Genomic DNA, 97,068 nt, shown 5'->3' with positions numbered 1-97,068 from the left:
AGGGCATCGGGATGAGCCGCATGAAAACGCTGATCTCCGTTGAACTGCCTATGGCCTGGCCGGTGATCCTCACCGGGGTTCGCATCTCGGCGCAGATGGTGATGGGCGTGGCGGCAGTGGTGTCCTACGCGCTGGGCCCAGGACTCGGCGGCTACATCTTCTCCGGCCTTTCCCGTCTAGGTGGCGCAAACTCCCTTGAATCCGTCATCACCGGCGTGGTCGGGGTCGTCATTCTGGCGCTCATTCTTGATTTGATCTTGCTCGGCATTGGCCGACTGACTACCCCGCGAGGTATCCGTGTCTGAAAATAAAGTCGAAACCAGTAACGAAAATAGCGTCACCGGGGCATCGATCATGCTTCAGGAGGTCACCAAGACCTACCCGGGCCAGAAGAAATCTGCGGTCGGTGGGCTCACCCTTGAGATCCCCGCCGGTTCGATCGTGATGTTTGTCGGCCCTTCGGGCTGCGGCAAAACTACCACGCTGAAAATGATCAACCGGTTGATCGAACCGACCTCCGGCGAGATCGTGATCAACGGCGAAGACGTCACCGACATGGATGGCGACGAGCTGCGTCGCCGCATCGGGTATGTCATTCAGGCCGGAGGGCTGTTTCCGCATATGACCGTGGCGACAAATATCGCGATGGTGCCGAAGATGCTTGGTTGGTCCAAGGAGAAGATTGCCGCGCGCGTCGACGAGCTGCTGGAGTTGGTCTCACTGGACCCGGAGCTGTACCGCAACCGCTTCCCGAAGGAGCTCTCCGGGGGCCAGCAGCAACGCGTGGGCGTGGCCCGTGCACTGGCAGCAGACCCTCCGGTATTGCTGATGGACGAGCCCTTCGGTGCGGTCGACCCGATTACCCGTCAGCGTCTGCAAGATGAGCTGCTCAATATTCAGTCGGAAGTCCAGAAGACCATCGTTTGCGTGACCCACGACTTCGACGAAGCCGTGAAGCTGGGGGACTGGATCGCGATCTTCAATGAAGGCGCACAGCTGGAACAGTACGATTCCCCCGAGCGCATCCTGGCCAACCCCGCCAGCGAATTCGTGGAGAACTTCATTGGATCCGGTGCCGGCTTGAAGCAGTTGACGCTGACCCGCGTGCACGAGGTGGAACTGTCCGAAGCCATCACCACCACCGCCGGGAAGAACGCTTCCGAGGTGCTTTCGCAGCTGCAAGGCGCCGGACGGAAATATGCGGTGGTCCTGGATTCGCGCGGCCGCCCGTTGCGTCGGCTCACCCGGCGCCAACTCTCCCGTGCGGAGATTATCGATGGCACCTATGATCCGGATTTGCCGGTTGTCGGCGAGCAGGCGACCTTGAACGATGCGCTGGACACCATGCTGGTGGCAAGCACCGAATCTGCGTTGGTGACCGGGCGTCGCGATGTGCTTCGGGGCATCATCACGGTGCAGACGGTGATGGAAGCGATCTCTGCGAGCAACGCCAACCTGGACGATGACCACGATGCACCGGTAGGCCTGAACTCCGGCGCCATCAATGTGGCAGACATCCAGACGGACCGCGGTCAAACCGGCGGTGAATCTTCATGAATGCCGAAAAACGAGGGCTGATCTACCAGCTCCTTGGCATCGCCGCGGCCTTCGGCATCCTGGTGATCTGGTTGGTCACCGCGAACCTCACGGAAACCGAACGGCAGACGCTGGATCCGGCAACCATTTGGGGCTATACGCTGGATCACCTGAAAATCACGGTGATCTCAGCGGTGATCGTGCTGATCATTGCGATTCCGCTGGGCATCATCTTGACCCGTCCAGCGTTTCGCAAGGCGGCGCCCGGGGTGCGTGCCGTCGCGAACTTCGGCCAGGCGGCCCCGGCCATCGGCGTGGTCGTGCTGCTGGCCTTCTGGCTTGGATTCGGTCCGAATACGGCCATCGTGTCCTTGGTGATCTATGCGATCCTCCCGGTCCTTTCAAATACCATTGTGGGCTTGCAACAGGTCGATGAACGGCTGGTGGAAGCCGGGCGCGGCATTGGCATGAGCCAGATGGCGGTCTTGTTCAAGGTCGAGCTTCCCCTCGCGGTCCCGGTGATGCTCTCCGGCATCCGCACCGCCTTGGTGCTGCTGGTAGGAACCGCCACCTTGGCCACCTTCATTAACGGTGGCGGATTGGGAATTCTGATTACCACCGGGGTGAACCTGAATCTGAATGTGGTGCTGATTGCAGGTTCGCTGCTGGTGGCCTTGCTGGCATTGACCATCGACTGGCTTGGACGAGTCGTGGAACAGGTCGCCCGGCCGAAAGGACTCTCATGAATCGGAAATTGAAACTTGGAGCCCTATCCTTCGCGGCCCTTTTAGGCCTGACAGGCTGCGGGCTGAGCCCCTCCACCGGCACGGTGCCCGATGCCAGCCCGGGAATCATTGAAGAAATTCCAGATCTGGCCGATGACGCCAAGGTCACCGTCACCTCGAAGGCATTCACCGAGCAATTGATCTTGGGAAAAATCTCGGTGATTGCCTTGGATGTTGCCGGTTATGACGTCACGGATCTGACAAATGTGCCCGGATCCCAACCGGCACGCGAGCTGTTGCTCTCCGGGGACGCCAGCGCCTTGTGGGAATACACGGGTACCGCATGGCTGACCTATCTGGGCTATGAAGAACCGGTAGCCGGTGCCGAAGAGCAGTGGGAAGCGGTGCGCGAGGAAGATGTGGCCAACGGCATCGTCTGGGGAGAACCGGCGCCGCTGAACAACACCTACGCCATGGCCATGAACCGGAAGGTGGCTGATCGCTTGGGCATCACCAAGCTTTCGGAAATGTCCAAACTTGATTCGGAAGAGCTGACCTTCTGTGTCGACCCGGAGTTCAACTCGCGCCGTGATGGGTTGACCCCGATGCTCGAGCACTACGGGATCGACCGCGGCAGCCAAGTCAAGGAAGAGAACATCGGTTTGTACGACGTGGGCGCCATCTACCAGGCAACCGCCGAGGGCGCTTGCAACTTCGGTGAGGTGTTCACAACCGACGGTCGCATCAGGGCGCTGGATCTTACGGTGCTGGAAGACGACAAGCAGTACTTCCCGAGCTATAACGCGGCGCCAGCGTTCAACGCCGAATTCTTGCAGGAAAATCCCGGGGTCAAAGACGTGATGGCGCAGATTGCGCCAATGCTGACCGATGAGGTGCTGCTGGAACTGAACTACCAGGTGGATGTTGAGGGGCGCGAGCCCGCCGATGTCGCCTATGAATGGATGCTGAACGAAGGTCTTATTAGCGCACCTTAGTGAAGCAACCGGCGTGATGGCCGTTCCAAGGATAGGTTCCTTGGAACGGCCATTTGCGGTTAATGACCCAGGCAAAACTTGCGCAGTGTTCACCCGCAGTTGGTTCGCCCGGTGGCCTTGCGCCGAGATACTGGATTAGTTAGCGTCCGGGGGCGCAAGATAGTTGTGTCGGTCCGGATGGTTTCTAGGAACCGTCGCGGGTACCGAACTTGCCGTCGACTTCGTCGGCAGACTTGGTGGCTTCGGCGGTAGTGGGGGACTCTTCCTGCCAGATCTCTTCCAGATCCGCGGCTAGTTCGGCTTCCTGCGCTTTTTTATTAGGTGCGTTCGGATCACTGGTCATGCGCCCAGTCTAGCCAGAATTACTGGGATCGGAGAGGGCTGAGTAGAAAATTTTTGGAAATTAAATTACTAGTCAGAGCTGAAATGGCCCACCTTCTTTGAAATCGAGGAAAAGTTTGTTGCGCGACATGGTTGACGCTTCAACTTAAATAGTGCAATACTGGTACCAGCAAAACAAATTGAAACGTCAACTACAGTGTTGGCGATGACGACAAGGAACTGAAAATGACTGTATCTGCAACTTCACCACTGACCGTCGGCGCCTGGACCCTGGACGCTTCGCACTCGGAAATCGGATTCTCGGTTCGCCACGCAGGTGTTTCCAAAGTTCGCGGCAGCTTCCAGGATTTCGAGGCAACCTTGAACGTTGGCCAGAGCCTGGAAGAGTCCTCGATCGAAGCTACCGTTCAGATCGCTTCGGTCAACACCAAGGATGCAAACCGTGACGGTCACCTGACAAGCGCGGACTTCTTCAATGCCGAGGAATTCCCGGTTATGACCTTCAAGTCCACCGGCACCAAGGGCGACGCTGAAGACTTCGTTCTCGTTGGCGACCTGACCATCCGCGGCGTCACCAAGCAGGTTGAGTTCACAGCTGAGCTCGGCGGCCAGGTGGTAGACGCCTTCGGCGCAACCCGTGCAGGCTTCTTCGCCTCCACCACCATCTCCCGCAAGGAATTCGGTATTACCTGGAACGCGGCTCTCGAAGCAGGCGGCGTTTTGGTCAGCGACAAGGTCAAGATCGAAATCGACGCTTCTTTCGTCCTGCCAACCGCAGAATAAGCTCCCGAAGCCATCTATGGGGGATGGCAAAGGGCCGATACAGGCAGAGACCTGGCGATGCGCGAAAGCGCATCGCCAGGTCTCTGTCGTTAACCGTGCTACGCGGACGGTGCGCAGCGATTACGAGAATTCGGAGTACATGGCATCGGTTCCGGCAAAGGTGACCGCCATGACGATCATCAAAATTATGTAGAGCAACCCGATAATTCCGAATATGGTCCCGATCCAGCCGGTCACCTTGCCGACCGTGGCGTCGGTGTTGAATTCCCGTTCGGCCCTTTTGGCCTTCGAAATGGCGATTGGCCCCAAGATGATGCCTACGACGAATAGCGAAATGATACCCAAGATCATCGATGTCTGCGCCAACTGGGAACCTTGGACATGCTGCTGCGGATAAGCGTATCCGGGGTAGCCCGGTGCTGCACCAAATTGCTGGTTCTGGCCAGGGGTCTGGTACGGGTACTGCGGCTGCTGGCCGGGATTTCCTGAGGTGTAGGGATTATTCGGTTCGTTATTCGGGGTGCTCATGAGTGGTCCTTATTTATTTGAGAGAAAATGATTATCGTGTTTCTGCAGTCTTCACTGCTCTGGCATGCCTGAGCCGTAAATCGAGAACGGAAGTATGAAGAGGACCAGGAGGAAGTATCCTACGACCGCTAGCAGCTGCAGCGCTCCCAGGATCAAGCCGATCATCCCGGTGACTTTACCGACGGTAGCTTGAACCCCGTAGGCACGTTCGGCTTCGTTTCCTTTGATGATGGCGATCGGACCGAGGATCACGCCCACGACGAAAAGCGAGAGAATCCCGAGAATCATTGAAGTTTGCGACAAGGCAACGCCAGGATGCGGCGGCGGGTAGTGTCCGTTGAACTGGGTAGCAGGATCTTGGTAACTGGGCTGCGGCCCATACTGCGGCTGTGACATTTTGCCTCTGCCTCCTATGTAGTGCACTTCTAATGCTAAGCCCGCGTCATGCATTAACACACTCTGGTGGCGAATTTCTATACTTAGAGATCATGACTTGGGCTTCGTTCTTGGCATACCTCGGCGTATGCGTAATGGTCACTCTCTCACCAGGGCCAGATACCTTCTTGGTCCTTCGCTTTTCGCTGGTACGCCAGCTCCACGGTGTCGTCGCGGCTCTCGGCATGGTGACAGCCATTTTCGCCTGGGCCACGCTGGCCGGTGCAGGTGCCGCATCGTTGATGCAGCGCTACCCCGTCATCGAATCGATCATTGCAATGCTTGGCGGTCTGTACCTGATGTACTTGGGGCTATCCGGGTTCCTGAAATCTCGCGCCGTCGCCAAAGCCGATAGCGCCATTGCGCGCACCGAAACGCGAGCCGGCGCTCGGATGCGGGGTCAAACCTTGCGCCGATCTTTTGTTGCTGGTGTGCTTTCGGCAGCGCTGAATCCGAAATTAGGATTGTTGTTTCTGGCGATGATGCCAAGCTTTATCCCCAAGGAATCGAGTACCCTGCTGTGGGGAATGGGCTTGGGTGCAATCTTTGCGGCGGTTGGATTTCTATATCTATTGATATTGAGCGCAGTGGCATCCAAGGCCATGCAGTGGTTCAAGAAGCCAGAGATCACTCTTCGCTTGGAATGGACGGCCTGTGCAGCGCTTTTCCTTATGGGCATTGGAGTGCTGCTGAGCGCTTTCCTTTAGGCGAGCTGCCTTGCTAGCCAGCGGGCATGCAGCCAGGTCGCTGAGGCAACCAAGACGATACTGAGCCAAAAGCCGATACCGAATATGCGCGAGAAGTTTCCCTGCTCAGCAAGGTCGGCCGTGAGGTAGGTAGCCGCCGAGGCCCCGAAAAACAGCGAGAACACAAACAGCGAAACAGTTGTGGCCCGCGCTTGCGGTGCTACTTCGGTGGCCCAACCTTGCATGGACGAATGCATGACCGCGTTGGCTACCCCGAGCAGGAACGCGGTACAGGTGAAAGCCGCAGGCGACGGAGCAAAAGCCGAAGGCGCAAAGCTCGCCCAAAGGACTGCGCCACCGATGCCGATGAGCCACGTACGGGAAAACCGCGACACGAGCAAGCGCATGAGCCGCGCACCGAAAATCACTCCACCCGCGAATCCGCAACCAAGCAGGCCCGAGATCCAAATGCCGACGCCAGCATCTTGCAAGGCGGGAACTACATAGGCAAGCATCCCTATCAACAGCCCGCCTTCGAGGAATACCACCGCGTACAGGAGCACATTCTCTGCGCCGAAGGCCGCCTTGAAGTTCCGAGCGGTGGCTTCCCGAAGCGGTTCGGTCACCCGGCGTAGGGTTGCCAGCGCCGCTATCGCGCCTAGGGCGGGAAGAAGAAACACCAGGCGCCAATCCACGAACGTGGCAAGGGCCCCAGCCACAAGCGTGGCCAAGGTAGTTCCCAACGAAGAATAAATTTGCAGATCTGACAGACCACGGGCCTTAGCCAAGCCAACTCGAGTATCACCGAGCAGGGTCAGCAGGGTCGGATACAGCGCACCAAACATGAAACCCGTAAATGACCGGGCGATCAATAGGGGGAAGAACCCGGTGAATACGCTGCTCGCAATCGCGCCAAGCACCACTCCGAACAGCGCGCACCGCAACACGGTTAGTCGACCAAGCCTATCGCTGGCCAAGCCCCACAGCGGTTGTCCCAAGGCGTAAAGCAGGGAATACCCCGCCACGAGTTCGACGGCTTGAGACAGCGTAAGCGCAGTCGCCAAAGATAGTGCCAGAAACATTGGCGGGGTGGCATAACGATCGAAAAATGACAGGAACCCAACGAAGCGCAGGGCAGAGTCGGGCACCTGCTTGGCTGCTGCGGCCGGTGGTTTGCTCAAAGCTATTTCCTATCTTCAACCCAATACCTATAACCACCCTATGTAACCAGAGATGCGCCGTACTGTTCGCGGGTATGACCTAGTGCGGCCGGACAGCTAAGCGAAGTCCCGGAACTAGGCGTCGAGCAATTCTCTGCCCGATGCTGAGCCCGGGCAGAGATCCATGGAGCCGCACCGGTGAGTACTCGCCGGAGGTGGGGTGTCGAACTGAAATCGCGATCCGGTACCGCTGGCCGTCCGGAGTATCGCTGTCGCCGGAAGTAGCACTCGAACTATCTGTGAACTTTAGTGGTTATTAATGTTCTTTTGTGTATACACTAATTAGGAATCAACGTTCAGACGTAGAATCCGGCTCCGCTTCGTGTGGTCTTCACACGGCCGGGGGCGCCGAATTCAAGAATTCCGAAAGGTCACTACATATGACGACTCCAGTCCAGGGAAAATCCACCAACGCCGCAGATGTGATCGTCGTCGGTGGAGGCAATGCAGCCTTCACCGCCGCACACGCCGCGGTCACGCGCGGCCGCAAGGTCCTGCTGTTGGAAAAAGCTCCGAAGGATCAGTTCGGCGGAAACAGCTACTACACCGCCGGTGCCACCCGCATCGCGCACAACGGTCTGGAAGACCTGCAGGATTTCATCGAATTCGACGAGCGCCACCAGCTCTCCGAGGTGCCGCCCTACACCGCGGAAGACTACGCAGGGGACATGGCGAAGGTCACCGAGGGGCGCAACGACAAGGAATTGACCGAGGTTCTGGTCACCGAAGCGGCACCGGGCTTGCGTTGGCTGAAGTCCCTGGGGTTGAAGTACCGCCTCATGTACGAGCGCCAGGCTTACTCCCGCGAAGATGGCACCTTCCTCTTCTGGGGCGGGCTGCATGTCGGGAACGTGGACGGCGGAGAAGGCCTGATGAAGGACCACCTTGCGGTGGCCGAGAAGCTGGGCACCGAGGTCCGCTTCGAGCAGGATGTCTTCGCGCTGATCGTTGAAGACGGCACGGTCAAGGGTGTCAAGGTTCGCCAGAGCGACGGCAGCGTGCAGGAACTGCGCGCCGAGTCGGTCGTGCTGGGAGCCGGTGGCTTCGAAGCCAACCCTGAGCTGCGCAAGGAGCACTTGGGGGAGGGCTGGGAGAACGCCAAGGTCCGCGGCACCCCCTACAACTACGGTGCGATGATCCAGGCCGGACTGGAGATCGGCATTGCCAAGGGCGGAGACTGGAGCACCTGCCACTCGGTGCAGTGGGACGCATTCACCGCGCAGAACGAATCGAACCGTGAACTGACCAACCGCCTGACCCGCCAGTCCTACCCGTTGGGAATCATCGTCAACAACCGTGGCGAGCGCTTCCTCGACGAAGGGGCGGACTTCCGCAATCTGACCTACGCCAAGTACGGCCGCGAAATCTTGAAGCAGCCGGATTCGGTCGCCTACCAGATCTTCGACGCAAATTTGCGTCCGATGCTGCGCAGCGAAGAATACGAGATGCCAGGTATCTCCGAAGTCGTTGCCGATACCATCGAGGAGCTGGCCGCAAAGATCAATGTGGACCCCGCTTCGCTGACCAAGACCATCACCGAATTCAACGGCGCCATCGACACCAGCATCCCCTTCGACCCCAATGTGCTGGACGGCCGCGCCTCGAAGGTCAGCCCGGTCAAGAGCAACTGGGCCACCCCGTTGGCCACCGGCCCGTTCTACGCCTACCCGGTAACCTGCGGCATCACCTTCACCTTCGGCGGGCTGAAGGGGGACACCGAAGGCCGCGCGCTGAACGAGGAAGGCCAGCCGGTACCGGGCCTGTTCGTCTGCGGCGAGATGCTCGGTGGACTGTTCTCGGCCAACTACCCAGGTGGTTCGGGTCTTGCCGCCGGTGTCGTGTTTGGCCGCCGAGCCGGTAATCTGGCTTAAGGCATAGTGCAGTTCTCTCGCACGCGGCACCGCGTGCGAGAGAACTGCAGATTAATACTGTTGAACGCAGAATGGCGGGGCATGGCGAAGATCGATTCGGAAACGATTCACGCGCAGTTGAAGGAAGACCTGCTGCGCGGTGCCTTCGCGCCCGGAGATCCGTTGCGTGAGGTCGCGCTGGCCGAACGCTTCGGTGTCTCGCGCACCCCGGTGCGCGAAGCGCTCACCAGGTTGCTGCATGAGGGACTGCTCGAACGCCGCGCCCGCGGATTGTTCGTGCGCGAAATCGACCCGGAGCAGATCATGCAGGTTTACGACCTGCGCATCATGCTCGAAGGCCAAGCCGCTGCGGAGGCCGCGCGGAGTCGGACCGACCCGGACCTGGTCAGGCTCGAAGCGCTCGTTGAACGAGATCGGGCACTGGTCGATCCCGATGATTCAACGCGTTTGCTGACAAATATCGAGTTCCACCGCTCGCTTTGGCGTGCCGCGCACAATCCGGTGCTCGAAGACCTGTTGGAGCGCTTGGCAACGCATCAACTGCACGCCCCAACCTCGACGCTGTCGGTGGGATCCCGCTGGGCCGAATCCCTCGATGAGCACCAGCGCATCGTGGAGCTGATTAGTGAGCGCCGTGCCGACCAAGCGCAGGAGCAAGTCCGGACGCATATGTCGACGGCGAAGTCGATGCGCTTGAAAATGTTCTCCCACCTCTAAATCATTCACCCAAAATCTCGCCACTGGCGGGAGTCTTGGCGCTAATGCCCCGCCATGACAGCACTGGCGAGGAAACCGTTGACTCTCCCATGGCGCAAAGCGACCGTTCGAGCAGCAAGATGCTGCGCGTTCTGATAACGGCTGGTCGAGCAATAGCACCGACTTGCAGGAAGTGCATTCCGCGGACCTGGTTGCCGGGCAGGAGAATGCTTCGCTATCCCCTGCCGGGAAACCCAACGAAGCCGCCGCGACGGTACAAGCAGCCGGGGCCGATTAAGAGACTCGTGGCCGGATCCCCTTGGAATTTCAGGAACGGGATCCGGCCGCGATGGCTTTAATGAGTGTTTTTGCTACAGCCCGCGCACCAGCAGCACGTCCAGGGTGCGTGGTCCGTGCACGCCTTCCACCCGCTCCAGCTCGATATCGCTGGTAGCCGACGGGCCAGAGATCCAGGTCAACGGGCGGGTGATGGTCAGCCGGGGCATTGCTTCGGGAAGCAGCTGCACGATGCTGGACACCGGAACGATGCACAGGTGATGGTCCGGGACCAGTGAAATCGCGCGGCGCCCCTGGTTTGGTTCACCGTCGAGGATGATGGTTCCGGACTCGGCGATGGTGACTTGCGAGGAGGTCACCACGGCGCTGGTCTCATCCAGTTCGGCAACCGTAAGCCGTGTCCCTGGGGCATCGGCAATCTGGGCGACACCCTGCGGCAGGTCAGCCAGCCACCGCTGATCCAGCCCATGCGGGAAGACCACCGAATTAGCGTCCTTCAGTTTCGCGGCGACAAGCTCGGGAATCTGCGCGTTGTCGATGACCTCTACTCCCGCCTTGTAATCGACCAGCCGGTCCACCAGCATTTCGATGAGCTCTTCCTCGGACATCTGCGAGGAGGTGCGGTACTCGCGGGGAGTTTGCTCGGCCACCGGCGCATCTGACAGCGCCGAACGGATGCGGCCTAGGATTTCTTCTTTGGCGCTCACTTGGACTCCTTTTCGTCGCTCCACCAGTCGCGGAAGGACTTGTTTGGCGGGGCGGGGATATCGCGGCTCTGCGTCCAGCCGGCCGCGATGCCCGGAAGCTTTTTGATCTTCTTATCCTTGCCGGCCATCAGGCGGCCCAGCGGCAGAGCCTTTTCAAGCAGGCCCAGGTTCTTGCCCTTGCCCAGCGCCCAGGAACCGCCCTTCATCATCAGGTCCATTTGGGTTGGGATCTTATGCGTCTCGCGTTTGGCATCCACGTCTTCGCCGCGCAGGTGCACGAGGATCTCGGGGATATTGATCTTCACCGGGCACGCGTCGTAGCAGGCGCCGCACAGCGAGGAGGCATAGGGCAGCGAACCGTTGTCCTCTGCCTCGATGCCGGTCATCAGCGGGGACAGGATCGCGCCAATCGGGCCGGGGTAGGTCGAACCGTAGGCGTGGCCGCCCGTGCGCTCGTACACCGGGCACACATTCATGCAGGCCGAGCAGCGGATGCAGTTCAAGGCGGTGCGGCCAAAGCGGTCCGACAGGGCGCGGGTGCGACCGTTATCCAGCAGCACGATGTGCACATCTTGCGGTCCGTCGTCGGCGCTGGCACCTGTCCACAGCGAGGTGTACGGGTTCATGCGCTCGCCAGTGGAGGAGCGCGGAAGCAACTGCATGAAGACTTCGAGGTCCTCCCACTTTGGCAGGACCTTCTCGATGCCCATGACGGTAATCAGGGTTTCCGGAAGGGTCAGGCACATGCGGCCGTTGCCCTCGGATTCCACGACGCCCAGGGTGCCCGTATCTGCCAGGGCGAAGTTCGCACCGGAGATCGCGACCTTGGCGGCCAGGAACTTCTTGCGCAGATGCGAACGGGCTGCCTCGGCCAGCTTGGCCGGCTCATCGGTGAGCTCCGGGTCCACCGAAGGCATTTCCTTCAAGAAGATATCTCGCACCTCGGTGCGGTTCTTGTGGATTGCCGGAACCAGAATATGGCTTGGCTTGTCGTTGCCCAGCTGAACAATGAGTTCGGCGAGGTCGGTTTCGAAGGCCTCGATGCCTTGAGTTTCAAGGTACTCGTTCAAACCGATTTCCTGGGTGGCCATGGACTTGACCTTGACCACCTCGGTGGAGCCGGTCTCCTTGACCAGCTCGGTGACGATCTTATTGGCCTCGGTGGCATCCCGTGCCCAGTGCACGGTGCCACCACGGGCGGTGAAGTTCTTCTCGAACTGGAGCAGCAGCTCTTCGACATTTGCCATCGCGTTGTTCTTGATGGCCGAGCCGGCATCGCGCAGTTCTTCCCAGTCGGGAAGTTCACCGACAACCTTCACCCGCTTGTCGCGAATGGTGTGGGTGGCATGGCGCAGGTTCTTGCGCATCTGGGTGTTGCCCAGCTCGCGGTGCGCGGCCTGGGGGAATGGCTCCTCTTCGAAAAGGTTGCCATGTCCCGCGGCTGGCATGCCGAGGAATACCTGAGTCACAGTGTCACCGTCTCTTCCATGGTGCTGGCCAGAATATCGGCCAGGTGCAGGGTCTTTGGTTTAGCCCCGGTGCGTGAGAGGCCGCCTCCGATGTGCATCAGGCAGGAGGCATCGCCCCCGGCGCAGGCCGAAGCACCGGTGGAGCAGATGTTCTTCATCTTGTCTTCGAGCATGGCCGTGGAAACGTCGGCGTTCTTCAACGAGAAGGTGCCGCCGAATCCGCAGCACTGATCCGCCTCGGGAAGCTCCTCGACGGTAATGCCTCCCACGGTTTTCAGCAGGTCCAACTGGCGGTCGCCAAGCCCCAGCGAGCGCTTGCCGTGGCAAGAAGGGTGATAGGTGATGGTATCCGGGAAATAGCTGCCCAGCTGGTCGGCGGCATTGCTCACGCCGAGCACGTCAACCAGGAGCTGTGAAAGTTCGTAGGTGCGCTTGCCGACGGCAATCGCACGTTCCTTCAACTCGGGCTTGCCGAGCCGCTCTGCCAGGTACGGGTGCTGGTGCTTAACAGAGGCAACGCAGGAACCCGAGGGAGCTACCGCGACGTCGTAGTCGTCGGTGTCAAAGGCATTAATGTGGTTTTCGACCACGGGCAGGGCTTCAGGCATGTATCCGGAGTTGATGTGCATTTGCCCACAGCAGGCCTGGGCCTTGGGGAAAATGACTTCATGGCCCAAGCGTTCCAGGATTTTGACGGTCGACTTGGCGGTTTCGGGGTACATGGCATCCACGATGCATGTGGCAAAGAGAGCAATCCGCATAGTAAATAACTCTTTCAAAGTGTGGTCTGACCATACTATGCGTTCATCTTTGGATAAGTCAAGATTTGTTGTGATCGTACTCACCTTGTAATCTAGGTGGTCGGACCACGTATGGTCAGACCAACTTCGAGTAAGGACGCCCACACCGTGTTTACACCCTCCACAGATCCAGTTGCGGGAAGTGTAGCGATCTCTGCACTTGTTGCCTTGATCCCTCTTCTCACCTTCTTTGTTTTGCTGGCAGTAATCAAGACCAAAGCGCATATAGCCGGCCTTGGCTCGCTGGCAGTGGCCATCATCATCGCGATCTTCGGTTGGCATATGCCAGTTGGCATGGCATTGAACTCCGGGGTGATGGGCATGGTCTTCGGCGCCTTCCCGATCGTCTGGATCGTGGTGATGGCCATCTTCCTCTACCAGGTGACGGTGAAGTCCGGACGCTTCGAGGATCTGCGCCGCGTCTTTGACGTGATCGGTGGTGGCGACGTGCGTATCCAGGCCGTGCTGATCGCCTTCTGCTTCGGTGGCCTGCTCGAAGCGCTGGCAGGTTTCGGCGCACCGGTGGCAATTACCGCAACCATGCTGCTGGCTCTGGGTCTGGCTCCTTTGCGTGCGGCTTGCGCCGTCCTGATCGCCAACACCGCCCCGGTTGCCTTCGGCGCAGTGGCCATCCCGATCACCACCGCCGGTGCCCTGACCGGAATCCCGGCCACCGAGATCGGTGCGGTTGTGGGCCACCAGTCACCCCTGCTGGCGCTCTTTGTTCCGTCGATTCTGGTGCTGGTTATCGACGGCTGGCGCGGTATGCGCCAGACCCTTCCGGCGACCCTGATCATCGGCATTTCCTTCGGTGTGGCCCAGTGGCTCTGCTCGACCTACTTCTCCTACGAGCTGACCGATATCGTGGCCTCGCTCGTTGGCCTGGCCGCCGCAGTGATTCTGCTTCGCTTCTGGACTCCAAAGGGTGCCGACGAAGCGCGTGCGCGAGTGCTGACCGCGGAGGCTGCTGCCGAGCCGGTGGAGCACAACAAGAAGCTGCACGCCAACAACACCTGGATGGCCTTGTTCCCGTACCTGCTGGTGATCGTGATCTTCGGTATTGCCAAACTGTGGAAGCTGGGCGTTGACATTCCCGCGTGGCTGGCCAGCACCGATATCAAGTTCGGCTGGCCAGGACTGCATGGCAGCGTGGTCGATGCAGCGGGCGAGGCCGTATCCTCCACTATCTACAATTTCTCCTGGCTGTCCTCCCCGGGCACCCTGCTCTTGATCACCGGTGTGATCGTTGCGTTCGTCTACTCGCGCAACACCGGCAACGGCAAGTACGCCATGACCTTCGGCGAAGGCATGGCAGAAGTTGGCAAGACTATCTACAACATGCGTTATGCGGCGCTGACGATCCTCTCGGTGCTGGGCCTGGCCTATGTGATGAACCTGTCCGGTCAGACCATCACCGTGGGCACCTGGCTCGCCGGTGCCGGTGGCGCCTTCGCTTTCCTTTCCCCAATCCTGGGCTGGATCGGTACCGCCGTGACCGGTTCGGATACCTCCGCCAACGCACTGTTCGCCAAGCTGCAGCAGACCGCCGGCGTCAACGCTGGCATCGACCCAACCCTGCTGGTTGCGGCGAACACCTCCGGTGGCGTGGTCGGCAAGCTCATCTCTCCGCAGAACCTGGCAATTGCCGCCACCGCGGTGAAGATGGAAGGCCAGGAATCGGTGATTCTCAAGAAGGTTGCCGGCTGGTCCGTAGGCATGCTGCTGGTACTGTGTACCCTGGTTTACCTCCAGTCCACGCCGATTTTGTCGTGGATGCTTCCGTAATCTAGTTCAAGGCTAAAATGGTCTTCTGATGTCTATTACTCCAGCCCCGCGTGCGTATCAAGTCGTCCTTGAGTCAATCGAGGCAGACCTCCGTTCCGGAAAACTCGCCATTGGGGACCAGCTCCCCGGCGAGCGTGCGCTCGCGGAGCAGCATCAGATTTCCAGAGCATCGGTTCGCGATGCCATCCGCGTTCTGGATGTGCTGGGCTTGGTCAGAACCTCGACGGGTTCCGGCCCGAACTCTGGCGCGGTTATCATCTCGAACCCGTCCGCGGGTATTTCCCAAGCTCTGCGCATGCACTTGGCAGCGAAGGGCATCAACGTTCGCGAAATAGTTGAATCCCGAATCTTGATGGAAACCTGGGCTGCCCAGATGAATCCGCGAAATCAGGCGCATGCCCAACAGGTCATTGACCGCACCGCGGTGCTGATCATGCGCATGGATGACCCGCAGCTTTCCCGCGACGCGTTCCACCGGATCGATGCCGAATTCCACGTGTTGTTGGCCTCCATGGCGGGTAATTCGGTGGTGGAAACCATGATGGAATCCTTGCGAAACTCGATTAGCCAGTACGTCTCCGAATCAATTCCCGATGATGAGTCTTGGCAGCCGATCGTGCGGGTGCTCCGCCGACAGCACAAGGCCATTCACCACGCTTTCGCCACCAACCAGCGCGAACGTGCAGCGCAGCTGCTGGAAGAGCACATCACCTGGTTCTATTCGCAGACACGCTAAGGCACAAGGAATACCCCGGTAGCTATCCCGCAAGTGGGAAAGCTACCGGGGTATTCCTTGTCTCCAGCGCAGGCATGCACATTTTGATAAGTTCTCTGGCTTGTCGAGGCAAGAATGAATGGCACGACATAAAGCCCTGCGGAACTCGTCTATGCATCAGCTGGTCTGGGCACGAAGAATTTTGTCGGGCAAGCAAATAGACTTGAGGTACCGCTTCCCTCGGACCTGAGCCGCAACGAATGGTGGACATGGAATATACGCTGTCTTTTCCCGAGCTGAACCGTTACTTCGCTGCCCGAACGATGATGGAAGGCAGCCTCATCCATTCGTCGGGCGAGGTGAACCCGTACCGCTGGGTGCAGACCGGCGGGATGAGTCGTGTCCACGCCGACGTGGCCGACGCCGATGCGTTCATCCAGCTGGAACTGAATAATGGAAAAGTCCACTATGCTTTTAGCTGCTCGGCCAAAGAACCAGCGGGACCATGCAAGCACATCGCCGCGCTGGGTCTGTACCTAACGCGTAACCCGGATGAGGAACTGACGGTCAACGATGACTCCAGCCTCGACGCCCACGATGGGTCGAGTCCGCGGCCGATTCCGCACTGGCAGCGATCCTTGCAAGCACTCTTGCCCGTGGCGGAACCCGAGGCCGATATCGTCGAACTGGGCATGCTGGTCTCGGTGGTTCATGAACGATATCGGCATGCTGAGTCCTATGACATCAAAGTGCGTCCGGCCCAACCGGGAAGCCGCTCGCCCTGGGTGCAAAGCGGCGTCTCATGGTCGAATCTGCAAAATGACAAGCGTTTCGATGAGACGCAACGCAAGGCAATGATGGAGTTGCACGGGCTGACGCTGCGACAGGGCGAAGCCTACTATTACAATCATTGGGGCAACGATTGGGTAACCCTCAACGCTCTGCCCGGTGAAGAGCTGGCGCACTGCCTGAAGAACATCCGCGATTCGGGTGTCGCGATCGTGGCCGCAAAGACGAAGGAACCCATTAACTTCCCGCAAGCGCCTGCCACGGGTTTTGTTGATTTTACGGAAGGTCCCGCCGGGCTCACCCTGGATCCCAAGATTTCGGCTCCAGAGGGATTCCCGAAATCCATGATCGCGCTGGGCAGGCCACCGGCCGCGGCCGTGTTCTCTGATGGGGCACCGGATAAGGGCGGCTCCTTGCACCTTGCCTGCTTCGAACCGGCGATTACCAACGAGCTCATAGATCTTATCCGCAATGGTCCGTTGGAAATTCCGGCGGATCAGATAGCCGAATTCAACCAATCGTTCTTGTCCCGGGTGCGTCTCGTTGCGCCGCTGAGCAGTACCGATGGAAGCTTTGACGTACCGGAACCGGCGCGGCCAATGCTGCGGCTTGAACTGCGGCATTCGCGCAACGAATTGACCGGAGAGTTCTCCTGGCAGTATGCCGATGCGGGGGTGCGCCAGCGGAAGACCGAACGGCTGATCGCCCGCAGCATCCTCGACAAGGTCGGGTCCGCGCACCCCTTGGTGCAGATGAACACGGGAAGCTTCGCGCCACTGAGCCTGGACACTAGCGCGAGCATCGATTTTGTGCTTGATACCTTGCCATTGCTGCGTGAACACCCCGATGTGCACGTCGATGAGCAGACCGCAGTGCCTGACTATCGAGTCGCCGAGGGGCAAGCTGTGGTACGCATCGGGGCCGGCGAATCGAGCACTGATTGGTTCGACCTAGACGTCGATATCAAGCTCGCCGACCAGGACATTCCCTTTGTCGAGCTGTTCAGCGCGCTCAGCGCCGGGGATGACTACCTGGTGCTGGAAGACGCTAAGGTGGTTCCCATCGACGGCGAAGAGTTCCATATCTTGCGCCAGCTCATTGCGGAAGCCGGTGAACTGGCGCAAAGCACATCCTCGGGAGTGCGAATGCACCGGTTGAGCATTGACTGGTGGCAAGAGCTGGTAGCGCTGGGCATTATCGAAGCTCAGGAAAATGAGTGGCTCACCGCGATGGCGAAGCTGACCGGGATGGATGGTCCGGAACCGGTTCAGGTCACCGAAACCTTCACCGCCACCTTGCGCGACTATCAGCAGCAAGGGCTCAACTGGTTGGACTTTTTGCGCCGCCATCAGTTGGGTGGTGTGCTCGCGGACGATATGGGACTGGGCAAGACGGTTCAGTTGCTCGCCGCACTGGACAAAGCCCGTCACGAGGATCCGGACGCCAAATATCTGGTGGTCGCGCCTACCTCGGTGGTAGGCAACTGGGCGAGCGAGGCGGCTAAATTCACGCCGCAGCTTCGCACCACGGCGCTGGGCGAGACAAGCACCAAGCGCCGTTCGAGCGTGGCAGAGGCAATCGGCGATGCACAGCTGGTGATCACCAGCTACGCAATTTTCCGTCTGGATTTCGAGCACTTTGAAGCGATGGGCTTCTCGGTGTTGATTCTGGACGAAGCGCAAATGGTCAAGAACCACGCTTCCAAGGGATATAAGCAGGTTCGCCAGATTCAAGTGCCGTGCAAGTTCGTGGTCACCGGCACTCCGGTGGAAAACAACCTCTTGGAACTCTGGGCGCTGACTTCGCTAGCCGCCCCCGGCCTGCTCGGTGGGCTCAAGGCCTTCAAGGACAACTATTCCAAGCCCATCACTTCGGGGGATGGCTCGCGAATGCAACGGCTGAAGAGCAGGTTGCGTCCCTTTGTCCTGCGCAGGACCAAGGAGCAGGTGGCCAAGGACCTTCCGGCGAAGACCGAACAGGTCATTTACGTGGACCTGGAACCGGCGCACCGCAAAGCCTACGACCGGCGTTTCCAGCGTGTTCGCCAAGAGGTGCTGGGACTGGTGCAAGACGTGGATTCCAACCGGTTCAAGATATTGCAGTCGCTGACCTTGCTTCGCCAGCTTGCCTTGGATCCCTCGCTTGTCGATGAAGGGACCGGACCAAGCGCGAAACTTGAACTGCTGCATTCGCTGCTGGAAGATGCGGTGGCCGAAGGCCATAAGATCTTGGTTTTTAGCCAGTTCACCTCGTTCTTGTCCAAGGCGCGCGGTGTTGCCCTGCGCCTTGGCTTTGAAACCGGCTATCTGGACGGAAGCACCAGCGGGGCAAAGCGCCGAGAGCTAATCGATGATTTTGGGCTCGGCAAATTCCCGGTCTTCTTCATTTCGCTCAAGTCCGGAGGGTTCGGCATTAACCTCACCGCAGCGGACTACTGCATTTTGCTGGATCCGTGGTGGAATCCCGCGGCCGAAGCCCAGGCTATCGACAGGGCGCACCGCATCGGTCAGGATAAGCCGGTGTATGTGTACCGGTTGGTTGCGAAGGACACCATCGAAGACAAGGTCCTGGCTTTGCAGGCAAGGAAGACTCAGCTCTTCAACGATGTGCTGGGGGATTCGGATCAAATGGCGGCGGCTGCATCCCTGAATACCGAGGATTTCCTGGCGCTTCTCGAATAACCGGGATTATTGGGGATCTTCGATTTCCTCATTCATACGGTGCAGCAGGTCGGCGAAACGACGCACATCCGTCTCGTCCCATTCGGACAAGCGGCGGTGTAGCCGCTCGCGCAGGGTATTCCCGCTGACCTTCCAAGCCTCGCGCGCTTTTCCGGTGACCGAAACCAGCTGGGCTCGGCCATCGTTTGGATCCGAAGTACGCGTAATGAGCCCCATGGTCTCAAGCTGCTTGACCATCCGAGAAATGGTGGCCTTGTCCAGTTCGAGGTGTTCGGCGAGGACACCTTGCTGCTGTGCATCGTGGTGAATCAAGAAGGACAGAATCCGGTAGCCCGGTGCCTGCAGCTCCGGATGGATCGCTTTGGCGCGTTCGCGGATTGTTTGGCGGGCGCGAAGCAGAGTGGTGGTGAACTCTTTTTCCACCTCGGAAAGCAGCTTTTCATCGTGCATGGTTACCATTCTAGGTATCTCCGGCCCAGTCATCGACTTTTAGCTCGCAAATAAGACCATGGCGCGGTTGCATGCACCGGGCGCAGGATGCATTTAGCGGTGGGGTGGTGCCATGGATAACAACGTAAATTACTTGAAGCTTCAATAAACTTGAGTGTATCCTTGTCTCATGACGCAGCCAGCAGAACTCCCTCCAGTCCTCTTCCTTAGCCATGGTGCACCGCCATTGGCCGATGACGCCCGATGGACCAGTGAACTAGCTGACTGGTCAGGTGCCATCGATAAACCCAAGGACATTCTGATGATCTCCGCGCACTGGGAAAATGCGCCGGTGACGCTGAGTGCCACGCAGCAGAAAAACGAACTTGTCTATGACTTCTGGGGCTTTCCGCAGAAGTACTATGACGTACGCTATGACGTGCCTATGGCTCCAGAGCTAGCAGCTGAGGTTGAGCGGCTGACCGCAACGCATGGTCACCACGTGGAGCGCGATGAGACTCGCGGGCTCGATCATGGCGCCTATGTGCCGTTGAAGGAAATGTTTCCGGACGCCGACGTTCCGGTGGTGCAAATGTCGATGCCGACCCTGGATCCGGCTGGCCTGTTCGAACTCGGCAAATCGCTGGCCCCGTTGCGCGAACGCGGAACGCTGATCGTCGGGTCGGGTTTCACCACCCACAATCTGCGTTGGTTCAATCCTGCCGCGGGGGCCGATTCCGCTCCGCCGGCGGCTTCGAGCGAATTTGACCACTGGGCCGAAGAGGCGATGGCGCGCGGCGATGTGGACTCCATTCTTGATTTCATGCACAAGGCTCCGGCGGCCCGCGAGGCCCATCCGCGCTCCGAGCACTGGGCGCCACTGTACGTATCCCTTGGTGCCGCCTACGCCTCTGGCGGTATCGACGCGAAGACTGCCATCGAAGGCTTCTGGTACGGACTGTCCAAGCGCTCCTGGACTCTGACCTAAAGTTCCGCAAGATCCCAAGAAACACAATAACGATCTCGCGGCCCGCCTGGGGCCGCGAGATCGTTATTGGTTCCAGAGCAGAGCGGTGCCACCAGGGGATTGTGCGCCACTTTCGCGAGGGTAGGCCCATTCGGCTGGAAGCATCGAGGCCAATTGCCGTTGAACATTAAGGGGCGGAGCTCGGGGCCCGCAGATTATCTGCTGACGTCAGGACTCCATTAATCCTGCTTCGCGAAGTTCTCTCGGGAGCTATGGCAAGATCCATTGCGTGACTACCCTCACAATTTATGTGAGAATAGGTTATGCTCTTATGGTCAGACCATAGTGGTCTGACCATAAGGTGATTGGTTTCTCGCACAAAGTGAAGCTGCCTGGACGCAGATTGGAAGTCTGCGGAAGTATGGTCAGAGAGGATCAGAAATATGGACAACTTAGCTGTGCTCGCGTTGCTCGCGCTGGCGCCGATATTAGTGGTTGGAGTGTTGCTCGCAGGCTTCCGCTGGCCCGCGAAATTCGCGATGCCGGTCGGATATGTCGTTGCGGTGCTGGTGGCACTATTCGTCTGGAAAATGGACTTCAGCGGTGTGCTTGCAGCCTCGATTGAAGGGCTCATCGTCGCGGCAACCATGCTGTACATCGTGTTCGGCGCTTTGCTGTTGCTCGCGACGCTTACCGTTGGTGGCGCAATGTCCACCATCAGGGCCGGGTTCAACAACATTTCTCCCGACCGCCGCGTCCAAGCGGTGATCATCGGCTGGCTGTTTGGCAGCTTCATCGAAGGGGCCTCGGGCTTCGGTACTCCTGCCGCCGTTGTCGCGCCGTTGCTGCTGGCCTTGGGCTTCCCGGCTATGGCCGCGGTGATGGTGGGCTTGATCATCCAGAGCACGCCGGTGAGTTTCGGCGCGGTGGGCACCCCGATCCTGATTGGCGTCCAGCAGGGGCTCGGTGGCGATCCTGCAGTGGCAGAACGTATCAGCGTGCTGGGCGTGACCATGCCGGAATTCGTGGGTTCAATCGGACTGCAAGTCGCAATAATCCACGCCATCGTAGGCTTGCTCATTCCGTTAATTATGGTCTGCATGCTCACCGGATTCTTCGGTCCGGAGCGCCGCTTCCGTGATGGTCTGGCCGTATGGCCCTTCGCCATCTACGCATCCCTGGCCATGACGGTTCCTTCTGTACTTACCGCCCGCTTCCTCGGTCCTGAATTCCCCTCGCTATTCGGTGGGCTGATCGGCCTGGCACTGGTCATGTTTACCTCCAGCCGTGGATTCCTGATGCCCAAGGAAGTCTTCGACTTCGGGCCCAAAGAGACTTGGTCCGAGCGTTGGATGGGCTCCCTCGAATCGGCCAAGGCCGTTGACCTTACCGGGCGCATGGGTGTGCTCCGTGCCTGGGCGCCCTATATTCTGATGGGCACTCTTTTGGTCGCGACACGAGTGATCCCGGACCTTAAAGCATTCCTGACGGGACTGGCGATTCCAGTAGCGGACATTCTCGGCACCGGAATCAGCACCAGTATCCAACCGTTCTACCTTCCCGGCTTCGTGCTTATCCTCGCTTCCGTCTTTGCGTTCGTCTTGCATAAGATGAACGGCGCCCAAATTGCACGAGCTTTCAAGGTGTCGGCCGGTCAGCTCTTTGGCACCGCCGTTGCATTGCTCTTCGCCGTTCCGCTGGTGCGCATCCTGATCCAATCGGGACCGGAACTGAACAATTCGGGACTCTCCAGCATTCCGGTGACGTTGGCCGAGGGCGCCGCGGCGATTTCCGGGGGCTTCTGGCCGCTCATCGCGCCGTGGATCGGCGCGTTGGGAGCGTTCGTGGCAGGCTCCAATACGATTTCGAACCTGACCTTCTCGCAGTTCCAATTTTCCACCGGGGCGCAGATCGGCGTTCCTCCGGAATCCATTGTGGCGGCACAGGCCGTCGGTGGAGCTGGTGGAAATCCGATTTCCATCCATAACATCGTGGCCGCCTCGGCGACTGTTGGATTGCTAGGACGCGAAGGTGATTTGCTGCGCAAGACGATCCTCGTCACGATCTACTACTGCTTGGCCGGCGGCACACTTTCCTTCCTGTTCATTCACGGGCTGGGGCTGAATGCCGGCACAATCATGCTGGCGGTGCTGCTGATAGCCATCGCGCTGATCGTGCGGTGGATGCTCAAGCAAAGGCCATATGTCGCAGGCAAGCATTCCGGGATCCACTCCCCGAAGCTCTCGGACTAGAAAAAGAGGAGCCCAGGCAAGCCGGCATTCATGCGGGCTTGCCTGGGCTCGCTCGTGTGCTCTGGGTGTTGCGAATCGACCGCGTACGGCGAGGCAGGAGGCTGCTCGCAACGTCCCGGACTCCAAAACGATTCGCGCAAGGAAGATGCTTTTGAAATTACGTAGCGGCAGATTATAGATCTGAAAACCCCGCCTACGCCGCGAGCAGTCTCGGGTTCCAGCGGTGGTCGCCACTATTGGGGGATTAGCCTCAGCATTGGCCCGAAGAGCGACTGCCGCGACCTCATCAGGCACGCGAGCCAGGAATTAATTTAATTTGCGCAACGAGGAACGTAATGCCGCCTGAGCTGGGCGGTCCGCTGCGTGCCCGTAAGCAGCACAGAAACGGTCACCGGTGACGGAGTCCAAGCGAACCGTGGTTGCGGACGAACCGATGCCAACTGCATAGCAGGCGATCATCATCGGGTCGAGAACGACATAGCGTAGTCCTTTGAACGCGAGGGAGACATCGCGTGGGACGCCGTCTGCTTGCAGAGCGAACGCACCGGTCGGTTCAAGGGCAGCGGAATGCCAAAAGCCGTCGTTAGTTTTCCGGCCAGCGGCGAAGTGGCTCCGCGCTGGTCAGCAGGAAAGTGCTGGCTAGGGGTAAGGCGTTGAGCTTCGTAGCTTGGAGTGATGCTTTCGATGAAGATCGCTAAAAAGAAGTCGTCACCGGCCCTCCTGTCCGTTGCCTACGTCGGTTCGGCGGGATTTCGACTTTGTTGCTCAGCGGAAGCTCGCCGGCAAATGCGTTGATGTTGCTGGTGATTTCCCGAACGCGCTTTTCGAAGGTTTCCACAGCGTGCCCCGAGTAGTGCGGGGTAGCGATGACGTTCGGCAAGGCGGCGAACCTTCGAACCTCCGCGGGTGCTTGGGAACCATAGGGAGCACCCCACCACACGTCTAAGGCTGCGCCTCCGATTGTTCCGTCGGCCAGTGCCGCGTAGAGCGCCGAAGCATTAACGATCTCCCCGCGCGAAACGTTGACCAGCAAGGCATCATCACGCATGTGCGTTAGTTCTTTTTCGCCGATGAGGCCGCGGGTTTCATCGGTTAGCGGTAATCCGAGGACCACTACGTCGCTGTCACGTAGAAGCTCGGGCAAGGCGCCTAGACCTTTCACCCACCTCAGCTGTGGATTTGGATGCCTATCGCCAAGTGGTGTTCTTCGCACGGCTATCGCGCTGGCACCTAAGGCGGTGGTGAATTCCAAGGTTTGCTCACCGATGCCACCCAGTCCAATGAAACCGATGGTCAAATCCCTGAAAGTACGGTGCAGCGGAACAGCCTGAGCGGTGGAAACCGACCTCCAGCTTCCTTGACGCAGCTCTTCGGCCGCGGAGAAGAGCCGCCGCTGGTGGGCCAGAATCACCATCAATACGTGTTCGGCAATGGAACGCTCATGGTGCGCGGTGCGCGCAACCAGCGTTGAACTAGGCAAGCTGGCCAACGCGACTCGATCCGTGCCCGCACCGGTGACATGAACCAGCCGCGCCGGGCATTGCGCAGCGTCTTCCGAGTTCAACTTAGAGCAGACCAGCACATCGGACATGGAAACATGTTTGGATTGCTCGGCAGGGGACAGGTGGGCGACGAATTCCCAATCGTGCTCGGGGCCAAGCTCCTTGAACAAAGGTGCAAGGCGGGACACGATAGGATCTGTGACCACTACGCGCAGCGGCGTTACCAACGAGGGCTCTTAAGCTCGTACGTGGGATCGATGCCTTGCATGTACGAAGTATCATCGCGCTTGGTCATTCCGCAGTCCAGATACTGCTGATGCATGCGTTCTAGGGCTACCTCGTCCAGTTCTACGCCCAGACCTGGAGATGTCGGAACCTTGACTGCCCCGTCTGATATTTCCAATACGCCTGGAACTATCACGTCATCTTCAGTCCGTTTCCAAGGCCAATGAGTGTCGCAAGCATAGTCAATGTTTTTGGTAGCGGCGGCGAGCTGGATCATCGCCGCGAAGCTAATGCCCAAGTGGGAATTCGAGTGCATTGATAGGCGAAGATCAAAGGTTTCGGCAATCCCGGCCAGAAGCCGGGAACGGTTCAGCCCTCCCCAGAAATGATGGTCGGAAAGCACAACGTCAACCGCTCCGGCTTCGATAGCGGGAGGCAGGTCATTGAACGACACCACGCACATGTTCGTGGCGACGGGCAGATCGATGGCTGCCCGCACCTGTGCGTTATCGGCAATCGAGAGGCAAGGGTCCTCAAGGTATTCAAGAACGGGCGCTAACCGTTGTCCTATGCGAATTGCAGTTTCCACGGTCCACACGCCATTTGGATCGATGCGCAAGGCAATGTCCGGGAACCTTTGGCGTAGGGCAAGGATCGCCTCGGCTTCCTGATCGGGCGGGAACACCCCGCCCTTTAGCTTGAGTGCTTTGAATCCGCAATCGCGAACCATCCTGCGAGCCTGGGCGACTATTCCGGCAGGGTCGAGTGCTTCGCCCCACGAATCATCGTCCAATCCGGGGTGCGCCGCCCACTTGTAAAACAGGTATCCGCTGAACTCGACCTCATCCCGTACTGCACCACCGAGCAGGGTGCTGACCGGCACCCCGAGGATCTTGCCCTGAATATCCAGACAGGCAACGTCGAAAGCAGAGAGTACACGGTCATCGAGCGACGTGGTGGTGACCATGCCTCCGGTCCCATGACCACCAACGCCGTTATCGTCCAACAAGGATTGCGAGACCAAAGACGAAATTCTATTGGTATTAAAAGCGTCTGCGCCGATCAGGCTGGCTGCGGCTCGCCGCAGCCTGCTCACATGGACTGCATCCCCATACGTTTCGCCCAGACCATAATGCCCGCCTTCCGTACGAACCACCACGATGGCACGAAGGGCGAATGGTTCGTGGACTCCTACTGAATTCAAGAGCGGTGGGTCTGCGAATGCCACCGGGGTGACTTGAATGTCGGAAATGCGCACCGGCGGTCTTGAGGTGTGAGGGGTCAGCGATGCGAGGCTGCCGAGGGAAGGTATGTGCGACATATTGGTGCTCCGGTTTTCGTTGGCGTTTAGACTCACACTAAGAGCACGGATCGATACCTGTCCAAGCTAAATTATGCAATCAACGATTCAAGAGGTGCATTGATGTTCACGCTGATTCAGCTTGAGTCCTTTGTCGCTGTCGCCGAAGAACTTCACTTCGGCGCCGCAGCTGAACGTTTGAATATGACGCAACCGCCATTGAGCCGGCAGATCCAATTGCTTGAACGCGAGCTCCAGGCAAAACTATTCATTCGCAGCTCGCGCAACGTTGCGCTCACGGCCGCCGGTGAGGTGCTGTTGCCTAATGCGCGACGCCTTTTGGATATGAGCCGAAAGACCAGCCTCGAAGTGTCCCGTGTGTCCTCGGGGGAATCGGGGACGGTGGTTGTCGGGTATACCTCCGTGGCCGGGCAATCGGTGCTCCCAGAATTCCTGGCCAGAGCCGCCCAACAATTACCGGACGTGACCATGGTGCTGCGCGAGGCTGTCTCCGTCGACCAGCTTGACGCGTTGAGCAAGGGGACCATCGATATTGGGTTGCTGCGACCGGTAGTGAACCGTGCCGGAGTGGAAACTTGCCTGATCAAAAAGGACCGGCTGGTTGTCGCGCTTCCGGAAGGACACTATCTGGTCACCGGGAAGGGAGTGCTCATCAAGGAACTCGTGGGGCTGCCGCTGATGATGTATTCAACCAATGAGGCGCGCTACTTCTACGACTTGGTGCTCCGATTGTTTGACTCGGTCAATGCCAAGCCAAGGATTAGCCAGATCGCTAGCCAGATCCCAGCGCTAATGGCTCTTGTGGGAGTCGGATTGGGTGTGTCGCTCGTACCGGCAAGCGCCATGGACTTTGCACCGACCGGAGTGGTGTTTGAAGAACTGGTTGGCCCCGACGGATTGCAGGGGCTGAACCATTCGGACATTTTCTTGGCGTGGGAAGAATCGTCGGCCAACCCGGCAGCCAAACGGCTCAGGGAAGTATTTCTTGAATCTTTGGAAAGTGTTGAAGGTGCGGTCATCCCCTCCCATGGAGCCATCGCCAGGTAGCTGCGGCTGCGCAAACTAGCGGCGCTGGACCGCTGGAACGAGCAAGGCTTGGCCGCCGCTTCCATTCCCTGTTCAGTTCCTGCCTAACCCAACAAGAATGTTGCCAGCAGGACCACAGGGATGGTGAGCAAGGTACTGGTCAGCACCACTTCTCGCGGTACGGCAACGGGCAGCTTGAACTGCTGGGAGAATAGCAGGACGTTTTGCGCGGTGGGCAACGCCGCCATGATCACCACGCCGAGAAGCTCAATTCCTGCTAAGCCGAAGACGAATCGGGCCACGAGCCAGGCGAACACCGGCATGAAAAGCACCTTGAAGGCGGTCGCCAGATAGATTTCGCCTCGCAGGTCCCTATCGGACAGCGGGCGCTGGCCGTACAACGCCATGCCGAAGGCCATGAGCAAGAGGGGAATCGACGCATCGCCGAGCATTTGCACTGGAGCGTGAATGACTTCGGGCAGCCGCAAGCCAAAGAACGAGAAGACCGCGCCGAGCAAGGTTGCAATGGTGACCGGATTGGCGATGGACTTGAGGATCGTCTTCGCAAGCGGCATATTGCCTGTGTCCCCGCGCGGAGCGCGGGAGACCACCGCAAACATGCACAGGTAGACCGGTGCAATGATCAGCAGCTGCGCAATGAGCACCGAGACCACAGGGTTGGTGCTCCCCACCGCGTAGAGGGCCAGCGGCACCCCGATATTTCCGGCGTTGACGTAACTTGTGGACATGGCCGCGGCGGGCAGCCGCTGGGCCGGAGTCTTGAAAACCAGCTTCGCTACCAAGGCATACAGCGCCCCGGTTAACACGGCGGTGATCAATGCTATCGGGGTGAATACTCCGATAACCGCATGCAGGTCCGTGCTTGCCAGCAGGGTGAACATCAGCGCGGGGTTGGTGATGTAGAAGATGAGTGGGGTCAGCCCCTGAGCAATTGCCACCCGTTTTCGCGGCAATGCTATCGAGGTCAGCAGGCCAATGCCAATGAGTATCAGGACAACGGCAAATCCTTGCAAAACTCCTTGCATGTTGCCTTCCTCGCCCAAAAATTGGTGCTGCCAAGTCTGCGGTTATTCGCAGCTATGGACGGTGAGGATAACGCTGAAAGCTATCCTCACCGTCCACGGCGCATTATTCAGATTCTACTGCTGCCCGCTAGCGAACCAGACAAGGCCTCTTCGAATCGAAGGTCCAGTCGGGGATCAGATATTGCATGGTCACCGCATCGTCACGTGAACCCAGCCCCTGTTCGAGGTACAGCTCGTGAGCTTCCTGCACGCGGTCCATGTTGAGCGTGACGCCCAAACCGGAGCGCTGCGGAACCTTGATTTCCCCATCTCGAATCAGCAGCGGATCCTCGGTGAGTCCCTGGCCGTCCTGCCAAATCCAGTGCGTATCCAGGGCAGTGATCTCGCCCGGTGCGGCCGCACCTACCTGGGTGAACATGGCCAACGAGACATCGAAGTGGTTATTGGAATGCGACCCCCAAGTCAATCCGAATTCGTCGCAGAGCTGGGCAACACGCACCGAACCGGACATCGTCCAGAAATGCGGGTCGGCCAGCGGAATATCCACCGCGTTGGTGCGCACCGCGTGAGACATTTCCCGCCAGTCGGTCGCGATCATGTTCGTGGCGGTCTGCAGCCCGGTGGCCCGGCGGAACTCGCTCATCACCTCGCGGCCCGAGAAGCGTCCCTCCGGACCACAGGGATCCTCGGCGTAGGCCACCACCCCGGCCATGCGCTTGCCCAACCGGATCGCGTCCTCCAACAACCATCCGCCATTGGGATCAAGGGTGATTCGAGCCTCGGGGAAACGGTCCTTCAGTGCGATGACGGCGTCCACCTCGGCGTCGCCGTCCTGGACTCCGCCCTTCAGCTTGAAGTCCTTGAAGCCGTAGCGCTGCTGGGCCGCCTCGGCCAAGCGGACAATGCCTTCGGGAGTCATGGCCTCTTCGCGGCGCACGCGCGCCCAGTCATCCGCACCCTGCGATTCGCGCAGGTACGGAAGGTCGGTCCGATCCGGGTTGCCCACGTAGAACAGGTAGCCGAGCATTGGCACCGCGTCGCGCTGCTGCCCATCGCCGAGCAACTCGGCCACCGGCACGCCGAGGAACTGGCCATGGAGATCCAGCAAGGCGGATTCGATGGCTGTCACCGCGTGCACCGTGGTGCGGAGATCGAAGGTCTGCGTCCCGCGTCCGCCGGAATCCCGGTCCGCGAAGCGGGACGCGACCCGGCGCAGCAGCGTTCGGTATGTCGCGACGGGAGCGCCGGTGAGCAGCGTACCGGCCTCTTCGATGGTCGAACGGATCGCTTCGCCCCCGGGCACCTCACCCAGACCGGTGCGACCCTCGGAATCGGTGACGATGGCGATATTTCGGGTAAAGAAGGGGCCATGGGCACCGGAGAGATTCAACAGCATCGAATCGTGTCCGGCGACGGGAATGACCTGAATCGAGGCGATAGTTGGCTGGCTGCTCATCGACTACTCTCCGGTGGTGGTCAGTGCGCCATCAATGCGTCGGGTCAGATTCCAAGGGTTGTCCTTGGCGATCGGCCGTGGCAGCAGCGCGTTGGGGAAGTTCTGGTAGGCAACGGGGCGCAAGAAACGTTCGATAGCCAGCGTGCCTACCGAGGTGGTCTGCGGATCCGAGGTGGCCGGGAACGGTCCGCCGTGCACCATGGCGTGGCCCACCTCAACGCCCGTTGGCCAGCCGTTGACCAGGATACGGCCAACCTTGGTTTCCAAGGTCGGGAGTACCGCGGCAGCGGTTTCGTGGTCCGCATCGGTGAGCTGCAAGGTCGCGGTGAGCTGGCCTTCCAACTTTGACAGCGCGGTGACCAGTTCGGCAGCAGAATCGTAGCGAATCACTAGCGAAGCGGCACCAAAGATTTCATCCTGAAGCACCGGATTTTCCAGCAGCTGTTCTACCGAGGAGGAGAAGATGGCAGGTGCCGGTGCATTCTGACCGGCTCCTTCGGTACCGCGACCCAACAGCTCGACGCCCGGCTGGCCGCCTAAGGCCTCGACACCCTGCATCCAGGAGTTGTAGATTCCTTCGGTCAGCATTGTCTGCCCCGCGGTATTCGGAGCCTGGCCGCTGATGGCTTGCGCAAATGCGTCACCGCCAGTGCCGGTAGGCACGAAGACCAATCCCGGTGCGGTGCACAGCTGACCCGAGGAACCGGTGACAGAACCCAGGTAGGCATTTGCCTGCGCGGCTGGATCTTCGGACAGCGCACCGTCAAAGAAGATCACTGGGTTGATGGAGCTCATCTCGGCGTAGACCGGAATCGGCTCTGGACGTGCGGCCGCGGTAGCCATTAGTGCCGTGCCGCCCGAACGCGAACCGGTAAATCCAACTGCCTTGATCACTGGATCCGCTACGAGGGCCTGGCCGATGGTCGCGCCCGGACCATAAACCAGCGAGAAGACGCCCGGGTGCAGGCCAAAGTCCGCAACAGCTTTGCTGATTGCCTGACCGACAATCTCGCTGGTCCCCGGGTGGGCGTTGTGTGCCTTGAAAACAACCGGGCAACCAGCGGCCAGCGCCGATGCGGTGTCTCCGCCCGCGGTGGAGAATGCCAGCGGGAAGTTGGAGGCGCCGAAGACCGCAACCGGTCCTACAGCGATCTTGCGCTGGCGAATGTCAACGCGCGGGAGCGGGGCGCGTTCCGGAAGCGCCGGATCTACGCGGACCCCGTGTTGGTCGCCTTGGCGGACAACCTTTGCGAACAGCCGCAGCTGCCCGGTGGTGCGACCGCGCTCGCCGGTCAGGCGCGCCTCGGGAAGCCCGGTTTCCGCCATGGCCCGTGCTACCAGCTCGGCACCCACGGCTTCGATGTTCTCGGCGATCGCATCCAGGAAATCCGCGTGCTTCGCGGGTTCCAGTGATCGGAAGGTATCGAAAGCCTCGGCCGCCGCCGCGGTGGCGATCTTCAGCTGGTCCAGATCGATCAGCGAGTATGCCGGCTCCAGCGGTTCATTGGTGGCAGGGTTGTAGCCGTGTACTGCGCGGCCGTTTCCGGCGGTAGTTATACCCGCAAGGATTGATTGCCCGGTCAAGTTCTGAGTATTGATAGTCATTATTACTCCTGATTCGACGTATTTGTTTGCCGGTGATGAACGCGGCTTGGCTTAGTGGATGGCCCCGGCGGGCACAATGCCTGCCTGCTGGATCAGTGCGCTCAGATCCGCAAGGTCCTGCTCGGTCAGGTTCTGCAGCGGTGGGCGTACCGAACCCGAGTCGCGGCCGATGGCCTTCAACCCGCCCTTGACAATGGAGACACCGTAGCCCTTGACGCGGTCGCGGATATCCAGGTACGGCAATACGAATCGGTTGAGCTTTTCGTTGACTGCCACGCGATCCTGAGCGCGTACGTCCTTGTAGAAGTCCAGGGCGAATTCCGGGACGAAGTTGTACATGGCCGAGGAGTAGGTGCTCATGCCCAGCTGCAGCAGTGGCAGCGCAAAGGTCTCGGCAGTGGGCAGGCCGCCGAGGTAGAACAAGCGATCGCCGTTCTTGGCGTAGACCTTGGTCAGGTGCTCAATGTCGCCGTTGGCGTCCTTGAAGCCAATGAAGTTCTCGTGGTTTTCTGCCAGTCGAGCCACCGTGTCCGCCGAGTAGACGGCGTTGGCGCGATTGTACACGATCACGCCGGTCTTGGTTGCGGAGCAGATCGAGGAGACATGCTGGTACAGGCCTTCCTGGTCGCACTCGGTCAGGTATGGAGGCAGCAGCAGCAACCCCTCGGCGCCAGCGGCTTCGGCGTCCTGGGCGTTCTGGATGGCCTGCTTGGTGGAACCGCCGGCCGAAGCGAGCACCGGAACTCGTGAGCCGGCTTCTTCCACGGCCATGCGCACAACTCTTGCTGCTTCTTCTGAGGTCAGCGCAAAGCCTTCGCCGGTGCCGCCGGCTGCGAACAGGCCCGCGACGTCGAAGCTCGACTGCCAGTCCAGGTGGCGGCGGTAGGTTGCCTCGTCGATTTCGAGGTCAGCATCGAACGCGGTGACCGGGAAGGAGAGCAGCCCGTCTTTGAGCTTGTCGGCGAGTTCGGCGGGAGTGTACTGAGCCATGGGGATGGTCCTTTTCTTGATCCGTCGCAAGATGAATCGACGGAAGGTGGGTGGATTGAATCCGTTGTCCCCAGCGTATGGAGCTAGTGTGATGCCTGTCCAAGCCCATATTTATATTGTTTGATACCCTACGAGCATCATTAACCATGCAGCGAGCCGCGCACTATGTCCACCAGGCGTCCAAGAGCCGGATTGCGGGAGGTCTTGCTCCAGATGGCGTGCAATTGCACGGGATCGTCGGTGACGTCGCCAAGCCGCAGGTAGCTGACCCCGTGCACGCCCAGCAGCTTGGCGCTTTCCGGAACAATCGCGATACCGCGTCCGGCGGACACCAAGGCAACCATGGTGAGGATCTGGCTTACGGTATGGCGCACGTTCTTGTGCTCCACATCGAGCCGGCGGACCACCAAGTCGTAGAAGTAGCGCGCCTTGGTCGAAGAGTGCATGATCAGTGGTTCTTCGCGCAGATCATCAAAAACGAGTTCTCGCTGCAGCAGATCAAGACGGTGCCCAGTGGGCACCGCGGCAAAGAGCCCCTCGGAAAACAATAAGGTGGATTCGAAGAGCTTCGCGTCAAATGGCGGCCGGGCAAGTCCCAGATCCAAATCCCCGTCAAGCAGCGCGTCGACCTGCTCGCTGGTCACCATCTCCACGAGATCGAGATGGACCTCTGGCATTTGTTCGGTGATTTCGGCCAGCAGCGGACCCAAGAGGCTAAAGCCAGATGCTGCGGTGAACCCGATCCGCAGTTCACCGAGTTGGCCCGCTGCAATGCGCCGCGCGTTATCCGGGGCCCGTTCGGCGGCAACCACCAGCCGCCGGGCATCGGTGAGGAATGCGTGGCCGGCCGCGGTCAATGAAACGCGGCGGTTATCTCGTTCGAGCAGTTCAACCCCGACCGACCTTTCCAGCTTTTGAATTTGCCGGCTCAGCGGAGGTTGCGTCATATTCAGACGTTCGGCCGCCCGTCCGAAATGCAGCTCTTCTGCTACCGCAACGAAGCTGCGGGCCTGATCCAGAGTGAACACTTGATACCTTTCGGGAATCATTCCATGCATAGTTGACCTTGGACATGCATCATATCTATTTTCTAGGCTGTACCGGAGACCTGATTGGTGAGCTGCCTCACGAGGCCAGCATTAATCGGACTCATACACTCGAAACCATAGGAGATCTTCCCGTGAAAAATCGCATGACCCGACGCACCCTCCTCTCGCTTTCCGCCGCCGGCGCGGCCCTCGCGCTGACCGCCTGTGGCGGCAACGTCGGCGACAGCACGGCCTCCGGCGAATTCCCGAGCGGTCCGGTAACGCTCACGGTGGGCCAGGCTCCCGGCGGTTCCACCGACCTGATTTCCCGCGCTGCTGCGGAAGGCATGGCCGAATCCCTGGGCGTTTCCATGCCCGTGGTGAATAAGCCCGGTGCCAACGGCGCCTTGGCTACTCAGGAAGTAGCGGCCTTGGAAGCCGATGGCCAGAACCTGATCCTGCTCAACGCGTCGCTGATCACCATCACACCGTTGGCGGTTTCGGAAGAAGAAGCCGTCTCCCTCGACGACTTGGATGTGCTCATGGGTCTATCCCAAGACGACTACGTGATGGTCGCCAGCACCGACTCGGGTGTGAAGAGCCTAGAGGACATTAAGAACAGTGACGAGAAGCTTTCCTTCGGCACCACCGGTGTTGGCACCGGTTCGCAGCTGGCCCAGGCGCTGCTCTTGGCGCAGGCTGATATCGCGGGAACCACCGTTCCCTTCGACTCGGGTTCCCCGGCGTTGACCGCCGTTATGGGCAACCAGGTGCAGATCTCCACGATTCAGCTGGGCGAAGCCAAGCCGCAGATCGATGCGGGTACCGTGACCCCGATTGTGATCTTCTCCAAGGAACGCAATGAGTTCCTGCCGGATGTTCCGACCGCCATCGAATCAGGCTATGAAGTTCCCGTATCCCAGTACCGCGCCATCGCAGCGCCTAAGGGCCTGGACGACGAGGCCAAGGATACGCTCGTGGCCTCGATCAAGGACGCGGTGGGCACCGATAGCTACAAGAGCTTCAACGAGCAGAACATGCTCACCCCTCACGAGATTTCGGGCGAAGAGGTTGTCACCGAATGGAATGAACTGGCAGCCAAGTACAAGGACCTGACCGAAGAGCACGGCATCTCGCTGGCAGGTAAGTAACCAGTAGCTACTGGTCCCAACCCGAAAGTGAGTACCAAAGGATGAAAGTTATGGACGCGAAAAAGGCTGAAGAAGCTCGGCCTATTGAGCCGGCTGCCCCGCAGGCTCCGGCGGAGGGTGTCGAGCTTGACGATCTGACACCCGAAGAGCTGGCAGCCCAATGGGAAGCCGAAGCTCCGGAACCAGCTGGACCTATCGCAAACCTGGTTTCGTCCTTGGTGGTTCTCGCGCTGAGCATCGCCGGACTGGCGCTGTCCATCGGGTTGGGGCTGGGGACCCCGGCGGCGCCAGCGGCCGGCATGTGGCCATTTATCGTCACGCTGATTGCCGGTGTGATGGCAATTGCACAGATCATTGTCGGACGCTCCGGAGGCAAGGACGGCGAGAAATTCAGTGGCATGAGCTGGTATGCAGCCATTGGTTTCGGAACGCTGATCCTGATGGTGGTGCTGATGCCGCTGATTGGCTTTGAAGTTCCGGCACTGTTGTTGTGCTTCGTCTGGATGCGCTGGTTGGGTGGTGAACGCTGGAGGTCTGCCACGATCTACTCGATTTTGATTGTCGCCGCCTTCTACGCGATCTTCATCGCCGCCCTCGGCACCACCATTCCCCGACTGTTTTAAGTCGCAAGTAAAGGTATATGCGCATGGAATTCTTCGGACCGGTCATGGACGGCTTCACCGTCGTCTTGGACCCCACTAACCTTCTTTACTGCCTGCTCGGTGTCGTCGTCGGTATGCTCATCGGCGTGCTGCCGGGCCTCGGCCCCGCCGCGACGATCGCGATCCTGCTGCCGATGACCTACGGCGTCGAGCCGGTCACCGCGATCATTATGCTCGCAGGAATTTTCTACGGTGCCCAGTACGGTGGCACCATCACCTCGGTACTGCTTCGCCTGCCCGGTGAAGCAAGCAGCGTGGTCACCGTCTTTGACGGATATGTCATGGCCAAACAAGGCCGGGCTGGTACCGCCCTGGGTATCGCGGCCATCGGTTCCTTCTTTGGCGCCACGGTCTCCATTATCGGGCTGACCTTCCTGGCCCCTCTGGTTGCCAGTTTTGCGTTGGATTTCGGACCACCGGAATATACCGCGCTGGCAATGCTCGGCATCCTGCTGGTTGCCACCATCTCTGGTGGCACGAAAATCAAGGCGATCATCGCCGCCGCGGTTGGCCTGTTCCTGGCCACCGTTGGACGTGATGGATTCACCGGCGCCGAACGTTTCACGTTCGGAAACCTGTCGCTGGCAGACGGCATCGACTTCGTGCCCATCGCCATGGGACTCTTCGGCGTCGGTGAGATCCTCTACAACCTTGAAGAACGCCACCGCGCCGCCACGGCTCCGATGAAGGTCTCAAATGTCTGGCCCAAGGCCAAAGACATCAAAGAGGCTTCGGGAGCTATCGGCCGCGGTTCGGTGCTCGGATTCTTCCTGGGGATTCTGCCAGGTGGCGGCGCGACTATTTCTTCGCTTGCCTCGTACGCCATGGAAAAGAAAACCGCGAAGGACCCCTCACGATTTGGCAAGGGAGCCATCGAAGGCGTTGCCGGTCCAGAATCGGCAAATAACGCCGCGGCGACCAGTTCCTTCATACCTTTGCTCACCTTGGGCATCCCAGCCAACGCGACCATGGCGATTATTTTCGGTGCGCTATTGATCCAGGGCGTGACCCCCGGTCCGCAGCTGATTAGCAACGACCCAGAACTGTTCTGGGGCGTGGTGAATTCGATGTACATCGGCAATATCCTGCTGCTGATCATGTCCATTCCCCTGATCGGGGTGTTCGTCAGGATCCTGCGCATCCGTGCGGCGATCCTCGCTCCGATTACCGCATTGATCACCCTGCTGGGGGCCTACACGATCCGAAACTCGATGTTCGACGTGCTGCTGGTGGTGCTCTTTGGCGCGCTTGGCTACCTGATGAAGAAGTTCGGCTTTGAACCAGGCCCACTGGTATTGGCCTTCGTCCTGGGCAGCCTGCTGGAATCCAACCTGCGCCGCTCCCTGCTGGTGCTGGAAGGAGATCCCACGGGGTTCTTCACCCGTCCAATCTCTGCAACGCTGCTGGCTCTGTTCATCTTTGTTGCTGTATGGCCAATGATTAAGTCAGCTATCGATAGGCGCAAAAACGGCTCGCTAGCCGCCGCGGTCGCGAAGGAAAAGGAAAACGCATGAGTATCATCGTCGGATACGTTCCCAGCAATGTCGGAGAGGCCGCGGTAGCCGCGGCAATCAAAGAATCGAAGCTGCGCCAGGAGGAGCTGCTGATCGTCAATTCCTCACGTGATGGTTCTTTGGTTGACAAGAACACCGCATCGCCGGAAGATCTGGCCAGGGTCCTGGAATCCGCCGCACAGGCGGGAATCGAGGCTCGGGTGCTCGAATCGACCTACCGTGACGATCTCACCGAAGAGTTCCTGGGACTGGCGGACGAGCACCAGGTGTCACTGATCGTCATTGGGCTTCGCCAGCGTTCGCAGGTGGGGAAGTTCATCATGGGTTCCCAAGCGCAACGCATCTTGCTCCAGGCCCAACACCCGGTGCTTGCGGTGAAGGTGGAGCAAACGTAGCAAGCGCTTCTCAGTAGATAATTCAAGGCCGCAGCTATCCCGAAAATCCGGGATAGCTGCGGCTTTGATGCTGTGGCAGGCAGCGTCGAGGCTGCCCAGATGCCTGCTAGTTGCCCTCGGAAATTCCAGATTCAAGGTCCAGCCGATGCAACGAGTTCGCGAGGTGCATGCGCATGGCGGCGCTGGCGGACAACTGGTTTCCGGAGGCAATGGCCGCTCGGATTGCTTCGTGTTCCTCAGCGACGCGTTCCAGGCGCGGGGCAAGCTTGCCGTCGGGGATCGAGAAGCGCTGGCGTGGCATGGCGATCATTGCCGGACCGAAGAGCTCTACCGCTTGCACGAAGTATGGGTTCGCGCTGGCGCGAGCGACCGCCAGATGGAATTCGTAGTCACAGCTCATGGCCTGGGCGGCGTTGGGGCCGGCGGCGCGGAAAGCGGCCAGCGCCGAATCCATGTCCGTGAGATTCGCTGAGGCAGAGCGGCTTGCGGCATTTGCCGCCGCTTCGGATTCAAAGCCCATGCGGAACTCGATCAGCTGACGGCGTTCGGCCAGGGTACGCGGCACGCGTGCCTGGGCCGAGGCATCCTCTGCCGGGGGAGTCAGCGCGAAACTGCCTGCGCCACGGCGCGTATGCACCAGCCCCTCGGCTTGCAGCCGGGTGATGGCCTCGCGGACCACGGTGCGCGAGACGCCGTGGTCGGCAATCAGCGTATTCTCGCTGGGAAGCTTGTCGCCGGGGGCGATTGCCCCGGAGCTGATCCGCTCACGAAGGTGCTGGACCAGGGTGGTGGTCAGATTCGGTTTCATGCTCTCCATAGGTCAAGAATAAGCGCCGGGGCACCTCGATGAGATGTCCCGGCGCTTATTGCGGTTTCTTTAGGCCCGGCCGAATTCCACAGTTTCGGTGGTCCAGGCGCGTGCCTGGTCGCTGAAGCTGAATCCCAGACCCGGGCGGTTCGGCACGATCATGCGGCCGTCTTTGGTCTCGAGGCGTTCATTGAACAGCGGATCCAACCAGTCGAAATGCTCCACCCACGGTTCGCGTGGGTAGGCGGCTGCCAGATGCAGGTGGATTTCCATGGCGAAGTGCGGTGCCAGATCCAGTCCAGCCTGATCGGCTAGCGTCGCCAGACGCAGGAACTGGGTGATGCCGCCGACGCGTGGAGCGTCGGGCTGAATGATGTCGCACGCACGGGCGGAGATCAGGCGCTCGTGTTCGGCCACCGAGGCAAGCATCTCGCCGGTGGCGATGGGGGTATCCAGTGCGGCGGTCAGCGCCGCATGCCCCTCGGCGTCATAGGCGTCCAATGGCTCTTCGATCCACACCAGGTCGAATGCTTCGAGCTTGCGGCCCATGCGCAGGGCAGTGGCGCGGTCCCACTGCTGATTTGCATCCACCATCAGCGGGAAGTCCGCCCCGATGTGCTCACGCACGGCAGCGACGCGGCGCAGGTCTTCGGCGCTGTCGGGCAGCCCGACCTTGATCTTGATGCCGCCGATACCCTCGGCAATGGATTGAGTCGCACGGTCCTTGACCTCTTCGATGCTTGCGTTCAGGAATCCACCGGAGGTGTTGTAGGTGCGGACCGAATCGCGGTGCGCGCCTAGGAACTTGGCCAGCGGCAGCCCCGCGCGCTTGGACTTCAGGTCGTAGAGCGCGATGTCCAAGGCCGCCAGTGCCTGGGTGGCGACACCCGAACGACCCACCGAGGCGCCGGCCCACAGCAGCTTGGTGTAGAGCTTGGCGATGTCGTTGGGGTCCTCGCCGATCATGGTCTGTGCGACTTCCTTGGCGTGTGCGTACTGCGCGGGGCCGCCGGCTCGCTTGGAGTAGGAGAAGCCAAGGCCCTCGTGGCCCTGCTCGGTGGTGATTTCCGCGAAGAGGAAGACCACTTCGGTCATCGGCTTCTGGCGTCCGGTGAAGACCTTGGCATCCGAGATCGGTGTGGCCAGGGGAAGCCGTGCGGTAGAAAGCTTGACGTGGCGAATGGCATCTGGTGTGTAGCTCATGAGTTTTGAACTCCTATTGGGAAAGTGCCCTGCGCGGGCCCTGCATGTAACTTATATTATAAGTTAAGGAGTTGTGACACAAGTGGTTCTGCTGGGATTCTGCAACCAGATCTGCCGCGGTGCCGACCGCAATCACCAAGATTAAAGTGAAAGACCGCCCGGAGCATCCGAGCGGTCTTTCGTGGAGGGGAGGCTTGGTCTAGCCGATGGCTTCAGCGATCGGGGTGGACCCATCGTAGAAATTAACCGTTCGGCGAGTCGCCGCATCCTTGGCCAGCACGTGCGTGATGACCTCGGCGACGTTCTCTCTAGAGGTGTTGGATTTCCCATCCAGCACGGCGCGACCCTGGATCTTGCCTTCTGCGTCGGCCAGGACGATTTGCCCGGTGGACGAGTCGAGGGTCAAGGCGCCCGGTCCGAGGATCGTGTAGTCCAGATCGGTGCCGCGCAGATACTCATCTGCGTCGTGCTTGGCCTTAGCGTAGCCGAAGAACGAATCTTCCGGATCGAGGGTGTCCACGTCCACCGCAGCGCGTGAGTATGAAACCATCACAAAGCGCTTCACTCCAGCCTGCTGCGCTGCCTGCATGGTGCGCACGGCAGCCTGGTAGTCCACCGCAAGGGTGCGTTCGGGATTGCCGCCGCCGGCTCCGGCGGAGAAAACAACGGCCTTGGCGCCGGCAAACTGCCGAGCGAGGCTGTCCACGTCGGCCTGCTCGATGTCGAGCACGACCGGAGTCGCGCCAAGCGCGGTGATTTCTTCTGCATGGTCCGGATTGCGGATCACGGACTCGACTTCCAGTCCCTGACGTGCAAGTTTGGGCGCCGCGAGAAGGGCGATCTTCCCGTGTCCGCCAAGAATGACTACTCGATTTGTTTCGGCCATATTCTGCTCATTTCTCCTCGGTTGTCGTCTTAGGCACAACGCGAAGTCGTGCTGCGATATTCCAGCCTCAGCAGTTTGAGTCTTCCACTCTTCTCACGCGGTGCCGCCGGAGCGCTGGAAAGCAGGCCGCGTCAGGAGATTGGGGTGACGAGCGAACCGTCTGCCAGATAGGAACGCAGGTTATCCAAGGTCATCGCCGCCATATCTGCGCGCGTCTCGTGCGTTCCGCTGCCCAGGTGCGGCAGCAGCACAACGTTATCCAGCGCAAGCAGCGCTTGCGGGACGGTCGGTTCCTTGGCGAAGACGTCCAACCCTGCGCCCGCAATCAGGCCATTTTGCAGGGCATGGACAAGCGCTGCTTCGTCCACCACGCTGCCGCGCGCAATATTGATCAGGAAGCCTTGCGTTCCAACTTTCGACAGGACCTCGCCGTCCACCAGATTGGCCGATTCCGGGCCGCCTGCCGCCGCGACGATCAAGACATCGGTGGCCGCGGCGAGCTCGGCTGCGGAGCCGTGGAAGGTATAGGAAACGCCGGGCTTTTGCGAACGGTTATGATAGTGGATTTCACACCCAAATGCCTCCAAGCGTGTGGCGATTGCCTGCCCGATTCGGCCAAGGCCGAGGATGCCCACGCGTTTGCCGCTGGCCCTGGTGGCCAGCGGGAAATTCTCTCCCTTGCCCCACGTTCCATTGCGGACAAATCGCTCGGCTGCACACAATGAGCGAAGCGTGCTCAAGTACAAGCCCAGCGCGGTATCCGCCACGCAGTCGGTGAGAACCTCTGGAGTGTTGCTGATCGGGATGTTGCGCTGTGCGGCCTGGGAGAAGTCGGTGGCATCGTAGCCCACGCCGAAATTGATAACCGCTTCCAGATTGGGCAAGCGGCTCATCAGTTCGGTATCGACGCCGATCTTGCCCGAGCATACGGCGATGCGGATCGCATCCGCGTGCACTTGAAGGAAAGTGTCGCGCTCGGCGCCGGCCGCGGGAAGGATCAGCGAATCGAATTCTTCGGCAAGGGCCTTCGCGACGGTGGGGTTCACCGGGCCGACGCGCACGATGGCGTTCCCGGTGATTGCGGTGGTGTTGCGCGATGCGGACGCGCTGGTATCTGTGGGCATAACTGCATCGTAGGAACTTTCAACGATTCAAGTCCAACACGCAGATTGGATAGATCTATGCCCTTACGGTATCAGTGAGGATTCAGGCGCGAAATGTAGCGCATGTCACATTTGATACTTGCCGGTAGGCACCAGTGATCCTTCTCTTTGGCCATGACGCGGGCCGGTCATCCCTTGACCGGCCACCGGCTGCAGTCAAAACTTTGGTACGAACAAGGCTAGTTTTTCGCACTGGCCGCACCCGCACTCGTACGTCGAAGGAAACAACGATGACTAACTCCCCGCACACCGCACCACGAGCTCGGCGCATCTCCATGGCAGTGGCCGCCGGCGCCCTGCTGAGCACCACGGCGCTGGCAGGTTGCTCGGTGGCCAATTCCGAAGATTCCACCAGCGGCTCGCAGGCGGCCGTTGCCGGCGACACCCTCCGGATCGTGCTGCAGCAGGAGCCTCCCACGCTTGAGGCCTGCGAATCGAATCTGACGAGCACCGGCGTGGTGGTCCGTTCGACCATCACCGAGCCGTTGATCGAACGCAATCCCTCCACCGGAGAACTCGAACCGAAACTCGCCACCGAATGGTCCAGCGAGGACGACACCACCTGGACGCTGAAGCTTCGCGAAGGTGTGAAATTCCACGACGGATCGGACTTCACCGCAGAAGATGCCGCGGCGACCATAAACCGCGCCGTCAACTCGGATTTGGGCTGCAATGTTGAAGGCTATGTCTTTGGCGACGATGACTTGGACGTCAAGGCAGTGGATGACAACACGGTGGAGGTCACCGCCTTGAAAGCGGACCCGATCCTGCCGCTGCGCTTGTCCTTCCTCGAAGTCGTCCCCGCGGAAACTTCGACCACGGAAAAGGTACGCGAACCCATCGGAACCGGTCCGTATAAGCTCGATGCGTGGAATGCCGGTCAAAGCATCGATGCCTCGGCTTTTGCCGAGTACTGGGGCGAGGCCCCGGCCTTTGCCAAGGCGAACTACCAGTGGCGCTCCGAGGGAAGCGTGCGAGCTGCCATGATCACCTCCGGGGAAGCCGACATCGCCACCGGGCTGAGCCCCGAAGACAGCATCGGGGATCTAGGCGTCTCCTATCCGAACAATGAGACCGTCGCTTTGCGCATGCACGCGGACAAGGCACCGTTTGATGACATCCGGATCCGCCAGGCGGTGAACTATGCCATCGACAAGGAAGCCATCGTCGCCTCGCTCTACGGCGGGCGCGACAAGGCCGCGGCCCAACTCGTGCCCGAAGGCGTCGTGGGGCACAGCGAATCCCTGCCGGTTTGGGAGTACAACCCCGAAAAAGCCAAGTCCTTGGTCGCAGAGGCAAAGGACGACGGCGTGGAAACCTCGGCGCAGATCAACATGATTGTGCGCACCGCACAGTTCCCGAAGATCGAGGAATTGGGGCAAGTCATCCAGGAGCAGCTTTCCCAGGCGGGGCTCAACGTGAATCTGAAGATGCTTGAGACCAGCCAGCATCTGACTTACCAGGTCCGGCCGTTCCCCACGGACGAGGACGGCGCCATCATGCTGATGACCCAGCACGGGAACCAAGCCGGTGACGCAGCCTTCACCGTTGACCAGTACATGACATCCAAGGGAGCCCAGTCGGCCTTCGGAACCCCGGAGCTGGATGAACTCATCGACACGGCGGATGCCGCCACCGGCGAGGACCGCCAGGCGGCCTTCGAAAAGGTCTTCCAGTACCAGAATGACGAGGTCGTGCAATTCGCCCATATTGCGCATCAGACGGGCATGCTCGGCATTGCCGGGACCGTGAGCTACGAACCGAACTCATCCTCGGGTGACGAGCTGCGCTTGGCCGAAGTCACCGCGAAGTAAGCATCCGATGCTGTTGAAGTGGAACAGATAATGACGAAAATTACTGAAGGTACACGGTCACATGCTCACCTATCTGCGTAAAAGGATCATCTCCTCGGCCCTGCCGTTGCTGGTTGTCATCGTGGGCGTTTTCGCACTGGCCCGGATGACCGGCAACCCGGCGGCGCTCTACCTGCCGTTGAATGCCACCGAGGCCATGCGAGAAGACTTCGCGGTCCGCAACGGACTTGACCAGCCGATCTGGGTACAAATGGCACAGTATTTCGGCGGAATTCTCCGTTTGGATTTCGGCGAATCGATGCGCACCGGTGAAAGCGCGGGCGCCATGGCGTTGCGGGCTTTCCCCGCAACGCTGCAGCTGGCCGGCACCACGATGGCCCTCGCGATTGTGCTGGCGGTTATTGTGGGTTCCGCCGCGGCGCTGAAGCCCAACGGCATTTTGGACAGATTCTCCAGCTTCCTGTCCATGACCGCCGCGTCCATCCCAGATTTCTGGCTCGCGATCGTAGGAATCTGGGTGTTCGCCATCACGCTCGGCTGGGTTCCTACCTCCGGGGTGGTGGGCATGGCGGCCTGGGTGCTGCCGGTGGCGACATTGGTGATGCGACCCTTCGGCACGTTGGTCCAGGTGGTCCGCGGAGCCATGGTCTCCTCACTGTCTGAACCGTATATCAAGCTGGCGCGCGCCAAGGGCGCAACCCAATATCGGGTGGTCGGAGCGCATGCATTGCGCAATGCCGCTGCCCCGGGGCTCACCGTCGCCGGTGACCTGACGGTGGGACTGGTCAATGGCGCGGTGGTGGTGGAGACCATTTTCGGTTGGCCGGGCATTGGCAAGCTGATGATCGACTCCATTCTGCAACGGGATTTCGCGGTGCTCCAGGCCTGTGTGCTGCTGACCGCGGTGGCGATCTTTGTCCTGAACATCCTGATCGATATCGGCTACGCGCTGCTGGATCCGAGGGTTCGACCCAGCGCCGGGGCGCGCAAGCGCCGCAAGGCGCGAGTCGAGCACCGTGGACAGCAAAACGGTCCAAAAGCACCCACCACCCCAACTACTACCGGCTCGGCGGCGACCGCCGTGCTCGACGCTTAGGGGATAGCCATGACACAAATCCAAGATCAGCCGGTGCCCGGCAAGACGGTTAAGGCATCGGTCGCCCAACGACTGGGGCGGCCGAGCATGCTGAGCATGCTGCTGCGCGATAAATTTGCCACCGTAGCCGCGGTAATTCTTGGCTTCGTCCTGCTGACTGCGGCTTTCGGGCCATCCCTGATGGGTGAACTGGCCACCAAACAAGATCTGATGTTCATGAATAAGGCGCCATTTGATCCGGCAAATGGCTGGGCCTATATTCTGGGTTCGGATTCGCTGGGCCGTTCCATGCTTGCCCGGATGGTTGTCGCGACCCAGACCACATTGCTGGTCGCCGTTCCTGCGGTGCTCGTTGCCCTCGTCCTCGGTTCGCTCTGGGGAGTTTGGGCGGGCTATCACCGCGGCCGGCGCGAAAATATCTCAATGCGCCTGGCGGACATCATCATGTCCTTTCCCTCGTTGCTGCTTGCCGTAGTTGTTCTTTTTGTTTTCAGCCCGTCGGCTGCAAATATTGTGCTAATTCTGGCGATCACCCGCATCCCGATCTACATGCGTACCGCACGGGCCGAATCTGCCGAGCTGCAGTCGCGCACCTTTGTGGACGCGGCGCGGACCTTCGGAACCAAACCCAACTCGATTATCGTGCGGCATGTGATCCCGGTCGTCACCCCGACCCTGCTGACCCTGGCGACCCTGGAATTCTGTTTCGTAATGCTCGCCGAATCATCGCTGTCATTCCTGGGGATCGGCATCCAGCCACCAGACGTTTCCTGGGGGCTGATGGTCGCCCAAGGACGCCAGTACCTGCAGACCGCCTGGTGGCTTTCGATCCTTCCGGGGCTTGCCATTGTGATCACCGCGGTGGCCGCCAACGTGCTAGCCGCATGGATGCGCATTGCCACCGATCCGGCCCAACGCTGGCGATTGACGCTGGATAAGCAGACAAAGAAGGACCTCACCGCAGTAATCAAGGACGCGAAATGATGACCGAGATGCTTGAACCGACAGCGCAATCAGATCCGCCTACCGACACGGTGCTCGAAGTCACCGGACTCGACGTGGACATACGCACTCCGCAGGGAACCGTGAGAGTGGTCAGCCAGGTGAGTTTCGCCGCGCGGCGCGGCCAGACGCTAGCCCTGCTGGGCGAGTCCGGGTGCGGGAAATCGATGACCGCCAAGGCCATTGCCGGGCTGCTCGACCCGGTGGCCTCCGTCGCCGGCGGCACCGCGGTACTCGATGGCCAAGACCTGAACCAGATGAATCCGAAACAGCGCCGGGCGGTCGCCGGCCCCGGGCTGGGTATCGTCTTCCAGGACGCGCTGACCGCACTGAATCCGGTCTATACCATTGGCACTCAGCTGGGGGAGGCGTTCCGCATCCACCGTGGGGCCAGCAAGAAGCAGGCCAAAGCCGAGGCGATCGACCTGATGCGCCGGGTAGGCATACCGGAACCCGAAACCAGAGTGAACTCCTACCCGCACCAGTTCTCCGGGGGCATGCGCCAGCGCATCCTGATCGCGATGGCCGTCGCGCTCAGTCCGCAGTTGCTGATCGCCGATGAGCCCACCACCGCTCTGGACGTGACGGTGCAGGCGCAAATCATGTTGTTGCTGCGTAAATTGCGTACCGAACAGCAGATGGCGGTTGTGCTCATTACCCACGACCTCGCGGTGGTGGCGGAAGAAGCCGACGAGGTGTGCGTGATGTATGCCGGAAACGTCGTTGAGCAAGGCAGCGTCGACAAGGTGTTCTCTCACCCCACCCACCCATACACCAAGGGGTTGCTCGAGTCGGTGCCGACCGATGCGCAGCGCGGCGAAGGGCTGTCTTCGATTCCGGGCAGCCCTCCGGAACTAACCAAGATTCCTGCCGGGTGCGTCTATCAGGATCGCTGCCCGCTGGCGAGTGCTATCTGCCGTCAAGAGCGCCCGCTGCTGCGGGACACGGCAGATGGACAACGCGCGGCGTGCCACTTCGCCGAAAAGGTGTCAGCGGCCAAGACCGGCAACGATGATGCCAACAACGTCAAGGAGGAAATCCGATGAGCACTTCGCCTAGTATGAGCCCCGAGAACGTGCTGGAGGTCAAGGACTTGTCCAAGACCTTCCACGTATCGGCCGGGGCCGCCGGAAGCAAAGAGCTACGGGCCCTGGACGGCATTAATCTCCATGTACGCCAGGGCGAAACCCTTGGGCTGGTCGGAGAATCGGGGTGCGGCAAGTCAACGCTTGCCCGCACCCTGATGATGCTGGAGACTCCGGATACGGGGACTGTGCGCTTTGAAGGGCAGGACCCCTTCGCCCTGCGGGGCAAGGAATTGCTTACCTGGCGACGCCGAGTGCAAATGGTATTTCAAGACCCTTTCGCCTCGCTTAATGCCCGCATGACCGCGGGGCAAATCATTACGGAGCCCTTTGCAACACACAAGGACCTGTATCGAGGAACCGCGGCCAAGAACAGAAGGCTGAATGAACTGCTGGATCTGGTGGGGCTGCGCGCAACAGATGCCGCCAAGTCTCCGCAGGAATTTTCCGGAGGACAGCGGCAGCGCATTGGGATTGCCCGGGCGCTGGCTTTGGACCCCGACCTGATCATCCTTGACGAGCCGGTCTCTGCCCTGGACCTCTCGGTACAAGCGCAGGTGCTCAATCTGCTCAACGATCTGCAGCAGGAGTTGGGCGTGAGTTACATCTTCATTTCCCACGATCTGTCGGTGGTTCGGCACGTCACCGACCGGGTCGCGGTCATGTATTTGGGCCGGATCATCGAATCTGGATCCACCGAGCAGGTCTTCGACGCGCCTCTTCATCCGTACACCGCCTCGTTGATGTCCGCGTCGCCGAAGCTTGATCCCGCTAAACGTCCGGCCAGGCGAATCGTGTTGCAAGGCGAGCTGCCATCACCGCTGGATCCACCGTCGGGGTGCCGCTTTCGCACGCGGTGCTGGAAAGCACAACCCATTTGCAGCGCAGAGCGGCCAGAAAAGATGACTAGAAATGACTCTGGTCAAGTCAGCTTGGGGATCCCCGGAGTCGGACCGGGCGCCGGAGCGCATGTGGCCGAATGCCACTTTCCTGTGGCTGATCCCTCCGAAGCGGGACTAATTCCTGCAGGTTAAACCGGCACTCGATGCACGCTGCTGGAGGCCGTGCCGGCGCTGCATGTCACGGCCTCCAGCAAGCCAGCGCGTAGCAGGCCAGATTGCATTGCATCTTAGTGGCCTGCCAGATAGGTGAGTGAGGGGCGAAAGTGACAAGATGGTTCCAGACGTGTTCAACAACAAGGAGTCATCGTGAGCTACCAAGTCGGTCCCGCAGAACAGATTTCCAGAGGAGACGCTCTGCTGGTCCCCGCCAGTGACAGCGGCGCCAGCGAAGACATTGCGATTTTCCATGCAGCAGACGGCAATTTTTATGCATTGCAGGACGAATGCCCCCATGAGATCGCTTCGCTCTCCGACGGTTGGGTCGAAGGGTGCGAGGTTGAATGCCCATTGCACGCCTCCACCTTCGATTTGAAGAGCGGAAAGGTGCAGTGCCTTCCCGCCACCGATGACGCGCGCACCTACAAGGTTGCGGTAGTTGACGGGAATTTGGAGCTAGATATCTAAATGCCGTCAGTTCATATTGTCGGCGGTGGCGTTGCCGGATTTAGCCTTGCGCGCGAATTGGTCAACAAGGGATATTCCGGAAGCATCAAGATCAGTGACCCCGAGGGGCTTCCCTATGACCGGCCACCGCTAAGCAAGTCGCTGCAGCGTGAGCACTTTGTTCCGCTCTCGTGGTTCGAGGAACATGGTGTGGGGCTGGTCCAGGAATCGGTCACCGAACTGAGCGTACCCACGGAGCCGGACGATTGGGTGGTGCTCGCCACCGGCACCACTCCCAACAAGCTTCAGGTGCCAGGCGCAGAATACGCGCGCAGCCTGCACAGCGGAGAAGACGCCGTTTTTCTGTCGTCGATGCTGGAAGATGGAATGTTCGGCCAACGAGTCCTCGTCATCGGCGCCGGACTGGTCGGTGCGGAGTTCGCCGCCACCGCAAAAATGCTCGGAGCGCAGGTGACCCTCGTGTCCAGCTCTTCGGCTCCGCTGTCCAAAGTCTTGGGCACAGACATGGCAACGGCGCTGCATGCCGAGCATTCCCGCCGCGGGATTACCTCGATGACGGGGGCGGTGACCGAGCTCGGTCCGACGCACGCGATGGTTTCCGGTCGGCGGATCGATGCAGAAATCATCGTTGCAGCAATCGGTGTCACCGCCGAAACCACGCTCGCAGCGGATATGGGGTTGGAAATCAACGACGGGATTGTTGTCGATGAATCCCTGCGCACCACCAGTCAGCGGCAGGTCCTTGCTATTGGGGACGCCGCGCGCATGGTTCAGCGGCCTCGTGCGGTGCACTGGGAAGCCGCCATGGAGGATGCAGCCATTGCTGCCGCAACCATCATGGGCACCGAAGCAACCGCACACTCGGTTCCCTGGTTCTGGTCTGACCGCCACGACAGCCACGTCGAAACGGTGGGGGACTTCGGCAAGGCAAGTCGAACCATTTCGCGGTTGAACCGGCGCGGCCAGCTGCAGGTACTCTTTGGTTTGGACGAGTCCGGAAGCCTGATCGCCGCATCAATGGTCGATGGCGGGCTGATGTCCAAGGCAGTTAAACGACTTATTGCCCGAGGCGTGACCCCGAGCATTGAAGAACTACGAGACCCACTGGTCGGTCCTCGCGACCTTGGACGGCAGGACCGAACATGATCACAGAACGTAATTCGCGGTTGCCCGAAGCTCTTCGCGTTCCGACGAAGCGCGTAGGAGCCGGATGGATAGCCGCGGTCGTCATTGTCCATATCGGCATCAATGTCGGATTTTTCGCGCCGATTCAGGTGCTGCTTGGCCTGCACGCCGAACAGCTGGACGCCAGCCAGAAAAACGCCATTCTTTCGCTGGTCACCGGTGTGGGCGCGGCGGTGTCGCTGGTTGCCAACCCGTTATTCGGTGCCTTGAGCGACCGGAGCACCTCGAAGTTTGGCCGACGCGTCCCGTGGGTGATGTGTGGAACCGTTTTTGCCGCGCTGGCATTGCTCTTGATGTCCACCGCGCAGACGGTGACCATGCTGGTAATCGGCTGGGCGTTAATGCAGGCAGCCGGCAACGCGGCACTGGCCGCGATCTTCGCGGCCATCCCGGATAAGGTGCCGGTGGAACAACGCGGACTGGTCGGTGGACTGGTAGCACTGGGCCAGACCTGTGGTTCGCTTATTGGTGCGGTCATCGGCATGGTGGCCGCCTCGAACCTGGTTTTCGGCTATGCCATGGTCGCTACTGCGGTGGCGATCTGCGCCATTCCATTCGTATTGATGCGCCAGGACGTGCCGTTGCCCAAGGGAACGCTGGAACCGTTGAAACTCTTGGAATTCATCAAGAGCTTCTGGATCAACCCCCTGCAGTACACCGATTTCGGGTGGGCCTGGCTGACTCGATTCCTGCTGTATCTGGGCAGCCAACTATGTTTGGTATATCTGCTCTTCTTCTTGCAAGACGAACTGCATCATCCGGAACCAGCCACCGGGGTGCTGGTGCTGACCGCCATTTACGCCTTCTGCGTGATCTTCTCCTCGGTGATATCTGGACGCTTGTCAGATCGGGATGGGAAGCGCAAGAAGTATGTAATCATCTCCTCGGTCATCGTGGCCATTGCTGCCCTCACGCTGGCTTTTGCCTCTTCCTTTGGCACCGCAATCATTGCCGCGGTACTGCTGGGCATTGGTTTCGGAGCCTACCTAGCGGTGGATTTTGCCCTGCTAACCCAGGTCCTTCCGCATGAAGACTCACGGGGCAAGGATCTGGGCATGATCAATATTGCGAACTCCCTGCCTCAGGTCGTAGCCCCGCTTGTCGCTTGGCTGTCGGTGACTTGGTTCGGCGGATATTCAACCTTGTTCATCTGCTCCGCGGTGATCAGCCTCGTAGGTGCCGTACTGGTCACGAAGATCAAAAGTGTCCCGTAGCGGTAAATGACAATTGATTGGCTGGTGAATGAGGCACCTTTCATGGTGACTTTCACATTCTTCTTTTTCGGAGCGATGCTGCGCGGCAACGCGACCTATTGGGTAGGCCGCGCAGTGGCACGAGGGGTGGAGAACACCCGGTATCAAAGAATCATGCACGGAATTGTGTACCGGCGTGCCCAAAGATTCATTGCACGGTGGGGAATGCTTGCGGTTCCATTGTGCTTCCTCACCGTTGGAATTCAGTCTGCGGTTAATGCCTCGGCCGGGGCTAGCCGGATGCCGCTACGGCGCTACCTGCCTGCGGTGACGGTAGGAGCGCTGGCCTGGGCCTTGATTTACACGACCATTGGCATGGCGGTGTTCTACGCCTGGCTCTCGCTGGATTGGCCGTATATTGTTGCTGCCTTGTTGGCCATCGCGGTGGTCGTGTATTTTTTCCTCCGCTACCGCAAGCGCAATTCCGAACGGATCAGAGGTGCCGCTTCCGAAGAGAGCATGCCTGATCAATCATGAACTCACTATGATGTTGTTCTAGAGAATGTAAAGACGTCCAAGGCGGCAAGGCCCAAAAAAACTTGGTAGTGAAAGCTGGTGCAAATAGATGCTCAATAACCCCGCGTCTGGCGAAAAAAGAACTGCCCAGCTCGATGAGCTAGACCGACGGTTGTTGGCGCTGCTCTCGGAGAATTCACGTAGAACTAATAACTCGTTGGCCGAGGAATTGGGAATTGCGGCATCCACCTGCCTGGCTCGACTAAATGCCCTACGCGACTCCGGAGTCATCTCCCGATTCACCATCGAGGTCGATCCGCAAGTTCTTGGTCGGGAGCTCGAGGCGCTGATCTTCGTCAAAATACGTCCGGGCGCACGTCACCTGATGTCCAGCTTCGCTTCGGACATGCGTGCTAAACCCGGGGTCCGCCAGCTGTTCTTCCTCGGCGGCGCCGACGATTTCGTCCTGCACGTTGCTGTCCGGAACTCCTCAGATGTGCGGCAGTTCGTCTTGGACAACCTGTCAGCGAATCCCGCGGTGGCCACCACCCAAACTTCTCTGGTCTTTGAACACAGCCATGGAACCGACGAGTATTAGCGAATGGTTGCAACCCGGTTGGCACCCCTCGACGATACTGACGTTTGGATGAGAACGTATCGGGAATATGGTCCACGACGGAATCGAAGCCAGCGTGCGAAAGTAGAACGATTTGCAGGCTTCGGGAACACGCTCTCGATTCGTACTTCCTGACGATAGCGACTGGCATTATTCGAATAAAAATGCTAAGATGAACGTTCTCTTCCGAGGTGAGGCGTTTCGAAGTCGTGAACCATCGCTGACGATGCCTCGGTCGAGGCTAGCCGCATCCGCGGTTGAGTTTTGAGGAGGCCGAGAACTTAATGAGTGTTGACGTAACTATACTGGCCGCATTGGTCACCCTTACGGCGCTTGCTGGCGCCAGTATCTATCTGGTCGCGAAATACCGGCGAACACACGCAGCAGAGATCCGCGAGTCGCTGATTCGGCAGGCAAATAAGCACGGCGTCGCATCCCCGGAGAACCTGACGAATCAGGAGCTCAAGACACATATTCACGAAGCTAAGTGCGACCGCAAGCAAGGGCAGATGAAGACCGCCTAGCGGGTATCGGCGCGCTACCTTCAATGGCGGCGGTGAGTAGAACATTTCGGATTCGCTCACCGCCGTCATTCATATCCCCGCTCAGGCTCTTCGCTAGACCCGTCGCATTCGCCGCCTGAGTGAGGATGGACGGGTCGCAAAACCTAGATTAGTTAAAGAATAAATATTCTTCAGAATCAGATTTATGCTTTGATTTTTAGCCTCTTTGATAAATGGCGCAAGTCACCATTTTTGCCGTAACTTCCGGTTATTCATGCGGATTGAATCACAAGGTGCTGTGACGTTGTGAACGAATTAGAGGGTTCTGTAAAAAGGGGAAAATTTATGGGCTTTACTGGAATTACGTTGTTGGCAAAAATCTAGGAGCAGAACATGGGTGCGATCCCTCTCGGCGAAGACATACTCTTGGCCCGTCATGGCGCAAGTATCGTCAAGTTTCGTCAGGATCGCAAAAACCGTGCAACTGTTGCCTATCTGCGTGGGGGCGCAACGGATTCGGCGTCGAATCTGCTCAGTGCCCGAGCGCTTAGTCCGGCAGAATCGATTAGCCGCGGAGCAGTTTCCTACCTGGAAGATGAATCGGTAGTCAGCCGCCAGGAAGTACGCTCGCTGGTGAAGATCTCTCTCGGGTTCAGCGCCGTGATGGGAATCGTCTTTGGCGGATTGCTGCTGGCTCTGTACAAGGTCGGTGGCAACGAGGCGATCGCGTCGCTGTCGACCATGGGCGCTATGCCCTAACTCCAGAATTTTCAAGCAGCTTGGGCGAAACCTATTGGTTTCGCCCAAGCTGCTTCTGTATTGCTGGTACTTCGGCTGTGTGCGCATCTCGGAGCGCCACTGACAAGACTCGTAATTAAGAAATTCTGGGCATAGGATGGCGACAATCCCACGGATTGGAGCCCGACATGCGTTTCGTAATGGAAGTAAACTTCGACTCCGAGAGTATGAAGCTCAAGCCACTCGAGGAGTTGCAGAAGATACTCGCGGACTGGTCGAAGAATATCGCCATCTACCCGCTAGAGCCAGGCGCTCAGGGGGACATCCTCGATGCCGAGGGTGAAGAGGTTGGCGAATGGGCGTTCCTTGATGACTAATCCCGCTTCTTAGAGAACCGCCCAATCACATAACCTATGGCCAAAGTGGCGGAGAGCACGGCCCACAGCGGAGCGGCGGTGTGGAAGAGCAGCAGTTCCACACGCACGAATTGAAGGTTCTGCAAGATAAAGACCAGCGCAATAATTCCCAGCGCGATGGCTGCCCACTGTTTGGCCGAAAGCCTTGAACTCCCAGCAGGCGTACGGCTTTGCCTCATAGCTGGTCTCGCGAAGCCAGCAAGCCGAGCACCAGCGCGCGGATTCCGCGCCTAAAGGAATCGTCGCTGGTGTTGATTCCCGTCTCGCGCTGCGCCGCAACGGCCTGCGTGAAATTAGGGGTGGCATCTTGGCGATTGCTCGTGTCAAAAATGTCATGTGGCGCTGCGGTGTCCATGGCTGAGCCAAAGATGAACGACTCCAGGGCGACAATCGTCGGAACGATCTCGGATTCGGCGAGCCCGTAGTTTTTCAACGCCTTTGCCACATGCTCATACATGCCCAAGGTGCGTGGCGAATCGGCCACCGGGAGCACGGCGATAATCGGGATCAATGGAATGTGCTTGGCGAAAATATCGCGGTAGCTGGTAGCCCAGTGAATCAGCGCCTCGTGGATTTCTAGTTTTTCGAAGGCGGAGGTGTTCACCTCCGCCATCACCAATTCCTGAATCCATTGCAGCAGGTCTTGCTTGGAATCCACGTGGTTGTAGAGGGCCGAAGGCGAGACCCCCAAGGACCTGGCCAGTTGCTGCATGGTCAGTGCGTCATAGCCGTCCTGCGATACGAGACCCAGCGCGTGCTCGGTGATTCGGTCACGGTTGAGTATCGCTGTGCGTGGTCGACCGGCCCGTCGGGCACCTTCGGTGGTCATTCCAATTTCCCCCTGACGTGGCATGCTTCACAAGCGCATGTTCGTACTCTATGCTATACGCAGAGGTAAATGAACCAAATTCATTTAGTGTTGAGGAGAATTACCATGAAACAACTTGAACGTGACGTCGTTGTGATCGGTGCTGGGCCATCGGGTCTCACCGCCGCCTTCGAACTGCAAAAATGCGGCAAGACCGTGGCGGTGCTCGAAGCGCGTGACCGTGTAGGCGGGCGCACCTGGAGCGAAGAAATGGACGGCGCCACCATTGAAATCGGTGGCCAGTGGATCAGCCCGGATCAGACCGGATTGTATTCGCTGATCGACGAGTTGGGCATCGAAACCTTCGAACGCTACAAAGCGGGCAAGAGCGTCTATCGAACCACCGATGGCGAGAGCATCGTCTATGAAGGCGCGGATTTCCCGGTCGCGGCAAGCACCGTAGTCGAAATGAACAAACTCATTGAGCTGATGAATGAGCTTGCGGCACAGATGAATCCAGACAAGCCATGGGAGCACCCGCGCGCCAAGGAGCTGGACATGGTCTCCTTCCATCATTTCTTGCGCGAACATTCGGCAGACAATCTCGCCTGCGAAAACATTGGGCTATTTATCGCCGGTGGCATGCTGACCAAACCGGCACACACCTTCTCGGCATTGCAAGCGGTGCTGATGGCATCCTCGGCAGGATCTTTCGACAACCTTGTTGATGAGGATTTCATCCTTGACCGTCGCATCGTGGGCACCATGCAGGGAGTTTCCAAAACGGTGGCCGCGCGCCTCGGCGACGACGTATTCCTGGAGAATCCGGTGTTGAAGCTCGAATGGTCTGAAGATGGGGTAATCGCCCACGGAGCTACCGTCAGCGTGAAGGCCAAGAAGGCTGTCATTGCAGTTCCGCCGAACCTGTACTCGCGCATCAGCTATGTGCCGGCGCTTCCCCGCAAGCAGCTGATCACCCACCAGCACCACTCCATGGGTCTAGTGATCAAGGTCCATGCCGTGTACGAGACGCCGTTCTGGCGAGAAGCCGGGCTATCCGGAACCTGTTTCGGCCCAAGCTCCTTGGTACAGGAACTCTATGACAACACCTACACCGGAGAAAGCACCGGTACCCTGGTCGGTTTCATCTCTGACGTCAACGCCGATGCCATGTGGGAACTGAACGAAGAAGACCGCAAGAAGCAGATCCTGCAGGGGATCTGCGAATTCCTCGGCGAGAAAGCCTTGGAGCCAAAGGTCTTCTACCTTTCGGATTTCGGCGCCGAAGAATGGACCCGAGGGGCCTATGCCACCAGCTACGACTTGGGCGGCCTCTCGAGGTTCGGCGCAACCCAAAATGACAACGTCGGACCGCTCTACTTCTCCTCCTCAGACCTCGCCGGAGAAGGATTCCAGCACGTGGATGGCGCCGTGCGAATGGGCCGCCGCTCGGCCGCACGAATCATCGCCGAGCTTGACGGGGCCAGCTACGACGAAAACTATGACGGTGTGGCTCCACTGAATAAGGTCACCGCCTAGCCATGAAATTGCTTGTAGGATACACCGCAGATCAACGCGGCGCCGAAGCCATCGAACTGGCCGCGGCCCTGGTGCAGGGCACCTTGTCACCCAGCCTGGTGATCGCGATAGTGCTCCCTGCCAGTACCCCGTTTAGCGCCGTCTATCCCGGCGGGGACCACGGATTCGACTCGATTCTCTCCGCCAAGGTCGATGAATGGGCCGCCCACGCGCTGAACCAGGTCCCGGCGGGAGTCGCCGTTCGCGTGGTAGCCCGCTCGGTGCCTTCGGTGGCCGAAGGTCTGATGGAGCTGGCCGAAGACAGCGGAGCCCATGGGATCGTCTTGGGCGGACGCAAACGCCACCGGGCGGGTTTCTTCATGCCCGGTGGCGTGGCGAACGCGCTCCTGCACTCTTCGAGCGTTTCGGTGATCATGTCCAGCCCGCAAGCGCTAGCCTCGCTGCGTGCGGCCCAAGGGAGGATCACCCGCATGACAGCCTTCGTGGGGGACCGCCCCGGGGCACGCGAGGTGATCGCCAGCGCAGCTAGATTCGCCACAGCCCGTGGCGTGGATTTACGTGTGGCCACCCTCGTGGCTGACTCTGATGTGTCTGACCCGGCCACCGAGCTGAACCAGCATCTGGTGCGCACCAGGAAGTTCCTCACCGAACTGACCGACTCCATGGGACTGCAGGCATCCGTTGAAGTGGTTTCGGGGCAAAGCCTGGATGAGGCCATCGAGTCCCTGGAATGGATTGATGGCGAATTCGCCATTCTTGGCTCGGCGCGGCTTGCCGCCACCCGGCGCCTATTCATCGGTCCCAAGGCACAACGAATTCTGCGCCAGCTCAACGTCCCCATGGCCGTGGTGCCGAACTAAAAATCCGTGGAGCGGGCGCTGCCCGCACCCTGGACAGACGACGACGCCTGCCCAGCATGAACCCCAGAAGGTAATCACTATGTCGCAAGATCTCAGACGGGACACCGTCGAGCAACCGGACACCGGCCTGCACTCCAAGGGCCTGTCCACCGGCACCGTAGGCGTGCTGGGACTGGTCGTGATCGGTATTTCCTGTATTGCCCCGGCCTACACCTTGACCGCCGGCCTAGGCGCCACGGTGTCCGAGGTCGGCACGCAACTTCCGGCCATCTTGCTGGCGGGTTTCATTCCGATGCTGCTGGTGGCACTGGGCTACCGCGAGCTAAACAACGCGATGCCGGACTCGGGGACTTCATTTACCTGGGCCACCCGCGCCTTTGGTCCCATGATCGGTTGGATGGGTGGCTGGGGTCTGATCGCGGCGACGGTGATCGTCTTATCGAATCTGGCGGCCGTAGCCGTGGATTTCTTCTATATCCTCATCGCCCAGCTCACCGGCAATCAAGCGATTGCCGAGCTGACGGATAATCTTTGGGTCAACATTCCCACCACACTGGCCTTTATCGCCGCGGCGGCTTATATTTCCTATCGCGGACTGAACGCAACCAAGGTGTTTCAGTATATTTTGGTCGGTTTCCAAGTATCGGTGCTGCTGCTCTTTGCCGTCATGGCCTTCACCAACAGCACGCCCTTTGACCGCACGCCGATCACCTTGGACATGTTCAACCCGGCGAGCGTGGATTCATTCTCGGCCTTTGCCGCGGGCATCTCGCTATCCATCTTCGTGTTCTGGGGATGGGATGTCACGCTGACCATGAACGAAGAAACCACCGACCCCAACAAGGTACCCGGACGCGGCGCGACCTGGACAGTGCTCCTGATCATCGCCTTGTATCTAGCGGTTTCCTTGGGAGTCCTCTACTGGGCAGGTGTGGGTGAAACCGGGCTCGGGGCAGGCAATGAAGCGAACCAAGAATCGATTTTTGCGGTGCTTTCGGGGCCGATCATGGGTCCACTGGCCATCCTGATGTCATTGGCGATTCTCTCCTCCTCGGCAGCCTCGCTGCAGTCAACCATGGTGTCTCCGGCACGCACCTTGCTCGCCATGGGCTACTACAAGGCCTTGCCGCCGAGCTTCGCCAAGATTTCGCCACGCTTCATGTCGCCCTCGGTAGCTACCATCGTCTCGGCAGCTGCCGCCGCGGTGTTCTATGTCGTGACCCGGCTGATCTCCGAAAATGCATTGTGGGACACCATCACGGCGCTCGGGCTGATGATCTGCTTCTACTACGGACTGACGGCGCTGGCCTGCGTCTGGTATTTCCGCGGTGAACTATTTACCAACGTGCGGAATTTCTTCTTCAAATTCTTGGCTCCTTTGGTCGGCGGTGTGGTGCTGCTGGTAATGTTCTTCAGCACCGCCGTCGAATCGATGAACCCCGATTACGGTTCCGGATCCGCGATCGGCAACGTGGGAATGGTCTTCATCCTCGGCGTAGGTGTGCTGCTGCTTGGCGTAGCAATCATGCTCTTCACCAGGGTGCGGCATCCCGCTTTCTTCAAGGGAGAAACAATCAAAACGCGTTGAGCGCAGCCATAATGTGCCCTCAACAAATATCATTGAACCACCCACGAATGCCTTGTGGGTGGTTCAATGAGTTCATGGCTACTTCGGTTCTTTTTATCTGCTCGCGCAATGCAGGCAAGTCGCAAATGGCTGCGGCATTGATGGATCTTGTTTCTGGCGGCACGGTCACCAGCTATTCGGCCGGTACAAACCCTGGCACCGTGATCAATCACGAGGCGGTCGATTCTTTGGCCGAAACCGGTGCAGACATGTCTGCCGGAACGCCTAAGGCTATTGATTCATCGGTCGTGGAGAAGGTGGACCGCGTAGTCATCTTGGGGAGCGAAGCCAACCCGAGCATTGACGAAGCGATCCCCACCGAACGCTGGATCACCTATGAACCGAGCGAAGACGGGGTCACCGGTGCGGAACGGATGAATATGATCCGTGACGAAATTGCAGATCGCGTTCGCGAACTGTTCCATGAACTGGAGAAGTAAGATCACCACGAGCAAGACCAAGCAGGGTAAGAATTCGTGGTGGCTTCCAGGCATCTGCCTAGTCCTCACTGGCTGGTGCGCCAACCAGTACGTATCGCTTATTAGCTGGTACCAGCAGCACCGCGAGTTGAACGAAATTGAAGCGATGCTGGTGATGGGCAGCTATTTGCTCGGCATGATCCCCACTTTGCTCTTGGGCGGGCCCCTGGCCGACAAATTTGGCCGCAAGCCGTTCACGCTGCTGGCGCTGACCGCGTCCACGCTGGGTTCGGTTGCCATGATGTTCGGCATGGTGAACGACTCCGGGTTGTATCTCGGACGTGTCTTCACCGGAATGGGGATGGGACTGGCGATGGTCGCGGTGACCAGCTGGGTTAAAGTACTGAGCGTCGGTCCGGCAGGAGCCACTCGTGCGGCCCTGTGCACCTCGGCAGGCTTTGCCTTGGGACCGATAATTTCCGGGGCAATAGTTGGCGCGAGCGCTAGCCCCGAACTGGCTTATGGAATTCACGCCGTAGCTGCTGTGTCTTGGCTGCTGCTGATCACCACAGTCAAGGAAGAAAAAGCTCCCAAACTTCGAACAGCTGGAGGCAGCACCACGGCGGAGAATCTCGCCCGCTTCAGATTCGTCGTTCTTCCAGCGGCTCCGTGGGTCTTTGGGCTGGCCGCTAGTGGCTTTGCCATAGTTCCCGCATTGAGCACGGACGCTGGCCAGTCATCGCTGTTCTACACCACCGCCGCGGTTGCCATCACCATGGGCATGGGAGTGATCATCCAGCCACTGGCCAAACGATACAACAACACCAGCAAGGTGAACCTATTGCTCGCCGGGCTCACTCTGGCGGTCCTGGCTTTTCTCTTGATGATCGTGGTTTACACGACCGGCTCCGAAGCCTTGGGCGTCCTCGCCTTTATTCTCTCGGGTTCGGCAAATGGCGTCTTGCTGGTGGCTGGGTTGAGCCAGGTGCTTGACCTTGCCGGATCGGCAGAAATGGGCAAACTCACCGGACGGTTCTATGCGGTGTGCTTTATCGGATTTAGCTTCCCGACCCTCTTCGCCATGTGGCGTCCATTCGCGGACCCCATCTGGTTTATCGCGTTGCTAATCGGGCTTTGCTTGCTCAGCATGGTGTGCGTATTTGCCGCGCGTAGAAACCTTCCGGCAAGGACACTGGATCTAGTAGCTAGCTAGTTCTTGGTTCCGCTGAGTTTCTTGAGCAATTCGGTGGTGCGGTAGGGGATCACGTCGCGCAGAATCATCGAGGTAGATGTGCGCGTGATGCCAGGACATAGGCGGATCTCTTCGGAGACTCGATATAGATCATCTGGATCGGTGGCCGAGACGCGGATCAACAAGTCGGTTTCACCGGCCGGTGCAACACATTCGAGTACCTCTGGGATGCCGCGAAGTGCCTCGATGGCTTCATTCAAACTTGACTGGTTGAGCTCTGCACTGACGAACGCGCTGACTCCGCGCCCCATCGAGCTTGGCAGGATCCGTGCGGTATTTGGACGCAACGCGCCAGAGTGGGCCAGCCGTTCCAGCCGGGTCTGCACGGTGCCGCGGGCCAAACCCAGCTGCTGTGCCAGCATCATGATCGGCACTCGGGGATCGGCATCCAGGGCCAACAGGATTCGGCGGTCGGTCTCATCGAGCTGATACGTTTCCGAATGCATATGGAGTTTCTCCTGTGCTGGCAAGTTGGGTGGGCGGCGGCGTAAGTGCCTTCATAGGATTTTAGTCAAAATGACCAGCCGCACCCAAGTGTGTTGCACGGTCTGACCGGTTTTGTTGCGTCTAACTCATTATGTGTCATCGCCCGGATGCAGTCGAATCTTCGAACACCGACTTATCCACAACTTGCCTATTCCCACACCAAATAACCGCAAATAACAGTAACCTATCAAGTATGAGGTTTATGAGATTGGAAGACGTCGCCGAAGAGTTGAACGTCAAGCTTCCGCAGGTACGCGCACTGGTGAAAAGCGGCGAGCTTCCGGCGATACAGATTGGTGGACGTGGCATGTGGCGGGTCGAAAGGGTCGAATTGGAAAACTACATTCAGCACCGCTATGCCCAAGCCCGCGACGAAATCAGCGACGGCAGCGAATAGCGCATGTGTAGGCGACAGCAGTAAATCCCGACCGAGGGACAGCCCCGGACGGGATTTACCTCTAGGAGTGCAACTACCCCTGCATAAAACGTTCCAAAGATGCCTTCACAAAGGGAGCTTGGTCTTCGTAGTTCTTCGCGAATCGTTCATCGGCCACGTACATCTCGGCCAACCCCAATACATATTGCCTAAGCTGTGCTTCATCTCCCTCATGGCCCGGGGTTCCGGGGATGCTATTGAGCCAAGCTACATGCTCCGCAGCAATTTGTTGGGCTCGGTCACCAGTTGGGTCTATGCCTGAACGCCCAGCCTGTATCCACTTTTCATTTAGGTCTTTCACCTGCTGCAGCTGTGCGGCCTGTTGGTCCTTCGACTGTCCGCGCCACCACTGATCCGACTTTACGTAGCTCTCTTGGCCCCAACGGGCGACTACCTCGTCTTTGTATTGTTCGTTGAAGCCGTCGAAGGCTTGATCTACATTCATGCTCTCTCCTGATCTTAGCGATTGGATGGTGTGCCTCAGGGCGTTGATTTGGGCATCTAAAGCAGTGCGTTGGTTCCACAACTCGGTGATATGGGTTTGGAGGGCAGAAATCTCATCTTGATGCTCATCAATGATTTCGCCAATGGTTTCCAGCTTCAGTCCCAACTGACGCATTAGAAGAATGCGCTGCAGGCGCACCAACTCATGCCGGGTGTAAAAACGGTACCCATTGTCTGCGGTCCAGCTCGGATGGAGTAGACCGATATGGTCGTAGTGGCGCAGGGTTCGACTGCTCACACCTGCGGCCCGTGCCACTTCACTGATCGAGTGCGCACCACCGGGATTGGTCGACAGAAAATCGTTCATGGCTACCACGCTAAGGGTTGACGCAGCGTCAAGGTCAAGGCGTAATGATGTTTCTGCAGACAAAGTTGTCCTGCAAATGCCAACCTTGTGTAGATTTACTATGAATGCCGATTTCGGCACCGACTGCACCCGCACCAGGAGCGGACTTGGCACCGACCATTACCCAACGCCGTTGGGCGCTGTATACGCTGTTTTTCCTCCCCGGGCTGACGATGTCCTCTTGGGTAACCCGTACACCGGCCATTCGCGATCTGCTCGAAGCTACCCCCGCCAAGATGGGGCTTGTGCTCTTCGGCTTATCCGTAGGATCGATGCTTGGAATTATCTTCTCCGGAAAGCTCGTTGCGCGTTTCGCGGCCCGTCCGGTGATCCAAGCAGGCTCATCCGCCGTGGTTATCTCTATGCCGCTGATTGGAATAAGCGCCCACTTCCAATTGGAATGGTGCGTCGCCGCGGGTCTATTCATCTTCGGCGCCGGAATGGGCAGTGCAGAAGTTGGCATGAACGTGGAAGGCGCCGAGGTGGAACGAATCACCAAGAAGCCATTCCTTGCGAGCCTGCACGGCTTCTTCTCGCTCGGTACCGTCATTGGGGCGAGCCTCGGGATAGTCTTCACGTCGCTGGCCTTCCCTGTAATTTGGCACTTGGTGCTCAGCGGCCTGCTTTCCCTCGCGCTATTCCTCTACGTCAATCGCTATCTTCCGCAGGGAACCGGAAAAATCGATACGCACAGGCAGGATGGAGAAGTGCCGCAGCGCACCGCGCGGTTGTGGCTGGATCCTCGCTTGTTGCTGATCGGCTTCATCGTCTTGGCGATGGCGCTCGCCGAAGGGTCCGCCAATGATTGGCTCCCGCTGGTCATGGTGGACGGCCACGGGTTTGACCCGGCCGCGGGCTCCCTGATTTTCACCGGCTTCGCGTTGGCGATGACCATTGGCAGGTTCTGCGGCGGCTGGTTCATCGCACGTTTCGGCGCGAGCCGGACCTTTGCCGTGAGCGCCTTCCTCGGTGCGTCCGGCCTGTCCGGCGTCATCTTTCTCGATAACCCGGTTCTTGCAGGCAGCGCAGTCATTCTGTGGGGAATCGGCACCTCGCTCGCATTTCCGCTGGCGATTTCTGCCGCTGGAGCCTCGGGAAATGATCCTGCAGGACGCGTCGCCGTAGCAGCAACTATTGGATACATCGCATTCCTGGTCGGCCCGCCACTCCTCGGATTCGTGGGTGATGAATTTGGGCTGCGTCAGGCATTGATCCTGCCTTTGGGGTTTGTCATCGTGGCGATGTTCTTGTCCTCCGCGGTGTCCGAGCGAAAGATCAAGATTGAAAGAGTCCATAGCGAAGCCGTTGAAGACAGTGATCCACGACACTAAATTCAGTGGATTCGGCAGAATGTCGGCTCTAAGGTACCTCAAAGTATTAGGACTGATCATATTGATCACTCATCAACAGGTCGGTTGCACACAGTGATTGATTTGGTATTTACTGGTTTCAGTTGAAGTCATCGGGTTACCACCTGGCATGGCTTACGCCGGTCACCGTAAAGATCACCCACATCTTCGCGGGCGCATCTAGACACGGGACAAATACACCGTCGTCGGGCATCAAAAGGTCTGATCAAGAGACCCGTACACGCTTCCCCGTTTGAGGGGAAACGTGTACGGGTCTCTTTGGCGTTGTGCCGCGGGGCAGTGCAGCCCAAAACGATCCGAACCGCCGTATGCGGTGAACTTGTCGACGCTGTGACACCGGTGGCCGACGCGCTGAAATAGCTCCTGAGGTCCTAGAATCAGACTCGCTCCTCTGACAGAATGAGCCCGTGGGAGCACATACGTTGAATATGAGAAGCAGCCGGAACTTCTGGAGTCCCTGGTGGGCCCAGATCGTTGCGGGGTTATTCGTTGTACTTCTTGCGGTTGCTCCTTGGCTTTGGTTGTGGCTTGGCCAACGAGACGAGTCGCTGTTGCCTGCTCCGGATTCCGACGCAGCGGGCCTGATTATTGTTTTGTCCCTTGTCGCTCTGCTCGGTGGTTGGTTTGCCCGAGCCATAGGGCGGCGCGCGACGAGCTTCGCGATTCTGACCGATGTGGGCATGATGCTCTTCCTCTTGGGACTAGCGGCGCATTGGATATTGGGCGGCGAGCCGAATTTTCTGCAAGGGGGTGCCAGCCCCGAAACTCAAAGGGAGCTATGGGTTTTCGGAACGCTGCTGGTGATTTCCCAGATCCTCTATTTTGTCATCGCAAAATTGCGGCTGAGCGTGGTGGCCCTGCTGGTCGCAGTGCTCGCATTCAGCGTGGGGCAATGGATGCAAATGGTGGCGACGTATACTCCGGCCGATCCAAACATCTATTCCTCGCTGACCTATGCCGGCCCGTTGCTGCTCGGATTCGTGCTGGGATTCCTTGGTTTTCTCCGAGCCTGGCATCTGGTTCTCTGGATTATTGCCTTGGCAATTCAATGGATCATGCCCGCGGTGATCTCCGCGGTGGTCACGATCTTGGAAAACCCTGAGGGGTCATGGGGCGCATCCTTGAGCAGATTCGGCGAGCTGACCGTAGCTGCCGTACGGCAATCCGACTGGATCATTCCGGCGTTGGTGACGCTTGCGACGGCGATGCTGGTGAGCGTCATTCTGCTAATTGTCCGCAAGGTCAGGCGGCGCTCCTACTAGCCCCGCTGCGGCCAATGCGCTCGCAGCCTTGGAATGCAGGCAAATTCTGGAATACTCGAAGGAGATTGGACCTCCAGCACCGGGCACCACCTGACGTAAAGGAAGATTCGTGATGGACAAGAACTACACCAAGGTAGCAAGTTCCCTGTTGGCTCAGGAATTGGGCGATCTTGAATTAGCGAATCCGATTAAGCCAGGGAGCTACTCGGCCCAGCGGATCAGTTCCGCTTCCGGCGCCACGCTCGTGCAGATCGCTTTTGACGCAGATGTCGAATTGGCCGAGCATAAGGCAGCCACTCCCATCATCGTGCAGGTTCTCGACGGGCAAGTGGACTTCAGCGTCGGTGATCAGACCCATCAACTGAGCTATGGCGGAATGATCCAGTTGGAGGCCGGTGTGGTCCACGCCGTTTATGCGGAAAACCCTGCCCGCATTTTGATTACCTTCATCGACGTTTAGCGCTGTAGTAGCTGGCCGTTCCCATCTCCGAATAATTCTGCGCTGAGTTCCACGACCGGCAGCGACACAGAAGCGGCCAATGCCGAGACATGGGTGGCAGGCACGGGCAGCCAGCGCAATTGGTATTCGGCCGGGCGCTTCACCTCGGTCCACTGACCTTCACGCTCGGCGCGAAGCGCACGCGCCGATAGCACCGGGACGGCGGACGGCTCTTGGCGTAGCCCCGTGCCGGAGGCTTTGAGCAGAGCCTCCTTGGCCGACCATGCGATGAGGCGCACCCTATCCGCATTGGCCTCTCGACGAACCAGTCTGCGTTCCGCGGCGGTGAGCGCCACGTCATCAAAACCGGCAAAGACGCCTTCGGGAGAAAAGCCGGGCCCCCGCTCAATGTCGACTCCAAGGTCGATCCTCTTCGGGCCGACTGCCGCGATGAACATTTTGCGGGTGCGCGAAAGCGAGATGGAATGCTCTGGGGATGCAGGTTTCCCATGCTCTACAGAACCGCACGAAGTGCAGCGACGTGAGATCCGCAGCTGCGCGGCCATCGCCAGATCGCCGTGCTGGACATGCGCCAGCAGTAAGCGCAGCAGCGTGCGTGCCCCGAGGAAGGCCTGGCGGTCTTCGGCCTGCAGGAAGTCGGTTGCGCGCCTCGCTTCGGTGCCAAGAATCTGCTCTGGACCGCCAAAGTTCTCCGCCGCCAGCTCGACCTCGCGGGCGGTAGCCACCACGTAGAAAATCTGTGACTGAGAATTATCGATGCCCATGTGCTCAAGCCTACGTGCTGGAATTCTGGAGGGGACGCACAACGGGTCACGCCGGTCGAGGACCGGCGGAGCGCCTAGTGCATCGGAAAAGTAAGCCACCTTACCTCTGCGTGTTTTAAGACGTCGATCTGGGAAAATGATGTGCGAGTCGGGCCCGATTGTGGGAGGGTGTTGCGTAGAAGTACTTTCGGTGGCGAGCTTGGGGCGGCTTTCCTTGTGGGGTGGGTGCCGATTGAACGAACTAGCACAAGCCGCTCGGACATTGCCAGATGCCTTATGAACCGTGATGGATGAGCGTCGCCGACTGATATCAGGTAGGGACTTATGAGGAATCCGGGACGCACCGCAGCACTGGCCTTGGCCGTGACCATGACAATCGGAACCGGCGCTCAGGCAGCCGCAGCGCCACCGGCATCCGCAGATGTGCCGAACTCCTTGCCGACGGCGAAGCTCACCGTCCAATCCGCCAAATCGGCAACAATCAAGCGCACCACGGCAAACCTGCGGTTGCGCGAACGGGCCACAACCTCCTCAGCTACGTTGCTGGTGATCCCGAAGGGCACCAAGGTCAGCGTGCTGGCGACCAGCAATGGTTGGAACAAGATCAAGTACGGCGGGAAAACCGGGTGGTCCGCTGGCTCATACCTGGAAAAAGACTCGTCCACCACGGATTCCAAGGGCGGTTCGGTTCGCTATACGACGGCCAACCTCAACCTGCGCACCGGGGCCGGGACCGGCTACCGTTCGCTCGGTGTGATCCCCAAGGGAGAGAAGGTCACGGTTTCGAAGACGTCCAGGGGATGGGCCAAGGTGACCTCGTCAAAGGGGACCGGTTGGTCCAGCGCCAGCTACCTGACCTCGAAGGGTTCTTCGTCGAAGCCGAGCAACCCGAAAACGGAATCTTCGGAGGGCTCGCGCTATACGACCGCCAACTTGAATCTGCGCACCGGGGCCGGAACCGGCTACCGCTCGCTTGGGGTGATCCCGGAGGGCGAAAAGGTCAATGTCCTGCGCACCTCGGGCAACTGGGCCCAGGTCTCGTCCTCGAAGGGGACCGGTTGGGTCAGCCGGACCTACCTGGGCGGTGGCGCCTCCAATTCCGGACCAGAGACCCCGCCCACCGCCAAAAAGTCAGCGTACACCACGGCAAACCTGAACGTGCGCTCCGGGGCCGGAACCAACCACCGTTCGCTCGGCGTGATCCCCAAGGGCGAGAAGGTCACTATCCACACGACCTCCAGCGGCTGGTCGAAGGTAAGCTCCTCTCAAGGCACCGGTTGGGCCAGCAGCGCGTATTTGTCCACGAGCGCCAAGAGCGACAGCCAGCCCAAGGATGACGACGACAGCGTCCGCCCTATCGGGGGCAGCACCCAGTGGACCACCGCGAACCTCAACCTGCGCAGTGGGGCCGGCACCAGCCATCGTTCGCTCGGCGTGATCCCGAAGGGGGAAAAGCTCACCGTCCACCTGACTACGGCGGGCTGGTCGAAGGTGACCTCCTCGGAGGGGACCGGCTACGTCAGCGCCGACTACCTGAGCGACGAAAAACCGTCCAGCGCGCAATACCGCTGGACAACCGGCAGCTTGCATCTGCGCACCGGCCCGGGGACCAATTATGCAAGCAAGGGAATTCTCCCGGCCTATGGGCGAGTGCAGCTGATCAGCGCGCAGAACGGCTGGGCCAAGGTGACCAGCGGCGTCGGCACCGGATACGTCAGCTCCCGCTACTTGAGCACCGCCGAGCTGCACCCGGTGCGCAGCGATACCCAAGGGGTCATCAAGCAGCTGCGGCAGCTGTTCGCCGGTGACTTCACCTCGCTGGGCACGGTGCGTCCCGGATCCGTTGGCCACAGCTCCGGCAAAGCCGTGGACGCGATGATCGGCAATTACCACAGCGCCGCCGGAATCGCCGCCGGAGACCGCATTTCCCAGTTCCTGCTGGACAACCGCAAGCAGCTGGGAGTCCACTACCTGATCTGGCAGGACAAGATCTGGCTATCTGAGGCGAAGGGCTGGGAGCCGTACTCGACCTCTGGCAAGTACGGCACCCAGTTCACCGACAACTGGAATGACACCACCCGGCATATGGACCACGTCCACGTGGAAACCTACGGCGATTCCGCCACCGGAGGCGCTCTGGATTACAGCGCGCTGAACGGCTAGGCAAGTAGAGGGCTGCGGATCCTGTCCCCTGAGGGCAGGGCCGCAGCCCTTGCGTTTCCCTGCAGGGGTATTGTGTCTCACCGCACGCGCAAGGACAGACTCTGCTGCGCTTCAGCCGCGGAATACGGCATGTTGGATCTCCACCGAGATCCTGTATTTCTTATTGCTTCGAGGAATGGAATGACCTGAAGCGATCATCCGGAAAAAGCGCCAATCGGTAAATCAGCAGTCCGGGCTCCGACCGGTGCCTGGCATGGGCGCTCTTAGCCGGGCGCAGCAATGGTAGTTGATAGCTGCCCGCGGTTACCTATCCAGCCATGACGGTGCCGCAGCGCTCAGCCCTTGTTATCCTCGGCCCAACGGTGTCATTCTGAGGTATGGGTGCGAACATCACTTGGTATCAACCTCGCCGCCGCCGGGCGTCGGCTGCAGCCATCGTGGCGGCGCTCGCCGTGCTGCTCTCCGGCTGTGCTCCCACCGAAGGGGCCGAGGACTACCCCGTGCCGCATCACAGCTTCGTCAGCCGCCCGGATCTGACGCCGCCGAAATTGGCAGTTTCGCACGGCGAAACCGCGGCCGCAAAGCACGGGGGAATGACCGAGTATATTTTCTTGACCCCGGGCTACGAGACCGGCACTCCCTCATCCGGGGCGATGATCTTCGATGCCCAAGGCGAACTTGTCTGGATGGAACCGATCGACCCGGAGGACCCTAAGGACAACTATTTTGACCTTCGTCCGCAGGAATACCGCGGCGAAACAGTATTAACGGTCTATCAGGGCACCAGAGACGGAGGCCGCGGCAATGGCGAGATTCTCATCCTCAACGCCGCCTACGAACAGATTGCCAGCGTCACCACCGGCGGTTCTCTAGGTCCGGGCAAGGCAGACTTCCACGACTCGACCATCACCGCAGCCGGCACCATGCTGATCGCTTCCTATGTGCCCACCCCGGCCGATCTGTCTGCCGTGGGAGGCCCGGAGGATGGAAACATCGAAGATGCGGTGATCCAAGAGGTCGACATTGCCAGCGGCGAGGTGATCTTCGAATGGAGCGCGCTGGATCATGTTCCGCTGACGCAGACGATGCTGGATTTCGACTCCGAACGGGCCGCGCAGACGGAGGACGAGGACGAACTGGGCACCGCGGAAAAGCCTTTTGACTACTTCCACATTAATTCGATAACCGAAGACCACGACGGCGCAATTCTCGTCTCGGCCCGGCATACTTCGGCGGTGTACCGGCTGGACCGCACCACCGGGGAGGTGGTCTGGACGTTGGGTGGATCGGCCAGCGACTTCGACCTCGATGAGGATGCCGTGTTCGTCTGGCAGCATGACGCGCAGCGAGCACCCGACGGGACGCTGACGCTGCTGGACAACCACGCCAAAGGAGATGAGAGCGAACGGTCCTCCCGGGGGCTGCGGCTGTCACTGGACGAGGGGGCAATGACCGCCTCGGTGGTCACCGAGTATGCTCCGCCGCAGGAACGGGCGGCCGGCAGCATGGCCAACGCCCAAGAACTGTCCAACGGCAACATGCTTATCGGCTGGGGCTCGCAGTCCTATTTTTCGGAATACAACCATGATGGTGAATTGCTCTACGATATCTGCCATGGCGATGCCTGCTACCCGGAAGGATTCTCTGGGGGAGGCACCAGCTACCGGGCGTACAAGGCTGCGTGGCACGGGCAACCATCGACCGACCCGCAGCTCACGCTCCGGGATCGCACCGCATACGTCTCCTGGAACGGTGCTACCGAGGTCGCGCAATGGCGCCTGCTAACCGGGGACGACGCGGCAACCGCAAGCGAACAGGCCACCGTCGAACGGGAGTCCTTTGAAACAGCCATCCCGTTGCCCGGCGATGCACGGTACGTCGTTGTTGAAGCCTTGGACGGCAACGGTGAGGTGCTTGGCAGCGCAATGCACCAGGAGTAAGCGACTGGCAGGTAGGCCGGTGTGGATTTCGACAGCTCGGCTCGTCGGGCTAGCTCGCTGACTCCGACACAAGTGGCCGCTGCATCGCCGAAGGCCCGGAGCAAGGCCATGGCCTTGTCTTCGGCGGTGCGTGCATCGCGGGATTCCGGATCCTGGGAAGTCAAACATGAAGTGGGCCGATCTGCATGCAATTCATTGCCTGAAATCGGCGGAATCCACCATCACCGGATTCGGCGATCTAACCGCGGCGGGGATCCGACATGCATCCCCCAAGATTGCATGTCGGATCCCCGATTTCCGCCCCCAGCGGCACCGGCTCAGCGCACCACGATGGTGATCGCCTTGCTGGTCCGATCGACGGTGATCTGGTCCCCGCCGGCTCCATTGAGCGCAGGCAGCGCCTCGGGTTCGGCGTTCGGCACCGGCTCGACCGGGCTATCCGCGCCAGCGTCCGCACCTTCTACCGGTGGCACGGTCTCGCTCACGCCCTGTGCTTCGTCCAGGACGCCGGCACCGGCGTCGGCCGGCTCCTGGGCCCCGAGCGGATGCAGCGGTGCACCCGGCCGCCAGAAGGTGTAGCCCCAGTTCGCCGACCACTTATAGGACCACCGCGAGCGGTTCCCGTTGGCCCGCAGCAGCACGTTCGTGAAGCGCACGTCGTGCCCGCTGCGCGCCAGCATCACCGGGCCGGGATTGCCTGCGAAGCTGAACTGGTCCAGTACGGATCCGTTCGGAGCGTGCGAGCGGAAGGTCAGTCCGTTCAGCCGCACCGTGTTGATGCCCGGGTTGTAGAGCCGGATGTTGGCGCGGATATAGGTGTCGCGGCCGGAGCCGAGGAAGACCGGGGTGACCTGGATCGAGTACCAGATCCGGGAAGCGGCCTCGAGCGCCTTGCGGGCGTCGATCCGGCCGAACCCGAAGTGCTGGTCCCGGCCCCCGGAACCCAGGTCCCGCGCCGTCAGCTTGATGATGTCCTCGACCTCCCAGGAGCGCAGCGCCGGATCGACGGCAAGGATCAGAGCCATCAGGCCGGCGACATGCGGTGTCGCCGAGGAGGTGCCGTTGAACGTGTTCACATAGTTGCCGCCGGAGTAGCCGCCGGAACCCATGATGTCGGTGGTCGGGATCTTGACCCCGGGCGCCACCACGTCGACCTGCGGGCCGTAGTTCGAGCCCCACCAGGTTTCGCCGTCGAGGCTGGTCTTGCTCTTGCGCTGGTCCCACTGGTTGCTGGCCCCGACCGCGAGGAAGCCGCGGATCGAGGGGGAGAGGCGGGCCGGGTAGCCGACCCCGAGAATGTCGCCGTTGCCGGTGGCCGCCGCGATCGGGGTGCCCCGGCCGCCGCGCCCGGTGGCCTGGGCGTAGCGGAACGCGTTGGTCACCACGGTGCTGGTGGGGCTGCCCCACGAGTTGGACAGCACATCGGCCCCGAGGTCGACCGCCTTGCGGACGCCGGCGGCGATGATGGCGTCGGTGGTGGACCAGAAGCCGTTGCCGATGCCGTAGGCGATGCGGATGTGCCGCACCCGGCTGTTCGGCGCGACACCGGCAATGCCGCGCCCGTTGTGGGCGGTGGCCGCGACGATCCCGGCGCAGGCCACCCCGTGGCCATCGGCCGATCTGGGGGCCGGGTTCGGGTCGTTGAAGCGGGCGTCGTAGCCCGGGGCCAGGACGTAGTCCTCGTGCGCGTTGCCGCCCTCGTCGATGACCGCCACCGAGATGGCGGAGCTGCCGCGGGTGATGTCCCAGGCCTCGGGGCAGCGGATCTTCCTGATGCCCCACTGCGCCGGCAGCAGCGGGTCGTTGGGCGTGAACGCCGGGCCGGTGCCGTTCGGCTCGGCCGTTTCCACGAGCTCCTCCAGGGTGCTGGTCAGCCGCGGGGCGATCCGCACGAAGTTCGGCACGGCGTACTCCACGCCCTCCTGCTCGTGCAGCTCGTTGGCGATGGCCAGCGCGGAGTCCGGCGCGCGGGTGGTGCGCAGCAGGTAAGCGCCGGGCTCCGGGTAGTCCTCCTGGACGGTCTGAAGATGGTGCTTTTTGATGAGCTTCGCCGCGGCGTCGGCGCCGGGCTCGAACTTGGCGATGAGCTCGCCCTGGTCGATCAGCGCGCTCGGCGCGTCTTCGCCGTCCCCGGCCTGCGCGGCCACCGGCTCGTAGATGTCCACTGCCCCGGCCTCCGCGGCGGCTTGCGCCCCGGCTGGCCGCGCGAGCGGCGCGTCCTCGACGCGCATGACCACGAGGTTCTGGTCGGTGACCCGCAGCAGCTGGACCGGGTGCTGCGGGTCGTGGGATGCCGCCGCGGCGCGGGCGTTCATGGCCTCGGCCTGATCCGCGTCTGCATGGATGGCGACGAAGTTCGGTGATGCGGCCAGCGGAACCCGCTCGCCGTCGGCGTAGTAGTAGGCCTGCGCCTCATTGTTCTCTGACATTGGATTGCTCCTGGAGCCGATAACGGATGCGGCGCCCCTTTGCGCCGCACCCCCTAGGAGCGCCGGCGGCGGCCGGTGATACACCGCCGCCCAAAAAGTTTCCGCTCAGCTGCCCGGGCCGGCCCGCCAGTCGGAACCGAACCAGGCGAAGCTGCGCTCCAGCGGCCCGTCGCAGGCCGCGGCGAGCGCCGCGGGCCCCTCCTGCCCGGAGGCGAGCCGGCGGTGCAGGCCTGCCATGGTCCGCTCTGCCAGGGCGTCGGGGATGTCGGTCAGCGGTGCCACGACGGCGCCCACCCCCATGGCGAGCAGGCTCGAGGTCAGGCCCAGCGCCTCGTCCCCGGGGCGCAGCCGCCCCCGCCCGGCGCTGCAGGCGGAGAGCACCACCAGCGAGGCGCGGATCGGCACTTGCTCCAGCTCGTGGGCGAACAGCGAACCGCCGTGCAACCGCAGCGAGGAGAAGAGCGGGCTGTCTTCCCGGTGCTGCCCGTGGGCGGCGATGTGGACGACGTCGTAGGCGGCCAGGGCGGCTTTGAGCGCGGCCGGTTCGGCGGGGACCGGCCGGGCGCCGGCCCAGCAGCCGGCCACCGCCGCGCATTCGGCTTCGGCCAGCGCCAGCCCGGGACCGGCAACCACGGCCACGCTGGGTGGGCCGGCAAGCCTGACGCCGCCGGCAGCCCAAGCCGCAACCGAGCGGCTGAGCGTGAAACCGCGGTGCCGCAGCCGCGGCAGCATGCCCCAGGGCAGCCTGGCCAGCTCCCCGCTGGGGATGATCACCAGCGGGGCGTTGCCGAGGTCCTCGGGCAGCACCAGTTGCTCGAGCCGTTGCAGCGCGGCGTTCAGCGAGGAGCGCACCGCGCGGGACAGCGGGCCCGCCGGCGCGTTGCCGGCCGCCGCGGTGTCGGCCAGGGCGGCGGCGATCAGGTCGGAAACCTCTGCCCGCCCGGCCAGCGGCAGCAACCGCGCCGGAGCGCCAGGCGCCAGCTGCACCAGATGCAGCGCGTCCGCGGACCAGAAGTAGCTGAGCACGCCCACCGCTGACAGCTCGGCACGGCCCACCGGCCCGGGCAGGCCTTCCGGTTCATGGGTGCGGTGGGTCCAGTGGTGCTCGCGCAGCTGCCTTTCGATTCTGCCGGCCGCGACGCGCAGGGCACCTGCCGGACCCGGTGCGGCGGTGCGCAGCTCTTCGCGCAGCCGGCGCAGCGTGGCGAACAGGGCGGCGGCCGCGTCGTCCGCGGGCGGCAGGACCGAGGGCACCTCGGCGAGCGCCGCCCGCCAGCGTTCGGTAGCCCGCAAGGCGGCCCAGCCGTCGCCGCTGGCAGCCACCCGCTCTAGATCGGAGCGCATGATGGGGGCCAGATGGACCGCGACGGCGGTACGCAGATCCAGGCTTGCCATGCCGGCCCGGGCGGCGGCGGTATCCCGCGCCGCGGCGCGCAGCAGGCGGCCGCGCCGCGCCGGGTCCGTGGTGGTGCAGAGCCCTGCGAGGACGGCCAGCAGGCGCGTGGAAAGGTAGGGGGAGGCCCGCATGCGGCGCAGGCCGCGCAGGGCCTGCGGATCGCCGAGCTCCGGCTCGGGTCCCTCCGCGGCGGCGATCAGCTGCAGGGCGGCGGCCCGATCCGCGAGCCAGGGCCGTCCGGTGGCTCGGGCATCGGCGGCCAGGGCCGCGGCCTGCGCCGCAAGCTGCGCTTTCCCGGGCCCGGAGCCCAGGACCAGCGCTTCGAGCCGTGCGGCCCGGGCCTCCTGGGTGCGGGCCGTTTCGCCGCGCCCCGCGGCCTGCGCCAGGACCCCCTCGGCGAGGCGGACCGCCTGGCCGGGGTCTCCGGCGAGCGCGGCGCAGCGGGCCTGGTCCAGCCGGGCTTCGGCCCATTCTTCGGCCAGCCCGGCCAGCTGCAGCTCGGCCACGGCCTGCTCGAAGAGCTCGGTCGCCTCCTCGATGAGCCCGGCCTCCAGCAGCACGCGCGCGCGGTCGTGGCGCGCGACGGAACGGTCCACCTCGACCTCGAGCCCGTCGGCTTGTGCCATGAGCTGCAGGGCCGCTGGCAGGTCCCCGCGCAGATACTCGACGAATCCCAGGTTGTGCAGCGCCATGAACCGGTAGGCCGGCAGGTCCTTGCCCAGCTCCGCCGCCGCGCGCAGGTCCGCGGCGGCCTCGGCCAGGGCGCCGGTCTGCGAACCGATGGTGCCCTTGTTCAGCAGCAGCCGCACGCGGTCATCGAGCGGGAGCCGTGTTGCGTACTTCACCGCGGGCCGCAGCTGTTCCAGTGCCTCCTCGAAGTTTCCGGCTCTGGCGTGGAGCACCCCGGCCTGGATGCGGGCGAGCGCCACGAGATTGTCGTCTGCGGCGGTGGCGGCTTCCTGCAATACCGCCTCGATCTGCGCCAGCGCCGCGGGAAGCCCGCGCGCATCGCAGATCAGCCAGGATTCGGTGAGCCGGATCCGCTGATCGAGGTCCATGCGCTCGGGCCGGGGCAGCGCGGCCAGGTGCCGGCGGGCGGTGCCCAGCAGCGCGCCTGCCTCGGGCAGCCGGTACGCAGCAATGGCCGCCCGGGCGCCCCGGTAGGCTTCGGTTGCCGCCGACAGGTGGTCCTCAAGCGGCATAACTAGAACTCGATGACTGGTGTCAGCACCGGCTTCGCCTCCGGGTCCGCGGGCCGCAGCAGGAACCGGATCGGCCCGTGCGGGATCGAGCGCCAGAGCAGCCGGCCGTTCACATCCGAGGTTGCCCAGTGCGCGGTGCTGCCCGCGTAGAGCGCCACGTCGAGCCCGCCGCCGGTCACCCAGCCATCCACGCGCAGCGACCCGTCCGGCTCCGGCGCGGTGGACACCATCAGCTGCAAGGCCGAGCTGGTGAAGGTGACCGAGTCGGTGGCGCTGGTTTCGGCGGCGCGCAGCGCCGGAGCCTGGCCTTCCAGCAATGTGGCAAGCTCCGCATTGAGGGTGGCCAGGGAGAGCGCAAAGAGCACCGTGTCGTCCAGCGTGGGCGGCGGCGGGTCCAAGGTGTCATAGATCGCCGCGAGCTGCTCCAGGATCGCGGTATCCAGCCCGTCCAGGGGCCGCTGGTGCGGCTCGAATTGCTCGTTCATTGGGTGCTCCAAGCCGGGTCGGCGGTCAGGTAGGTGCGCAGGGTGTCCAGGCAGCGCCCGCGGGTGGGGCCGATGGACCCGACCGGGATGCCCAGCGCCGCGGAGAGGGCGGCGTAGTCCGGCGCTCCGCCGCGGCTGATGACGCGCAGGATGGCCTGGCAGCGCGGCGTCAGCCGGGAAAAGTGCGCCCAGAGCGTGCGCCGGGCCTCATCGCGCAGCAGCGCCTCGGCCGGACCTGGCATGGGGCCGGGGCCGAGGTCTGCTGCACCGGGTTCCGGGTTCTCCCAGGGTTGGGTGCGCCCGCGATCGCGGGCCACGCGCCAGGCTTCGCGCCGCACCGTGGTGCCCAGCCAGGCGAGCACGGTCTGCGGGTCCCGGATGGTTTCCGCCCGATCCACCAGCCGCAGCCAGGCGGTCTGGACCACATCCTCGGCGTCGGCGCGCTCGAGCCGGCAGCTGCGGGCCAGATGCCACAGCGTGGGATTCAGCAGCCGCACCAGCTCTTCGAGCAGTTCGCGCCGGCCGCCGCGGAACTCTTCGAAGAGGGTTGCGGCCCGATCGACGAGGTCAGTATCCCCGGTCATGGCCGTTGCCAGCCCAGCGTGGTTCCCAGCGCCGTCCATCCGCGTTCCAGGCGTTCGGCCAGCCCGGTGGCGGCGGTCTCGGCCAGGGCACGGGCGAGCTCGGCGGCGAGCACCGGGGCGGAGAAGGAGGTGCCGCTCCACACCCCGAAGCCGCCGGTGAAGTCATCTGGGTCCAGCGTGGCGCGCGGCAGCCCGGAATTCTGCAGGGCGGCGATCATCTGCCGGTCCCCGCCAAGGTGCGTGGGCATCGTGGAGACCAGCGCCGCGCCGGGGCGGTGGCAGCTGACCCATGGCCCGGCGTTGCTGAAGTAGGCGACGCTGCCGTCCGGGTTCAGCGCGCCGACCGAGCACAACGGAAGCAGCCCGGCGGCGGCAGGTCCGGCGGCGAAGCCTGCCGGGTACATCGGGGCGGTCGTGGAGTTGTTGCCGGCCGAGGCGACGACCAGCACGCCGAGGCGGCCGAAGTCCTCGAGCAGCGTGCGCAGCGGGGCATCGGCAAGCCGGTCCGCCGGGGCCTCGTGGTAGTAGCCGAGCGAGAGGCTGAGCACGTCGATGAGCTCCGCCTGGTCTCCGGACGCAAGGGCGGAGAGCTGGCCGGTGCGCAGCGACTGGAGCGTGGCGATCAGGCAGGATTCGGAAACCACGCCGTCGTCGGCCATGACCGGGATGCCCAGGATGCGGGCCTCGGGGCAGCGTTGGCGGATGAGCCCGGCGATGAACGTCCCGTGGCCGGCGAAGGGCGGCAGCGTGCCGTCCAGCGGGTTGCGCACCGGTTCGGGGACCGCGCAGCCCGGTACCGTCCCGTGCCGCCCCAGCAGCTGCCCGTCGACGTGGACCTCTGCGGTCGCGGTGGCCGGGTCCTGGAACCAGGGATGCTGCTCCAGGCCGGTGTCCGGCACGACCACCACGGGCGCGCGCTTGGTGCGCGGGCGGCCGTCGAGCGGGTCCGGCAGCACCACCGACACCGGGGTCCGACCGCCCATCCCCGGTGCTCCGTAGCTGGTGGCCGGCGCCCCGGCGACGCCAGCGTAATAAGGCACGCCCGCATAGTAGGGCACCCCGGCGTAGTACGGGGTGGCGACCAGCGCGTGGTCCAGGGCCACCCCGTCAGCGGCCCCCGCCCGGCGCAGCCGCCTCAGCAGCTGCCAGGCGTCGACATCCTCCGGGTCGCCATGCAGCACCAGCCGGCTGACCGGCGGTGCGAGCTTCACCGGGGCCTGTTCCCGGCCGGGCTCGATGCCCAGCGGCGTGGCCTCCACCTTGATCCCCAGCTCACCGGCCACCTTGTTGATGGCTGCGAGGCGGCCGGCGATCGTGCTCGGCTCCGCTAGGAGCAGCAGGGAATTGGCCACATAGGCGGTCGCACCGCCGGAATGCGGCACCACCGTGCGAAAGTTCCAGGCCGCTGCGACCAGCGGGTCAAGGTGGGGGAAGGGATTGCTGGCGACGGTCAAGTGCTCGGTCATGATGGTCCTCTCAAGGTCGAGTTCTTGAGACTTAGGAGGGATGAGGCTCCGCGGTGATACATCAATGCTGGAACAGAATTTTCGGCACCATTCCAATATGCCTGCATCCTACGCCGGATCCGGGTTCCGCGCACCGCTGGAGCGCCTGCTCAAGGCGCAGCCCCGGCCCATGCAATGGGCTAGCGGAGCAGGGCAGGGGCGCCGCACATAGAATGAAGTGGTGAGCGAGCAAACTGAACGAGAACTTTTCGAATTAGTGCAACCCATCATCTTGCGGATCGATAAGGAAGATCCGTCTACCGAGGATGAAGGGATCTCGGCGGTGGCCCGGGCCGCGGTCATTGCCTACCTGCAGAATCCGCAGAACCCGGAATGGCAGACCTGGGCTAGCCAGGCCTTCGCGAAATCGGTGCGCCGCGCGAATCCGAAGATGTTCGCCAAGGTCTTGGAAATGTTCCCCGAACAGATGATCAGCGAGGTGGGCAAGGCCCAAGCCGTCGGGTTGCCACCGCTTCCCGCCACGGACTTGCCCAAGCTGATCGCCAAGCTGCAGGTCTCCGGAACCGAGCTGCCAAAAAGCGACGAGGCGCTGGTCGCCTCGGTGAACATCGTGCTGAACAAGTCCTTGGACATGTCTACGGGTAAAGCCGCCGCGCAAGCAGCCCATGCGCTCTTCGCCTGGCTGACCGAGGCACGGCCAACCATCATCGAAGGTTGGCTCAAAGTCCACGCGCCGGTTGGCATCAAGCAGCTGCCGCGCAACGAGTTTGATCGGCTCTCCGCTCAAGCGTCCGGTCCGGTGATCCAGGACGCCGGGCGAACCGAAATTGAACCCGGCTCGACCACCGCATTTGTTCTCTGCGCTGAGTCGTAGAGCTCAGCTTTAGCTCGGGTATCCGCGAGCCTCATTTGTGTGTCATGATTCTTTTTGGCGGTAACAGTCATGTCACCACAGCGGATGGCTGTTCACTTTCGTGAGCCACTGAGGATCGGCAGAAATGCCTTGTCACGAAGGTAAATAATTTCATGCATGCCAACCGTGTACTGAGTCTTGCGCTCGCAGCGGTATTAACCGTGGGGCTGGGAATGCCGGCTGCCGCTTCAGCGCAGATTCGACCGGAATCCGCGGTGGAAATTTCCGCGGTGAAAGCGAAGATCTCCAAGAAGACCACGGCGAATTTGATTCTGCGGAAAACCGCGTCAAGCACATCCGCCGCGCAGCTGGTGATTCCGAAAAATACCACGCTATCGGTGATCCGGAGCAGCTCCGGATGGGACCAAGTAAGTTTTGCGAAGAGGACCGGATGGGTCTCATCAAAATACCTGACCACGGTTGGGGTTCCCAGCGAGTCCAAGCCCAAGGCAAGCGTTTATCGCTACCTGAAGTCTTTCCAGCCCCTGCGTCAGAAGGCCTCTGCCGCAGCGCCTTCGCTGACCGGTGTGATCCGTAAAACCAAGGTTCAACGACTCGGGTCTTCGGGAGCTTGGACACGCATTAAGGCCGGACGCACGATCGGGTTCGTACCGACCAACCAGCTTTCCACGTCCCTTCCGGCCGCAGTGCATCGGTACACGAAGTCCGCGCAAACGGTCTACAAATCAGCTTCCACGAAGGCATCCACCGTCACCCGTGTCGGGGCCGGTGCAAAGCTCGAATGGTTGCGCACCTCGGGAAGCTGGGCTTATGTCTCCGCGTCCGGTGCCAGGGGATGGATATCCGCAAAGCAGCTATCCAGCACGAAGCCAAGGGTCGATAAGCTCATTGGGAATCGGTGGATGATCACTCATACCGTGGTGCGCCAGGGCAACTGGAACAAGGCCAAATCCTTGGGGATGATCAAGGCCGGCGACAAGGTCGGCCTCTACCTGAGCAAGGGGTCTTGGTCCAAGGTGCAGACAACGCGCGGGACCGGTTGGGTGCCCACCAGCAGCCTCGTGAGCAGTTATTACAAGCCCCATTCCGCCGCATCCCGCTGGACCGTGAAGCAGACGGCACTGCGCTCGGGCAACGCTGGATCGAGCCGGCGGCTAGGCACCGTGGCCAAAAACGAAAAGGTGTCCCTGCATGGCACCTCCAACGGTTGGTCCCGAATCAAATCATCCAAGGGTACCGGCTGGGTGGCCACCCGGGACCTGACCGCGAGCAAGCCCGTCGGCAACGTCCTCAAAGGCCATCGTTGGACGGTGCAATCCGTGGCGGTGCGCGCCAGCGCTTCGGCAAAAGCCAAATCCTCTGGCACCATCCGTGCCGGGCAGAAGGTTGGGTTCTACACCGCCAGCGGCTCGTGGTCCAAGGTGAAAACCTCCCGAGGCACCGGCTGGATAGCATCCAGCGCGCTGGTCAACAGCGCCTACAAACCGCTGAACAGGCTCAAACGCTGGACTACAAGCAACGTGCACTTGCGCGCTGGCTACTCCAGGGCGCACCAGTCCCTGGGGGTGATCACCTTGCACCAGCCGGTCACCGCACACGGAAGCGCCAACGGCTGGACGCGGGTGAGCACCTCCGAAGGCATCGGGTGGATCAGCTCCGGCTACCTCTCGGCTGCCGAGCCCACGAAGCCTGCGCCCGACAAGCAGCAGAGCAACAGCTACCGATGGACAACAGCCAACGTCAACCTACGGGCTGGCGCCGGGGTCCACCACCGGGGCAAAGGCGTCGTTCCTTCGGGCGAGAAGGTCACATATTTGACGTCCAGCACTGGCTGGACGAAGGTGAAAACTTCCAGAGGCAGCGGATGGATCAAAGAAAGCTACCTATCCCGGCGGGCCCCGGCGGCCCTCCAACCGGATGCGCGACGCGTCATGAAGGCAATCGACGGCCGATTCCGCGACACGGTCAGCGGCATCCACACGATTCGCAGCGGCTCGGCCGGGCATAGCGCAGGCAAAGCAGTGGACTTGATGATCCGGGACTACAAGAACAAGCGCCGGATCGCTGAAGGCGATGAGCTGGCCCAGTTCCTGATCGACAACCGCGCTCAACTGGGTATCTATTACCTCATTTGGCAGGACCGGATTTGGCTTCCGACGACAGGCTGGACTGCGTACTCCGGGTCCGGCAAGTACGGAAACCAGTTCTCGAATAACTGGAACGACACCACCCTGCATTTGGACCACATCCACGTCGAGGTCTACGGGGATTCGGGCACCGACGGCAGGCTGGATCTCAGCGCGCTGCGACGCTGAGCGTGAAAGCTGCTCCGCCGGAGGGGCTCGCGGCATTGCCGCCGAGGGCCCCAAAAGTGCCGCGAGGAGCCAACCCAAGGAGGGTAGTCCGAAATCTCGGACTGGCAACGGTGGCAGGCCTAGTGCGCGCCGGCATGCATCTGGTCTGCTGGTGAGATGGACAAATATGTGCACAATCCGGAAATTCAGGTAGACCGACCAGCCGCAGGCTGGAGCGGTCGCATCGATGGGACCGGCAAGCAGCACCTGCGCTGGCATCAGCACGTCGCCACCGGGCCCTCCGGGATGCCCGCACCGCAGGCAGGTGGCCGACCGGTGGCCCTCCTCGGCTTCGCCTCGGATGCAGGAGTGCTGCGAAACCAGGGAAGAATCGGCGCAGCCAAAGGGCCAGCCGCCCTGCGTGCCGCGCTCAGCTCGCTTGCCATCCATGAATCGCGCATGGTGTGCGACGCCGGTGACATCGTGGTGGTCGGCGACGAGCTTGAGGCAGGCCAGCGGCGACTAGCCCAGAGCGTGAGCCAGCTGCTCAAGTCCGGGATGCTTCCCGTAGTCCTCGGGGGCGGGCATGAGACGGCCTACGGATCCTTCGGCGGCCTTTTTGATCGGCTTCAGCACCAGCCGGATGCCCGCATCGGAATTCTCAATCTTGATGCGCACTTCGACCTGCGCAGCGCACCACGGCGAAGCAGCGGGACACCGTTCAAGGACATAGCCAACGATATGCACGCCGCCGGACGAGAATTCAACTATGCGGTTCTTGGCATCAGCCAGCCGAATAACACGCGGCTGCTATTCGAAGAGGCAAAGGCCCTCGGCGTCACGTATCTGCTCGACGAGCAATGCGGGGCAGGATCTTTGGGGCAGGTCGCCGAGTTCGTAGATCTTTTCCTGCAGGGCATCGATCAGCTGTATCTGACGATCGATCTCGACGTCTTGCCCGCCGCGGTTGCGCCCGGGGTGAGCGCGCCAGCAGCCTATGGGGTTCCGCTAGAGGTAATCCATGCGGTCTGCCGGCAAGTTGCACAAAGCGGAAAGCTTGCCCTGGTCGATGTGGTCGAACTTAACCCGCGCTTTGATCTGGACGGACGTACCGCGCGCACCGCAGCGCGGCTGATCAACACGCTGGCAGGGGTCTAGCAACCACATATATTTCACAATAATTGCGTCACCAAATTTGAATGTTTGACCCCTCAAACATTATGCTGTGTGCAAGCGGATTTTTCGTGGCGATCAAATGTGAAATGGTGTGGGCAACGGTGCAAACAGCGCAAAGTAGACGACATGGGTCGCGGCTTCTGCGCGCCCTGACCCTGACCTGCGCTTTAGCGCTGGTGCTCGGCGGATGCGGTGCGTCCAAGGAGCCGGAAGTGAAGCCCGCGCAGGACGGCCGTCCGGTGGTGCTGACGACTTTCACGGTCCTTGCGGACATCGCAGAAAATGTTGCCGGCGAACATCTGCGCGTGGAATCGGTGACAAAGCTGGGGGCCGAAATCCATGGCTACGAACCAACCCCGGACGACCTGCGACGTGCCTCCCACGCGGATCTGATCCTCGACAACGGGCTGAATCTGGAAGCCTGGTTCGAGCAATTTGTCCACGACAATCCGGCACCGCACCTGACGGTCAGCGACGGGGTGGAGGTCATCTCCATCGCCGAAGATGCCGGTATCGGCAAACCCAACCCGCATGCCTGGATGAGTCCGCTGAATGTCAAGATCTATGTGGACCATATGGTCCAAGGCTTCAGCGAACTCGATCCCGAGCACGCGGCGGACTTTGCCGCAAATGGCGAAATCTATAAGAACAAGCTGCAAGCGGTCCAGGACCAGCTAGCGGCAGACCTCGCCCAAGTGCCGGAGCGGCAACGCGTGCTCGTCTCCTGTGAAGGGGCCTTCAGCTATTTGGCCCGCGATGCCGGACTGCGCGAAAAATATCTCTGGGCGGTCAACGCCGAATCCATGGCCACCCCGCGCAAGGTCGCGGCAGCCATCGACTACATTCGCGAGCACGAGGTTCCCGCGGTCTTCTGCGAATCGACGGTCTCCGACTCCGCCATGCAGCGCGTGGTCGAATCCACCGACGCCGCGTATGGCGGAACGCTCTTCGTGGATTCCCTCTCCGAGCCCAACGGTCCGGTGCCCAGCTATCTGGACCTCATCACCCATGACGCGCAAACCATCGCCCGTGCCCTCCGAGGAGAACTCAAATGACACTTGCAATCGACGTTGACGCAGCGACGGTTCACTATGGAACGGTCCTCGCCCTCGATAAGGCCTCGGTGCAATTGGAGCGCGGATCCGTCTGCGGATTGGTCGGCATGAACGGTTCCGGAAAATCTACGCTATTCAAAACCATTATGGGGTTGCTCAAGCCCGATACCGGCAAGGTGCTGGTCAACGGGTCCAGCCCGCTGCAGGCGCGGAAATCCGGGGCTATCGGCTACGTCCCGCAGAATGAGGCGGTCGACTGGGACTTCCCGATCTCGGTGCGCGAGGTCGTGATGACCGGACGCTACGGGCATATGGGCTTCACCAGGCGTCCGAAAAAGGCGGACCAGATCGCGGTGGACGCCGCGCTCGAACGCGTGGACCTGGCCGAGCATGCGGGACGGCAAATCGGGCAATTGTCCGGCGGGCAAAAGAAGCGCGCCTTCGTGGCCCGCTGCATTGCCCAGGAATCAAACATCATGCTCCTGGATGAACCATTCGCCGGAGTGGATAAGCGCAGCGAAGCGACAATCACCAAGCTCTTGCGCGAGGTGGCGGACCAGGGCGGAAGCGTGCTGATCTCAACCCATGACCTGCACGCCTTGCCGACCTTGGCGGACCAAGCGATCCTCTTGATGCGCAAGGTCTTGATGCAAGGAGACCCGCAATTGGTCTTGCAACCTGAAAATCTTGCCATGGCCTTTGGCCTGGATCCGATGAACCGAGGCGGCGCAGCATGAATCTGATCGAGTTATTAGCCGAACCGCTGAGCTACACCTTCATGGTGCGAGCGCTCGCCGTCACGGTCATCGCGGCGATCCTGTGCGCGGTGCTCTCCTGCTGGCTGGTGCTGATCGGCTGGTCGCTGATGGGAGATGCGGTCTCCCATGCGGTGTTGCCCGGGGTTGTGCTCGCTTACATTGTCGGCGCGCCCTTCGCTTTGGGGGCCCTGGTCTTCGGCTTCCTAGCCGTGGCGCTGATCGGGGGAGTCCGGGACACCTCCCGGCTGAAGGAAGACGCGGCCATCGGCATCGTCTTCACCACGCTCTTTTCCTTCGGCCTGGTGCTGATCTCGGTCACCCCGAGCCATCTGGATTTGAACCACATCATCTTCGGGAATCTGCTGGGAGTCTCGGCCGCAGATCTCTGGCAGGTCATCATCCTTGGGGCCGTGACCTTCCTGATTCTGGTCTTGAAGCGCAAGGACTTCACCTTGTACGCCTTCGACTCGACCCACGCGCACGCGCTGGGGATGAATCCGCGGTTGATCGGGGCGGTGCTCCTGGGCCTGCTCGCCATGACCTCGGTGGTGGCCCTGCAGGCAGTGGGGGTCATCCTGGTGGTGGCGATGCTGATCATCCCCGGGGCCAGCGCCTATCTGCTGACCAACAGCTTCGGCAAGATGCTGATCATCGCTCCGGGCCTTGCCGCGTTGGCTGGGATCATCGGAGTGTACGTCAGCTACTACGTGGATGCTTCAACCGGTGGCATGGTGGTGCTCTCGCAGGGCGCGATCTTCGTCTTGGTCTACCTGTTCAGCCCGCGGCAGGGACTGGTGGCGCACCGGCTCATGTTGCTGCGCCGCCGCAAAACCTTGGAAGCCGCCGCCAAATAGCGGCGCATTCGGCGACGGATCAGGGCAGGGAAGAAACCCAGACCGATTCGGTGGCCCGGGTGCCGAGCCGGATCACCGAGTCGCTGCCGTTCGCCGAGACCTCCAAGGTATCGGAAAACGGGGCGCCGGTGGCGATGGTTAGCCGCGCGCCGACCGTGATGCCGTTCTCGGAGAAATACTGCAAAAGTTCGGAATCCGAGTCGGAGATCCGCTCCACCGTCACCTTTTGCCCCGGCTGCGCTTCGGCGAGCAGGATTGCGACCGGAGTGGAGACCGCGCCCTCCGCGGTGGGAATCGGATCCCCATGCGGATCACGGGTCGGGTGCCCGAGCAGCTCGTCGATGCGCTGAATCATGAATTCCGAAACCGCATGTTCAAGTTGCTCGGCCTCATCGTGGACCTGGTCCCAGCGGTAGCCGAGCATCTGCACCAGGAAAGTCTCGATCAACCGGTGCCGGCGCACCATGGTGACGGCGTATTCACGGCCGCGCGCGGTCAGCGAGACCGCGCCATAGGGCGCGTGGTCCAATAAGCCTTGCTGACGCAGCTTGGCCATGGCACCGGATACCGTGGACAGCTTCACCCCGGCCTTCTCGGCGATGACGGTTGGGGTCACCGGCTCATCAGACCATTCATTCAGACTGAAAATGATCTTGAGATAATTCTGCGCACTATCCGAAAGCTGAGTTACCGACACGCTTTCATCATAGTCAACTGCGCGCACCGGGCGCAGGGGAGCCGCCGATCCGGCGGAATAAATCTGAGTTTTTCGGTGACCAGTTCGTGCTTCCTTCGAAACTTGCTGGTCGCGGGCGGGTCCCCGGCGTGCGCCGGGTTTGCTCATGTGGATGACGCAGGGCCGGCCTTGACTAGAAATCTTTCGTAGGGAAGACTGTGTAATCGATTCCATGGAATCGATTACATGAGTAAGCAAGGGAGCTTATCGGCCATGAATGCGGTCACCATCAAGGACGTCGCCAGCGCAGCAGGTGTATCTGTTGCCACCGCCTCGCGCGTCCTCTCCGGTCACCCGGCCACCTCTCCGGCCTCCCGCTCCAAGGTCGAGGCAGCAGCCAGCGAGCTGGGCTTCATGCCCAACGCGCAAGCCCGCTCCCTGCGCTCCACTAAAACGGACTCCATCGCCTTGCTCATCTCCGATGTGCGCAACCCCTACTTCTCCGACTTGGCGCACTCTGTGGAACAGCATGCGCGGGCCGCGGGCCTGATGACCTTCATGGGCAACGCCAACGAAGACTCCACCCAGCAAGACGACTTCCTGGCAACCATGCTTTCGCGCCGCGTGGACGGGCTGATCATCGTCCCGCAAGGCCTGGACGAAGAAGCCGATGCGCCCAGCTTGATGATGCACCGTGTCCTTTCCAGCGGCATCCCCACGGTCTTCGTGGACCGCGCGCTGCGCGGAAGCAGCGTCCCGGCAATCACCACGGACAGCACCGAGGCGGTCCACCAAGCGGTAGCCACGCTCAAGGATCTGGGCCACACCAAGATCGCGTTCATCGGCGGGCCGAAGCACGCTTCCACCGCGCTGGAACGCTACAGCTCCTTCAAGTCGGCGCTTGCCGCGAACGGCCTGCAGCACGACGAAGCGCTGCACTTCGTCGGCGACTTCAAGCCCGCCTCCGGTGCCGAGGCGGCGCGCTGGCTGCTGAACCACGGCGCCAAGCCAAGCGCCGTGATCATCGCCGACGCGCCGATGGCCATCGGCGCGCTCACCGTCTGGCGCGAAGCGGGCCTCCGCGTGGGCGCCGAGCTGTCGGTGATCACCTTCGATGAGGTCGACGCGATGCTGCTGCATGACCCGCCGATCGCCACGATCAGCCACGATCTGGGGCTTATGGGAAAGCTCGCGGTCGCCTCCCTGACCGCGGTCATGCAGGGCGAGAACCCGGCACCCCACGAGCTGCAAAGCAAATTTACCGCGCGCGCCTCGGTGGCCGCTCAAGCAACACCAGTGATGGAAGGAAAGCCACGCCCATGAGTAATGACGCTCTACTGGTCCTGGACCGGGTCTGCAAATCGTTCGGCCCCGTCCAAGTGATCGACGAAGTCACAGTGGAGGTCCACGCCGGCAAGGTCTCGGTCCTGCTCGGCGAAAACGGCGCGGGCAAGTCCACCCTGATCAAGATGATCGCCGGAGTGCACACCGCGGACTCCGGGCGCATCCTGATGGACGGCAAGGAAGTGAAGATCCCGGATACCAAGGCCTCCGAGGCCCTGGGCATCGCCACCATCCACCAGGAACTGAACCTGGTGCCTTCGATGAGCATCGCCGAGAACATCACCCTGGGCCGAGTGCCGCGCCGCTTTGGCATCATCAACCGCCGCGAGATGCGCCGCATCGCCCGCGAGGCTCTGGACCAGCTGGGGTTGAACCTCGATGTGAACACCCCGGTGGGGGACCTCGGCCTGGCCGAGCAGCAGCTGGTGGAGATCGCCAAGGCACTGTCCCTGGACGCCCGCGTGCTGATTCTCGACGAGCCGACCGCGGCGCTGACCAACGCGGAAATCGCAGGCCTCTTCGAGGTAGTGAACCAGCTCAAGGCCAAGGGCGTGGGCATGGTGTTCATCAGCCACCACCTGGATGAGATCGCCGAGATCGGCGACTTCGTCAACGTGCTGCGCGACGGCAAATTCATTGCCACCGTGCCCGCGGACACCGACGAGAGCGAACTGGTGCGCCTGATGGTCGGCCGCGATATCGACGCCCAGTTCCCGCGCCAGGCAACCGTTCCCGGGGACACCGCGCTGCTGAGCGTGGAAAATCTGTCCCTCGGCGCGCTGGAGAACATCTCGCTGTCGGTCCGCCCCGGCGAGGTCGTCGCCCTGGCCGGGTTGATGGGAGCCGGGCGCACCGAACTGATCCGCGCGATCGCCGGCGCGGACAAGTACTCTTCGGGAACCGTGAAGATCGCCGGCAAAAAACTGCCGAGCAACGACGTCGCGGCAGCCACCCGCGCGGGCCTGGGCCATGTGCCCGAGGACCGCAAAACCCAGGGGCTGGTGCTGGACGCCTCGGTAGCCGAGAACATCGGCTACGCCACGATGGCGGCCACCGCCAAGGGCGGGCTGGTGGACCGCAAGGGCCAGCGGGCGCGCGCCGAGTCCGTCGCCGTCCGGCTGCGCATCCGCATGGGAAATATCGACCAGCCGATCCGCTCGCTCTCCGGTGGCAACCAGCAGAAGGCGGTGTTCGGACGCTGGTTCTCCGCCGGCGCGAAGGTGCTGCTGCTCGATGAGCCAACCCGCGGCGTGGACGTCGGGGCAAAGGTGGAGATCTACGAACTGATCAATGAGATCACCGCCTCCGGGGGCTGCGTGCTGATGGCCTCCAGCGAACTGCCCGAAGTGCTGGGCATGTCCGACCGCGTCCTGGTGATGAGCCAGGGGCGCATCGCCGGGGAACTAGCCACCGAACAAGCCACTCAAGACAGCATCATGGCCTTGGCCGTGAGCAATGTGCACCGCGAAGATGAAATGGGAAAGAAGTAATGAGCAGCGTAGCCACCACCCCCAAGAAGGGCTTTGACTTCAAGGCATTCCTTGCCAACAACGGTGCCCTAGTCGGCCTGGTTGTTCTTTGCCTTGCCATGTTCATCGCGACCCCGCGCTTCTTGACCGGGCCGAACTTGATGAACATCGGCATCCAGGTCTCCACCATCGCGGTGATGGCCTTCGGCATGACCTTCGTGATCGTCGCGGCCGGCATCGACCTGTCCGTCGGCTCCATCGCCGCGATCTCGGCGATGACCTCCTCCTACTGGGTGACCACCGCCGGACTGCCCGACGGGCTGTCGATTATCGTCGGCCTGGCCATCGGCGGACTGTGCGGGTGGGTCACCGGGGCGATGAGCGCCTTCGGCAAGCTGCCCACCTTCATCGCTTCGCTGGCGATGCTCACCATCGTGCGCGGGTTGACCTTGGTCATCTCCGACGGACGGCCGATCGCCACCGGCGACGCGGTGTCCTGGCTGGGCGGGGACCTGGGCTTCATGCCGGTGCCGATCCTGATCCTGATCGTCTCGGGCCTGGTCGCGGCGTTCGTGCTGAACCGCACCATCATCGGCAAAAACGCCTTCGCCGTGGGCGGCAACACCGAAGCCGCCCGGCTCTCCGGAATCCCGGTCAAGCGCGTGCTGGTCACCGTCTTCGTCATCTCCGGCATCTTCGCCGCGCTCTCGGGCATGATCCTGGCCGGACGCCTGGATTCGGCGCAGCCGACCCTCGCCAGCGGCTACGAGCTGGATGCGATCGCCGCGGTAGTCATCGGCGGCGCCTCGCTGTCCGGCGGCGTCGGACGCATCTCCGGCACGCTGATCGGCGCGCTGGTCCTGGCGGTCATCCGCAACGGCCTGAACCTGCTCTCGGTCTCCGCTTTCTGGCAGCAGGTCGTCATCGGCCTGGTCATCGCGATCGCCGTGGGCTTCGACGTGCTGCGCCGCAAGAACGTGCGCCACTAAGACTTTTATTGATCAACCACCCAACATTTAGTTCAAAGGAGAACCCGATGAAGCACATCGTACGCAAGACCACCGTCCTGACCCTGGGACTAGCCCTCGTACTCGGCGCCAGCGCCTGTGGCCGCGGCGAAGCGGCCGCCGAGGGCGGCAAGGCGACCCTGGCCGTATCGACCCTGAACAACCCATTCTTCGTAGACCTGCGTGACGGCGCAGAAGCCGAGGCCCAGGCGCAGGGCATCGAGCTGTCGGTGGTCGACGCGCAGAACGACTCGGCCAGCCAGGCGAACCAGCTGGCCACCGCCGCCACCGACGGCAGCGCCGGGGTCATCATCAACGCAGTGGACACCGAAACCGCGGAAGCCGGTCTGGCTCCGGTAGTCGCGGCCGAGCTTCCGATCGTCGCCGTTGACCGCTCGGTGGGAGAGACCAAGGTCGCTTCCTTCGTCGCCTCGGACAATGTCGCCGGCGGCGAGCAGGCGGCCAAGGCACTGGCGGAAGCCCTCGACGGCAAGGGCAAAATCATCATCCTTGAGGGTGTGCCAGGGGCTTCGGCAACCAACGAGCGCGGCGAAGGCTTCACCAAGGGCCTGAAGGAATTCGCAGATATCGAGGTCGTTTCCAGCCAGACCGCCAACTTCGACCGTGCCGAGGCACTGGACGTGGTCACCAACCTGATGCAGTCCAACCCGGACGCCGCCGGCGTGCTGGCCATGAACGACGAAATGGCCCTCGGAGCCATCCAGGCGCTGGGCGACAAGGCCGGCGAGGACGTCAAGGTTGTCGGCTTCGATGGCACCGAGGACGGCTTCAAGGCAGTCGAGGCAGGAACCCTCGTTGCCACCATCGCGCAGAACCCAGCCGAGCTGGGCAAGCAGTCGGTGCAGATCCTGGCCAAGGCCATGAAGGACGAAGCCGTCGAAGAGACCGTTCAGGTCGCGGTAGACACCGTTGACACCGAAAACGTCGCCGAGTACGCCACCAAGTAATTCCAGGCAGCACCCCTTTCGTCGGTCGAGAGCCAATGCGGCTACAACAAGCTAAGGAAAAATCATGAAGGACAACGTACAAGTCACCATCGTTGGATCGAGCAATGTGGACATCACCGCACTGATGAACCGCCTGCCCGGCCGCGGTGAGACCGTGTTGGCCGATTCCTACCAGCTCTCGCCCGGCGGCAAAGGGGCCAACCAGGCGCTGGCCGCTGCGCTGGCCGGCGCCGCCACCGAATTCATCGGCGCCGTTGGCAACGACTCCCACGCCGAAATCGCTCTGGGGCAGCTCGAAGAGGCCGGGGTGAAGCTGGATCGCGTGGCCCGCGCCAGCGAGCCCACCGGTGTGGCGATCATCCAGGTGGATGCGGCCGCGGAGAATTCCATCGCGGTGGTTTCCGGAGCCAACTCGACGGTGACCGCGGACACGGTCAGCGCGGCCGGCGAGTTGCACGGGATCCTGGTGCTGCAGGGCGAGATCCCTGCCTCCGGCATCAAGGCAGCCATGGATTCGGCCACCGACCGGGTTGTGCTCAACCTGGCGCCGGTGATCGAACTGGACCGCGAGTACCTGCTGAAGGCCAACCCGCTGGTGGTCAACGAGCATGAGGCCGAAGCCGTGCTGCAGCAGCTGAACCCGCACCCTGCCCGCCGCTTCGACAGCAAATATGAGCGCCTCGCCGGAATGCTGGTTGATGAGGGCATCGCCAGCGTGGTCATCACGCTCGGTGCCAACGGTTGCCTGGTCGCCGACCGGGTCCCAATAGAAAACGGCGGAGTCCAAGTTCGCGTGCTGCCAGCGGTCAAGGTCAAGGCCGTGGACACAACCGGTGCCGGCGACGCCTTTACCGGTGCGCTGGCCGCCCGCTTGGCCAACGGCGATAGCTTGGCTCAAGCCGCAGAATTTGCGGGCAAGTTCGCAGCCCTGACCGTGCAGGCGCACGGTGCCCAGGCCTCCTACCCGCGTTCGCTAGAGAACCTCTAAGACCATTTCGAGCAAGACCTAAGGAAGCCTTCGTGCTGAAATCCGAAATCCTCAACGCCCCGCTGCTTGGCGCACTGGCCAAGTGCGGGCACACCGACACCGTGGTGATCGCCGATTGCGGCCTGCCGATTCCGGAAGGTCCGGTGGTCATCGATCTGGCGCTGACTCCGGGTCTGCTCAGCTTCGAGCAGGTGCTTCAGGTGCTGAGCCGCAACATGGTGATTGAGCAAAGCACCCTGGCTGCAGAGGCCGAGGGCGGGGTGGTCCAGGAACTGTGCGTGTCGCGGGGGCTCGAGCCGGGGTTCATCTCCCATGAGGAGCTGAAAGCCGCATTGCCCCAGGCCAAGATCGTTGTGCGCACCGGGGAAGCGACCCCCTACGCAAACGTGATTCTGCACTGCGGCGTGGCTTTCTGATCGACCAGCTTCCAGTCGGTGCCAACAGCCTGCCGGCACCGGCTTTGCTGTCTGCCAGACAGAGAAATGCATTGGAACATCAACTGATCGGCAGTCCACTGCAAACCTAATTCGCGTGCACCCGGTAGCTCAGTAAGGGGATATGTGCTTGGTTCTCTTCTGGTGGGTTAGTCGAGACGAGCTGCTGTTGACGGGAGCTTGGATTAGCATCGCGCACAGCGCTTCACTCGCAAGCGCACCGGAATGAGCATGGTGTTAGCGTCATGCCGATCTTTTATGGAGGATAGCCAATGAAGATAGCTTTTTATGCAGCATTTGCTGCTATGGCGATCGGCGCGGCAACTGTGATCCTGACCGTGCCAGCACTATTCCATGAACCTAGCCAGTTGCAAGCAGGCTTGGTAATTTGGGCGGGAATAATATTCTTGGCTGGGCTTACCATCGTGAAGCTGCTGAAGTACGTGGCCACGAACGAAGCTTGATGCTTCTGTTCCCAGATTCTGACAGGGCTTCCTCATGTTTGCCGGCTACGCGGGGGAAGCCCAGATAGTTGTTTCACAAGCTGGTCCCTAGAATTGGCCTCATGAGGCAACGCAAGATGGCAGGACGACACGGTGAGGTTTTTTCCCTTATTGCGCCCGAAGCCGGGCTCTTGCTCGGCGCCGGACGGGCGATCCTGCTGCAACTCGCCCACCCGCAGATTGGCTTGGCCATCGCCAAGCATTCTGATTTTGCTTCGAATCCGCTCGGCCGGTTGATCCATACCCTTGGCTATATTTACGCGCTGAGCAACGGGACCCCAGAACAGCAAAGAACCATCATCGACTACGTGAACACCGCGCATCAACCGGTACACGGTACGCGAAACCCCGATCGGGAAACTCCGGCCTACTCGGCGATGGACCCAAAATTGCAGATGTGGGTTGCCGCAACCCTCTATGACTCGGCACGGGTTATCGCCGCCGAAATCCTCCCCATGGCTGAATCCAGCGACAACGAGAACCTGTACCGGCAGTACGCCGCTCTGGGTGATGCTCTGCAAATGCCGGCTCACTTCTGGCCGGACAGCCTTGGCGAATTTGATGAGTATTTCGACCGAACCCTCAACACGCTGAGCGTCACTCCACAGACTCGTCGCCTGGCCGATGAACTCTTTTTGGGTAGCAACGCCCCGTGGTGGATCCGCATTGGACTGCCCTTGATGCGCGATGTGACCATCGCCCAGCTTCCACCCACGGTGCGCGAACAATTCGGCTACGAGCTTTCCGCGAAGGCCGCCAAACGCAACGCGCGAGCCATCTCCTTCGTGCGGTTGGCCACGCGGATATTGCCCAAATTTATCAGGCACGCGCCAATGCGATGGATGCTACGTCATGTGGACCGGATGGGCTAGCCGCCGGTCTTTGCTTGGCCAACATCTTGGAGTCTGCCTGGAAACAGGATGCGTGGCAAGGCAAGCAGCAAGAACAACGTCACCAGGATCAACGAGCCACCGATCCAAGCACCGGTTTCCCAGCCGAAGAATACCTGCAACACGAACCAGACGCAGCCAGAGACAAGCAATCCCACCCCGATACCCACGATTTTTAGCACGATATGGCCAAGGTTTACCGTTTTTTCCTTCAGCCGCTGGCCAAAGAAAAAGCGGTGAACGGCCACGGGGGTAATCAGTAGCAGGATCAGCAGGGTCGCAGCGACCAGCAAGACGACGTAAACAATTTCATCCTTGTGGGTGAGCACTTCAAATCTCGCCTGGAAAGGCAGGACCACCAAAAAAGCTGCCAGAATCTGCAGACCTGTCTGCATCACGCGCATTTCCTGGAGCAATTCGTTCCATTGGCGATGCGGGGCACCATCGCTGGTATCTGGATGGGAACGCTTATTCATCACAGCTCTCCTCGATCAGAAGGCGACCGCCAGCGGAACAGGTTCGCCAGCTGAGGCTACGCCAATTTTCTTGAAACTAGACAAGACGTCGGGTTGCAGACTTTCCAAACTGTCGGCCTTCATGGGTAATTTGAGTATCCCAGTAGGAAAACTATAAGGGAGGTCATGATGAAACTCGAGAACGAAGCACGCATTCAGCCAGATATCTGGACCATGCCTGACAAAGGACTCTCGTGGTGCGACTGCGGCGCGGCGCATGAACTCAGCGCCGACATTGTGTACGGATTCGCCGAAGTGCTCAGGCTGGATACACGTGGGGCGATGACGCACCCCCAGCTGGTTGAACTCACCATGGAGGTATGGAACTTTGAAGCGGTTTGTCGTTTCTTCCACCTCGCCTTGAACGAAGCGACACAATTTATCCACGGCACCGTAGCTGAGGAATATCCGTTCGCCGAAGGGATCGATATCGTCGGATACTTCTCGAAAACCTGGCAAGGCTGCCCGGCGGCAGAGTGCCGTGGCGATGACTAGCCAGAGCGACCGGACAGGTTCGGGTAACTAGCGTTCACAAGAGCCAATCGCACGGCGTGGAAATTGGGCGGTGAGGCTCGCGGCGCATACTGTGGGGAAGATGAAGAGTATTGCACCGAGCCAGGCGGCGGCAAACCATGACGGATACATCCATGTGCGCGGCGCAAACGAGAATAACTTGGATAACGTGGAAGTGCGGATACCGCGCGACGCGATTGTGGCTTTCACCGGGGTCTCCGGCTCAGGAAAGTCTTCCTTGGCCTTTGGCACAATTTTCGCCGAATCCCAGCGGCGCTTCCTCGAATCTGTAGCGCCCTATGCGCGCCGATTGATCGCCCAAGGCCATGCCCCGAAGGTTGAATTCATCTCTGGTCTGCCGCCGGCGGTCGCCTTGCAGCAGCGTCGGGGGACCGCCAGCTCCCGGTCCAGCGTCGGGACGCTGACCACGTTGTCCAACTCGGTGCGGATGCTCTACTCACGTGCCGGGGATTACCCGCAAGGAGCGGCCCGGCTCGATTCGGATGCCTTCTCCACGAATACCGCTGTCGGCGCATGCCAACAATGCCATGGAGTGGGCACGGTGCACTCGGTCAGCGAGCAGTCGCTGGTTCCCGAACCATCGCTGAGCATCCGGGACGGCGCGATTGCCGCCTGGCCGGGAGCCTGGCAGGGTAAAAACCTGCGCGATATCACCACCCACCTCGGCCACGACATTGACGTTGCCTTCGGCAGCTTGCCGAAGGAAACGCGTGACTGGCTGCTCTTCACCGAGGAGCAACCGGTGGTCGAGGTGACCCCCGAAAGAGATCGTGTAGCAAAACCATATAAGGGACGGTTCTGGAGCGCCGAACGCTATGTGCGCCATACCGTGGCGACCTCCAAGAGCGAGAATTTACGCGCCAAGGCGTTGGCCTTCATGCATTCGCAACCCTGCGCCGAGTGCTCCGGGACGGGGTTCCGCCGCGACTCGCTTCGGGTGAAGTTCGCCGAGCTGGACATTGCCGAATTCAACGCGCGCTCGTTGCAATCCTTGGCTGAGCTCTTGCGCCCCTTCGCGACCGTGACCGGTGGCGAGGCCCAAGCCGATGTGGTGAGCATGATCAGCACCGACCTGCTCGCCAGAATCGAAGTGCTCCTAGAACTCGGGCTGGGGTACCTGAGCCTAGACCGCAGTACTCCAACCCTTTCACCGGGGGAGATGCAGCGGCTACGCATTGCCACGCAGCTGCGTGCCGGATTATTTGGCGTCATCTATGTGCTGGACGAACCCTCGGCGGGGCTGCATCCGGCCGATGTGCAACCGCTGATCGAGGTGCTTTCCGCCTTGAAGGACGAGGGTAATTCGGTGTTCGTGGTGGAACACAATATGGATGTAGTCACCCGCGCCGAGTGGATCGTTGATGTGGGACCCGGGGCGGGCAGCGGTGGTGGCCAGGTGCTTTATAGCGGGGAGGTCGCCGGTCTGGCTCAGGTCGAAAAGTCGGTGACTCGCCGGTTCTTGGACGCTTCTCCGGCACCGGCGCGCAACCTGCGCAACGCCACCGACTGGCTGGAACTGCGCGGGGTGAACCTGCACAACCTGGTGGATGTCGACGCGAAATTCCCCTTGGGTGTTTTCTGCGCGGTGACCGGTGTATCAGGTTCGGGAAAATCCAGTCTGGTCTCCGGGGCGCTGGCCCAAGGCGCGGGCGGTTCGACCGTACCAGCCCAAGATGAACCCGAAGATGCACCGGTGCAGGCTGTCATCAAGGAAGTGACCGGGGCGGGTCAGATCAATCGGGTGGTGCTGATGGATCAGAAACCCATCGGACGTACCCCGCGTTCCAACGTGGCCACGTATACCGGCCTGTTCGACGCGGTCCGCAAGACCTTCGCCGACCAGCCACTGGCGCGTGAACGCAGTTACGGGGCAGGCCGGTTTTCCTTCAACGTCGCCGGCGGCCGCTGCGAGAACTGTCTGGGCGAGGGCTTCTTGGAGATCGAGTTGCTCTTCCTTCCCGGCACCTATGGACCATGTCCGCAGTGCCAGGGAACCCGGTACAACGAACAGACCTTGGAGGTCGAATACCAAGGGAAGAACATTGCGCAGGTGTTGGAGCTGAGCGTTGCTCAGGCAGAGGAATTCCTGGCCGGAATTCCGGCCGCGGCCCGTGCGCTGGCGACTTTGCGGGAGGTCGGGTTGGGCTACCTGTCATTGGGACAGCCGGCCACCGAAATGTCTGGTGGTGAGGCCCAGCGGATCAAGCTGGCCACCGAACTGCAACGCCAGCGCCGTGGTCATACCCTGTATCTGCTGGACGAGCCGACCACCGGGTTGCACCCTGCCGACGTGCAGCTGTTGGTGGCGCAACTGCACCAGCTGGTGGACCAAGGACATACCGTGATCGTGGTGGAACACCATATGGATGTCGTCGCAGCCAGCGATTGGGTGATCGATTTGGGGCCAGCCGGAGGGGACGGAGGCGGACGAATTATCGCCGCGGGAACACCGCACCAGGTGGCGCAGAACCAGGCCAGCCGGACCGCGCAATTCCTCGCACTTCGGCTGGCCGGAGACGACAGCTAACTAGTTGCCGCGAAGCTGCGCGTACGGCGGACTCTGCACGCCATCGGCAATTGCTTCGGCTGGGTCATCACCGAGATGAATCATCTTGTTTTGACCATCCACGTGGACCACGCTTGGCACGTAGGCGCGGGCCTCGGCGTCCTGCATCTGCGCGTAGCTGATGATGATCACCAGGTCTCCCGGATGAACTAGGTGGGCGGCGGCACCGTTGATGCCGATCACGCCGCTGCCTGGCTCGCCGGCAATGGTGTAGGTTTCCAGACGTGCCCCATTGGTGACATCCACGATGCTGACTAGTTCGCCCGGCAGGATATCCGAGGCCGCAAGCAGTTCGGAATCGATGGTGATCGAGCCGACGTAGTGCAGGTCGGCCTGGGTGACGGTCGCCCGATGGATTTTGGACTTAAACATGGTGCGTTGCATGGAACGAGTTCCCAATCTAAAAGAAGGTTTGCCGTGCCAGTTTACTACCCGGCACGGCAAACTTCCTGTGGGCTATCGTCCCTGTGCGCGATGCAAGGCCTCAAGTACCGTTCCGTCGGCTACCAATCCGTAGGCCGCTTCGAGCTCTGCGGAGAGGAACCGATCCTCGCCGGGGCCGGCAACTTTGGTGCGCAAAACGTCGTGCACGGCTCCGGTGACCGGTGCCGGGGTCAGCGGCTGGCGCAGGTCCAAGGCCCGCGCGGCAACCACTAATTCGATGCTCAGCACTCGGCGCAGATTGTCTACCGCGGTGCGCAGCTTGCGGGCCGCGTGCCAACCCAAAGACACGTGGTCTTCCTGCATGGCAGAAGACGGAATCGAATCAACGCTCGCTGGCACAGCCAATCGCTTATTCTCCGCAACCAGTCCGGCCTGCGTGTACTGTGCGATCATCATGCCCGAATCAACTCCGGGATCATCGGCGAGGAATGCTGGCAAGTCCCGCGAACGTGCCGGATCAAGCATTCGGTCGGTGCGGCGTTCGGCGATGGACCCTAGATCGGCCACGGCGATTGCCAGGAAATCCAATACGTAGGCAACCGGGGCACCGTGGAAGTTTCCGTTGGAAGAAACCTCACCGGTTGACAGCACCACCGGATTGTCGATGGCGGCGGCCAATTCGCGGGTGGCGACCATGCGGGCGTGGGTGATGGTGTCGCGAACGGCCCCGGTGACTTGCGGAGAGCAGCGCAACGAATAGGCGTCCTGCACCCGGCCATCGCCCTCGCGGTGCGAGGCGACCAGCTCGGAGCCGTCCAGCGCGGCGAACATGTTGGCGGCGCTCACTGCCTGGCCGGGGTGCGGCCGCAATGGTTCGTGGAGTTCGGGGCGGTATACCTGATCGGTGCCGAACTGGGCCTCGACGCTCATCGCAGCGCTGAGATCGGCAATGTCAGCCAAATCTTCCAGATCGGCCAATGCCATCAGCAACATGCCCAACATTCCGTCGGTGCCGTTGACCAGCGCAAGACCTTCCTTTTCTGCAAGCTCCAAAGGCGTAATGCCCGCTTCTGCAAGGAGTTCGGGAACCGGACGGATCACTCCATGCTTATCGGTGGCCTCACCTTCACCCATCAACACCAGCGCACAGTGCGACAGCGGTGCGAGGTCACCGGAGCAACCCAGCGAACCGTATTCGCGCACCAGCGGTGTGATCCCGGCATTAAGCAGCGCCACCATGGTCTCTAGAACTATCGGGCGCACACCGGTGTGGCCGCTCGCCAGGGTTTTGGCGCGTAAGAACATCAAGGCACGAACCACTTCACGTTCCACCGGTGCACCCATGCCAGCAGCGTGCGAGCGAATCAGCGAGCGCTGCAGCTTGGCGCGGTCTTCCGGAGCGATGTGCCGGGTGGCCAATGCACCAAAGCCCGTGGAAATCCCGTATACCGGAGTTTCGGATGCAGCCAACGCATCGATATGTGCGCGAACCTCGGCCAATTTCTCGCTGACTTCAGCTGAAATATCAACGTGGATATCCTGACGAGCCACGCGCAATACATCCTGTGCGGTGGCGTTCGATAGGCGAAGCGTCACCGAAGG

Annotated in this window: 91 protein-coding genes and 1 pseudogene; 58 read left to right on the top strand and 34 right to left on the bottom strand. The window is 61.0% G+C overall.

Annotation, left to right across the window (positions count from 1 at the left end; genetic code table 11):
* The 4 genes from ACT3UQ_RS13085 to ACT3UQ_RS13070 all read left to right on the top strand — a co-directional run.
* Window positions 1–305 (top strand): ABC transporter permease subunit (locus ACT3UQ_RS13085; RefSeq protein WP_444637271.1); only part of this gene is annotated, 305 nt, incomplete at its 5' end.
* Window positions 306–354: 49 nt separating this feature from the next.
* On the top strand, window positions 355–1,557 hold the full coding sequence (locus ACT3UQ_RS13080) for an ABC transporter ATP-binding protein (protein WP_105552854.1): 1,203 nt from the start codon (window positions 355–357) through the stop codon (window positions 1,555–1,557).
* Complete coding sequence (locus tag ACT3UQ_RS13075; RefSeq protein ID WP_105552855.1) at window positions 1,554–2,282, top strand: ABC transporter permease; 729 nt, start codon at window positions 1,554–1,556, stop codon at window positions 2,280–2,282. The genes ACT3UQ_RS13080 and ACT3UQ_RS13075 overlap by 4 nt, the downstream gene beginning before the upstream one ends.
* A complete protein-coding gene (locus ACT3UQ_RS13070) occupies window positions 2,279–3,256 on the top strand; it encodes a glycine betaine ABC transporter substrate-binding protein (RefSeq protein WP_444637270.1) in 978 nt (325 codons plus the stop codon). The genes ACT3UQ_RS13075 and ACT3UQ_RS13070 overlap by 4 nt, the downstream gene beginning before the upstream one ends.
* A 184-nt stretch (window positions 3,257–3,440) precedes the next feature.
* On the opposite strand, the gene ACT3UQ_RS13065 is transcribed toward ACT3UQ_RS13070, so the two are convergent.
* Window positions 3,441–3,599, bottom strand: coding sequence for a hypothetical protein (locus ACT3UQ_RS13065; protein ID WP_181148386.1), 159 nt, complete (start codon window positions 3,597–3,599; stop codon window positions 3,441–3,443).
* Window positions 3,600–3,823: 224 nt separating this feature from the next.
* On the opposite strand from ACT3UQ_RS13065, the gene ACT3UQ_RS13060 reads away from it, so the two are divergent.
* Entirely contained in the window at window positions 3,824–4,381 is a 558-nt protein-coding gene (locus ACT3UQ_RS13060; protein WP_444637269.1) for a YceI family protein, read from the top strand.
* 120 nt (window positions 4,382–4,501) lie between these two features.
* Here ACT3UQ_RS13060 and ACT3UQ_RS13055 read toward each other — a convergent pair whose 3' ends face one another.
* The gene (locus ACT3UQ_RS13055) at window positions 4,502–4,909 is read right to left on the bottom strand and encodes a DUF4190 domain-containing protein (RefSeq protein ID WP_105552858.1); all 408 of its coding nucleotides are present in this window, start codon (window positions 4,907–4,909) and stop codon (window positions 4,502–4,504) included.
* A 51-nt stretch (window positions 4,910–4,960) separates the two neighbouring features.
* Window positions 4,961–5,305 carry a hypothetical protein gene (locus ACT3UQ_RS13050; RefSeq protein WP_105552859.1) on the bottom strand — a complete coding sequence of 115 codons (345 nt, stop codon included), beginning with the start codon at window positions 5,303–5,305 and terminating at the stop codon, window positions 4,961–4,963.
* 92 nt (window positions 5,306–5,397) lie between these two features.
* Between ACT3UQ_RS13050 and ACT3UQ_RS13045 the strand changes: the two genes are divergently transcribed.
* On the top strand, window positions 5,398–6,051 hold the full coding sequence (locus ACT3UQ_RS13045; protein ID WP_444637267.1) for a LysE family translocator: 654 nt from the start codon (window positions 5,398–5,400) through the stop codon (window positions 6,049–6,051).
* Here ACT3UQ_RS13045 and ACT3UQ_RS13040 read toward each other — a convergent pair.
* Window positions 6,048–7,211, bottom strand: coding sequence for an MFS transporter (locus ACT3UQ_RS13040; RefSeq protein WP_444637265.1), 1,164 nt, complete (start codon window positions 7,209–7,211; stop codon window positions 6,048–6,050). The genes ACT3UQ_RS13045 and ACT3UQ_RS13040 overlap by 4 nt on opposite strands.
* 419 nt (window positions 7,212–7,630) lie before the next feature.
* Between ACT3UQ_RS13040 and tcuA the strand changes: the two genes are divergently transcribed.
* Both tcuA and ACT3UQ_RS13030 read left to right on the top strand, forming a co-directional pair.
* A complete protein-coding gene (gene tcuA, locus ACT3UQ_RS13035; protein WP_444637263.1) occupies window positions 7,631–9,121 on the top strand; it encodes an FAD-dependent tricarballylate dehydrogenase TcuA in 1,491 nt (496 codons plus the stop codon).
* Between the two features lie 81 nt (window positions 9,122–9,202).
* Window positions 9,203–9,838 carry a GntR family transcriptional regulator gene (locus ACT3UQ_RS13030; RefSeq protein ID WP_105650271.1) on the top strand — a complete coding sequence of 212 codons (636 nt, stop codon included), beginning with the start codon at window positions 9,203–9,205 and terminating at the stop codon, window positions 9,836–9,838.
* 350 nt (window positions 9,839–10,188) lie between these two features.
* Here the strand turns inward: ACT3UQ_RS13030 and ACT3UQ_RS13025 are convergent, their stop codons facing one another.
* Genes ACT3UQ_RS13025 through ACT3UQ_RS13015 form a run of 3 tightly spaced genes read right to left on the bottom strand, consistent with a single transcriptional unit; the run spans window position 10,189 to window position 13,051 of the window.
* Window positions 10,189–10,821 (bottom strand): LutC/YkgG family protein, encoded by a 633-nt coding sequence (locus tag ACT3UQ_RS13025; protein ID WP_444637261.1) that lies wholly within the window; start codon window positions 10,819–10,821, stop codon window positions 10,189–10,191.
* Window positions 10,818–12,269, bottom strand: coding sequence for a LutB/LldF family L-lactate oxidation iron-sulfur protein (locus ACT3UQ_RS13020; RefSeq protein ID WP_105552990.1), 1,452 nt, complete (start codon window positions 12,267–12,269; stop codon window positions 10,818–10,820). The genes ACT3UQ_RS13025 and ACT3UQ_RS13020 overlap by 4 nt, the downstream gene beginning before the upstream one ends.
* Window positions 12,270–12,286: 17 nt before the next feature.
* Window positions 12,287–13,051: a (Fe-S)-binding protein gene (locus ACT3UQ_RS13015; protein ID WP_105552864.1), complete on the bottom strand. Its 765-nt coding sequence runs from the start codon at window positions 13,049–13,051 to the stop codon at window positions 12,287–12,289.
* Window positions 13,052–13,162: 111 nt separating this feature from the next.
* On the opposite strand from ACT3UQ_RS13015, the gene ACT3UQ_RS13010 reads away from it, so the two are divergent.
* The 3 genes from ACT3UQ_RS13010 to ACT3UQ_RS13000 all read left to right on the top strand — a co-directional run bounded on the left by ACT3UQ_RS13010 (window position 13,163) and on the right by ACT3UQ_RS13000 (window position 19,060).
* Complete coding sequence (locus ACT3UQ_RS13010) at window positions 13,163–14,875, top strand: L-lactate permease (RefSeq protein WP_444637259.1); 1,713 nt, start codon at window positions 13,163–13,165, stop codon at window positions 14,873–14,875.
* Window positions 14,876–14,903: 28 nt separating this feature from the next.
* Complete coding sequence (locus tag ACT3UQ_RS13005) at window positions 14,904–15,611, top strand: FadR/GntR family transcriptional regulator (RefSeq protein ID WP_105650273.1); 708 nt, start codon at window positions 14,904–14,906, stop codon at window positions 15,609–15,611.
* Window positions 15,612–15,859: 248 nt separating this feature from the next.
* Window positions 15,860–19,060: a DEAD/DEAH box helicase gene (locus ACT3UQ_RS13000; RefSeq protein WP_444637256.1), complete on the top strand. Its 3,201-nt coding sequence runs from the start codon at window positions 15,860–15,862 to the stop codon at window positions 19,058–19,060.
* Window positions 19,061–19,066: 6 nt separating this feature from the next.
* Here ACT3UQ_RS13000 and ACT3UQ_RS12995 read toward each other — a convergent pair whose 3' ends face one another.
* Window positions 19,067–19,510, bottom strand: a complete 444-nt coding sequence (locus ACT3UQ_RS12995) for a MarR family winged helix-turn-helix transcriptional regulator (RefSeq protein ID WP_181148396.1) — start codon at window positions 19,508–19,510, stop codon at window positions 19,067–19,069.
* A 169-nt stretch (window positions 19,511–19,679) separates the two neighbouring features.
* Between ACT3UQ_RS12995 and ACT3UQ_RS12990 the strand changes: the two genes are divergently transcribed.
* Together ACT3UQ_RS12990 and ACT3UQ_RS12985 are read left to right on the top strand one after the other, a co-directional pair.
* Window positions 19,680–20,477 (top strand): dioxygenase family protein, encoded by a 798-nt coding sequence (locus ACT3UQ_RS12990; protein ID WP_105569608.1) that lies wholly within the window; start codon window positions 19,680–19,682, stop codon window positions 20,475–20,477.
* Between the two features lie 422 nt (window positions 20,478–20,899).
* Window positions 20,900–22,708, top strand: a complete 1,809-nt coding sequence (locus ACT3UQ_RS12985; RefSeq protein WP_105552870.1) for an L-lactate permease — start codon at window positions 20,900–20,902, stop codon at window positions 22,706–22,708.
* Between the two features lie 694 nt (window positions 22,709–23,402).
* Here the strand turns inward: ACT3UQ_RS12985 and ACT3UQ_RS12980 are convergent.
* Window positions 23,403–24,398 carry an NAD(P)-dependent oxidoreductase gene (locus ACT3UQ_RS12980; protein ID WP_146112432.1) on the bottom strand — a complete coding sequence of 332 codons (996 nt, stop codon included), beginning with the start codon at window positions 24,396–24,398 and terminating at the stop codon, window positions 23,403–23,405.
* 32 nt (window positions 24,399–24,430) lie between these two features.
* Complete coding sequence (locus tag ACT3UQ_RS12975) at window positions 24,431–25,756, bottom strand: enolase C-terminal domain-like protein (protein WP_105552872.1); 1,326 nt, start codon at window positions 25,754–25,756, stop codon at window positions 24,431–24,433.
* A 102-nt stretch (window positions 25,757–25,858) separates the two neighbouring features.
* Between ACT3UQ_RS12975 and ACT3UQ_RS12970 the strand changes: the two genes are divergently transcribed.
* Window positions 25,859–26,803 carry a LysR family transcriptional regulator gene (locus ACT3UQ_RS12970; RefSeq protein WP_105569612.1) on the top strand — a complete coding sequence of 315 codons (945 nt, stop codon included), beginning with the start codon at window positions 25,859–25,861 and terminating at the stop codon, window positions 26,801–26,803.
* Between the two features lie 83 nt (window positions 26,804–26,886).
* Here ACT3UQ_RS12970 and ACT3UQ_RS12965 read toward each other — a convergent pair whose 3' ends face one another.
* The 5 genes from ACT3UQ_RS12965 to ACT3UQ_RS12945 all read right to left on the bottom strand — a co-directional run bounded on the left by ACT3UQ_RS12965 (window position 26,887) and on the right by ACT3UQ_RS12945 (window position 32,907).
* The gene (locus ACT3UQ_RS12965) at window positions 26,887–27,828 is read right to left on the bottom strand and encodes an AEC family transporter (RefSeq protein ID WP_105552874.1); all 942 of its coding nucleotides are present in this window, start codon (window positions 27,826–27,828) and stop codon (window positions 26,887–26,889) included.
* 127 nt (window positions 27,829–27,955) lie between these two features.
* Complete coding sequence (locus ACT3UQ_RS12960; protein WP_105552875.1) at window positions 27,956–29,284, bottom strand: enolase C-terminal domain-like protein; 1,329 nt, start codon at window positions 29,282–29,284, stop codon at window positions 27,956–27,958.
* A gap of 3 nt (window positions 29,285–29,287) precedes the next feature.
* Window positions 29,288–30,889: an aldehyde dehydrogenase (NADP(+)) gene (locus ACT3UQ_RS12955; RefSeq protein WP_444637251.1), complete on the bottom strand. Its 1,602-nt coding sequence runs from the start codon at window positions 30,887–30,889 to the stop codon at window positions 29,288–29,290.
* Window positions 30,890–30,940: 51 nt separating this feature from the next.
* Window positions 30,941–31,879, bottom strand: a complete 939-nt coding sequence (gene kdgD, locus ACT3UQ_RS12950; protein ID WP_105552877.1) for a 5-dehydro-4-deoxyglucarate dehydratase — start codon at window positions 31,877–31,879, stop codon at window positions 30,941–30,943.
* A gap of 140 nt (window positions 31,880–32,019) precedes the next feature.
* The gene (locus ACT3UQ_RS12945; protein WP_105569614.1) at window positions 32,020–32,907 is read right to left on the bottom strand and encodes a LysR family transcriptional regulator; all 888 of its coding nucleotides are present in this window, start codon (window positions 32,905–32,907) and stop codon (window positions 32,020–32,022) included.
* A gap of 152 nt (window positions 32,908–33,059) precedes the next feature.
* Between ACT3UQ_RS12945 and ACT3UQ_RS12940 the strand changes: the two genes are divergently transcribed.
* The 4 genes from ACT3UQ_RS12940 to ACT3UQ_RS12925 are packed head-to-tail and all read left to right on the top strand — an operon-like array spanning window position 33,060 to window position 36,629.
* Window positions 33,060–34,058, top strand: a complete 999-nt coding sequence (locus tag ACT3UQ_RS12940) for a tripartite tricarboxylate transporter substrate binding protein (RefSeq protein WP_258133508.1) — start codon at window positions 33,060–33,062, stop codon at window positions 34,056–34,058.
* A gap of 50 nt (window positions 34,059–34,108) precedes the next feature.
* A complete protein-coding gene (locus ACT3UQ_RS12935; RefSeq protein ID WP_105552880.1) occupies window positions 34,109–34,681 on the top strand; it encodes a tripartite tricarboxylate transporter TctB family protein in 573 nt (190 codons plus the stop codon).
* Window positions 34,682–34,704: 23 nt separating this feature from the next.
* A complete protein-coding gene (locus ACT3UQ_RS12930; RefSeq protein ID WP_105650285.1) occupies window positions 34,705–36,234 on the top strand; it encodes a tripartite tricarboxylate transporter permease in 1,530 nt (509 codons plus the stop codon).
* On the top strand, window positions 36,231–36,629 hold the full coding sequence (locus ACT3UQ_RS12925) for a universal stress protein (protein ID WP_105552881.1): 399 nt from the start codon (window positions 36,231–36,233) through the stop codon (window positions 36,627–36,629). The genes ACT3UQ_RS12930 and ACT3UQ_RS12925 overlap by 4 nt, the downstream gene beginning before the upstream one ends.
* 106 nt (window positions 36,630–36,735) lie before the next feature.
* Here ACT3UQ_RS12925 and ACT3UQ_RS12920 read toward each other — a convergent pair whose 3' ends face one another.
* The 4 genes from ACT3UQ_RS12920 to ACT3UQ_RS12905 form a co-directional block, all read right to left on the bottom strand.
* Window positions 36,736–37,446, bottom strand: a complete 711-nt coding sequence (locus ACT3UQ_RS12920) for a FadR/GntR family transcriptional regulator (protein ID WP_308727242.1) — start codon at window positions 37,444–37,446, stop codon at window positions 36,736–36,738.
* A 60-nt stretch (window positions 37,447–37,506) separates the two neighbouring features.
* Window positions 37,507–38,640 (bottom strand): L-talarate/galactarate dehydratase, encoded by a 1,134-nt coding sequence (locus tag ACT3UQ_RS12915; RefSeq protein ID WP_105552883.1) that lies wholly within the window; start codon window positions 38,638–38,640, stop codon window positions 37,507–37,509.
* Between the two features lie 199 nt (window positions 38,641–38,839).
* On the bottom strand, window positions 38,840–39,526 hold the full coding sequence (locus ACT3UQ_RS12910; RefSeq protein WP_105552884.1) for an SDR family oxidoreductase: 687 nt from the start codon (window positions 39,524–39,526) through the stop codon (window positions 38,840–38,842).
* Window positions 39,527–39,657: 131 nt separating this feature from the next.
* Window positions 39,658–40,650, bottom strand: a complete 993-nt coding sequence (locus ACT3UQ_RS12905) for a 2-hydroxyacid dehydrogenase (RefSeq protein WP_444637247.1) — start codon at window positions 40,648–40,650, stop codon at window positions 39,658–39,660.
* 269 nt (window positions 40,651–40,919) lie between these two features.
* Between ACT3UQ_RS12905 and ACT3UQ_RS12900 the strand changes: the two genes are divergently transcribed.
* The 13 genes from ACT3UQ_RS12900 to ACT3UQ_RS12840 all read left to right on the top strand — a co-directional run bounded on the left by ACT3UQ_RS12900 (window position 40,920) and on the right by ACT3UQ_RS12840 (window position 52,340).
* Window positions 40,920–42,503, top strand: coding sequence for an ABC transporter substrate-binding protein (locus ACT3UQ_RS12900; protein WP_105552886.1), 1,584 nt, complete (start codon window positions 40,920–40,922; stop codon window positions 42,501–42,503).
* A gap of 61 nt (window positions 42,504–42,564) precedes the next feature.
* Window positions 42,565–43,599 (top strand): ABC transporter permease, encoded by a 1,035-nt coding sequence (locus ACT3UQ_RS12895; protein ID WP_444637244.1) that lies wholly within the window; start codon window positions 42,565–42,567, stop codon window positions 43,597–43,599.
* Between the two features lie 9 nt (window positions 43,600–43,608).
* On the top strand, window positions 43,609–44,583 hold the full coding sequence (locus tag ACT3UQ_RS12890; protein ID WP_444637243.1) for an ABC transporter permease: 975 nt from the start codon (window positions 43,609–43,611) through the stop codon (window positions 44,581–44,583).
* 8 nt (window positions 44,584–44,591) lie between these two features.
* Entirely contained in the window at window positions 44,592–45,647 is a 1,056-nt protein-coding gene (locus tag ACT3UQ_RS12885) for an ABC transporter ATP-binding protein (RefSeq protein ID WP_444637241.1), read from the top strand.
* Window positions 45,644–46,720, top strand: a complete 1,077-nt coding sequence (locus ACT3UQ_RS12880) for an ABC transporter ATP-binding protein (protein ID WP_444637240.1) — start codon at window positions 45,644–45,646, stop codon at window positions 46,718–46,720. The genes ACT3UQ_RS12885 and ACT3UQ_RS12880 overlap by 4 nt, the downstream gene beginning before the upstream one ends.
* A gap of 174 nt (window positions 46,721–46,894) precedes the next feature.
* Complete coding sequence (locus tag ACT3UQ_RS12875; protein WP_105552891.1) at window positions 46,895–47,212, top strand: non-heme iron oxygenase ferredoxin subunit; 318 nt, start codon at window positions 46,895–46,897, stop codon at window positions 47,210–47,212.
* A complete protein-coding gene (locus ACT3UQ_RS12870; RefSeq protein WP_444637239.1) occupies window positions 47,213–48,358 on the top strand; it encodes an NAD(P)/FAD-dependent oxidoreductase in 1,146 nt (381 codons plus the stop codon).
* A complete protein-coding gene (locus tag ACT3UQ_RS12865) occupies window positions 48,355–49,611 on the top strand; it encodes an MFS transporter (protein ID WP_105552893.1) in 1,257 nt (418 codons plus the stop codon). Before ACT3UQ_RS12870 ends, ACT3UQ_RS12865 begins: the two co-directional genes overlap by 4 nt.
* 42 nt (window positions 49,612–49,653) lie before the next feature.
* Window positions 49,654–50,127, top strand: a complete 474-nt coding sequence (locus ACT3UQ_RS12860; RefSeq protein ID WP_444637236.1) for a DedA family protein — start codon at window positions 49,654–49,656, stop codon at window positions 50,125–50,127.
* An 88-nt stretch (window positions 50,128–50,215) separates the two neighbouring features.
* Window positions 50,216–50,704: an Lrp/AsnC family transcriptional regulator gene (locus ACT3UQ_RS12855; protein WP_105552895.1), complete on the top strand. Its 489-nt coding sequence runs from the start codon at window positions 50,216–50,218 to the stop codon at window positions 50,702–50,704.
* Window positions 50,705–51,006: 302 nt separating this feature from the next.
* Window positions 51,007–51,246, top strand: coding sequence for a hypothetical protein (locus ACT3UQ_RS12850; RefSeq protein WP_444637235.1), 240 nt, complete (start codon window positions 51,007–51,009; stop codon window positions 51,244–51,246).
* A 372-nt stretch (window positions 51,247–51,618) separates the two neighbouring features.
* The gene (locus ACT3UQ_RS12845) at window positions 51,619–51,984 is read left to right on the top strand and encodes a hypothetical protein (protein WP_105552897.1); all 366 of its coding nucleotides are present in this window, start codon (window positions 51,619–51,621) and stop codon (window positions 51,982–51,984) included.
* 167 nt (window positions 51,985–52,151) lie between these two features.
* Window positions 52,152–52,340: a hypothetical protein gene (locus ACT3UQ_RS12840; RefSeq protein ID WP_105552898.1), complete on the top strand. Its 189-nt coding sequence runs from the start codon at window positions 52,152–52,154 to the stop codon at window positions 52,338–52,340.
* Here the strand turns inward: ACT3UQ_RS12840 and ACT3UQ_RS12835 are convergent.
* Both ACT3UQ_RS12835 and ACT3UQ_RS12830 read right to left on the bottom strand, forming a co-directional pair.
* Window positions 52,337–52,558: a DUF1049 domain-containing protein gene (locus ACT3UQ_RS12835; protein ID WP_105552899.1), complete on the bottom strand. Its 222-nt coding sequence runs from the start codon at window positions 52,556–52,558 to the stop codon at window positions 52,337–52,339. The genes ACT3UQ_RS12840 and ACT3UQ_RS12835 overlap by 4 nt on opposite strands.
* Window positions 52,555–53,208, bottom strand: a complete 654-nt coding sequence (locus ACT3UQ_RS12830; RefSeq protein WP_105650297.1) for a TetR/AcrR family transcriptional regulator — start codon at window positions 53,206–53,208, stop codon at window positions 52,555–52,557. The genes ACT3UQ_RS12835 and ACT3UQ_RS12830 overlap by 4 nt, the downstream gene beginning before the upstream one ends.
* Before the next feature lie 105 nt (window positions 53,209–53,313).
* On the opposite strand from ACT3UQ_RS12830, the gene ACT3UQ_RS12825 reads away from it, so the two are divergent.
* From ACT3UQ_RS12825 to ACT3UQ_RS12805, 5 genes are all read left to right on the top strand, one after another.
* A complete protein-coding gene (locus tag ACT3UQ_RS12825) occupies window positions 53,314–54,726 on the top strand; it encodes a flavin monoamine oxidase family protein (protein ID WP_105650298.1) in 1,413 nt (470 codons plus the stop codon).
* 2 nt (window positions 54,727–54,728) lie between these two features.
* Window positions 54,729–55,586 carry a universal stress protein gene (locus ACT3UQ_RS12820; RefSeq protein WP_444637233.1) on the top strand — a complete coding sequence of 286 codons (858 nt, stop codon included), beginning with the start codon at window positions 54,729–54,731 and terminating at the stop codon, window positions 55,584–55,586.
* A 79-nt stretch (window positions 55,587–55,665) separates the two neighbouring features.
* On the top strand, window positions 55,666–57,174 hold the full coding sequence (locus ACT3UQ_RS12815; RefSeq protein WP_105569627.1) for an APC family permease: 1,509 nt from the start codon (window positions 55,666–55,668) through the stop codon (window positions 57,172–57,174).
* Between the two features lie 74 nt (window positions 57,175–57,248).
* Complete coding sequence (locus tag ACT3UQ_RS12810; RefSeq protein ID WP_105552904.1) at window positions 57,249–57,653, top strand: arsenate-mycothiol transferase ArsC; 405 nt, start codon at window positions 57,249–57,251, stop codon at window positions 57,651–57,653.
* On the top strand, window positions 57,637–58,845 hold the full coding sequence (locus ACT3UQ_RS12805) for an MFS transporter (protein ID WP_105552905.1): 1,209 nt from the start codon (window positions 57,637–57,639) through the stop codon (window positions 58,843–58,845). Before ACT3UQ_RS12810 ends, ACT3UQ_RS12805 begins: the two co-directional genes overlap by 17 nt.
* On the opposite strand, the gene ACT3UQ_RS12800 is transcribed toward ACT3UQ_RS12805, so the two are convergent.
* Window positions 58,842–59,330 carry an Lrp/AsnC family transcriptional regulator gene (locus tag ACT3UQ_RS12800; protein WP_105552906.1) on the bottom strand — a complete coding sequence of 163 codons (489 nt, stop codon included), beginning with the start codon at window positions 59,328–59,330 and terminating at the stop codon, window positions 58,842–58,844. The two genes, ACT3UQ_RS12805 and ACT3UQ_RS12800, sit on opposite strands and share 4 nt — an antisense overlap.
* A 242-nt stretch (window positions 59,331–59,572) precedes the next feature.
* On the opposite strand from ACT3UQ_RS12800, the gene ACT3UQ_RS12795 reads away from it, so the two are divergent.
* Window positions 59,573–59,767 carry a helix-turn-helix domain-containing protein gene (locus ACT3UQ_RS12795; protein ID WP_105552907.1) on the top strand — a complete coding sequence of 65 codons (195 nt, stop codon included), beginning with the start codon at window positions 59,573–59,575 and terminating at the stop codon, window positions 59,765–59,767.
* A gap of 73 nt (window positions 59,768–59,840) precedes the next feature.
* Here the strand turns inward: ACT3UQ_RS12795 and ACT3UQ_RS12790 are convergent, their stop codons facing one another.
* Window positions 59,841–60,617 carry a MerR family transcriptional regulator gene (locus tag ACT3UQ_RS12790; RefSeq protein WP_444637232.1) on the bottom strand — a complete coding sequence of 259 codons (777 nt, stop codon included), beginning with the start codon at window positions 60,615–60,617 and terminating at the stop codon, window positions 59,841–59,843.
* A gap of 146 nt (window positions 60,618–60,763) precedes the next feature.
* On the opposite strand from ACT3UQ_RS12790, the gene ACT3UQ_RS12785 reads away from it, so the two are divergent.
* The 3 genes from ACT3UQ_RS12785 (at window position 60,764) to ACT3UQ_RS12775 (ending at window position 63,748) form a co-directional block, all read left to right on the top strand.
* On the top strand, window positions 60,764–61,987 hold the full coding sequence (locus ACT3UQ_RS12785) for an MFS transporter (protein ID WP_258133510.1): 1,224 nt from the start codon (window positions 60,764–60,766) through the stop codon (window positions 61,985–61,987).
* A 446-nt stretch (window positions 61,988–62,433) separates the two neighbouring features.
* Window positions 62,434–63,288, top strand: coding sequence for a hypothetical protein (locus ACT3UQ_RS12780; protein ID WP_146113357.1), 855 nt, complete (start codon window positions 62,434–62,436; stop codon window positions 63,286–63,288).
* A 112-nt stretch (window positions 63,289–63,400) separates the two neighbouring features.
* On the top strand, window positions 63,401–63,748 hold the full coding sequence (locus ACT3UQ_RS12775) for a cupin domain-containing protein (RefSeq protein ID WP_105552911.1): 348 nt from the start codon (window positions 63,401–63,403) through the stop codon (window positions 63,746–63,748).
* On the opposite strand, the gene ACT3UQ_RS12770 is transcribed toward ACT3UQ_RS12775, so the two are convergent.
* Window positions 63,745–64,512 carry a 4'-phosphopantetheinyl transferase family protein gene (locus ACT3UQ_RS12770; RefSeq protein ID WP_444637230.1) on the bottom strand — a complete coding sequence of 256 codons (768 nt, stop codon included), beginning with the start codon at window positions 64,510–64,512 and terminating at the stop codon, window positions 63,745–63,747. The genes ACT3UQ_RS12775 and ACT3UQ_RS12770 overlap by 4 nt on opposite strands.
* 324 nt (window positions 64,513–64,836) lie before the next feature.
* Here ACT3UQ_RS12770 and ACT3UQ_RS12765 point away from each other — a divergent pair, with 324 nt between their 5' ends.
* The gene (locus tag ACT3UQ_RS12765) at window positions 64,837–66,675 is read left to right on the top strand and encodes an SH3 domain-containing protein (protein ID WP_444637228.1); all 1,839 of its coding nucleotides are present in this window, start codon (window positions 64,837–64,839) and stop codon (window positions 66,673–66,675) included.
* Window positions 66,676–67,052: 377 nt separating this feature from the next.
* Window positions 67,053–68,615 (top strand): arylsulfotransferase family protein, encoded by a 1,563-nt coding sequence (locus ACT3UQ_RS12760; RefSeq protein ID WP_105650304.1) that lies wholly within the window; start codon window positions 67,053–67,055, stop codon window positions 68,613–68,615.
* 32 nt (window positions 68,616–68,647) lie between these two features.
* Here the strand turns inward: ACT3UQ_RS12760 and ACT3UQ_RS12755 are convergent.
* From ACT3UQ_RS12755 to ACT3UQ_RS12730, 6 genes and pseudogenes are all read right to left on the bottom strand, one after another.
* A pseudogene (locus tag ACT3UQ_RS12755) lies at window positions 68,648–68,725 on the bottom strand (hypothetical protein); the annotation flags it as partial.
* Window positions 68,726–68,932: 207 nt separating this feature from the next.
* Window positions 68,933–71,044, bottom strand: a complete 2,112-nt coding sequence (locus tag ACT3UQ_RS12750; RefSeq protein ID WP_444637226.1) for a S8 family serine peptidase — start codon at window positions 71,042–71,044, stop codon at window positions 68,933–68,935.
* Between the two features lie 105 nt (window positions 71,045–71,149).
* Window positions 71,150–73,642: a CHAT domain-containing protein gene (locus tag ACT3UQ_RS12745; RefSeq protein WP_444637225.1), complete on the bottom strand. Its 2,493-nt coding sequence runs from the start codon at window positions 73,640–73,642 to the stop codon at window positions 71,150–71,152.
* A 2-nt stretch (window positions 73,643–73,644) separates the two neighbouring features.
* Window positions 73,645–74,127 (bottom strand): hypothetical protein, encoded by a 483-nt coding sequence (locus ACT3UQ_RS12740; RefSeq protein ID WP_105552917.1) that lies wholly within the window; start codon window positions 74,125–74,127, stop codon window positions 73,645–73,647.
* Window positions 74,124–74,711, bottom strand: coding sequence for an RNA polymerase sigma factor (locus ACT3UQ_RS12735; RefSeq protein WP_444637224.1), 588 nt, complete (start codon window positions 74,709–74,711; stop codon window positions 74,124–74,126). The genes ACT3UQ_RS12740 and ACT3UQ_RS12735 overlap by 4 nt, the downstream gene beginning before the upstream one ends.
* The gene (locus ACT3UQ_RS12730) at window positions 74,708–76,273 is read right to left on the bottom strand and encodes a S8 family serine peptidase (RefSeq protein ID WP_444637223.1); all 1,566 of its coding nucleotides are present in this window, start codon (window positions 76,271–76,273) and stop codon (window positions 74,708–74,710) included. The genes ACT3UQ_RS12735 and ACT3UQ_RS12730 overlap by 4 nt, the downstream gene beginning before the upstream one ends.
* Before the next feature lie 124 nt (window positions 76,274–76,397).
* On the opposite strand from ACT3UQ_RS12730, the gene ACT3UQ_RS12725 reads away from it, so the two are divergent.
* The 6 genes from ACT3UQ_RS12725 to ACT3UQ_RS12700 all read left to right on the top strand — a co-directional run bounded on the left by ACT3UQ_RS12725 (window position 76,398) and on the right by ACT3UQ_RS12700 (window position 83,188).
* Window positions 76,398–77,051 carry a peptidyl-tRNA hydrolase gene (locus ACT3UQ_RS12725; protein WP_105552919.1) on the top strand — a complete coding sequence of 218 codons (654 nt, stop codon included), beginning with the start codon at window positions 76,398–76,400 and terminating at the stop codon, window positions 77,049–77,051.
* A 152-nt stretch (window positions 77,052–77,203) separates the two neighbouring features.
* Entirely contained in the window at window positions 77,204–79,366 is a 2,163-nt protein-coding gene (locus tag ACT3UQ_RS12720) for an SH3 domain-containing protein (RefSeq protein ID WP_105569637.1), read from the top strand.
* 156 nt (window positions 79,367–79,522) lie between these two features.
* Entirely contained in the window at window positions 79,523–80,503 is a 981-nt protein-coding gene (gene hutG / locus ACT3UQ_RS12715) for a formimidoylglutamase (RefSeq protein ID WP_105569638.1), read from the top strand.
* 104 nt (window positions 80,504–80,607) lie between these two features.
* Window positions 80,608–81,576, top strand: coding sequence for a metal ABC transporter substrate-binding protein (locus ACT3UQ_RS12710; protein WP_105552993.1), 969 nt, complete (start codon window positions 80,608–80,610; stop codon window positions 81,574–81,576).
* The gene (locus ACT3UQ_RS12705; protein ID WP_105552922.1) at window positions 81,573–82,313 is read left to right on the top strand and encodes a metal ABC transporter ATP-binding protein; all 741 of its coding nucleotides are present in this window, start codon (window positions 81,573–81,575) and stop codon (window positions 82,311–82,313) included. Before ACT3UQ_RS12710 ends, ACT3UQ_RS12705 begins: the two co-directional genes overlap by 4 nt.
* Window positions 82,310–83,188 (top strand): metal ABC transporter permease, encoded by an 879-nt coding sequence (locus ACT3UQ_RS12700; RefSeq protein ID WP_105552923.1) that lies wholly within the window; start codon window positions 82,310–82,312, stop codon window positions 83,186–83,188. Before ACT3UQ_RS12705 ends, ACT3UQ_RS12700 begins: the two co-directional genes overlap by 4 nt.
* 19 nt (window positions 83,189–83,207) lie before the next feature.
* On the opposite strand, the gene ACT3UQ_RS12695 is transcribed toward ACT3UQ_RS12700, so the two are convergent.
* A complete protein-coding gene (locus ACT3UQ_RS12695) occupies window positions 83,208–83,885 on the bottom strand; it encodes a metal-dependent transcriptional regulator (protein ID WP_105552994.1) in 678 nt (225 codons plus the stop codon).
* Between the two features lie 225 nt (window positions 83,886–84,110).
* Here ACT3UQ_RS12695 and ACT3UQ_RS12690 point away from each other — a divergent pair, with 225 nt between their 5' ends.
* The 8 genes from ACT3UQ_RS12690 (at window position 84,111) to ACT3UQ_RS12655 (ending at window position 91,449) form a co-directional block, all read left to right on the top strand.
* Window positions 84,111–85,187: a LacI family DNA-binding transcriptional regulator gene (locus ACT3UQ_RS12690; RefSeq protein ID WP_105552924.1), complete on the top strand. Its 1,077-nt coding sequence runs from the start codon at window positions 84,111–84,113 to the stop codon at window positions 85,185–85,187.
* Window positions 85,184–86,698, top strand: coding sequence for a sugar ABC transporter ATP-binding protein (locus tag ACT3UQ_RS12685; protein WP_105552925.1), 1,515 nt, complete (start codon window positions 85,184–85,186; stop codon window positions 86,696–86,698). The genes ACT3UQ_RS12690 and ACT3UQ_RS12685 overlap by 4 nt, the downstream gene beginning before the upstream one ends.
* On the top strand, window positions 86,698–87,666 hold the full coding sequence (locus ACT3UQ_RS12680) for an ABC transporter permease (protein WP_105552926.1): 969 nt from the start codon (window positions 86,698–86,700) through the stop codon (window positions 87,664–87,666). Before ACT3UQ_RS12685 ends, ACT3UQ_RS12680 begins: the two co-directional genes overlap by 1 nt.
* A 47-nt stretch (window positions 87,667–87,713) precedes the next feature.
* A complete protein-coding gene (locus tag ACT3UQ_RS12675; RefSeq protein WP_105552927.1) occupies window positions 87,714–88,652 on the top strand; it encodes a substrate-binding domain-containing protein in 939 nt (312 codons plus the stop codon).
* Between the two features lie 64 nt (window positions 88,653–88,716).
* The gene (locus ACT3UQ_RS12670; protein ID WP_444637220.1) at window positions 88,717–89,640 is read left to right on the top strand and encodes a ribokinase; all 924 of its coding nucleotides are present in this window, start codon (window positions 88,717–88,719) and stop codon (window positions 89,638–89,640) included.
* A 32-nt stretch (window positions 89,641–89,672) separates the two neighbouring features.
* Entirely contained in the window at window positions 89,673–90,056 is a 384-nt protein-coding gene (gene rbsD / locus ACT3UQ_RS12665; protein WP_096283090.1) for a D-ribose pyranase, read from the top strand.
* Between the two features lie 290 nt (window positions 90,057–90,346).
* Window positions 90,347–90,538 carry a hypothetical protein gene (locus ACT3UQ_RS12660; protein WP_105552929.1) on the top strand — a complete coding sequence of 64 codons (192 nt, stop codon included), beginning with the start codon at window positions 90,347–90,349 and terminating at the stop codon, window positions 90,536–90,538.
* Between the two features lie 101 nt (window positions 90,539–90,639).
* Window positions 90,640–91,449, top strand: a complete 810-nt coding sequence (locus ACT3UQ_RS12655; protein WP_105552930.1) for an oxygenase MpaB family protein — start codon at window positions 90,640–90,642, stop codon at window positions 91,447–91,449.
* On the opposite strand, the gene ACT3UQ_RS12650 is transcribed toward ACT3UQ_RS12655, so the two are convergent.
* A complete protein-coding gene (locus tag ACT3UQ_RS12650; protein WP_096283087.1) occupies window positions 91,446–91,943 on the bottom strand; it encodes a DUF6328 family protein in 498 nt (165 codons plus the stop codon). The genes ACT3UQ_RS12655 and ACT3UQ_RS12650 overlap by 4 nt on opposite strands.
* Window positions 91,944–92,108: 165 nt before the next feature.
* On the opposite strand from ACT3UQ_RS12650, the gene ACT3UQ_RS12645 reads away from it, so the two are divergent.
* Entirely contained in the window at window positions 92,109–92,477 is a 369-nt protein-coding gene (locus ACT3UQ_RS12645) for a hypothetical protein (protein WP_105552931.1), read from the top strand.
* 100 nt (window positions 92,478–92,577) lie between these two features.
* On the top strand, window positions 92,578–95,043 hold the full coding sequence (locus ACT3UQ_RS12640; RefSeq protein ID WP_105569640.1) for an excinuclease ABC subunit UvrA: 2,466 nt from the start codon (window positions 92,578–92,580) through the stop codon (window positions 95,041–95,043).
* Here the strand turns inward: ACT3UQ_RS12640 and panD are convergent, their stop codons facing one another.
* Window positions 95,044–95,466 (bottom strand): aspartate 1-decarboxylase, encoded by a 423-nt coding sequence (panD, locus tag ACT3UQ_RS12635; RefSeq protein WP_096283085.1) that lies wholly within the window; start codon window positions 95,464–95,466, stop codon window positions 95,044–95,046.
* Between the two features lie 72 nt (window positions 95,467–95,538).
* The coding region (hutH, locus tag ACT3UQ_RS12630) for a histidine ammonia-lyase (protein WP_444637218.1) at window positions 95,539–97,068 on the bottom strand (1,530 nt) is incomplete at its 5' end.

The organism is Glutamicibacter sp. AOP12-B1-11, assembly GCF_052379245.1.
In the GTDB taxonomy this organism is placed as follows: Bacteria; Actinomycetota; Actinomycetes; order Actinomycetales; family Micrococcaceae; genus Glutamicibacter.
The sequence above is the reverse complement of the archived record's forward strand: the minus strand, read 5'-3'. Positions and strand labels throughout refer to the sequence as shown.

Bases quoted from the DNA above. Each gene is read 5' to 3' on its own strand.
- ACT3UQ_RS13080 (WP_105552854.1), top strand. From the start codon at position 355: ATGCTTCAGGAGGTCACCAAGACCTACCCGGGCCAGAAGAAATCTGCG.
- ACT3UQ_RS13075 (WP_105552855.1), top strand. From the start codon at position 1,554: ATGAATGCCGAAAAACGAGGGCTGATCTACCAGCTCCTTGGCATCGCC.
- ACT3UQ_RS13070 (WP_444637270.1), top strand. From the start codon at position 2,279: ATGAATCGGAAATTGAAACTTGGAGCCCTATCCTTCGCGGCCCTTTTA.
- ACT3UQ_RS13065 (WP_181148386.1), bottom strand. From the start codon at position 3,599: ATGACCAGTGATCCGAACGCACCTAATAAAAAAGCGCAGGAAGCCGAA.
- ACT3UQ_RS13060 (WP_444637269.1), top strand. From the start codon at position 3,824: ATGACTGTATCTGCAACTTCACCACTGACCGTCGGCGCCTGGACCCTG.
- ACT3UQ_RS13055 (WP_105552858.1), bottom strand. From the start codon at position 4,909: ATGAGCACCCCGAATAACGAACCGAATAATCCCTACACCTCAGGAAAT.
- ACT3UQ_RS13050 (WP_105552859.1), bottom strand. From the start codon at position 5,305: ATGTCACAGCCGCAGTATGGGCCGCAGCCCAGTTACCAAGATCCTGCT.
- ACT3UQ_RS13045 (WP_444637267.1), top strand. From the start codon at position 5,398: ATGACTTGGGCTTCGTTCTTGGCATACCTCGGCGTATGCGTAATGGTC.
- tcuA (WP_444637263.1), top strand. From the start codon at position 7,631: ATGACGACTCCAGTCCAGGGAAAATCCACCAACGCCGCAGATGTGATC.
- ACT3UQ_RS13030 (WP_105650271.1), top strand. From the start codon at position 9,203: ATGGCGAAGATCGATTCGGAAACGATTCACGCGCAGTTGAAGGAAGAC.
- ACT3UQ_RS13020 (WP_105552990.1), bottom strand. From the start codon at position 12,269: ATGCCAGCCGCGGGACATGGCAACCTTTTCGAAGAGGAGCCATTCCCC.
- ACT3UQ_RS13015 (WP_105552864.1), bottom strand. From the start codon at position 13,051: ATGCGGATTGCTCTCTTTGCCACATGCATCGTGGATGCCATGTACCCC.
- ACT3UQ_RS13010 (WP_444637259.1), top strand. From the start codon at position 13,163: ATGGTCAGACCAACTTCGAGTAAGGACGCCCACACCGTGTTTACACCC.
- ACT3UQ_RS13005 (WP_105650273.1), top strand. From the start codon at position 14,904: ATGTCTATTACTCCAGCCCCGCGTGCGTATCAAGTCGTCCTTGAGTCA.
- ACT3UQ_RS13000 (WP_444637256.1), top strand. From the start codon at position 15,860: ATGGAATATACGCTGTCTTTTCCCGAGCTGAACCGTTACTTCGCTGCC.
- ACT3UQ_RS12995 (WP_181148396.1), bottom strand. From the start codon at position 19,510: ATGCACGATGAAAAGCTGCTTTCCGAGGTGGAAAAAGAGTTCACCACC.
- ACT3UQ_RS12990 (WP_105569608.1), top strand. From the start codon at position 19,680: ATGACGCAGCCAGCAGAACTCCCTCCAGTCCTCTTCCTTAGCCATGGT.
- ACT3UQ_RS12985 (WP_105552870.1), top strand. From the start codon at position 20,900: ATGGACAACTTAGCTGTGCTCGCGTTGCTCGCGCTGGCGCCGATATTA.
- ACT3UQ_RS12975 (WP_105552872.1), bottom strand. From the start codon at position 25,756: ATGTCGCACATACCTTCCCTCGGCAGCCTCGCATCGCTGACCCCTCAC.
- ACT3UQ_RS12970 (WP_105569612.1), top strand. From the start codon at position 25,859: ATGTTCACGCTGATTCAGCTTGAGTCCTTTGTCGCTGTCGCCGAAGAA.
- ACT3UQ_RS12965 (WP_105552874.1), bottom strand. From the start codon at position 27,828: ATGCAAGGAGTTTTGCAAGGATTTGCCGTTGTCCTGATACTCATTGGC.
- ACT3UQ_RS12960 (WP_105552875.1), bottom strand. From the start codon at position 29,284: ATGAGCAGCCAGCCAACTATCGCCTCGATTCAGGTCATTCCCGTCGCC.
- ACT3UQ_RS12955 (WP_444637251.1), bottom strand. From the start codon at position 30,889: ATGACTATCAATACTCAGAACTTGACCGGGCAATCAATCCTTGCGGGT.
- kdgD (WP_105552877.1), bottom strand. From the start codon at position 31,879: ATGGCTCAGTACACTCCCGCCGAACTCGCCGACAAGCTCAAAGACGGG.
- ACT3UQ_RS12935 (WP_105552880.1), top strand. From the start codon at position 34,109: ATGGACGCGAAAAAGGCTGAAGAAGCTCGGCCTATTGAGCCGGCTGCC.
- ACT3UQ_RS12930 (WP_105650285.1), top strand. From the start codon at position 34,705: ATGGAATTCTTCGGACCGGTCATGGACGGCTTCACCGTCGTCTTGGAC.
- ACT3UQ_RS12925 (WP_105552881.1), top strand. From the start codon at position 36,231: ATGAGTATCATCGTCGGATACGTTCCCAGCAATGTCGGAGAGGCCGCG.
- ACT3UQ_RS12920 (WP_308727242.1), bottom strand. From the start codon at position 37,446: ATGGAGAGCATGAAACCGAATCTGACCACCACCCTGGTCCAGCACCTT.
- ACT3UQ_RS12915 (WP_105552883.1), bottom strand. From the start codon at position 38,640: ATGAGCTACACACCAGATGCCATTCGCCACGTCAAGCTTTCTACCGCA.
- ACT3UQ_RS12910 (WP_105552884.1), bottom strand. From the start codon at position 39,526: ATGGCCGAAACAAATCGAGTAGTCATTCTTGGCGGACACGGGAAGATC.
- ACT3UQ_RS12905 (WP_444637247.1), bottom strand. From the start codon at position 40,650: ATGCCCACAGATACCAGCGCGTCCGCATCGCGCAACACCACCGCAATC.
- ACT3UQ_RS12900 (WP_105552886.1), top strand. From the start codon at position 40,920: ATGACTAACTCCCCGCACACCGCACCACGAGCTCGGCGCATCTCCATG.
- ACT3UQ_RS12895 (WP_444637244.1), top strand. From the start codon at position 42,565: ATGCTCACCTATCTGCGTAAAAGGATCATCTCCTCGGCCCTGCCGTTG.
- ACT3UQ_RS12890 (WP_444637243.1), top strand. From the start codon at position 43,609: ATGACACAAATCCAAGATCAGCCGGTGCCCGGCAAGACGGTTAAGGCA.
- ACT3UQ_RS12885 (WP_444637241.1), top strand. From the start codon at position 44,592: ATGCTTGAACCGACAGCGCAATCAGATCCGCCTACCGACACGGTGCTC.
- ACT3UQ_RS12880 (WP_444637240.1), top strand. From the start codon at position 45,644: ATGAGCACTTCGCCTAGTATGAGCCCCGAGAACGTGCTGGAGGTCAAG.
- ACT3UQ_RS12870 (WP_444637239.1), top strand. From the start codon at position 47,213: ATGCCGTCAGTTCATATTGTCGGCGGTGGCGTTGCCGGATTTAGCCTT.
- ACT3UQ_RS12865 (WP_105552893.1), top strand. From the start codon at position 48,355: ATGATCACAGAACGTAATTCGCGGTTGCCCGAAGCTCTTCGCGTTCCG.
- ACT3UQ_RS12860 (WP_444637236.1), top strand. From the start codon at position 49,654: ATGGTGACTTTCACATTCTTCTTTTTCGGAGCGATGCTGCGCGGCAAC.
- ACT3UQ_RS12855 (WP_105552895.1), top strand. From the start codon at position 50,216: ATGCTCAATAACCCCGCGTCTGGCGAAAAAAGAACTGCCCAGCTCGAT.
- ACT3UQ_RS12850 (WP_444637235.1), top strand. From the start codon at position 51,007: ATGAGTGTTGACGTAACTATACTGGCCGCATTGGTCACCCTTACGGCG.
- ACT3UQ_RS12845 (WP_105552897.1), top strand. From the start codon at position 51,619: ATGGGTGCGATCCCTCTCGGCGAAGACATACTCTTGGCCCGTCATGGC.
- ACT3UQ_RS12840 (WP_105552898.1), top strand. From the start codon at position 52,152: ATGCGTTTCGTAATGGAAGTAAACTTCGACTCCGAGAGTATGAAGCTC.
- ACT3UQ_RS12835 (WP_105552899.1), bottom strand. From the start codon at position 52,558: ATGAGGCAAAGCCGTACGCCTGCTGGGAGTTCAAGGCTTTCGGCCAAA.
- ACT3UQ_RS12830 (WP_105650297.1), bottom strand. From the start codon at position 53,208: ATGACCACCGAAGGTGCCCGACGGGCCGGTCGACCACGCACAGCGATA.
- ACT3UQ_RS12825 (WP_105650298.1), top strand. From the start codon at position 53,314: ATGAAACAACTTGAACGTGACGTCGTTGTGATCGGTGCTGGGCCATCG.
- ACT3UQ_RS12820 (WP_444637233.1), top strand. From the start codon at position 54,729: ATGAAATTGCTTGTAGGATACACCGCAGATCAACGCGGCGCCGAAGCC.
- ACT3UQ_RS12815 (WP_105569627.1), top strand. From the start codon at position 55,666: ATGTCGCAAGATCTCAGACGGGACACCGTCGAGCAACCGGACACCGGC.
- ACT3UQ_RS12810 (WP_105552904.1), top strand. From the start codon at position 57,249: ATGGCTACTTCGGTTCTTTTTATCTGCTCGCGCAATGCAGGCAAGTCG.
- ACT3UQ_RS12805 (WP_105552905.1), top strand. From the start codon at position 57,637: ATGAACTGGAGAAGTAAGATCACCACGAGCAAGACCAAGCAGGGTAAG.
- ACT3UQ_RS12800 (WP_105552906.1), bottom strand. From the start codon at position 59,330: ATGCATTCGGAAACGTATCAGCTCGATGAGACCGACCGCCGAATCCTG.
- ACT3UQ_RS12795 (WP_105552907.1), top strand. From the start codon at position 59,573: ATGAGATTGGAAGACGTCGCCGAAGAGTTGAACGTCAAGCTTCCGCAG.
- ACT3UQ_RS12790 (WP_444637232.1), bottom strand. From the start codon at position 60,617: ATGAACGATTTTCTGTCGACCAATCCCGGTGGTGCGCACTCGATCAGT.
- ACT3UQ_RS12775 (WP_105552911.1), top strand. From the start codon at position 63,401: ATGGACAAGAACTACACCAAGGTAGCAAGTTCCCTGTTGGCTCAGGAA.
- ACT3UQ_RS12770 (WP_444637230.1), bottom strand. From the start codon at position 64,512: ATGGGCATCGATAATTCTCAGTCACAGATTTTCTACGTGGTGGCTACC.
- ACT3UQ_RS12765 (WP_444637228.1), top strand. From the start codon at position 64,837: ATGAGGAATCCGGGACGCACCGCAGCACTGGCCTTGGCCGTGACCATG.
- ACT3UQ_RS12760 (WP_105650304.1), top strand. From the start codon at position 67,053: ATGGGTGCGAACATCACTTGGTATCAACCTCGCCGCCGCCGGGCGTCG.
- ACT3UQ_RS12750 (WP_444637226.1), bottom strand. From the start codon at position 71,044: ATGTCAGAGAACAATGAGGCGCAGGCCTACTACTACGCCGACGGCGAG.
- ACT3UQ_RS12745 (WP_444637225.1), bottom strand. From the start codon at position 73,642: ATGCCGCTTGAGGACCACCTGTCGGCGGCAACCGAAGCCTACCGGGGC.
- ACT3UQ_RS12740 (WP_105552917.1), bottom strand. From the start codon at position 74,127: ATGAACGAGCAATTCGAGCCGCACCAGCGGCCCCTGGACGGGCTGGAT.
- ACT3UQ_RS12735 (WP_444637224.1), bottom strand. From the start codon at position 74,711: ATGACCGGGGATACTGACCTCGTCGATCGGGCCGCAACCCTCTTCGAA.
- ACT3UQ_RS12720 (WP_105569637.1), top strand. From the start codon at position 77,204: ATGCATGCCAACCGTGTACTGAGTCTTGCGCTCGCAGCGGTATTAACC.
- hutG (WP_105569638.1), top strand. From the start codon at position 79,523: ATGGACAAATATGTGCACAATCCGGAAATTCAGGTAGACCGACCAGCC.
- ACT3UQ_RS12710 (WP_105552993.1), top strand. From the start codon at position 80,608: ATGGTGTGGGCAACGGTGCAAACAGCGCAAAGTAGACGACATGGGTCG.
- ACT3UQ_RS12705 (WP_105552922.1), top strand. From the start codon at position 81,573: ATGACACTTGCAATCGACGTTGACGCAGCGACGGTTCACTATGGAACG.
- ACT3UQ_RS12700 (WP_105552923.1), top strand. From the start codon at position 82,310: ATGAATCTGATCGAGTTATTAGCCGAACCGCTGAGCTACACCTTCATG.
- ACT3UQ_RS12690 (WP_105552924.1), top strand. From the start codon at position 84,111: ATGAGTAAGCAAGGGAGCTTATCGGCCATGAATGCGGTCACCATCAAG.
- ACT3UQ_RS12685 (WP_105552925.1), top strand. From the start codon at position 85,184: ATGAGTAATGACGCTCTACTGGTCCTGGACCGGGTCTGCAAATCGTTC.
- ACT3UQ_RS12680 (WP_105552926.1), top strand. From the start codon at position 86,698: ATGAGCAGCGTAGCCACCACCCCCAAGAAGGGCTTTGACTTCAAGGCA.
- ACT3UQ_RS12675 (WP_105552927.1), top strand. From the start codon at position 87,714: ATGAAGCACATCGTACGCAAGACCACCGTCCTGACCCTGGGACTAGCC.
- ACT3UQ_RS12670 (WP_444637220.1), top strand. From the start codon at position 88,717: ATGAAGGACAACGTACAAGTCACCATCGTTGGATCGAGCAATGTGGAC.
- ACT3UQ_RS12660 (WP_105552929.1), top strand. From the start codon at position 90,347: ATGAAGATAGCTTTTTATGCAGCATTTGCTGCTATGGCGATCGGCGCG.
- ACT3UQ_RS12655 (WP_105552930.1), top strand. From the start codon at position 90,640: ATGAGGCAACGCAAGATGGCAGGACGACACGGTGAGGTTTTTTCCCTT.
- ACT3UQ_RS12650 (WP_096283087.1), bottom strand. From the start codon at position 91,943: ATGAATAAGCGTTCCCATCCAGATACCAGCGATGGTGCCCCGCATCGC.
- ACT3UQ_RS12645 (WP_105552931.1), top strand. From the start codon at position 92,109: ATGATGAAACTCGAGAACGAAGCACGCATTCAGCCAGATATCTGGACC.
- ACT3UQ_RS12640 (WP_105569640.1), top strand. From the start codon at position 92,578: ATGAAGAGTATTGCACCGAGCCAGGCGGCGGCAAACCATGACGGATAC.
- panD (WP_096283085.1), bottom strand. From the start codon at position 95,466: ATGCAACGCACCATGTTTAAGTCCAAAATCCATCGGGCGACCGTCACC.